111 protein-coding genes, 1 other RNA gene and 4 pseudogenes (2 of these 116 running past the window's edge) are annotated in these 115,343 nt (G+C 36.8%); 94 read left to right on the top strand and 22 right to left on the bottom strand.

Annotation, left to right across the window (positions count from 1 at the left end; genetic code table 11):
• From IGJ63_RS07865 to IGJ63_RS07810, 12 genes are all read left to right on the top strand, one after another.
• Positions 1-125 carry the 3' portion of a BppU family phage baseplate upper protein gene (locus IGJ63_RS07865; protein ID WP_438746192.1) on the top strand. It extends 1,291 nt beyond the left edge of the window, so 125 of the gene's 1,416 nt are visible here — the last part of the coding sequence; its start codon lies beyond the left edge, outside the window; it ends in the stop codon at positions 123-125.
• Positions 126-136: 11 nt separating this feature from the next.
• Positions 137-472 carry a hypothetical protein gene (locus tag IGJ63_RS07860; RefSeq protein WP_438746190.1) on the top strand — a complete coding sequence of 112 codons (336 nt, stop codon included), beginning with the start codon at positions 137-139 and terminating at the stop codon, positions 470-472.
• Complete coding sequence (locus tag IGJ63_RS07855; RefSeq protein WP_438746188.1) at positions 459-587, top strand: XkdX family protein; 129 nt, start codon at positions 459-461, stop codon at positions 585-587. Before IGJ63_RS07860 ends, IGJ63_RS07855 begins: the two co-directional genes overlap by 14 nt.
• Positions 588-602: 15 nt before the next feature.
• Positions 603-884, top strand: a complete 282-nt coding sequence (locus IGJ63_RS07850) for a hypothetical protein (RefSeq protein WP_438746187.1) — start codon at positions 603-605, stop codon at positions 882-884.
• 46 nt (positions 885-930) lie between these two features.
• The gene (locus tag IGJ63_RS07845) at positions 931-2,190 is read left to right on the top strand and encodes a LysM peptidoglycan-binding domain-containing protein (protein WP_438746185.1); all 1,260 of its coding nucleotides are present in this window, start codon (positions 931-933) and stop codon (positions 2,188-2,190) included.
• Positions 2,191-2,311: 121 nt separating this feature from the next.
• The gene (locus tag IGJ63_RS07840; protein WP_438746183.1) at positions 2,312-2,782 is read left to right on the top strand and encodes a GNAT family N-acetyltransferase; all 471 of its coding nucleotides are present in this window, start codon (positions 2,312-2,314) and stop codon (positions 2,780-2,782) included.
• Between the two features lie 75 nt (positions 2,783-2,857).
• Positions 2,858-3,343, top strand: coding sequence for a hypothetical protein (locus IGJ63_RS07835; RefSeq protein ID WP_104669566.1), 486 nt, complete (start codon positions 2,858-2,860; stop codon positions 3,341-3,343).
• A 150-nt stretch (positions 3,344-3,493) separates the two neighbouring features.
• The gene (locus tag IGJ63_RS07830; RefSeq protein ID WP_192444643.1) at positions 3,494-3,865 is read left to right on the top strand and encodes a type II secretion system protein; all 372 of its coding nucleotides are present in this window, start codon (positions 3,494-3,496) and stop codon (positions 3,863-3,865) included.
• Positions 3,855-4,289 carry a competence type IV pilus minor pilin ComGF gene (gene comGF, locus IGJ63_RS07825; protein ID WP_002357060.1) on the top strand — a complete coding sequence of 145 codons (435 nt, stop codon included), beginning with the start codon at positions 3,855-3,857 and terminating at the stop codon, positions 4,287-4,289. The genes IGJ63_RS07830 and comGF overlap by 11 nt, the downstream gene beginning before the upstream one ends.
• A complete protein-coding gene (gene comGG / locus IGJ63_RS07820; RefSeq protein ID WP_010827543.1) occupies positions 4,289-4,642 on the top strand; it encodes a competence type IV pilus minor pilin ComGG in 354 nt (117 codons plus the stop codon). The genes comGF and comGG overlap by 1 nt, the downstream gene beginning before the upstream one ends.
• Before the next feature lie 128 nt (positions 4,643-4,770).
• Entirely contained in the window at positions 4,771-5,778 is a 1,008-nt protein-coding gene (locus tag IGJ63_RS07815; RefSeq protein WP_086280249.1) for a class I SAM-dependent methyltransferase, read from the top strand.
• Between the two features lie 24 nt (positions 5,779-5,802).
• Positions 5,803-6,990, top strand: coding sequence for an acetate/propionate family kinase (locus IGJ63_RS07810; RefSeq protein ID WP_002357064.1), 1,188 nt, complete (start codon positions 5,803-5,805; stop codon positions 6,988-6,990).
• A 111-nt stretch (positions 6,991-7,101) separates the two neighbouring features.
• Here the strand turns inward: IGJ63_RS07810 and IGJ63_RS07805 are convergent, their stop codons facing one another.
• The 4 genes from IGJ63_RS07805 to IGJ63_RS07790 all read right to left on the bottom strand — a co-directional run bounded on the left by IGJ63_RS07805 (position 7,102) and on the right by IGJ63_RS07790 (position 9,776).
• Entirely contained in the window at positions 7,102-7,575 is a 474-nt protein-coding gene (locus IGJ63_RS07805) for a universal stress protein (RefSeq protein WP_002357065.1), read from the bottom strand.
• A gap of 316 nt (positions 7,576-7,891) precedes the next feature.
• Complete coding sequence (locus IGJ63_RS07800; protein ID WP_438746180.1) at positions 7,892-8,170, bottom strand: hypothetical protein; 279 nt, start codon at positions 8,168-8,170, stop codon at positions 7,892-7,894.
• A gap of 62 nt (positions 8,171-8,232) precedes the next feature.
• Positions 8,233-8,426: non-coding RNA, 6S RNA (gene ssrS / locus IGJ63_RS07795), on the bottom strand.
• 72 nt (positions 8,427-8,498) lie between these two features.
• Positions 8,499-9,776, bottom strand: coding sequence for a replication-associated recombination protein A (locus IGJ63_RS07790; protein ID WP_002360030.1), 1,278 nt, complete (start codon positions 9,774-9,776; stop codon positions 8,499-8,501).
• A 128-nt stretch (positions 9,777-9,904) separates the two neighbouring features.
• Between IGJ63_RS07790 and IGJ63_RS07785 the strand changes: the two genes are divergently transcribed.
• From IGJ63_RS07785 to IGJ63_RS07645, 29 genes and pseudogenes are all read left to right on the top strand, one after another.
• Entirely contained in the window at positions 9,905-10,582 is a 678-nt protein-coding gene (locus tag IGJ63_RS07785) for a DNA-3-methyladenine glycosylase (RefSeq protein WP_002364174.1), read from the top strand.
• Positions 10,539-11,024: a DUF3013 family protein gene (locus tag IGJ63_RS07780; protein ID WP_010713278.1), complete on the top strand. Its 486-nt coding sequence runs from the start codon at positions 10,539-10,541 to the stop codon at positions 11,022-11,024. The genes IGJ63_RS07785 and IGJ63_RS07780 overlap by 44 nt, the downstream gene beginning before the upstream one ends.
• Before the next feature lie 15 nt (positions 11,025-11,039).
• Complete coding sequence (prmA, locus tag IGJ63_RS07775) at positions 11,040-11,987, top strand: 50S ribosomal protein L11 methyltransferase (RefSeq protein ID WP_002357075.1); 948 nt, start codon at positions 11,040-11,042, stop codon at positions 11,985-11,987.
• 1 nt (position 11,988) lies between these two features.
• Complete coding sequence (locus tag IGJ63_RS07770) at positions 11,989-12,741, top strand: 16S rRNA (uracil(1498)-N(3))-methyltransferase (protein WP_010823775.1); 753 nt, start codon at positions 11,989-11,991, stop codon at positions 12,739-12,741.
• Between the two features lie 214 nt (positions 12,742-12,955).
• Entirely contained in the window at positions 12,956-15,169 is a 2,214-nt protein-coding gene (locus tag IGJ63_RS07765) for a RelA/SpoT family protein (RefSeq protein ID WP_101732016.1), read from the top strand.
• A 23-nt stretch (positions 15,170-15,192) separates the two neighbouring features.
• Positions 15,193-15,639 carry a D-aminoacyl-tRNA deacylase gene (gene dtd, locus IGJ63_RS07760; protein ID WP_101732017.1) on the top strand — a complete coding sequence of 149 codons (447 nt, stop codon included), beginning with the start codon at positions 15,193-15,195 and terminating at the stop codon, positions 15,637-15,639.
• A 139-nt stretch (positions 15,640-15,778) separates the two neighbouring features.
• Positions 15,779-16,000 (top strand): hypothetical protein, encoded by a 222-nt coding sequence (locus IGJ63_RS07755; protein ID WP_257878002.1) that lies wholly within the window; start codon positions 15,779-15,781, stop codon positions 15,998-16,000.
• A complete protein-coding gene (hisS, locus tag IGJ63_RS07750) occupies positions 15,997-17,298 on the top strand; it encodes a histidine--tRNA ligase (RefSeq protein WP_002419687.1) in 1,302 nt (433 codons plus the stop codon). Before IGJ63_RS07755 ends, hisS begins: the two co-directional genes overlap by 4 nt.
• Positions 17,299-17,315: 17 nt before the next feature.
• Entirely contained in the window at positions 17,316-19,085 is a 1,770-nt protein-coding gene (gene aspS, locus IGJ63_RS07745) for an aspartate--tRNA ligase (RefSeq protein ID WP_002360034.1), read from the top strand.
• Positions 19,086-19,238: 153 nt separating this feature from the next.
• A complete protein-coding gene (locus tag IGJ63_RS07740; protein ID WP_002385835.1) occupies positions 19,239-20,075 on the top strand; it encodes a bifunctional hydroxymethylpyrimidine kinase/phosphomethylpyrimidine kinase in 837 nt (278 codons plus the stop codon).
• Positions 20,059-20,565: an ECF transporter S component gene (locus IGJ63_RS07735; protein ID WP_002357086.1), complete on the top strand. Its 507-nt coding sequence runs from the start codon at positions 20,059-20,061 to the stop codon at positions 20,563-20,565. Before IGJ63_RS07740 ends, IGJ63_RS07735 begins: the two co-directional genes overlap by 17 nt.
• Complete coding sequence (locus IGJ63_RS07730; RefSeq protein WP_002365825.1) at positions 20,562-21,131, top strand: TIGR01440 family protein; 570 nt, start codon at positions 20,562-20,564, stop codon at positions 21,129-21,131. The genes IGJ63_RS07735 and IGJ63_RS07730 overlap by 4 nt, the downstream gene beginning before the upstream one ends.
• A gap of 142 nt (positions 21,132-21,273) precedes the next feature.
• The gene (locus tag IGJ63_RS07725; RefSeq protein WP_002357090.1) at positions 21,274-22,152 is read left to right on the top strand and encodes a YitT family protein; all 879 of its coding nucleotides are present in this window, start codon (positions 21,274-21,276) and stop codon (positions 22,150-22,152) included.
• Between the two features lie 420 nt (positions 22,153-22,572).
• Positions 22,573-23,610 carry a sugar-binding transcriptional regulator gene (locus tag IGJ63_RS07720; protein ID WP_002357092.1) on the top strand — a complete coding sequence of 346 codons (1,038 nt, stop codon included), beginning with the start codon at positions 22,573-22,575 and terminating at the stop codon, positions 23,608-23,610.
• Positions 23,611-23,649: 39 nt separating this feature from the next.
• On the top strand, positions 23,650-24,651 hold the full coding sequence (gap, locus tag IGJ63_RS07715) for a type I glyceraldehyde-3-phosphate dehydrogenase (protein WP_002357093.1): 1,002 nt from the start codon (positions 23,650-23,652) through the stop codon (positions 24,649-24,651).
• Between the two features lie 126 nt (positions 24,652-24,777).
• Entirely contained in the window at positions 24,778-25,971 is a 1,194-nt protein-coding gene (locus IGJ63_RS07710; protein WP_002357094.1) for a phosphoglycerate kinase, read from the top strand.
• 48 nt (positions 25,972-26,019) lie between these two features.
• Positions 26,020-26,775 carry a triose-phosphate isomerase gene (tpiA, locus tag IGJ63_RS07705; RefSeq protein WP_002362045.1) on the top strand — a complete coding sequence of 252 codons (756 nt, stop codon included), beginning with the start codon at positions 26,020-26,022 and terminating at the stop codon, positions 26,773-26,775.
• Positions 26,776-26,906: 131 nt separating this feature from the next.
• Positions 26,907-28,205, top strand: a complete 1,299-nt coding sequence (gene eno / locus IGJ63_RS07700; protein WP_002357098.1) for a phosphopyruvate hydratase — start codon at positions 26,907-26,909, stop codon at positions 28,203-28,205.
• 353 nt (positions 28,206-28,558) lie between these two features.
• Positions 28,559-29,383, top strand: a complete 825-nt coding sequence (locus IGJ63_RS07695; protein ID WP_002357099.1) for a toll/interleukin-1 receptor domain-containing protein — start codon at positions 28,559-28,561, stop codon at positions 29,381-29,383.
• Positions 29,384-29,399: 16 nt separating this feature from the next.
• A complete protein-coding gene (locus IGJ63_RS07690) occupies positions 29,400-30,761 on the top strand; it encodes a deoxyguanosinetriphosphate triphosphohydrolase (RefSeq protein ID WP_002371997.1) in 1,362 nt (453 codons plus the stop codon).
• 211 nt (positions 30,762-30,972) lie between these two features.
• Positions 30,973-31,188, top strand: a complete 216-nt coding sequence (locus IGJ63_RS07685; RefSeq protein WP_002357102.1) for a hypothetical protein — start codon at positions 30,973-30,975, stop codon at positions 31,186-31,188.
• 143 nt (positions 31,189-31,331) lie between these two features.
• A pseudogene (locus tag IGJ63_RS07680) lies at positions 31,332-34,103 on the top strand (sigma 54-interacting transcriptional regulator).
• 71 nt (positions 34,104-34,174) lie between these two features.
• Positions 34,175-34,594: a PTS sugar transporter subunit IIA gene (locus IGJ63_RS07675; protein WP_002389037.1), complete on the top strand. Its 420-nt coding sequence runs from the start codon at positions 34,175-34,177 to the stop codon at positions 34,592-34,594.
• Positions 34,595-34,605: 11 nt separating this feature from the next.
• Positions 34,606-35,076 carry a PTS sugar transporter subunit IIB gene (locus IGJ63_RS07670; protein ID WP_002395206.1) on the top strand — a complete coding sequence of 157 codons (471 nt, stop codon included), beginning with the start codon at positions 34,606-34,608 and terminating at the stop codon, positions 35,074-35,076.
• Between the two features lie 15 nt (positions 35,077-35,091).
• On the top strand, positions 35,092-35,883 hold the full coding sequence (locus tag IGJ63_RS07665) for a PTS mannose/fructose/sorbose/N-acetylgalactosamine transporter subunit IIC (protein ID WP_002395205.1): 792 nt from the start codon (positions 35,092-35,094) through the stop codon (positions 35,881-35,883).
• A complete protein-coding gene (locus IGJ63_RS07660; RefSeq protein WP_016626583.1) occupies positions 35,864-36,697 on the top strand; it encodes a PTS system mannose/fructose/sorbose family transporter subunit IID in 834 nt (277 codons plus the stop codon). The genes IGJ63_RS07665 and IGJ63_RS07660 overlap by 20 nt, the downstream gene beginning before the upstream one ends.
• A 10-nt stretch (positions 36,698-36,707) precedes the next feature.
• A pseudogene (locus IGJ63_RS07655) lies at positions 36,708-37,784 on the top strand (SIS domain-containing protein).
• Positions 37,778-38,782, top strand: a complete 1,005-nt coding sequence (locus IGJ63_RS07650; RefSeq protein WP_002395203.1) for an SIS domain-containing protein — start codon at positions 37,778-37,780, stop codon at positions 38,780-38,782. The pseudogene IGJ63_RS07655 and the gene IGJ63_RS07650 overlap by 7 nt, the downstream one beginning before the upstream one ends.
• 73 nt (positions 38,783-38,855) lie before the next feature.
• Complete coding sequence (locus tag IGJ63_RS07645; RefSeq protein WP_002360043.1) at positions 38,856-39,206, top strand: DUF2200 domain-containing protein; 351 nt, start codon at positions 38,856-38,858, stop codon at positions 39,204-39,206.
• A gap of 146 nt (positions 39,207-39,352) precedes the next feature.
• On the opposite strand, the gene IGJ63_RS07640 is transcribed toward IGJ63_RS07645, so the two are convergent.
• Positions 39,353-39,712, bottom strand: a complete 360-nt coding sequence (locus tag IGJ63_RS07640) for an iron chaperone (protein ID WP_002364154.1) — start codon at positions 39,710-39,712, stop codon at positions 39,353-39,355.
• A gap of 150 nt (positions 39,713-39,862) precedes the next feature.
• Complete coding sequence (locus IGJ63_RS07635; RefSeq protein WP_002357118.1) at positions 39,863-40,012, bottom strand: hypothetical protein; 150 nt, start codon at positions 40,010-40,012, stop codon at positions 39,863-39,865.
• Between the two features lie 208 nt (positions 40,013-40,220).
• Here IGJ63_RS07635 and IGJ63_RS07630 point away from each other — a divergent pair, with 208 nt between their 5' ends.
• Positions 40,221-42,053, top strand: a complete 1,833-nt coding sequence (locus IGJ63_RS07630) for an LTA synthase family protein (RefSeq protein WP_016626585.1) — start codon at positions 40,221-40,223, stop codon at positions 42,051-42,053.
• Positions 42,054-42,092: 39 nt separating this feature from the next.
• Here the strand turns inward: IGJ63_RS07630 and IGJ63_RS07625 are convergent, their stop codons facing one another.
• From IGJ63_RS07625 to IGJ63_RS07615, 3 genes are all read right to left on the bottom strand, one after another.
• Positions 42,093-43,274, bottom strand: a complete 1,182-nt coding sequence (locus IGJ63_RS07625; protein ID WP_002365813.1) for a multidrug effflux MFS transporter — start codon at positions 43,272-43,274, stop codon at positions 42,093-42,095.
• A gap of 109 nt (positions 43,275-43,383) precedes the next feature.
• Entirely contained in the window at positions 43,384-43,779 is a 396-nt protein-coding gene (locus IGJ63_RS07620) for a DUF3224 domain-containing protein (protein WP_002362038.1), read from the bottom strand.
• A 71-nt stretch (positions 43,780-43,850) separates the two neighbouring features.
• On the bottom strand, positions 43,851-44,516 hold the full coding sequence (locus tag IGJ63_RS07615) for a cyclic nucleotide-binding domain-containing protein (protein ID WP_016626586.1): 666 nt from the start codon (positions 44,514-44,516) through the stop codon (positions 43,851-43,853).
• Between the two features lie 88 nt (positions 44,517-44,604).
• Between IGJ63_RS07615 and IGJ63_RS07610 the strand changes: the two genes are divergently transcribed.
• From IGJ63_RS07610 to IGJ63_RS07595, 4 genes are all read left to right on the top strand, one after another.
• Complete coding sequence (locus IGJ63_RS07610; protein WP_002366868.1) at positions 44,605-45,255, top strand: YczE/YyaS/YitT family protein; 651 nt, start codon at positions 44,605-44,607, stop codon at positions 45,253-45,255.
• Between the two features lie 317 nt (positions 45,256-45,572).
• Positions 45,573-48,278 carry a cation-translocating P-type ATPase gene (locus IGJ63_RS07605; RefSeq protein WP_002377094.1) on the top strand — a complete coding sequence of 902 codons (2,706 nt, stop codon included), beginning with the start codon at positions 45,573-45,575 and terminating at the stop codon, positions 48,276-48,278.
• A gap of 69 nt (positions 48,279-48,347) precedes the next feature.
• Complete coding sequence (locus tag IGJ63_RS07600; protein ID WP_033625032.1) at positions 48,348-48,884, top strand: GNAT family N-acetyltransferase; 537 nt, start codon at positions 48,348-48,350, stop codon at positions 48,882-48,884.
• Positions 48,885-48,953: 69 nt separating this feature from the next.
• The gene (locus IGJ63_RS07595; RefSeq protein ID WP_002385841.1) at positions 48,954-49,394 is read left to right on the top strand and encodes a hypothetical protein; all 441 of its coding nucleotides are present in this window, start codon (positions 48,954-48,956) and stop codon (positions 49,392-49,394) included.
• A 240-nt stretch (positions 49,395-49,634) separates the two neighbouring features.
• Here the strand turns inward: IGJ63_RS07595 and IGJ63_RS07590 are convergent, their stop codons facing one another.
• Together IGJ63_RS07590 and IGJ63_RS07585 are read right to left on the bottom strand one after the other, a co-directional pair.
• Positions 49,635-49,796: a hypothetical protein gene (locus tag IGJ63_RS07590; RefSeq protein WP_002357133.1), complete on the bottom strand. Its 162-nt coding sequence runs from the start codon at positions 49,794-49,796 to the stop codon at positions 49,635-49,637.
• Between the two features lie 33 nt (positions 49,797-49,829).
• Complete coding sequence (locus tag IGJ63_RS07585) at positions 49,830-50,186, bottom strand: hypothetical protein (RefSeq protein ID WP_002357135.1); 357 nt, start codon at positions 50,184-50,186, stop codon at positions 49,830-49,832.
• A gap of 179 nt (positions 50,187-50,365) precedes the next feature.
• Between IGJ63_RS07585 and IGJ63_RS07580 the strand changes: the two genes are divergently transcribed.
• The 7 genes from IGJ63_RS07580 (at position 50,366) to IGJ63_RS07550 (ending at position 59,164) form a co-directional block, all read left to right on the top strand.
• On the top strand, positions 50,366-51,700 hold the full coding sequence (locus tag IGJ63_RS07580; RefSeq protein ID WP_101731921.1) for an FAD-dependent oxidoreductase: 1,335 nt from the start codon (positions 50,366-50,368) through the stop codon (positions 51,698-51,700).
• On the top strand, positions 51,690-53,156 hold the full coding sequence (locus IGJ63_RS07575) for a helix-turn-helix domain-containing protein (protein WP_002385844.1): 1,467 nt from the start codon (positions 51,690-51,692) through the stop codon (positions 53,154-53,156). Before IGJ63_RS07580 ends, IGJ63_RS07575 begins: the two co-directional genes overlap by 11 nt.
• A gap of 276 nt (positions 53,157-53,432) precedes the next feature.
• Entirely contained in the window at positions 53,433-54,938 is a 1,506-nt protein-coding gene (glpK, locus tag IGJ63_RS07570; protein ID WP_002357138.1) for a glycerol kinase GlpK, read from the top strand.
• Positions 54,939-54,958: 20 nt separating this feature from the next.
• Positions 54,959-56,788 carry a type 1 glycerol-3-phosphate oxidase gene (glpO, locus tag IGJ63_RS07565; RefSeq protein ID WP_078130955.1) on the top strand — a complete coding sequence of 610 codons (1,830 nt, stop codon included), beginning with the start codon at positions 54,959-54,961 and terminating at the stop codon, positions 56,786-56,788.
• 7 nt (positions 56,789-56,795) lie between these two features.
• The gene (locus IGJ63_RS07560; RefSeq protein WP_002357140.1) at positions 56,796-57,515 is read left to right on the top strand and encodes an MIP/aquaporin family protein; all 720 of its coding nucleotides are present in this window, start codon (positions 56,796-56,798) and stop codon (positions 57,513-57,515) included.
• 283 nt (positions 57,516-57,798) lie between these two features.
• Complete coding sequence (locus IGJ63_RS07555; RefSeq protein ID WP_002398629.1) at positions 57,799-58,326, top strand: 5-bromo-4-chloroindolyl phosphate hydrolysis family protein; 528 nt, start codon at positions 57,799-57,801, stop codon at positions 58,324-58,326.
• The gene (locus IGJ63_RS07550) at positions 58,319-59,164 is read left to right on the top strand and encodes a hypothetical protein (RefSeq protein ID WP_002365799.1); all 846 of its coding nucleotides are present in this window, start codon (positions 58,319-58,321) and stop codon (positions 59,162-59,164) included. Before IGJ63_RS07555 ends, IGJ63_RS07550 begins: the two co-directional genes overlap by 8 nt.
• A 316-nt stretch (positions 59,165-59,480) precedes the next feature.
• Here IGJ63_RS07550 and IGJ63_RS07545 read toward each other — a convergent pair whose 3' ends face one another.
• Both IGJ63_RS07545 and IGJ63_RS07540 read right to left on the bottom strand, forming a co-directional pair.
• Entirely contained in the window at positions 59,481-60,989 is a 1,509-nt protein-coding gene (locus IGJ63_RS07545; protein ID WP_002369204.1) for a helix-turn-helix domain-containing protein, read from the bottom strand.
• Between the two features lie 118 nt (positions 60,990-61,107).
• Positions 61,108-63,021: a PfkB family carbohydrate kinase gene (locus IGJ63_RS07540; RefSeq protein WP_438746175.1), complete on the bottom strand. Its 1,914-nt coding sequence runs from the start codon at positions 63,019-63,021 to the stop codon at positions 61,108-61,110.
• Positions 63,022-63,167: 146 nt separating this feature from the next.
• Here IGJ63_RS07540 and rihC point away from each other — a divergent pair, with 146 nt between their 5' ends.
• The 3 genes from rihC to IGJ63_RS07525 are packed head-to-tail and all read left to right on the top strand — an operon-like array spanning position 63,168 to position 65,999.
• A complete protein-coding gene (gene rihC, locus IGJ63_RS07535) occupies positions 63,168-64,121 on the top strand; it encodes a ribonucleoside hydrolase RihC (protein ID WP_025188934.1) in 954 nt (317 codons plus the stop codon).
• Between the two features lie 16 nt (positions 64,122-64,137).
• Positions 64,138-65,511 (top strand): C4-dicarboxylate transporter DcuC, encoded by a 1,374-nt coding sequence (gene dcuC, locus IGJ63_RS07530; protein WP_002360057.1) that lies wholly within the window; start codon positions 64,138-64,140, stop codon positions 65,509-65,511.
• An 11-nt stretch (positions 65,512-65,522) separates the two neighbouring features.
• Complete coding sequence (locus tag IGJ63_RS07525) at positions 65,523-65,999, top strand: GNAT family N-acetyltransferase (protein ID WP_033599343.1); 477 nt, start codon at positions 65,523-65,525, stop codon at positions 65,997-65,999.
• Positions 66,000-66,089: 90 nt separating this feature from the next.
• Here the strand turns inward: IGJ63_RS07525 and IGJ63_RS07520 are convergent, their stop codons facing one another.
• Entirely contained in the window at positions 66,090-67,118 is a 1,029-nt protein-coding gene (locus tag IGJ63_RS07520) for a lactonase family protein (protein WP_025187788.1), read from the bottom strand.
• A 191-nt stretch (positions 67,119-67,309) separates the two neighbouring features.
• Here IGJ63_RS07520 and clpX point away from each other — a divergent pair, with 191 nt between their 5' ends.
• Positions 67,310-68,563: an ATP-dependent Clp protease ATP-binding subunit ClpX gene (gene clpX, locus IGJ63_RS07515; RefSeq protein ID WP_438746172.1), complete on the top strand. Its 1,254-nt coding sequence runs from the start codon at positions 67,310-67,312 to the stop codon at positions 68,561-68,563.
• Positions 68,564-68,660: 97 nt separating this feature from the next.
• Positions 68,661-69,242: a ribosome biogenesis GTP-binding protein YihA/YsxC gene (yihA, locus tag IGJ63_RS07510; protein ID WP_002357155.1), complete on the top strand. Its 582-nt coding sequence runs from the start codon at positions 68,661-68,663 to the stop codon at positions 69,240-69,242.
• Positions 69,243-69,258: 16 nt separating this feature from the next.
• Here yihA and IGJ63_RS07505 read toward each other — a convergent pair whose 3' ends face one another.
• On the bottom strand, positions 69,259-69,411 hold the full coding sequence (locus IGJ63_RS07505; RefSeq protein WP_002357156.1) for an SPJ_0845 family protein: 153 nt from the start codon (positions 69,409-69,411) through the stop codon (positions 69,259-69,261).
• Between the two features lie 177 nt (positions 69,412-69,588).
• Between IGJ63_RS07505 and yidD the strand changes: the two genes are divergently transcribed.
• Entirely contained in the window at positions 69,589-69,891 is a 303-nt protein-coding gene (yidD, locus tag IGJ63_RS07500) for a membrane protein insertion efficiency factor YidD (protein ID WP_002357157.1), read from the top strand.
• Between the two features lie 2 nt (positions 69,892-69,893).
• Positions 69,894-70,775, top strand: coding sequence for an ROK family protein (locus IGJ63_RS07495; protein ID WP_002357159.1), 882 nt, complete (start codon positions 69,894-69,896; stop codon positions 70,773-70,775).
• 40 nt (positions 70,776-70,815) lie between these two features.
• On the opposite strand, the gene IGJ63_RS07490 is transcribed toward IGJ63_RS07495, so the two are convergent.
• On the bottom strand, positions 70,816-71,427 hold the full coding sequence (locus IGJ63_RS07490) for an FUSC family protein (protein WP_002365791.1): 612 nt from the start codon (positions 71,425-71,427) through the stop codon (positions 70,816-70,818).
• A gap of 102 nt (positions 71,428-71,529) precedes the next feature.
• Between IGJ63_RS07490 and IGJ63_RS07485 the strand changes: the two genes are divergently transcribed.
• The 5 genes from IGJ63_RS07485 (at position 71,530) to IGJ63_RS07465 (ending at position 76,414) form a co-directional block, all read left to right on the top strand.
• Entirely contained in the window at positions 71,530-72,489 is a 960-nt protein-coding gene (locus tag IGJ63_RS07485; RefSeq protein ID WP_002360063.1) for an aromatic acid exporter family protein, read from the top strand.
• 117 nt (positions 72,490-72,606) lie between these two features.
• Positions 72,607-73,560: a hypothetical protein gene (locus IGJ63_RS07480; RefSeq protein ID WP_002410560.1), complete on the top strand. Its 954-nt coding sequence runs from the start codon at positions 72,607-72,609 to the stop codon at positions 73,558-73,560.
• Positions 73,561-73,714: 154 nt separating this feature from the next.
• Positions 73,715-75,052: a UDP-N-acetylmuramate--L-alanine ligase gene (murC, locus tag IGJ63_RS07475; protein WP_002357163.1), complete on the top strand. Its 1,338-nt coding sequence runs from the start codon at positions 73,715-73,717 to the stop codon at positions 75,050-75,052.
• Positions 75,053-75,249: 197 nt separating this feature from the next.
• Positions 75,250-75,735: a MaoC/PaaZ C-terminal domain-containing protein gene (locus tag IGJ63_RS07470; RefSeq protein ID WP_002357164.1), complete on the top strand. Its 486-nt coding sequence runs from the start codon at positions 75,250-75,252 to the stop codon at positions 75,733-75,735.
• Complete coding sequence (locus IGJ63_RS07465) at positions 75,728-76,414, top strand: Bax inhibitor-1/YccA family protein (protein WP_002357165.1); 687 nt, start codon at positions 75,728-75,730, stop codon at positions 76,412-76,414. The genes IGJ63_RS07470 and IGJ63_RS07465 overlap by 8 nt, the downstream gene beginning before the upstream one ends.
• A gap of 45 nt (positions 76,415-76,459) precedes the next feature.
• Here IGJ63_RS07465 and IGJ63_RS07460 read toward each other — a convergent pair whose 3' ends face one another.
• The 3 genes from IGJ63_RS07460 to IGJ63_RS07450 form a co-directional block, all read right to left on the bottom strand.
• Positions 76,460-78,262, bottom strand: coding sequence for a glycerophosphoryl diester phosphodiesterase membrane domain-containing protein (locus tag IGJ63_RS07460; protein ID WP_002364138.1), 1,803 nt, complete (start codon positions 78,260-78,262; stop codon positions 76,460-76,462).
• A 100-nt stretch (positions 78,263-78,362) separates the two neighbouring features.
• On the bottom strand, positions 78,363-78,971 hold the full coding sequence (locus IGJ63_RS07455; RefSeq protein ID WP_002383106.1) for a TVP38/TMEM64 family protein: 609 nt from the start codon (positions 78,969-78,971) through the stop codon (positions 78,363-78,365).
• 221 nt (positions 78,972-79,192) lie between these two features.
• A complete protein-coding gene (locus IGJ63_RS07450) occupies positions 79,193-79,567 on the bottom strand; it encodes a VOC family protein (RefSeq protein ID WP_002381774.1) in 375 nt (124 codons plus the stop codon).
• A gap of 196 nt (positions 79,568-79,763) precedes the next feature.
• Here IGJ63_RS07450 and IGJ63_RS07445 point away from each other — a divergent pair, with 196 nt between their 5' ends.
• The 6 genes from IGJ63_RS07445 (at position 79,764) to IGJ63_RS07420 (ending at position 84,340) form a co-directional block, all read left to right on the top strand.
• Entirely contained in the window at positions 79,764-81,125 is a 1,362-nt protein-coding gene (locus IGJ63_RS07445) for an Nramp family divalent metal transporter (RefSeq protein ID WP_002357171.1), read from the top strand.
• Positions 81,126-81,232: 107 nt separating this feature from the next.
• A complete protein-coding gene (gene rimM / locus IGJ63_RS07440) occupies positions 81,233-81,757 on the top strand; it encodes a ribosome maturation factor RimM (protein ID WP_002369214.1) in 525 nt (174 codons plus the stop codon).
• Positions 81,747-82,487, top strand: a complete 741-nt coding sequence (trmD, locus tag IGJ63_RS07435) for a tRNA (guanosine(37)-N1)-methyltransferase TrmD (protein WP_002381776.1) — start codon at positions 81,747-81,749, stop codon at positions 82,485-82,487. Before rimM ends, trmD begins: the two co-directional genes overlap by 11 nt.
• 143 nt (positions 82,488-82,630) lie before the next feature.
• Positions 82,631-82,978: a 50S ribosomal protein L19 gene (rplS, locus tag IGJ63_RS07430; RefSeq protein WP_002357176.1), complete on the top strand. Its 348-nt coding sequence runs from the start codon at positions 82,631-82,633 to the stop codon at positions 82,976-82,978.
• An 837-nt stretch (positions 82,979-83,815) separates the two neighbouring features.
• Entirely contained in the window at positions 83,816-84,034 is a 219-nt protein-coding gene (locus tag IGJ63_RS07425) for a hypothetical protein (RefSeq protein WP_002371972.1), read from the top strand.
• Between the two features lie 54 nt (positions 84,035-84,088).
• Positions 84,089-84,340 carry a hypothetical protein gene (locus IGJ63_RS07420; protein ID WP_438746170.1) on the top strand — a complete coding sequence of 84 codons (252 nt, stop codon included), beginning with the start codon at positions 84,089-84,091 and terminating at the stop codon, positions 84,338-84,340.
• A gap of 34 nt (positions 84,341-84,374) precedes the next feature.
• Here IGJ63_RS07420 and IGJ63_RS07415 read toward each other — a convergent pair.
• Positions 84,375-85,531 (bottom strand): IS3 family transposase gene (locus IGJ63_RS07415; protein WP_438745912.1). Its coding sequence is split into 2 segments (ribosomal slippage): positions 84,375-85,273 and positions 85,273-85,531, totalling 1,158 coding nucleotides; the frame shifts between segments, so codons are not numbered across the junction.
• 107 nt (positions 85,532-85,638) lie between these two features.
• Between IGJ63_RS07415 and gelE the strand changes: the two genes are divergently transcribed.
• Both gelE and sprE read left to right on the top strand, forming a co-directional pair.
• The gene (gelE, locus tag IGJ63_RS07410) at positions 85,639-87,171 is read left to right on the top strand and encodes a gelatinase GelE (protein WP_080005610.1); all 1,533 of its coding nucleotides are present in this window, start codon (positions 85,639-85,641) and stop codon (positions 87,169-87,171) included.
• A gap of 48 nt (positions 87,172-87,219) precedes the next feature.
• Positions 87,220-88,074, top strand: coding sequence for a serine proteinase SprE (gene sprE, locus IGJ63_RS07405; RefSeq protein ID WP_010717628.1), 855 nt, complete (start codon positions 87,220-87,222; stop codon positions 88,072-88,074).
• Between the two features lie 147 nt (positions 88,075-88,221).
• On the opposite strand, the gene IGJ63_RS07400 is transcribed toward sprE, so the two are convergent.
• Complete coding sequence (locus tag IGJ63_RS07400; RefSeq protein ID WP_002369253.1) at positions 88,222-89,052, bottom strand: MBL fold metallo-hydrolase; 831 nt, start codon at positions 89,050-89,052, stop codon at positions 88,222-88,224.
• 391 nt (positions 89,053-89,443) lie between these two features.
• Between IGJ63_RS07400 and IGJ63_RS07395 the strand changes: the two genes are divergently transcribed.
• The 17 genes and pseudogenes from IGJ63_RS07395 (at position 89,444) to IGJ63_RS07315 (ending at position 111,383) form a co-directional block, all read left to right on the top strand.
• Positions 89,444-90,298 carry a LysR family transcriptional regulator gene (locus IGJ63_RS07395; protein ID WP_002357233.1) on the top strand — a complete coding sequence of 285 codons (855 nt, stop codon included), beginning with the start codon at positions 89,444-89,446 and terminating at the stop codon, positions 90,296-90,298.
• A gap of 381 nt (positions 90,299-90,679) precedes the next feature.
• Positions 90,680-92,068: an MFS transporter gene (locus IGJ63_RS07390; protein ID WP_438746167.1), complete on the top strand. Its 1,389-nt coding sequence runs from the start codon at positions 90,680-90,682 to the stop codon at positions 92,066-92,068.
• 41 nt (positions 92,069-92,109) lie between these two features.
• Positions 92,110-94,170, top strand: a complete 2,061-nt coding sequence (locus IGJ63_RS07385) for an LTA synthase family protein (protein WP_101731783.1) — start codon at positions 92,110-92,112, stop codon at positions 94,168-94,170.
• 457 nt (positions 94,171-94,627) lie between these two features.
• On the top strand, positions 94,628-95,473 hold the full coding sequence (locus tag IGJ63_RS07380; protein WP_101731782.1) for a glycosyltransferase family 8 protein: 846 nt from the start codon (positions 94,628-94,630) through the stop codon (positions 95,471-95,473).
• A pseudogene (locus IGJ63_RS07375) lies at positions 95,463-96,364 on the top strand (glycosyltransferase family 8 protein). Before IGJ63_RS07380 ends, IGJ63_RS07375 begins: the two are co-directional and overlap by 11 nt.
• Before the next feature lie 385 nt (positions 96,365-96,749).
• Positions 96,750-97,481 carry a GntR family transcriptional regulator gene (locus tag IGJ63_RS07370; protein WP_002360115.1) on the top strand — a complete coding sequence of 244 codons (732 nt, stop codon included), beginning with the start codon at positions 96,750-96,752 and terminating at the stop codon, positions 97,479-97,481.
• A gap of 11 nt (positions 97,482-97,492) precedes the next feature.
• The gene (agaS, locus tag IGJ63_RS07365) at positions 97,493-98,665 is read left to right on the top strand and encodes an SIS domain-containing protein (RefSeq protein WP_002410582.1); all 1,173 of its coding nucleotides are present in this window, start codon (positions 97,493-97,495) and stop codon (positions 98,663-98,665) included.
• Between the two features lie 22 nt (positions 98,666-98,687).
• On the top strand, positions 98,688-99,683 hold the full coding sequence (gene lacD / locus IGJ63_RS07360) for a tagatose-bisphosphate aldolase (protein WP_033658731.1): 996 nt from the start codon (positions 98,688-98,690) through the stop codon (positions 99,681-99,683).
• A gap of 15 nt (positions 99,684-99,698) precedes the next feature.
• Positions 99,699-100,640, top strand: coding sequence for a hexose kinase (locus tag IGJ63_RS07355; protein ID WP_080005611.1), 942 nt, complete (start codon positions 99,699-99,701; stop codon positions 100,638-100,640).
• 32 nt (positions 100,641-100,672) lie between these two features.
• Positions 100,673-102,487, top strand: a complete 1,815-nt coding sequence (locus IGJ63_RS07350) for a glycoside hydrolase family 35 protein (protein ID WP_173951232.1) — start codon at positions 100,673-100,675, stop codon at positions 102,485-102,487.
• Positions 102,484-102,963 carry a PTS system mannose/fructose/N-acetylgalactosamine-transporter subunit IIB gene (locus IGJ63_RS07345; protein WP_002361968.1) on the top strand — a complete coding sequence of 160 codons (480 nt, stop codon included), beginning with the start codon at positions 102,484-102,486 and terminating at the stop codon, positions 102,961-102,963. Before IGJ63_RS07350 ends, IGJ63_RS07345 begins: the two co-directional genes overlap by 4 nt.
• Before the next feature lie 13 nt (positions 102,964-102,976).
• On the top strand, positions 102,977-103,876 hold the full coding sequence (locus IGJ63_RS07340) for a PTS mannose/fructose/sorbose/N-acetylgalactosamine transporter subunit IIC (RefSeq protein WP_002357253.1): 900 nt from the start codon (positions 102,977-102,979) through the stop codon (positions 103,874-103,876).
• Complete coding sequence (locus IGJ63_RS07335) at positions 103,863-104,672, top strand: PTS system mannose/fructose/sorbose family transporter subunit IID (RefSeq protein ID WP_002357254.1); 810 nt, start codon at positions 103,863-103,865, stop codon at positions 104,670-104,672. The genes IGJ63_RS07340 and IGJ63_RS07335 overlap by 14 nt, the downstream gene beginning before the upstream one ends.
• A gap of 19 nt (positions 104,673-104,691) precedes the next feature.
• Positions 104,692-105,099, top strand: coding sequence for a PTS sugar transporter subunit IIA (locus IGJ63_RS07330; RefSeq protein WP_002365775.1), 408 nt, complete (start codon positions 104,692-104,694; stop codon positions 105,097-105,099).
• A 149-nt stretch (positions 105,100-105,248) separates the two neighbouring features.
• Positions 105,249-109,223: an endo-alpha-N-acetylgalactosaminidase family protein gene (locus IGJ63_RS07325; protein WP_101731780.1), complete on the top strand. Its 3,975-nt coding sequence runs from the start codon at positions 105,249-105,251 to the stop codon at positions 109,221-109,223.
• A gap of 240 nt (positions 109,224-109,463) precedes the next feature.
• Positions 109,464-110,618: an AI-2E family transporter gene (locus IGJ63_RS07320; protein WP_101731779.1), complete on the top strand. Its 1,155-nt coding sequence runs from the start codon at positions 109,464-109,466 to the stop codon at positions 110,616-110,618.
• Positions 110,619-110,738: 120 nt separating this feature from the next.
• On the top strand, positions 110,739-111,383 hold the full coding sequence (locus tag IGJ63_RS07315; protein WP_101731778.1) for a DUF998 domain-containing protein: 645 nt from the start codon (positions 110,739-110,741) through the stop codon (positions 111,381-111,383).
• Positions 111,384-111,429: 46 nt separating this feature from the next.
• Here the strand turns inward: IGJ63_RS07315 and IGJ63_RS07310 are convergent, their stop codons facing one another.
• Complete coding sequence (locus tag IGJ63_RS07310; protein ID WP_002382413.1) at positions 111,430-112,041, bottom strand: lipoprotein; 612 nt, start codon at positions 112,039-112,041, stop codon at positions 111,430-111,432.
• Between the two features lie 178 nt (positions 112,042-112,219).
• On the opposite strand from IGJ63_RS07310, the gene IGJ63_RS07305 reads away from it, so the two are divergent.
• The 4 genes and pseudogenes from IGJ63_RS07305 to IGJ63_RS07290 form a co-directional block, all read left to right on the top strand.
• The gene (locus tag IGJ63_RS07305; protein ID WP_002371034.1) at positions 112,220-112,672 is read left to right on the top strand and encodes a DUF2188 domain-containing protein; all 453 of its coding nucleotides are present in this window, start codon (positions 112,220-112,222) and stop codon (positions 112,670-112,672) included.
• 190 nt (positions 112,673-112,862) lie between these two features.
• Positions 112,863-113,882, top strand: coding sequence for a branched-chain amino acid aminotransferase (locus IGJ63_RS07300; protein WP_002369265.1), 1,020 nt, complete (start codon positions 112,863-112,865; stop codon positions 113,880-113,882).
• Between the two features lie 133 nt (positions 113,883-114,015).
• Positions 114,016-114,336, top strand: coding sequence for a cupin domain-containing protein (locus IGJ63_RS07295; protein WP_002360128.1), 321 nt, complete (start codon positions 114,016-114,018; stop codon positions 114,334-114,336).
• A 61-nt stretch (positions 114,337-114,397) separates the two neighbouring features.
• Positions 114,398-115,343: pseudogene (locus tag IGJ63_RS07290) on the top strand (peptide ABC transporter substrate-binding protein); it runs 607 nt beyond the window's last position.

Raw genomic sequence — 115,343 nt, 5'->3', positions numbered from 1 at the left:
AAGCGACATTAAAAATCACGTATCGTATTTATCTATCAGACATTCTTTATTACAAACGAGACCCTACAATTGCACGGATGCAAACGCAGATACAACAATTGTGGGATAAAGTATTCAAACAATAGGAGGAAAAAAGATGTCAAAAGAAACAAAAACAGTCTATAAAGTAGTTGGTCAAACTTATGAAGAGTGGGGCGCCCCAAAAGATTCGGTGGTATCACGACCATTTACGGAGGTTGAACCACCAAAAGGACCAGATGTCATGATTGCAGGCTTTGACTGGGAAACAAATCAATGGATTTGGGTACGTGGTGTTCCTTACGATTTATACGTTCGCTCTAATCAGATTGCAGCGAATACAATGAAAGAAGTGACTAAATTAAGAAGTTTAGTTGAACGTATTCAAGACGTTGTTTTTCCAAAAGAAGAAATAACTATCACAGAAGGAGCGATGCCAGATGTATCCAACTAAAGAAGATATTCAATTTTTCTATGAAATGGGCATGTACACTAAGTCCGATATTGAAAATTTTGTACAACAAGGTTGTTTAACCGAAAAAGAAGCGAAAGAAATTCTCACTGAATAGAAAGAAGATGAGAATGTGAAAGGAATCGATCAGATTTTTGCGAAGCTAGTCACGATTGACGGGCTTATTTTTTTACCGTTAACGGTGATTTTAGTCGGAGTAATCCTTTTTTCAGCATGGCGTTTAAATGGTTATTATCGAACCGAATTAAAAGAGGAACGAGAAAGCGCCAAACAGGACCGACGAGAGTTTTTAGCTACGTTAAGTGAAATAAAAAATGAATTAATCAATACACGTTCAGATGTAAAACGGATTGATGACAAAGTAAATGAAATTGAGCGAGAAGTACGAAAATAATTTCGTGCTTCTTTTCTTTATGAAATTTTATAAAGAGGTGGTTTTTATGAAGAAATTTTTGACGTTGATTATTTTGACGTTGGTAGCAGTTACTCCTTTAAATGTATTTGCTGCAAAAGGAGATCAAGGTGTGGATTGGGCGATTTACCAAGGCGAACAAGGTCGCTTTGGCTATGCACACGACAAATTTGCTATCGCTCAAATTGGTGGCTACAATGCTAGTGGGATTTATGAGCAGTATACTTATAAATCACAAGTAGCGAGTGCTATTGCACAAGGTAAACGTGCGCATACCTATATTTGGTATGACACTTGGGGAAACATGGACATTGCGAAAACAACAATGGATTATTTCTTGCCACGTATTCAAACACCTAAAAATTCCATTGTTGCTTTAGACTTTGAGCATGGCGCTAGTTCTGATGTAAACGCAAATACGGAAACAATCCTATATGGTATGCGTCGTATTAAACAAGCAGGTTACACGCCAATGTATTATAGCTACAAGCCTTTTACGTTGCAGTATGTGGACTATCAGCGAATTATTAAAGAGTTCCCTAATTCTTTATGGATTGCTGCCTATCCTAGCTATGAAGTAACGCCAGAACCATTGTATGCATATTTCCCAAGTATGGATGGTGTTGGAATTTGGCAATTTACATCCACTTATATTGCTGGTGGGTTAGATGGTAACGTAGACTTAACAGGTATTACTGATAACGGGTATACTGCAACTGACAAACCAGAAACCGAAACTCCAGCAATTGATGCAGGTGAAGAAGTCGAAAATACGCCAAGTTCCGATGTTAAAGTTGGCGATACGGTCAAAGTGAAATTTAACGTAGATGCTTGGGCTACAGGAGAAGCTATTCCAGATTGGGTAAAAGGAAACAGCTACAAAGTGCAAGAAGTAACTGGAAGCAGAGTATTGCTTGAAGGTATCTTGTCATGGATCAGTAAAGGCGATATTGAGCTATTGCCAGATGCAACAATTGTTCCCGATAAGCAGCCAGAATCTACTCACGTAGTTCAATATGGTGAAACGTTATCAAGCATTGCATATCAACATGGTACTGATTATCAAACTTTAGCTTCACTAAATGGATTGACAAATCCTAATCTGATTTATCCTGGCCAAGTTTTGAAAGTCAATGGATTGGCAACAAGTAATGTTTACACAGTCCAATGTGGGGATAATTTATCTAGCATTGCAGCTAAGCTTGGAACGACTTATCAAGCTTTAGCTCAACGAAACGGACTAGCAAATCCTAACTTGATTTATCCTGGTCAAACGTTGATCTATTAAGAAATAAGTAAAAGACCTACTTCTCTTTGTGAGAGGTAGGTCTTTTTTTGTTTTGGTATTATAATATATAACGTAAAGATAATTAGTACTTTATTCAAAATAAGATGGGAGATAATGATTGATGTTAACAAAAGAAATAATTGAAAATTTTGGATATCCAGAATCTTTGAAAGGAATGGATTTAGTTTATTGTTTTGACGATGAATTAGGAGATGAAGAAATAATGGGAAGGGAATGTCATTGCAAAAAGACTAGCGTAAAATTCTTTTTGTACAACCCTAAGAATCGTGATACTGTGTTTACTATGGACTTTTATTTGAAAGAATGTCACAAAAAAAGCCTGTTCAATCCAATTCAAATTGATGAACCCATTGCATATTTACAGCATATAGGAACAAATACAAGCTATAGAGGTAGAGGCATCGCTTCTTATTATGCGGAAAAATTAGTCGAGTTTTGTGAAAATAACGGGCGTAAGTTTTTACTACTAGATATAGCACCAAGTGAAAAAAATCAAGGACTCGACGCTATACAACTAGAAAAATTTTATAAAAGCAAGGAAACAGATAAAGTTAAAATATGTTTTGTATAAGTGATTTATTTAATAATAAATGTTGAAAAATAGAACGAACGTTCGTATAATGTTTCTGATAGGAGAGTGTATCAGATGGTGAGACGAACGAAAAAAGAGTTTAAACCGTATAACAATTATGTTGACCGTCCTTTTGAGTTAAAATGGCCTACAGCTTTTCCATTAGGAGAGTTGACAGAAGCAATAAAGAGTACTGATGAATATCATGCTCGAAATATTGAGAGGCTGCCTCAACAATCCCAAAAGCAAATAGAATATTTTTTGGATCGTTCAATCAAACAAAATAAGGTACTAGAAATTCAGCTGAACTCATTAGATGAATATGATCGTGTAAAACCACATGTTTTTGGTGTTTTCCGTGGGATGGCAGAATTCGATGTTGTGCTGATTGGTGAACAAGAAATCGATTTTTACGATATAAGATATATCCAGATTCATAATTTCACGAAATGGAGTGAAGAACATGTGATAGAAGAAAATCCATTCGAGGAAGAACAAGAACACTGCGAAACGATAGATGAATTTGTGGACGAATATTTCAATGATGAGTGGATAGAATAATTAAAAACGCAAAAGCTCTGCTTCTCAGTTACGGGAAGTAGAGCTTTTTTTGCATTCTATTTTTACCACAAAATTTACCACAGATTTGCGGTATTATTTACATATCTTAGATTATTAAAAATGAAAAAACAGCTATTTAATGCGTATTGTATGATGTTTTTGTTCCTTAAATTGTTATGGAATTTCAGATGGGGAGTGGCAAATATACGAAGAAAATTAACTATTTATAGTGGTTTTATTTTATTAGAGAGTCTCGTTAGTTTTAGTGTTGTATGTGTGGTAGCAGGGATATTCTCCCTGACTATTACACAATTAATTCAGCAAAATTATCAACGGGAGCAACAATTAACGCGTACTCGTCTAGGATACGAAGCAATTTTATTTTTAGAGCAGACGGGTGATTTACGTTTCAAAGAGCGGATATATCAAGGAGAAACTTACCGATTTTCTTTGATGGAGAACGAGGGAAGAAGGATACTAAAAGTCACAGATTCAAGAGGAGCGATTTTGATTGGTGAATAAAAAATATGCGGGTTTTACGATGTTAGAGTGTTTAGTGGCACTAGTCGTTTTAAGTTGTATGTGTCAATTGTTTCAGTTGATGATTCAACAAAGTTTTATCGGAAATCAATATTTGAAAAACAATGATTCGAAATCCTGGCATATTTTTTTAATTCAATTAGAAAAAGAATGTCAAAAGCTCGTTTTCCAAACAGGCTCTGCTCAAGAGATTTCTTTCCTCGACTCAGAAACAAACAAGACTATTTCAATTCAAATCAAAGAAGATAAAATTATTAAGCGAGTCAATGGTAAAGGCTATCAACCGCTGTTAATTGGTATCAAAAATGGCCAGTTTAAAAATGAAGGACAATCGTTTACTTTGGAAGTTACTTTTACTTCTGGAAAAACATTTGATAGTTTTTTTCCGATAAAGGGAGAATTTTAATGAAGCAAAAATATTCAGGAAACTTATTGTTCACGGCCATGGCCTTTGTTTATTTGATGAGTTTTCTCGCCCTTCAGTTACTAGAAGAACGTCAGTTAACACAAAAATTTACGCAAGCTACCCAGGAATACTATGCAGGGAAAAGTATCCTTCATTTATTTCTTGCAGATGTTAAACAAAATAGACGAAAGTTAAAAACAGAAGAAAAGCTCATGTACGAGCAAGTAACCCTCGATTATACATACAAAAATGAACAATTAAGAATAACTGTTTTATTAAACAAATCTGGTCGAAAATACCAATATCAAGAGAGAGTTTCTCATCAAAAAAAAGCGGAAACAATGCTGGAATAGCGTTGTTTTTCTACAAATTATTAGATTTTAGAAGAAAGACAGTAAAGGCATTGATTATTCTTTCTTTTTTCGTTAAAATAAAACAGGTATGGAAGTTGTTACATTTTGAATAGAATAGAGGTGCTAATTTGTTCCCAGAAAAAATTGAAGAGGCTTTCGAGCCAATGGAACAAGCAATCCAGTTATTGCAACAGTCATTGGATACTTCTTTTTTAGATGCGTATATTGAAAATGGTGAAAATATTTTAGATGATTTTCAAGTACGAGTACTTGACGGAGTACCTAATCCAGAGACAGTGAAACAATTAGAAACGCTGTATCATACGATTAAAAATATTGATTTAGCTCCTGAAGATGTGCGACGCTTGTCCCAATTACTTTTGTTAAAAGGAACGAGAAAAGAGCAGCTTCAAGCAAATCATCAATTGACGCCAGACGGTATTGGCTTTTTGTTTGTTTATTTAGTAGAACAATTAACAAATAAATCAGAGCCATTAAAAATTTTAGATCTTGCTTCAGGAATGGGAAATTTACTGTTAACGGTTCTGCTGAACCTTGAAACAGCTGGTTACAAAGTTTCTGGTTATGGTGTGGATATTGATGAAACACTTTTGGCAGTATCTTCTGTGAACAATGCTTGGTCACAAGCCAATATTCAGTTGTTCCATCAAGACGGATTGCAAGATTTGTTATTGGATCCAGTTGATTTAGCATTAAGTGACTTGCCGATTGGCTATTATCCAAATGATGAGCGAGCAAAGGGATTTGCTGCTGCTGCTGAGGAAGGCCATAGTTATGCGCATCATTTATTAATGGAGCAAGCTATGAAATACGTGAAGCCAGCAGGGTTTGGCTTATTCTTAATCCCGACCAATATTTTAGAGACTGAGCAAAGTGAATTCTTTAAAAATTGGTTGACAAAAAATGTCTATTTACAAGGAATGATACAGTTACCTGATGAATTGTTTAAGTCAGAACAATCACGTAAAAGTATCTTGCTTGTTCAAAACAAGGGTGCAGATGCTGAGCAAGTGAAGGAAGTTTTGTTAGCAAAACTTGCCTCTTTGAAAGATATCAATAAAGTAACGGAGTTCTTTAAACAATTTGAAGCTTGGAAAGCTTCAAATTTAAAATAAAATAGTAACGAAGAGGAGAAAATTATGTCTAAAACAATTGCAATTAATGCAGGTAGTTCAAGTTTAAAATGGCAATTATACCAAATGCCAAATGAAGAAGTGATCGCTAAAGGAATCGTTGAACGTATTGGCTTAAAAGATTCTATCTTCACAATTAAATATGGTGAAGGACAAAAATATGAAGTAATTGTTGATATTGATAACCATGAAGTGGCAGTAAAAATGTTACTAGACCAATTAATCGACTTAAACATTTTAGGTTCTTATGATGAAATTACTGGTGTTGGTCACCGTGTAGTTGCTGGTGGAGAAGAATTTAAAGATTCTGTTGTTATTACAGACGAAGTATTAGAAAAAATTGAAGCTTTATCTGAATTAGCACCTTTACACAACCCAGCGAATGCAATGGGAATTAAAGCATTTAAACATATCTTACCAGAAATCATTAGCGTGGCAGTCTTTGATACGTCGTTCCACACAACAATGCCAGAACACAACTATTTATATAGTGTACCGCGTGAATATTATGAAAAATTTGCTGCACGTAAATATGGGGCACATGGAACAAGTCATCGTTATGTCTCTCAACGTGCTGCAGAAATGTTAGGACGTCCAATTGAAGACTTGAAAATTATCACTTGTCACTTAGGAAATGGTGCTTCAATCACTGCAGTTGATGGTGGTAAATCAGTCGATACATCAATGGGCTTCACTCCTCTTGCTGGCGTTACAATGGGGACTCGTTCAGGGGATGTTGATGCGTCACTATTGCCTTATTTAATGACAAAACTTGGCTTGACTGATGTACAAGACATGGTTGATATTTTAAACAAAAAATCTGGTTTATTAGGTTTAACAAATGGTTTATCAAGCGACATGCGCGATATTCAATCAAACCTAGATAAACCTGAAGTTCAAACAGCATACAACATTTTTATCGATCGTATTCGTAAATACATTGGTAGCTATGTCACTGTTATGAATGGCGTTGATGCGATTGTCTTTACTGCTGGAATCGGTGAAAATGCAGTTGGCGTTCGTAAAGATATTATTGATGGCATGACTTGGTTTGGTTGTGAAATCGATGATGACAAAAATAATGTACACGGTGAAGAAGCAGTTATCTCAACTGATGATTCAAAAATCAAGCTTCTATTAGTACCAACTGACGAAGAGTTAATGATTGCCCGTGACGTAGAACGTCTAAAATAATTAAACGAACACACCTTGTGAGACGCTCTCACAAGGTGTGCTTAATAGGTAAATAAGAAAAAACTGAGCCAACTATCAAAAGTGATAGTTGGCTCAGTTTCTTTTTATTTTTTATTTTTCTTCATTTTTTGGTAATTTGTTGTCTAAATCCGTCCGTACAACGAGAACATCGCAACTAGCGTTACGGATAACTGATTCAGAGACAGAGCCAATAAATAAACGCTCAACGGCATTTAATCCAGTTGCTCCTAACATAATTAAATCAATGTTGTATTCTTTTGGTAATTCTTTGGCAATAATGTTCTTAGGAGAACCATAGGCTAGAACGCTAGAGACTTTTGTTTGTCCCATATCCACCGCTTGTTGTTGGTAGGTGTCTAAGGTTTCTTTTGCCATTGACATTGCTTCTTCTGCTAGCGCACCATCAAAAGAGGACACTGATTGGAAAGAGCGCGTATCAACAACATGTGCTAATAGTAATTCAGCATCGTTTCGTTTAGCGACGTTGACCGCTTTTTTAAAGGCTAAGTCTGCTTCGTCAGAACCATCGATTGCTATCATAATTTTTTGATATTGTTGTAACATAATAACCGCTCCTTTCAGCGTAAAAAAAATCATTAATTGTTTCTATAATAATTGTAAAACAAATAAAGAAAAAAAGAAACTGAAACCGCTTCTTTTTTTTCTGAATATTGGCATTTTTTTGTAAAAAAAGAGGTCGGAATAGAAGCGTTTAACTCCGAGAAATAAGAAGGGATTTCCGAAAATTGTTCTTTAATTTTTGGAGAATTCCGGCTTATTTCCGAAGGAGTTGCTTCTGTTCCCGCCGTTTATCAGTTTTTGAGCGTGGAGCAAAAATCCAAAGTGATTTTTGTCCCACGCTCTTTAAATTCATCGTCTTTTATGACATTTTTTTTGCAAAAGTTAAACTAAACAACGTTGAAAGTAATAAAACAAAAAAGATAAAACCAATTGACAATAACGGGCGATTAAAAATAGCCGCTAGAACACCTAGAATGGCGATAATCAAGTAATAACGCCCAAAACGTTCGATAAACTGTTGACTTTCTATTGCAGTTTCTTTTTTTAAGAGTGGTAAAAAAGCTGCACTTTTCTTCATCAAATAATAACTGGCTACGCCTGTGACAACGGCGAGTAATAGTACGAGTATACGAATCATCTTGTCCTCCAAAAAAAAAACAACTTGCCAGAGCAAATTGTTTAGAAATCTTCATAAAAATGGTAAAATCCGTCGATGCCGGTAATCGTCCTAGAGTATTGAACCCGCAAGATAAGCAGGTGGGTTCCTCGATCGCAGTATTGAACTACCAAAAGAAAAGGCATGTTACCAACTTTGATACAAGCAGGATCCCTAGATATCAATAAAAATGTTCGGTCAACACAGTGAAAGGACAACGCGTACATCACAGATTTACCATCTTTATAATAGCATACTCTCTCAAAATCGGCAACGAGATTGTTTCTTTTTTTGAAAGCGTATTATTTTGTTATTTTTTCTGTTTCCATTCTTGGATACGCTTGAGTTGCTGATGTAAGGCTTGTTCATATTTACCAATATCAATCGGCTCGTAATAACGTGCCTCTTTTAATTTGTCAGGTAAGTATTGCTGATTGACCCAACCGTTTTCAAAATTATGTGGGTATTGATAACCAATACCACGGTTTAATTCTTTGGCTCCAGCATAGTGGGCATCACGCAAATGATCAGGAACGTCTCCCACAGAGCCTTGTCGAATATCTGCCAAAGCAGCATCAATCGCTGTGACTGCAGAATTTGATTTTGGCGATAAACATAAATCAATGACGACACTAGCTAGAGGAATCCTAGCTTCTGGAAACCCTAGCTTTTCGGCGGCTTGAACAGCGGTGACTGTCCGAGCGGCGGCCGCAGGATTCCCAAGACCGATATCCTCGTAAGCAATGACCATTAAACGACGACAAATAATCGGTAAATCACCTGCTTCAACTAAGCGACCCAAATAATGAAGTGCAGCATCTACATCGCTTCCTCGGATCGACTTTTGGAAAGCGGAAATCACGTCATAATGGGCATCGCCATCTTTATCATGGGTTAAGGCTTTTCGTTGCACGCACTCTTCAATAATCGGTAAGGTGATCTTAATTTCGCCTTGTTCATTTTTGGGTGTTGATTTAACAGCTAATTCTAGTCCATTTAGCGCACTACGTAAGTCACCGTTCGTTGCGCGTGTCAAATGTTGTAATGCTTTTTCTTCTAAGTGGACGGGATAATCGCCTAAGCCACGTGTGCTATCGGTTAAGGCTTCTTGAATCGCTTGCTGAATGTCTGTTTCTGTTAAAGGCTTTACTTCAAAAATTTGCGTGCGACTACGAATCGCAGGGTTAATTGTAATATATGGATTTTCGGTAGTGGCTCCAATCATAATAATTCGTCCGTTTTCTAAATGAGGGAGCAAAAAATCTTGTTTTGTTTTATCTAATCGGTGAATTTCATCAAGCAGTAAAATCACTGTGCCACTCATTTTGGCTTCTTCAGCAACGATTTGTAAATCTTTTTTGGTGTCTGTGGCCGCGTTCAACATGCGAAAGGCATAATTTGTTGAACCAGCGATTGCGCTGGCAATACTGGTTTTTCCAGTGCCAGGCGGCCCATAAAGAATCATCGATGAAAGCATTTTGGCTTCGACCATCCGACGAATAATTTTACCAGGGCCGACTAAATGTTGTTGACCAACCACTTCGTCTAAGTGACGAGGTCGCATTCGATAGGCTAAAGGTTGTTGCATAAAAGGACCTCCTTTTTCATAATCATCTTATTATAACATAAAGAACGTACATTCGCTTTTTGGTGGTTTTTTGGGTTTTAGATGGATATAGCGGAAGGTTTCGTGTATGATAGGGAGTGGTGAAAGAAATGAAAGAAACGATAAATATCTTTAACACAAAAACAACTGAAGAAGTGGCACAATACTTGTTAGGGATGTATTTAGAGCACGAAACAGCAACAGGCGTTTTAGGTGGGTACATTGTGGATGCAGAAGCTTATTTAGGTCCTGATGATGAGGCGGCCCATAGCTTTGGCTTGAGAAAAACGCCACGCTTACAAGCCATGTATGACAAACCAGGCACGATTTATTTATATACTATGCACACGCATTTAATTTTAAATATGGTGACACAAGAACAAGGCAAACCACAAGGGGTGATGATCCGTGCGATTGAACCTGTTGAAGGTGTTGACAAAATGATTGAAAATCGCCAAGGACGTCAAGGCGTGGAATTGACCAATGGACCAGGTAAATTAGTTGCAGCCTTAGGAATTGATAAGCAATTATATGGGCAGTCGATTTTTTCTAGTTCGTTACGGCTCGTGCCAGAAAAACGAAAATTTCCGAAAAAAATTGAGGCACTACCACGAATTGGGATTCCCAATAAAGGTCGTTGGACAGAGTTGCCTTTAAGATACGTCGTGGCTGGCAATCCATATATTTCTAAACAAAAAAGAACAGCAGTAGACCAAATAGATTTTGGCTGGAAGGATGAAGAAAATGAAAAAAGCAACAATGCTCACATACTTAGAGGAACAACTTGAAAAACACTTAGCAGATTACGAAGTAGGCCTTGATTGGGATCGCAAAAACCATACCATCGAAGTCATTGTTCGTTTATATGCAGAAAACAATGAACAAGTGGCGATTGATGATGTTGACGGTACGCTTTCAGAAGAAGAATTCATTGAATTTGAAGATGGCTTGTTATTTTATAATCCGCAAAAGTCAGTCGTTGATGATGAAGAGTATTTAGTCACAATTCCTTATGAAGGAAAAAAAGGGCTACGTAAAGCAGTTTTAGACGGATTCATTCACTATTTAAAAGTGGTTTTAGATGAAGGGCAAAGTGATTTGTTAGACTTTTTATCAGATGAAACAGCGGAAGTTTTTGAATTGCATTGGGAGCCAGCAGATTTTGAAGCGATGATTAAAAAAGTGGCAGAAACAGAAAAAGAACAATGGATTGCGTATCCAAGTTATTAATTTAGAGGTGAGAACATGAAGTGGACAGAAGTAAAAGTAGAAACGGCTAGCGAAGCAGTTGAAGCAATTTCAAACATTATGATGGAAGCTGGCGCAAGTGGTGTGGCCATTGAAGATGCGTTGGACATTGAAAATTTTGAAAGTGATCTGTATGGGGAAATTTTAGATAAAGAGCAATTCACCCACATTAAAGAAGGGGCGATTGTGATGGCTTATTTTCCTGAAACAACCTTCTTACCAGAAATTTTACCATTTATGAAAGAAAATATTTTACGCTTGCCTGAGTACGGCTTATCCATTGGTAAAAACGAAATGACAATTAGTGAAGTAGCAGAAAGCGACTGGGCAACTGCTTGGAAAAAATATTATCATCCTGTCCGTGTCACACGATTCTTAACGATTGTGCCAAGTTGGGAAGCCTATCACGCACAAGATGAAGCAGAAAAAATTATCACATTGGATCCGGGCATGGCTTTCGGTACAGGCACGCATCCAACGACTCGTTTAACCTTGCAAGCTTTAGAAACTGTTTTACGTGGTGGCGAAACAGTTCTAGATGTAGGAACGGGTTCTGGTGTTTTGAGTATTGCAAGTCGCTATTTAGGGGCTAAAGACGTCTACGCATATGATTTAGATGAAGTAGCAGTTGCAGCGGCAAAAGAAAATATGGATTTAAATCCCATTGCGGCCGATGTTCATGTGTCAGCCAATGATTTACTAAAAGGGATTGACCATTCTGCTGATGTAATCGTCGCAAATATTTTGGCAGATATTATTGTGTTAATGATTGAAGATGCTTGGCGTTTGCTAAAACAAGACGGTACCTTCATTATTTCTGGAATTATTGAAGATAAAAAAGCAATGGTTTTAGAAGCACTAACGAAAGTCGGGTTTGTGGTGGACCAACTCTTTAATCAAGGCGATTGGTATGCGATTATCTTGAAGAAACCAGAGGAAGAGTAAAATGCAACGGTATTTCATGAAAGAAGATTATCAAGAAAAAGATTTGTATAAAGTCGCAGATGAAAACTATCATCATATTGTGCGAGTTATGCGAATGACGCCGAATGATCGTTGTTATTTAGTATTTCAAAATAAAACTGCCATTTTAGCTGAGATTGTGGAAATTGATCCAACGTCTGTTTACTTTAAAGAAATTAGTAAAGAAGAAATGGACAAAGAATTGCCAATTGAAGTGACGATTGCGTGTGGGTTACCAAAAGGGGACAAGTTAGAATGGATTGTTCAAAAAGGCACGGAGCTAGGTGGCAATCAGTTTATCGGCTTTCCTGCGAAAACTTCCGTTGTCAAATGGGACCACAAAAAAAGAGCAGCCAAAGAAAAAAGATTACAAAAAATTGCCACAGAAGCGGCGGAACAATCGCATCGGCAGCAGACACCAAGTGTTTCTTTGGTGGAAAAAACACAAGAAATCATTGCGCAATTTGACTCATATGACACAGTCTTGGTTGCGTATGAAGAATCAGCAAAACAAGGAGAAAAAAGTCAGTTAGCACAAGTATTATCCACTTGCCAGCCAGGCGCACGTTTGTGTGTGCTCTTTGGACCTGAAGGTGGCTTTGCACCGCAAGAAATTGAACAATTTCTGCAGGCTGGGGCGAAACTTTGCGGGTTGGGTCCGAGAATTTTACGAGCAGAAACAGCACCGTTGTATCTTTTAAGTGCGGTTAGCTACCAAATGGAACTTTTAAATTAAACGAAAGCCCGCCTGTAAAATTCTTGTAGGCATTCTCTTTGAATAAACAGAGAGTAAAAAAGCGACAGTGATTGAAATTTAAGGGAAATTTAGTATAATAGAGTTGTTGAAAGTGCTACTGTTTCAAGTGGTACTTTTCTTTTTTATTAAAATAGATAAAACGTGAACGAAGTGTTCTTTATCCAAAGGTCACCTTCATAGAGGAGTGAATACCATGCCAAAAGAAGAAATACTGACAGGCCCAGCGGTCATCAAAATTGTAAGTACCTATATGGGACCAGAACATGTTGAGTTGGTTCAAAAAGCATTAACTTATGCTGAAAAAGCACACGAAGGTCAAGTCCGACAATCAGGTGAACCTTACATCATCCATCCGATTCAAGTGGCAGGCATTCTGGCTGAATTACATATGGATCCCCATACTGTAGCAACAGGATTTTTACATGATGTTGTCGAAGATACGGACGTAACACTGGACGATTTAAAAGAAGAATTTGGCGAAGACATCGCAAGGTTAGTCGATGGCGTAACGAAACTAGGAAAAATTAAATATAAATCTCATGAAGAACAATTAGCTGAAAATCATCGAAAAATGTTATTGGCAATGGCGCAAGATTTACGGGTTATTATGGTGAAACTAGCCGATCGTTTGCACAATATGCGCACATTAAAACATTTACGTGAAGATAAGCAACGACGGATTGCACAAGAAACTTTAGAAATTTATGCGCCTTTAGCACATCGCTTAGGGATTAGTCGAATTAAATGGGAATTAGAAGATACGGCATTACGTTATATTAACCCCAACCAATACTATCGAATTGTTAATTTGATGCAAAGCAAACGCGATGAACGTGAAGCTTATGTGGCAGAAGCAGTCGAAGATATTCGTTTAGCTACGGAAGATTTAGAAATTTACGCAGAAATATATGGTCGACCAAAACATATTTATTCAATCTATCGTAAAATGAAGGACCAAAAGAAACAGTTTAATGAAATCTATGACTTATTAGCGATTCGTGTTATTGTCGATTCCATTAAAGATTGCTATGCCGTGTTAGGGGCGATTCATACACGTTGGACACCAATGCCAGGTCGCTTTAAAGATTATATTGCTATGCCAAAAGCGAATATGTATCAATCTATCCATACGACAGTTATTGGGCCAAAAGGGAATCCAGTAGAGGTCCAAATTCGGACCCATGAGATGCACCAAATCGCCGAATTTGGGGTGGCGGCTCACTGGGCCTATAAAGAAGGCAAAGCGGAAAAAATTGAAACAGATGAACTGACGAAGCAAGTCGATTGGTTCCATGAAATTATTGAATTACAAGATGAAAGCTATGATGCTTCTGAATTTATGCAAGGTGTTAAAGAAGACATTTTTAGCGACAAAGTCTATGTCTTTACGCCAAGTGGAGATGTAACCGAACTGCCAAAAGGCTCCGGACCACTAGATTTTGCCTACAGCATTCATACTGAAATTGGGAATAAAACAACCGGTGCGAAGGTCAACGGCAAAATGGTACAGTTAGACTATGTCCTAAAAAATGGGGATATTATTGAAGTCTTAACATCACCGAATTCTTTCGGACCTAGTCGCGACTGGCTGAAAATGGTTAAAACAAGTAAAGCCAAAAATAAAATCAAACGTTTCTTTAAAGAACAAGACCGTGAAGATAACATTATTAAAGGGCATGATGCTGTCATTAAATACATGACAGAAATCGGCTTTACACCGAAAGAATTTTTAACGAAGAATAAAATGGCGGAAGTGCTAGATAAATTTAAATTTCAAACGGAAGATGATTTATTTGCGGCAGTAGGTTATGGCGAAGTAAGTGCGCAAGTAGTGTGCAATCGTTTAACAGAAAAAGAACGCCGCGAACAAGAGTTGGAACGCCAACGTCAAGAAGCGGAAGAGTTGCTAAATCAGCCAGCTAAAAAAGAATCAGAAAAAATGAAAGTTCGTCATGAAGGCGGCATCGTGATTCAAGGGGTGGACAACCTATTGATTCGTTTAAGTCGCTGTTGTAATCCAGTACCTGGTGATGAAATCGTTGGTTACATTACCAAAGGACGGGGCGTTTCAATTCATCGTGCGGACTGTCCTAACGTACAACATCAAGAAGAACTAGCACAACGTCTAATTGAAGTCGAGTGGGAAGATACCGAGCACAGTCGCAAAGAATACGCTGCCGATTTGGAGATTTACGGCTATGATCGTAGTGGCTTACTAAGTGATGTTTTACAAGTCATTAGTTCGATGACAAAAAATTTAGTCGGCGTTGAAGCTCGTCCATCCAAAGATAAGATGGCCCAGATTCATGTTACTGTGAAAATTCAAAACCTTTCTCATTTAAAAACCATCGTTGACAAAATTAAAAGTGTACCAGATGTTTATAGTGTTCGTCGAACCAATGGGTAAGTGTTAAAAGTGAGGAAAAAAAGATGAAAGTAGTTATTCAAAGAGTCAGTCAAGCACAAGTTGTGATAGAAGAGCAGATAGTGGGACAAATCAAACAAGGCTTCATGGTGCTGGTGGGCATTCATCAAGAAGACACGCCAGAAGATGTGGCTTATGTTGTTGGCAAAATTAGTAAATTACGTGTTTTTGAAGATGACGAAGGAAAAATGAATCGCAGCATTCAAGAGATTGAAGGATCAATTCTGAGTATCTCTCAATTTACCCTCTATGCAAAAACTAAAAAAGGCAATCGTCCCAGTTTTATTGAAGCGGCTCGTCCAGATGTGGCGATTCCTTTGTATGAATTATTTAATCAACAATTAGAAGCAGAAGGAATAGCGGTAGCCACAGGAGAATTTGGCGCGGATATGCAAGTGTCGTTGACCAATGATGGTCCAGTGACCATTGTGATTGATACACGAGAAAAATAATTGATTTTCCTGTCGGAACCCCTTGACTTTCTAAGAGAACTTTAGTAGTTTATAGATAATATTAAAAATCTACGAAGGAACGAGTAAGTTTCATCTGTCTGCGAAGAGAGAGTTGCCGTGGCTGAGAGCAACTTCAACAGTGAAAGTGAAAGACATTCTGGAGATGGACGGAAGAAAAGCCGTCCCGTTACGAGCGTTAATCGTTGAGGAAAGAGTAAAATCTTTCAAAACTAGGTGGTACCGTGTAAAAGAGACTTTTACGCCCTTGTATGTTCAACATACAAGGGCTTTTTTCTTTTTTAGAAAAAAGAAAATGGCGCACACATTTTTGTGGAATGATAGAAGGAGAGAAAGACAATGAGTTATCAAAAACCAAAAGGAACAAACGATATTTTGCCAGGAACTTCTGAAAAATGGCAATTTGTGGAAGAAACAGCTCGTTTGATTTTTAAAGATTATCAATACCAAGAAATCAGAACCCCGATTTTTGAACATTATGAAGTGATATCTCGCAGTGTTGGCGATACTACAGATATTGTTTCAAAAGAAATGTATGATTTTTATGATAAAGGAGATCGTCACGTGACGCTACGTCCTGAGGGGACAGCGCCAATTGTTCGGGCCTTCGTTGAAAATAAATTATATGGTCCGGAATATACGAAACCATATAAAACCTATTACATGGGGCCGATGTTCCGCTATGAACGCCCACAAGCTGGTCGTTTGCGTCAATTCCATCAAATTGGTGTGGAAGCATTTGGTAGTGAAAACCCAGCATTGGATGTTGAAATCATGGCTATGGCTTTGGACTTCTTCAAACAATTAGGCATCCAACAAATCAAATTAGTTATTAATTCCTTGGGGGATAAAGAAACACGTGCTACGTACCGTCAAGCATTAATCGATTATTTAGAGCCCCATATGGCAGAATTAAGCGAGGATTCACAACGTCGCTTACACGAAAATCCATTGCGGGTGTTAGACAGCAAAGATAAAAAAGACAAGGTGATTGTCGCAGAAGCGCCCTCCATTTTAGATTATTTAAATGAACCATCTAAAGCACATTTTGAAGCAGTAACTGATATGTTAGATTTACTAGAAATTCCTTATGAAATTGATAGTAATATGGTTCGCGGCTTGGATTATTATACACACACAATTTTTGAAATTATGAGTGAAGCGCCTAAAATGGGTGCGCAATCAACTATTTGTGCAGGGGGCCGATACAATGGTTTAGTTGAAGAATTAGGCGGCCCAGACACACCAGGTTTTGGTTTTGGTATGGGCATTGAACGAGTGTTGCTAACAATGGAAGCTGAAGAAGTTGTGATTCCAGCGTTATCTGAATTAGACGCATATGTGGTTGGCATTGGTTCAGAAACCAACGTCGCAGCTTTGCAACTTGTTCAAAGCATTCGTAACTTTGGTTTCTCAGCTGATCGTGATTACATGAATCGCAAACCAAAAGCGCAATTTAAAACGGCCGATAAATTACAAGCAAAATTAGTTTTAACAATCGGTGAAAATGAATTGAATGAAGGCATTGTCAACGTAAAATCAATGGCAACACGCGAAGAAAAATCCTTCCCGTTAAGTGCTATTCATGATTCATTTGATGAAGTGTATGACGAAATGATGACAAAAATGATTGAAGAATAAAAAGGAGAGATTGAGAAATGGCAAAACGCACAACCTATTGCGGCAATGTATCTGCCGAATTTATTGAAAAAGAAGTTGTATTAAAAGGATGGGTTCAAAAACGTCGTGACTTAGGAGGCGTTATCTTTATTGATTTACGTGACCGTGAAGGAATCGTCCAAGTGGTCTTTAACCCAGAAAAGTCAAAAGAAGCATGGGAAATTGCTGATAAATGTCGTAGTGAATACGTCATCGAAGTTAAAGGTCAAGTCGTTTATCGTGATAAAGAAGCGATTAATCCAAAAATGAAAACTGGCGAGTTTGAAGTGATGGCGACTGACATTACGATTTTAAATACTGCGAAAACAACGCCATTTACTATTGAAGATGACAATAACGTTAATGACGAATTGCGCATGAAATATCGTTATTTAGATTTACGTCGTCCATCAATGACAAACAACATTAAATTACGTCACCAAGTAACGAAAACAATCCGTCACTATTTAGATAATCATGACTTTTTAGACATTGAAACTCCTTATTTAGGCAAATCAACACCAGAAGGCGCTCGCGATTATTTGGTTCCTTCTCGTGTCCATGCCGGTCATTTTTATGCTTTACCACAATCACCACAACTCTTTAAACAATTATTAATGGGGGCAGGCTTCGATCGCTATTACCAAATCGTTCGCTGTTTCCGTGATGAAGATTTACGAGGCGACCGTCAGCCAGAATTTACACAAATCGATATCGAAACGACCTTTTTAACACCAGAAGAAATTCAAACATATACAGAAAATATGTTGGCTGAAGTGATGAAAGAGACAAAAGGAATTGAGATTTCTGTTCCGTTTCCACGAATGAGCTATGACGAAGCAATGGCACGCTATGGTAGCGATAAACCCGACACTCGTTTTGCTATGGAATTAATTGATGTTGCAGATGTAGTGAAAGACGTAGACTTCAAAGTTTTCCAAGCAGCGTTGGAAAATGGTGGACATGTGAAGGCTTTGAATGCAAAAGGCGCCGCAGATAAGTATTCTCGTAAAGATATGGATAACTTAGGTAAGTATGTGAGTCAATTTGGTGCAAAAGGCTTAGCTTGGTTAAAAGTTGAAGAAGATGGCTTAAAAGGACCGATTGCTAAATTCTTAACAGAAGTTAGTGATGAATTAATTGCTGCTACCAATGCAGAAGTCGGTGATATTTTAATGTTTGGTGCCGATAAACCTGAAATCGTAGCCGCTGCTTTAGGTGCGGTACGTACACGTTTAGGTAAAGAATTAGGTTTAATTGATGAATCGAAATTCAATTTCTTGTGGATTGTGGATTGGCCGTTGTTTGAATATGATGAAGAAGCTGGTCGCTATGTTTCTGCTCATCATCCATTTACACAACCAAAAGCAGAGGATGTGGCCCGCTTAGCAACAGACCCAGCCTCTGTGTATGCTGAAGCTTACGATGTTGTCTTAAACGGCTACGAATTAGGTGGCGGCTCATTACGGATCCATACACGAGAATTACAAGAAAAAATGTTTGAAACGTTAGGTTTTACAAAAGAAGAAGCACAAGACCAATTTGGTTTCTTGCTAGACGCATTAGATTACGGCTTCCCGCCACATGGAGGGATTGCTTTAGGGCTAGACCGCTTAGCAATGCTATTGGCTGGGGAAGAAAATATTCGTGAAGTGATTGCCTTCCCTAAAAACGGGAAAGCAATTGACCCAATGAACAACGCACCAAGTTTAGTTTCTCCATTACAATTGTTTGAATTAAACATTGATGTAACAGCCATTGACGAATAAGTGTTAAATCCAAAGAAAGAGTGACTTCATTGACGGATGAGGTCACTCTTTTTTTGGAAAGGAAAAAGATAACGAAAGACTTAAAAAGTGGCTGAGCTAAAAATCTGCCAATTGGCTGTTTTTTCTTTTTAGAAAACTTTGTATGATAACTGAGTGTATAAAGGAGCGAAACAAATGACAAAAATAATTTTAACAATTGGCGGTTCCGATCCTTTTTCAGGTGGCGGGATTCAAACAGATTTAAAAACGTTTGAAAATCATCAAGTCTTTGGCTTATCAACTTTAACTTGCCTTGCTACAGCCCCCAAGAATCATTTTCAGATTCATGACCTTGAGACTTCTTTGGTGAAAGAGCAACTCGCTTCCATACCTGCCGGGAGTTTAGACGGCATCAAGATTGGCTTGATTCACAGTGAAGAAAGTATGTTACAAATTGCAACCTTTTTGAAAAAGCACGCAGGTCTGCCGGTGGTGTTGGATCCTGTCTTGGCTTTTAAAGAAACGACTTCAGTTTATGAAAAAAGATACATGCAGTTATTGATTGAAAAACTTTTTCCATTCGCAACGATTATAACGCCTAATTTAAAAGAAGCAGAATTACTCATTGGCAGAAAATTAACAACCGTTGAAGAAGTCCAACAAGCGGCGGAAGAGTTAAACTCTTTAGGAGCGGCAACGGTGGTGATTAAAGGTGGTAATCGTTGGCTTGGCCAAGAAGCACGTGACTTTTTTTATGATGGACAACAACATATTCAATTGGTCAAAGAAAAAGTAATGGCCCACACCATTGATGGCGCTGGTTGTTCCTTTGCCTCTGCAATTGGTGCGAATTTAGTTAAAGGATATCCGTTAATTGAAGCAGTTGATTTAGCAAAAACATACGTTCATGAAGCCATTGTTTCTGGGGTCCAGCTAAATGCAGCTTTTGGAAGTGTGTGGCATGAAGGATTACTAGCAGGAGGTGTGGCGGATAATGACAAGAAAAATTAGTCTATATGCAGTAATTACCGCTTTAACAGTGGCTGTGTCAATGGTCTTTATTATCCCCGTCCCAGCAACAAATGGCTTTGTTACATTGGCGGATGCAGGGATTTACATTGCTAGTTTACTTTTTGGTCCGATTGGTGGCTTGACAGTCGGAGCTTTAAGCGGTGGTTTAATTGATTTATTGTCAGGCTATCCACAATGGTTCGTTTTTTCGTTATTGATTCATGGCGGACAAGGGTGGTTAGCAGGGCACTTCTTTAATAAAAATAAAAAGATGCAAACGCTAGGATTACTTTTAGCCAGTCTCCTCATGATTAGCGGGTATGCTTTAGCGACTAGCTGGCTTTACGGCGTGGGTGCGGGGATTGCCTCTTTACCAGGGAATATTATTCAATCCTTATTTGGGGTGATTGTAGCATTGCCTCTTAGTCAAACATTAAAACGTGTGTTACCAAAAAATGGTCGTTTAGAAGAAAGAAGGATGAACAAATGACTATCGATGAAAAAATGTTAAAAGAACAGTTAGTGACAATTACAGAAGAAGTCATTACAGCAGGAAATTTACAAAAAGGGGACCTATTTGTTTTAGGTTGTACCACCAGCGAGGTGGTAGGTGGCGTCATTGGTAAAAATTCCAGTGCCGAAGTAGGACAATGGATTGTCTCAACCTTAATTGAACAATTAGATAAAAAAGGCATCTCTTTGGCTGTCCAAGGATGCGAACATATTAATCGTGCTTTAGCGATGGAACGTCGTGTGGCTGAAGAAAAAGGCTTTGAAATTGTCTCGGTAGTACCGCAATTACATGCTGGCGGTTCTTGTTCAGTGGCTGCCTTTGAAAAATTTGATGAACCTGTGGAAGTTGAACATATTGTTGCTCAAGCAGGGATTGACATTGGCGATACATCTATCGGTATGCATGTAAAACATGTGCAAGTTCCTCTTCGCTTGAGCATTCGAACGTTAGGTGCGGCCCATGTTACAGCATTATATTCTCGTCCTAAATATATTGGTGGACCAAGAGCCCATTATGAAACAACCCAAGAACGAAATCGTTAAGATTTCGTTCTTGGGTTGTTTCTATAAACATTTGATGAATCTTCCGTAATTATTATAGGAATCTCTTTTTTTCTCTCGGTAAACCACGTATAATATGAAAAGAAATGTAATTTATTGAAAACCTGAAACGAGGCTATTATTTATGAAAAAAATTTATGACGGACTGCCAGTTCATGACTATACAACAAAATTTTCTGTGTCGATTGTCTATGCTATTCTTGCATCAATTGCCATGAACTTTTTCTATCAACCAGGAAATATTTATTCCAGTGGCTTAACAGGCTTGGCACAAATTTTAACAACCCTCTCAACAAAAATTGTGGGTTTTAATGTGCCTGTCTCCATTACATTGTATCTGTTAAATGTGCCGTTATTCTTTATTGCGTGGAAAAAAATAGGTAAGAAGTTTACAATTTTTACTTTCATTACCGTGACTTTAACTTCATTATTTATGCATATTGTTCCGCAAACGGTGATGACTCAAGATCCAATTATCTGTGCTATTTTTGGTGGGGCGATTTCTGGATCAGGAATTGGTTTTGTTTTAAAAAACGGGGTTTCTTCTGGGGGCTTAGATATTCTAAGCATTACCATTCGGAAAAAAACGGGGCGTTCCGTTGGCTCGATTTCAATTTATTTTAACGCACTAATTGTCTTCGTTGCAGGTTATTTATTTGGCTGGCAGTACATGTTCTACAGTGCGTTATCAATTTTTGTAAGTGGAAAGGTCACAGATGCTGTTTATACTAAGCAAAAGAAAATGCAAGTTATGATTGTCACTAAAAACCCAGATCGAGTCGTGGATGAGATTCAAAAGAAAATGCGCCGTGGTATTACAATTATTCATGAAGCGGAAGGGGCATATCGCCACGACCGCCAAACTGTTTTGCTAACTATTGTGACACGCTTTGAGTTGCCAAGTTTAGAAGCAGCCATGAAAGAAAGCGATCCGAATGCCTTTGTCAGCATCTCAGATAATGTCAAAATTTTAGGACGTTTTTACGAAGAAGATTACAAATAAAAGGATATGAAGCAACGAGAGAATGGCTGTGTCTATTCTTTCGTTGCTTTTTTTGAAAAATAAGTAAAAAAATGCTTTGTGAGAGGACTTGAAATTTCCATTTAAACAAGAAGTTAATTGAAAGACGTTCGTGAATTCCTTTGCTTTTGGTTTAATTAAATCTAATTATTCGGAAATAAGTCGCTATTGTTTCTCGCAAACGAATGCTTTGTTTGGATTTGAAAGAAAACGATGAAAAAAGAATCATTTTTATTGAAAAGACCCAAAAAAACTGGTACACTAAGTGTGTAATTGATAAGTACTTTTAATACTGTTATGAATAAATAGTAGGAAAAACGAACATCAATTCTATTTTTTTAAAGTTCATAGGTCGTTTTCAGTCTTACTTGGACATATTTCGACCCACAAAAGGAGCGCATCATGTTAAAAGAATTTAAAATGATTGAAGCAGTTGCTCCAGATATGCTCGATGTATTACAAGAAAGATTCCAAATTCTTCGCAATATTTATTGGATGCAACCTATTGGACGTAGAAGTTTATCAGAAACGATGGGAATTACAGAGCGAGTCTTGCGTACAGAAACAGATGTTTTAAAGCAACTCAACCTGATTGAACCTTCAAAAAGCGGGATGACATTAACAGAACGCGGTTTGGAAGTCTACCAAGGTTTAGAATTAGTCATGAATCAATTGCTTGGTATGCACCAAATCGAAAAAGAAATGACACAGTACTTTGGCATTCAACGTTGTATCGTTGTTGCAGGAGATAGTGATATCCAAAAGAAAGTTCTTTCGGACTTTGGAGATGTCTTAACCAATACGCTGAATTTACTCTTACCAAATGGTGAGAATACAATTGCGGTTATGGGTGGGACAACAATGGCCATGGTGGCCGAAAATATGGGATCACTAGAAACTGAAAAACGTCATAATTTGTTTGTTCCAGCCAGAGGAGGGATTGGTGAAGCAGTTTCTGTCCAAGCCAATTCAATTAGTGCTGTAATGGCCAACAAAACGGGTGGTAACTACCGGGCGTTATATGTCCCAGAACAATTGAGTCGTGAAACGTATAATAGTTTATTACAAGAACCCTCGATTCAAGAAGTTCTTACGTTAATTAGTCATGCCAACTGTGTGGTGCACAGTATTGGTCGAGCGTTGCACATGGCGGCACGCCGAAAAATGTCTGATGACGAAATGGTTATGCTCAAACAAAAAAATGCCGTGGCAGAATCGTTTGGTTATTTCTTTGATGAAGAAGGAAAAGTGGTCTATAAAATTCCACGAATTGGCCTTCAATTAAAAAACTTACAAGAAATTCCCTATGTCGTCGCAATTGCGGGCGGCAAAACGAAAGCTAAAGCCATTCGCGCATATATGAAAAATGCACCAAAACAAACGTGGCTCATCACAGATGAAGCTGCTGCAAACGAGATTTTAAAAGGGGTAACCCTTTAAAATAAAAAATTTTTGATTTTCATAAGGAGGAAATCTTTAATGACAGTTAAAGTAGGTATTAATGGATTTGGACGTATCGGACGCTTAGCTTTCCGTCGTATCCAAGATGTAGAAGGAATCGAAGTAGTTGCAATCAACGACTTAACAGATGCTAAAATGTTAGCACACTTGTTAAAATATGACACAACTCAAGGCCGTTTCAACGGTACAGTTGAAGTTCACGAAGGTTCATTCAACGTTAACGGCAAAGAAATCAAAGTTTTAGCTAACCGTAACCCTGAAGAATTACCATGGGGCGAATTAGGCGTAGACATCGTTTTAGAATGTACTGGTTTCTTTACTTCTAAAGAAGCTGCTGAAAAACATTTAACTGCTGGTGCAAAACGTGTAGTTATTTCAGCTCCTGGTGGTAACGATGTACCAACAATCGTTTACAACACAAACCATGAAACATTAACTGGAGAAGAAACTGTAATTTCAGGCGCTTCTTGTACTACAAACTGCTTAGCTCCAATGGCTAAAGCTTTACATGACAACTTTGGTGTTGTTGAAGGTTTAATGACAACTATCCACGCTTACACAGGTGACCAAATGACATTAGACGGACCACATCCTAAAGGCGACTTCCGTCGTGCGCGCGCTGCTGCTGCAAACATCGTACCTAACTCAACTGGTGCTGCTAAAGCAATCGGCTTAGTAATCCCAGAATTGAACGGTAAATTAGATGGCGCTGCTCAACGTGTTCCTGTAGCTACTGGTTCATTAACTGAATTAGTTACTGTATTAGACAAAGAAGTTACTGTTGATGAAGTGAATGCAGTAATGGAAAAAGCTGCTAACGAATCTTATGGTTATAACACAGACGAAATCGTTTCTTCTGATATCGTAGGTATGACTTACGGTTCATTATTCGATGCAACTCAAACAAAAGTTATGACAGTTGGCGACAAACAATTAGTTAAAACTGTTGCTTGGTATGACAACGAAATGTCATACACTGCTCAATTAGTTCGTACTTTAGAATACTTCGCTAACTTATAAGATTCATTCTTATCATTAGTGAAATTTGAACAATTGTGAAATAATAAGCGGGGAAGCAACGCGCTTCTCCGCTTTCTTTTTTTAAAAAAGAAAAATCCTAAAATTGACAATACAGGAGGTCTACTCATGGCTAAAAAGACAATTAAAGATGTAGATTTAAAAGACAAAAAAGTCCTTGTCCGTGTTGACTTTAACGTTCCGTTAAAAGATGGCGTGATCACAAACGATAATCGTATCGTAGCGGCTTTACCAACAATCAAATACGTGATTGAAAATGGCGGAAAAGCAATTCTTTTCTCTCATTTAGGTCGTGTAAAAACAGAAGAAGACAAAGCTGGCAAATCATTAAAACCAGTGGCTGAACGTTTAAGCGAATTACTAGGTCAACCAGTTACTTTTGTTCCAGAAACACGTGGTAAAGAATTAGAAGACGCTGTTAACAATATGAAAGACGGCGACGTTTTAGTATTTGAAAACACTCGTTTTGAAGATGTTGACGGCAAAAAAGAAAGCGGCAATGACGCTGAATTGGGTAAATACTGGGCTTCTTTAGGCGATGTATTTGTCAATGATGCTTTTGGTACTGCACACCGTGCACATGCCTCAAACGTTGGAATTGCTTCAACTGGTATCCCAACAGTTGCTGGTTTCTTAATGGAAAAAGAAATTAAATTCATCGGCGAAGCTGTTGAAAATCCAAAACGTCCATTCGTAGCAATCTTGGGTGGCGCAAAAGTTTCTGACAAAATCGCTGTCATTGAAAACCTAATTGAAAAAGCCGACAAAATTTTAATCGGTGGCGGTATGGCTTACACATTCATGAAAGCACAAGGCTATAGTGTTGGTTTATCTTTACTTGAAGAAGATAAAGTGGACTTAGCGAAAAGCTTAATGGAAAAAGCTGGCGACAAATTAGTTTTACCGGTTGATACAGTTGTCTCTAAAGAGTTCAGCAATGACGCTCCTTTCCACACGGTTCCTTCAACTGAAATCCCAGATGATGAAGAAGGCTTGGATATTGGTGAAAAAACAATTGAATTATTCGCTAACGAATTACAAGGTGCGAAAACAGTTGTTTGGAATGGACCAATGGGCGTATTTGAAATGAGTAACTTTGCCAAAGGAACAATTGGTGTTTGTGAAGCGATTGCTAATTTAGAAGACGCAACAACAATCATCGGTGGCGGGGACTCTGCTGCTGCAGCAATTCAATTAGGCTACGAAAACAAATTCTCTCACATCTCAACAGGTGGCGGAGCAAGTTTAGAATTATTAGAAGGCAAAACTTTACCAGGTTTAGCTTCTATTAACGATAAATAATTAGTTTAAAAGACAATATTTTTAAAAAAAGAAAAGGATGTGCTTTTCATGCGCAAACCAATTATCGCTGGTAACTGGAAAATGAACAAAACTTTAAGCGAAGCACAAAGCTTTGCAGAAGCAGTAAAAAATGCTGTTCCATCAAACGACGTTGTTGACGCTGTGATTGGATCTCCAGCATTATTCTTAGCTCCTTTAGCTTGGAACCTAAAAGATTCTGAAGTGAAATTAGCTGCACAAAACTGCTACTGGGAAAACGCTGGTGCCTTCACTGGTGAAAACTCACCAGCTGCAATTGCAGATTTAGGTGTAAACTATGTGATTATCGGACACTCTGAACGTCGCGAATATTTCCACGAAACAGATGAAGATATCAATAAAAAAGCCAAAGCAATCTTTGCAAATGGTATGACACCAATCTTCTGTTGTGGTGAAACTTTAGAAACGTATGAAGCTGGTAAAACAGCGGAATGGATCGAAGGTCAAATCACTAACGGCTTAGTTGGTTTATCAAACGAACAAGTTGCTTCAATGGTTATCGCTTACGAACCAATCTGGGCAATCGGAACTGGTAAATCTGCAGATGCTAATATTGCAGATGAAATCTGTGGTGTTGTTCGTTCAACAGTTGAAAAATTATACGGCAAAGAAGTTTCTGAAGCTGTTCGTATTCAATACGGTGGTTCTGTTAAACCAGAAAACATCGCTGAATATATGGCAAAAGAAAACGTTGACGGTGCTTTAGTCGGCGGCGCAAGCTTAGAAGCAGACTCATTCCTAGCTTTATTAGATGCTGTAAAATAAGAAATCACTAACGGTAACGTTTTCTCAATGACTTTTGCAAAAAAATGTTTGCATAGTTTGCGAGAATTAACTACAATCATACATGAGGGAATCCCCTTAGTATAAATACAAACTCAAAGGAGAGACAAAACATGTCAATTATTACTGATATTTACGCACGCGAAGTCTTAGACTCACGCGGTAACCCAACAATCGAAGTAGAAGTTTACACTGAAAGCGGAGCTTTCGGCCGTGGAATGGTTCCTTCAGGAGCTTCAACTGGTGAATACGAAGCAGTTGAATTACGTGATGGCGACAAAGCTCGTTACTTAGGTAAAGGTGTTACTAAAGCTGTAGATAACGTAAACAACATCATTGCTGAAGCAATCATCGGTTACGATGTACGCGATCAAATGGCTATCGATAAAGCAATGATCGATTTAGATGGAACTCCTAACAAAGGTAAATTAGGTGCTAACGCTATTCTTGGTGTGTCTATCGCCGTAGCTCGTGCTGCTGCTGATTACCTAGAAGTGCCTTTATATCACTACTTAGGCGGATTCAATACAAAAGTATTACCAACTCCAATGATGAACATCATCAACGGTGGATCACATGCTGACAACAGTATTGACTTCCAAGAATTCATGATCATGCCTGTAGGTGCCCCTACATTCAAAGAAGCTTTACGTATGGGTGCAGAAGTATTCCACGCATTAGCTTCAATCTTAAAAGGTCGTGGCTTAGCTACTTCAGTAGGTGACGAAGGTGGTTTCGCTCCTAACTTAGGTTCAAACGAAGAAGGTTTCGAAGTAATCATCGAAGCTATCGAAAAAGCTGGCTATGTTCCTGGTAAAGACGTTGTTCTTGCTATGGATGCTGCTTCTTCAGAATTCTACGACAAAGAAAAAGGCGTTTACGTTTTAGCTGACTCAGGCGAAGGCGAAAAAACAACTGAAGAAATGATCGCGTTCTACGAAGAATTAGTTTCTAAATACCCAATCATTTCAATCGAAGACGGCTTAGACGAAAACGACTGGGACGGATTCAAAAAATTAACTGAAGTATTAGGCGACAAAGTTCAATTAGTTGGTGACGATTTATTCGTAACAAACACAACTAAATTAGCTGAAGGTATCGAAAAAGGTATCGCTAACTCAATCCTAATCAAAGTTAACCAAATCGGTACTTTAACTGAAACATTTGAAGCAATCGAAATGGCTAAAGAAGCTGGCTACACTGCAGTTGTATCTCACCGTTCTGGTGAAACAGAAGATTCAACAATCTCTGATATCGCTGTTGCAACAAACGCTGGCCAAATCAAAACTGGTTCATTAAGCCGTACTGACCGTATTGCTAAATACAACCAATTATTACGTATTGAAGATCAATTAGGCGATGTAGCTGAATACAAAGGCTTAAAATCTTTCTACAACTTAAAAAACAAATAATTCATTAAATGAATAACGCTTAAAGGGACAATTGGTTAATGAACCAATTCTCCTTATACTCGGACGTAAAAACACGCCTTTCTGCAAAGAAAGGCGTGTTTTTTTATATTTATAAAAATATTGAAAAAAATAGATTAGGAATAACTTCAACCGTACATCGCTCTATAATCACTTGTTTAAAAATAACAAAACATTAACAAAACAACATTATATAAAAATTTAATAAAACAAAATAATTGTTATTTTATAATTTTAGTATTGACTGGTTTCAGATAACGCTGTACGCTTAAAGAAATAGTATAGAATTTCACAAAAAAATGAAAACACAAATTTAACTTGGAGGATGTTGAGTAGTGAGCAACGGGAAAAAGATTTTTATTAGTCATAGTTCAAAGGATCAAGAATATGTGGATGCGTTTATCCAATTATTGAAAAAGTTTGGGTTTCGAACACAGGATATTTTTTATAGTTCCACTATTGAAACAGGTGTACAGCCAGGAGAATTAATTTTTGACACGATTAAAAGGGAGCTAACCAATCAACCTGTCATGCTGTATTTTTTATCTGATCATTATTATCAGAGTATTCCATGTTTAAACGAAATGGGTGCTTCTTGGATGCTATCAGATAAACACTATCCAATTGCGTTAAATAATTTTTCTATGAAAGATATGAAAGGTGTTATTAGTAGTGAGCGTTTGGCGATTGCGTTTAATGATAAGACAAGTACTAATGAAATAAACTGCTTATTAAAAAAGTTATCTCATGACACAGATGTACAAGCTGAGCCAGATTTTGAACTAAACGTTGAGAAAAATATTCAGCCATTCCAAAATAAACTGACACAACTGATTCGGCAAGCAAGTTATTTAAAACCTGATGAAAAGGGATATTTTGAAACGATTCTTAGCACTCATCGTCCTGTGTATGGCACAGCAAAAGGGGTGTATGACTGTTTTAAATTACCTAGCTTAATTGAGCCTAAAAGTTTAGGTTTAGACACGCTATCAGAGGATGAAAGCCATTGGCTATTCTTTTTTCTTACGTGGGGAACTTTTCAAGAAGGCGAAAAAGTGCGGTTTAAATTGAAAAAGGATAAGGCGTATAACAATCGGGAATTCAGTGATATTGGTAAATGTAAAAATATTTACGTCTCTTATTTAGAGAAGGTAGAGTAATTGGAGGAGGTAATAAATGAAAATGAATTGGCGTCAGTTGGTTGGTACATATCGTATTTCTGATAATGGTAAACAATATCAAAATGACTGGTTAAATAAGCAAGTTGATTTAGCCACAGAACTTCGTAAATCTTTTGATAGTGACTATCGTAGAGTAATTAAAAGTGATGCATTTAGACGCTTACAAGACAAAACACAAGTTTTTCCTTTAGAACGTAATGATTTTGTAAGAACACGTTTAACACATAGCTTAGAAGTGGCAATGCATAGCAGGGATATACTTAGATTAGTTATTTCACAGTTGAACGAACGAAACATTGAGGTTATGGAATTATCAGAATGCTATCGGTTGTTAGAAACAGCTGCATTAATCCATGATATCGGCAATCCCCCTTTTGGACATTTTGGAGAAGAAGCCATTCGTATTTGGTTTGAAAAAAATGGTCCTTTGTATGCTTGTTGGTCTGATTTTTCGGAGCAACAACAAAATGATTTTCTTAACTTTGAAGGCAACGCTCAAACCATCCGACTTTTAACAAAACTGCATCATGATAATGGGACTTCTAAAGCAGGAATGAAACTAACCGCCACGACATTAGACACAGTTATCAAATATACGGCATCTTCAGATCAATTAAATAAGCAACAGCTTTTGTCTAAAAAAGTTGGCTATTTTTACTCGGAAAAACAAGTGTTTAACGCCATTAAATTTGCGACAGGAACACAAAATAAGCGACACCCATTAGTCTTTTTGTTAGAAGCTTCAGATGATATCGCCTATACTTTTTCAGATATCGAAGATGCCTATAATTATGGTTTATACAGCTATCAAGATTTAAAGCAGTTTGTTGATGGGCAAACAGGAACAAAAAAATTTTTAATGTTAGAAAAAGATAAAACAGAAGAAGCTACCTTACAAGAATTTTTGAGAAAGACACAAAGAGCTGTTTGTCAAAGCGTAGCGAAAAATTTTGCTAATCATTATGACTTAATTATGAGAGGTATCTATCATAATGAAATTATCATTGAAGATTGTGATGAAGTGAAATGCTTTCAGGCATTAAAAAACTTTTCTAGAGCCTATGTTTTTCAAACAAAAACAATTTTGGATCAAGAGGTATTGGGCTTCAATATCATCAATCGTTTACTAGATGAATTTGTTCCAGTCGTACTAAAATACGAAAAAGTTTCCATGAATAAGTATGAGGAGCGAATCTTTAATAATATTTCGGAAAGCGCGAAAGCGTTGTATAGAAGAGAAGCAAAGAACGCTACAGAAGCAGAAAAAGACTATTATCGTTTGAAAATGGCGGTGGACTTTGTATGTAATATGACGGATGGATATGCCAAAAAAGTTTATGATACATTATTCACTTAAAATTTGAGAAAAAGCTTCTCAGCGGTTGCCGCCGCTGAAGAAAACTAGTTCATTGCACAGGCTGATCGTTTCAGTAAAAATTTTAAAGATGCTAGTAATTTCACTGAAAATCGGGTACACTAAAATTAGCTAGTGTAACTAGCAAAAAAGGCAACTGGAATAGATAGGTTGTGCTGTCTATGAAGGGCTTTGTTTGTCAGGTGGTGCTGACATGCAAAGTGCCTTTTTTCTTTTTCTCAACATTTTAAGGACAAAAAACGATTGCAACATGTCACAATCGCTAACCTCGGAGAAAAAAGAATTTTTCTCCAATGGCCATTTCGATAACCTGTTGTGTGTTTCGAAACATTCAGAACGGTGGTGCGTTCTTTCAGTGCCTAATTATCCAATTCGTTTCTTGTTCCTCTATTTACAGTATACTGAATGAAAGCCTATTCTGCAATGATAGAATCAGGTTCCTGTGATTAAATAACATAAAAAATGGGCCCCTTATATAAAGAAAAATAACAAAAGAAATTTTGAATATTGACGTTTTTTTTAGGTACGTTATGATAAACGAGAGGTGATTTTATGTTAAAAACGCAAATTGTTGATTATTTACGCAATCAAACAGCTTTTTTTGAACCATCTTTAGTCAGTGAAATTTTCACAGCAAGCAATATTGCAACGACATTTTCTATCAAACGAAATACAGCTAGTCACTATTTAAATCAGTTAAACGAAGAAGGGATTCTAGTTAAGATCAATACACGACCAGTTTACTTTTTTCATAAAGAAGCGTTTCAACAACAAAACTATCTTTTAAAAAGAACTGTTTATCAAAGTTTCCAAGAAATGATCGATGAACAGCCTGTTTTTGATCGCAAAAGTGATTTTTTTCAGTCGGTCATTGGTTATCGCGGTAGTTTAGCCCAGACCATCGAACAATTAAAAATGGCAGCGCTTTATCCTGGCGGTGGATTACCTGTCTTAATTACAGGTGAAAGTGGTACGGGTAAAAGTTTTTTAGCATCCTTATATTATCAGTTTTGTCTTTAAAAAGAACTACTTGACGATTCAGCACCTTTTGTGACAGTTAATTGTGCGCAATATGCCAACAATCCAGAGCTTTTAACTAGTCAATTATTTGGGCATCTTAAAGGCGCTTTTACAGGAGCAGATTCCGATAAAATTGGAGCCTTTCAAAGTGCAGAAGGGGGCGTTTTATTTTTAGATGAAGTTCATCGTTTGAGTCCTGAAGGGCAGGAAAAATTGTTTACATTTTTAGATCAGGGTATCATTTATCGGATGGGTGAAACCAATCGGCCCATTCCTGTTACGTGTCGGTTGTGCTTTGCCACAACTGAAGAAATTTCTAGCACCTTTTTAACGACATTTTTAAGACGAATTCCTATTCAAATTAAAATCCCAAGTCTTGCTGAACGCACTCAAGCGGAAAGAAAACAATTAATTATGCGAGCATTTTATGAGGAACAGCAAGCTATTCAAAAAGCAGTTACTATCACGCCACAAGTTATCCAACTTTTAGAAAACCACCATTATGTAGGCAATGTAGGTGAATTAAGAAATAATATAAAAATTATTACTGCACGCAGCTTTGCCGTCAATCTTGACAAACATGTTATTCCAATCACTTTGCACGATCTACCGAAAGAATTTCTGGATCAATCGATCAGACTAGCTCCTGATGAAAATGAATTGCCTATTCGTTTAGATGGGCAAACAAATCTGGTTAGTTTGTTAGAGGAAACAGAGCTTGCGCAAAGAAGAATTATCCAGAGTTATGAACGAATCCTTCGTCTTTATGTCTCTCACCATCATCATCTTTCCACTGCCAATAACGACATCTCGAAAGAAATTGAACGCTTATTCGATGATTTATTATTTGAAAAGAAGCGAGAGAAAAATCACGAAATGCTATTGTTTATTACGCAAAATATCCGTCAATTATTGGAAACGATTGAATCGTCTTATCAAATTCGGTTTAATGGCAGTTTAGTCTAAGCATTAAGCACCTATCTGTTTCAACGAAGATGTATTGATTGGTTTCCAGAAAAAGAACCTACAACAGTCATTGACGAACTTTTAACAGAAGTTCAAACCAAATTAGCAACTAGTTATGGCTACGCTGAACAACTGTTAACTTTAGTGAAACGTTCATTAGATATTGAGCTATCCCAGATGGATCGAATTATTGTCACCATTTATCTTCACTCTTCGGGTTCAGTAAAGGAAAGTCACTATCCGAAAGCGGTGATTGTTGCCCACGGATATGCCACAGCAAGTAGTATTGCGAATGTTGCAAATCGGCTGTTAAATGTGCCAATTTTTCAATCGTTTGACATGCCGTTAGATGTTACTCCCAAAAAAATTTCCGAACACTTAATTCACTATATGGAACGTCAAGAAACGAGGAATGGTTTAGTAATTCTTTTTGATATGGGTTCATTGAAAGAAATTTATCAGTATTTTCCGGCAGAAGAAGAAGGTCCTTTTTTATTAATGAATAATGTGACAACAAGCTTGGCTCTATCTATAGGAGAAGCCATTAAAGACGAAGTTTCTTTTGAAGAATTGCCCCAAAAAGCGTTAAAGGTTCATCCAAATGAATGGGAAATCATATTACCTGAAAATAAAACGGAACGTGTCATTTTAACAACGTGTAGTACCGGAATTGGCACAGCCGTTAAAATTAGAGATTTACTTGAAAAAAGTTTACCTGCGGAAGCACAATTAAAGATTATTCCTTGTGAATATAATCAATTACGTAATGCAGAGTCGATCAAAGAAAGTTTTCCAGAATATGAGATTGTCGGCATCATCGGTACAAACAACCCGTCTTCAAATGACCTCCCGTACATCTCTTTAGAAGAGTTGATTGCAGGAAAAGGAATTACGACCCTTTTAGAATGGACAAAGAGAGAATTAACTAAAGATATGCTGTCCTATGTAAATCATGAGTTGATTCGTAACTTTTCATTAGATCGGGTCATTCAATCAGTGACGATTTTAGATACAGAAAAAATTATTCGACAAGTAGAAGTCTTTTTAATTCAATTAGAAGAGCGGTGGCAACAAACGATTCAAAATGATCGTAAATTGGCGGTATATGTCCATGTCAGTTGTTTAATTGAACGATTGATCCGGAATGAACCTATTGAAAATTATAATGGCGCCGAACAATTAAAGCAGTGTCAAAGAACGGTCTTGCAAGAGTTAAAAGAGGCGTTTAGTGTCATTGAAAAAGTTTATAGTGTCAATATACCTGAATCGGAGCTTTTTTATGTCTATGATGTGTTGTTTGGAAAAACGGAGTTTAACAACGCAGAAAGCGATTTTTAAAATAAAAAGGAGGGAGTGCCACTTTTTTGGCACTCTTTTTGCTATATAAAGAAGTAAGTGAGGTGAAGAAAATGGAACGTAAAATTATTCTGGCAACACATGGTAATTTCGCTGCAGGGATTCAGACATCATTAGCTTTAATTTGTGGTGAAACAAAGAATGTGGAATGTCTTTGCGCTTATATGGAACAACCTTATGATTTAGCCAAGACGGTCAAAGACATTTTAAAGAACAATCAACAAAATGAATTAATTGTGATTACGGACCTATTTGGCGGAAGCGTGAATAACGAATTCTTTAATTATGTGGGGAAACAAGCAATGCATTTAATTTCAGGATTAAATTTAGCAACGTTAATTGAAATATATACCCAAATAAATACTGTTGATTCATTAGTTGATTTAGTAAAACGTGCCGTTGAAAACGGACAAGAAAGTCTTTGTTATTGTAATGAGTTATCTAGTAAAGAAATTTTAGAAGAAGAATTTTAGGAGGAAATGAAATGATTAAATTGTTAAGAGTCGATCATCGCTTGTTACATGGTCAAGTGGCTTTTTCATGGACCCAAGGCTTAGGCGCCGATTGTATTTTAATCGCAAATGATGACGTACCTAAAAATGATATTCGAAAAACAACCATTAAGCTAGCTAAACCAGCAGGAGTAAAACTGGTCATTAAAACGATTGAAGATGCGATTGCCGCACTAAAAAGTGGTGTTACAGAAAAATACAAACTTTTTATTGTAGTTGAGAGTGTGGAGGATGCTTATCGATTGGCTACTGCTTGTCCAGAAATAAAAGAAATTAACTTAGGAGGGATGAAAGTAAGGGAAAATACTCGAAACATTTCTAAAGCAATTAATATCACACCGGATGAAGAAAAAATGGTTAAAGAATTGGTCGCAAATGGTTGTGAAGTTGAAATTCGACAAGTCCCAAATGACAAAAAAGTAGCAGCATTAAATGTCTTGTAGAAAGGAGAAATACAAATGATAGGACAAGCGATTCTTTTAGGTTGCATCGCTTTTATTGCGCAGTCGGAATATGCTTTAGGTACCTCGTTGCTTTCAAGACCAATTGTAACCGGTTTATTTGTCGGAATTGTATTAGGTGATGTCAAAACGGGCGTAATCATGGGCGCAACCTTAGAGTTAGCTTTCATCGGTTCTTTTTCAGTGGGCGCCTCAATCCCACCTGATGTAGTGACTGGTGGGATTCTTGGTACAGCGTTTGCTATTACTGCTGGCGCAGGAACAGAAACAGCCTTAGTCTTAGGCTTGCCAATCGCAACGTTAACGTTGATTCTTAAAAATATTTATTTGGGTTTGCTCATCCCAATCATGAGTCAAAAAGCTGATCAGTATGCTGAAGAAGGAGCATATAAAGGGGTGGAGCGCATGCATTTACTTGCAGGCTTTGGCTTATCGTTCATGCTAGCGCTCATTGTAACTATTTCATTTGCCGTGGGCAGTAACACCATTAAAAGCTTACTTGATCTGATCCCTGAATTTATTCAACATGGGTTGTCTGTTGCAACGGGGATTATTCCAGCGCTAGGATTTGCGATGCTTGCACGCTTACTGATTAACAAACAAGTGGCGCCATATTTCTTTTTAGGCTTCGTCTTAATGGCCTACTTTAAGTTACCTGTAACAGGAGTAGCAATTTTGGGTGCCATTACAGCAGTAATTGTTGTGAATATCATGAATTATGCCAAAGGAAAGAATGAAACAATACAAACAACGAGTGGGGAGGTAATTGATGATGACGAAGACTTCTAAAACTAAGACAGAAAACTTAATTACAAAAAAAGAACTTAATCAAGTCTTTTGGCGTTCATTTCAAATGGAATTTTCATGGAATTATGAACGTCAGATGAATATGGCTTATGTCTATGCCATGATCCCTATTTTAAAGAAATTATATCCTCAAAAAGAAGAGATGGCGGCAGCTTTAAAACGGCATCTTGCTTTCTTTAATACTACGCCGCATATCGTGACGTTTATTTTAGGAATTAATGCTGCAATGGAAGAAGAAAATGTTCTGGACGAAAATTTTGAAGTTGGAACAATCGATAGTATTAAAACCTCGTTAATGGGACCTTTAGCTGGTTTAGGTGATTCCTTTTTCTGGGGAACCTTACGCTTGATTGCAACAGGTGTTGGAACTTCGTTAGCTTTACAAGGGAATGTGTTAGGGCCAATTCTATTTTTACTCATTTTTAACGTTCCTCATGTGATTGTTCGTTATTTACTGAATCGTTGGGGCTACAAATTAGGAACTGGTTTTCTCAAAAAAATTCAAGCAAATGGCATGATGGAAAGTCTCACATTAGGCGCTTCAATAATTGGCTTGATGGTGGTAGGTGCTATGACCGCCTCCATGATTGATTTAACTATCCCGATTACAATCAGCGGAAGTGGCAAAAATGCAGTCACGGTTCAAAGTATCTTTGACGATATCATGCCTAAATTATTACCGCTTGTATCTTTTGGTTTTGTTTTTTATTTATTGAAAAAAGAAGTAAAACCTTTAGCGATTTTAGGTGGCATGGCAATTGTCGGAATTCTTGGCTCATTAATTGGTCTATTTTAGGAGGCAAAATATGAAAACGATGCTGGATTATATAAATGAGGAGCAAGCAGCCCTAACTCAGATTCTTAACCAATTTCAATTAACTGATACAGACGTTTCAAAGGTCACGCACTGTCTAATTTTAGCAACTGGCTCGTCACATAACGCTTGTCAGGCGGCTAAAGTTTACCTTGAAGAAGTGGCGCCTATTTATGTGGAAATCCAAGAGCCGTTCAATTTTGCTCATTATGGCAAAGTGGATGATCGGTTTGATCTGGTCATAGCGGTTTCGCAAAGTGGTAAAAGTGCTTCAACAATTGATGCCATTGCAAAAATTAAAAACCAAACGTCTGTAAAAACAGTGGCCTTGACAAGTGATGTCACCAGCCCGATTACGGAGGTTGTGGATGAAGTCCTGGATTTAAAAATGGGGCTTGAAACAGTTGGTTTTGTCACAAAAGGCTATACGGCAACACTTTTAAATTTATTTCTATTTGGATTGAAACTGGGCTATCAAAAGCATTAATTAACAAAAGCAGAGGTTGAAGAAGAATTAGCAAAACTTGCCAAAGCAATTCAGGAAATCGATTCGGTGATTTATAAAACCGAACAATTTTGGCAAAAAACGAAAAAAGAATTAACAGAGGGGACACGATTTATCGCAATTGGTTATGGGCCCAATATTGGTACGGCGAAAGAGTTTGAGACGAAGTTTACAGAAACAGTTCGCTTACCTTCCCAAGGATTTGAAGTCGAAGCCTATATGCATGGGCCTTATCTTGAAGCGGATACTACACATCTTTTGTTTTTTATTGAAAATCAAAGTCCTATTCAAGCACGTAGCCAAGCCTTGAAAAATTATCTAGCCAGTTATGTTGGCCAATGTTACACAATTACAACGCGTTCAACGAGAGCATCAAATACGTTAGATTTAGCAAGTGATGTCGAAGAAAAAATTAGTCCTTTATTGTTAGTTATTCCATTTCAATATTTGGCGTATCAAGTAGCTACAAGTAAAGGAATTGATTTATCTCAACGGATTTTTGATGATTTTGATTGTGTCCTAAAAAGTAAAATAGCAAAGAAAGAGGGAAATCAGTCATGTTAAAATTTAATGAAGAACAACAAATCAAAGACATACGAGGTGCCTTAGCCTTGCGTTCAGATGTTGAAAAAGTTGTTGATCAAGTTTGGACGAAAGGATTTGATGCGGTTTATTATTTAGGAATCGGCGGTACTTATGCTTCAGCCATGCAAGCAGTTACTTATGCGAATGGAAAAAGTAATTTACCAATCTATGTTCAACATGCTGCTGAGTATTACACAACAGGCAATAAACGTTTAACAGAAAAATCATTCGTCATCTTGTCTTCCGTTACTGGGACAACACAAGAAGTGGTGCAAGCCGTTCAAGAAATCAAAAAGGTCGGCGCAACGCTATTTGGTTTTATTGATGCAAAAGATAGTCTTTTAGCAGATTTATGTGATTATGTGGTGACTTATCCAGCCCCAGGAACTGAGCAAATCAAGTTCTTTATGGTAGCTGATCGTTTAATGCAAAAAAACAACGAATTTACAGATTACGAAAATTATTACCAAGAATTGGAAGAATATTTGCCTACAGGTTTAGCTGAAGCTGAAAAAAGTGCCGATGTGTTTGGCTTAGCTTTCGCGGAAAAACATCGTCATGATAGCATTCACTATTTTATTGGCGCAGGAAACCAATGGGGAGCGGTCTATTCTTATGCAATGTGCTATTGGGAAGAGCAAAGTTGGCTTCGTTCAAAATCAATTCATGCAGCAGAGTTCTTACATGGAACGCTAGAAATTGTAGACGAAACTACGCCAGTAACGTTATTTATCGGAGAAGACGAGCAGCGACCATTGGCAGAACGAGTAGCAAAATTATTGCCGAAAATCTGTGCCAATTATACAATTATTGATTCGAAAGCGTATGAACTTCCAGGAATTAGTGAAAAATATCGTGGTCGAGTTGTTTCATTTCTCCTAATGCATGCAGTAACGCAACGCATTGATGCGCATGTAGAAAAATTAAATTGTCACCCATTAGAGATTCGTCGTTATTATCGTCAATTTGATTACTAAGACAAAATAGCCTCTTTTTCCAGCAAGCCTGTGGTAGACTGAAGAGAGAATACTTCAGAAAGTAGGAAAACCAATGACAAAACCGAAAATCTATACAATGACCTTTGCCAGTGTTTACCCGCTATATATCCAAAAAGCAGAACGTAAAAATCGAACGCAAGCGGAGGTTGACGAAATTATTTATTGGTTAACTGGTTATGATGAAAAAGGCTTGCAACAACAATTGGCTCAAAAAGTAACGATGGAAACATTTTTTGAAGAAGCACCCAATTTTAATGAAAACGCCCAATTGATCAAAGGCGTAATTTGTGGCTATCGCGTGGAAGAAATTGAAGATCCTTTAATGCAAAAAATCCGTTATCTAGATAAATTAATCGACGAATTGGCCAAGGGAAAAGCGATGGAAAAAATTTTAAGAACATGAAGAGGTCGGGACAGAAGTGTTTAACTCCGAGAAATAAGAAGGAATTTCCGAAAATTGTTCTTTAATTTTTGGAGAATTTCGGCTTATTTCCGAAGGAGTTGCTTCTGTTCCCGCCGTTTATCAGTTTTTGAGCGTGGGACAAAAATTCAAAGTGATTTTTGTCCCACGCTCTTCATGTTTTCTTGTACACGGAATTTAACTATTTCCTGTATTAATGAAAGAGGTAACTCTTGCGTGTAGGGAAATTGAATGGCACCTTTCGAGGTTTTAAAAGGGCGTAATTCTTTGCTGAAACGTTGGATGGCTGATGGCGTAGGATAGAAACCTAAATGTTGCTTGGCCGCCGCAAAATGCACTAAATTGCCATTTAAGTAAAAGGTCGGCATCCCATAAGCGATTTTTTCAGTAGTCTCCTGAGGAACAACCGCTAAAATTGCTTGGTAGATTTCTGTTAACTGTGTTTGATGTTGGGGTTGCTGGCGAATATAGTTTGCAATGATGGTCATATAAAAACACCTCCGTTTGTTTCAGTATACTATGTAAAAAATAAAAGGCGAAGAAGATACAAAAAAACCGTCTAGTATTTTTTCTTTACTAAACGGCTTTTAGCTTAAATAACTACCTAAAGGGTCTTGCATGGAAATGTTTGTCACTCCTTAGTTTAATTGTTTTAAGTGTGCAATTGCTTCTTCAATTGTGTGACCAGTTGCTGTTTTACTTTCATTTTTTGCATCAAAAACAATGAAAATATTTTTGTCTGTGTCTAATTGAATACGGTATTGAATGTTTTTTACTTTGTAAGTCATAGTTATTCTCCTTTCATAAAGTACTCTAAAAAGGCGACGATAACTGATAACGAAATTCCATTGTTACTATAACACTGGAAAATTATTTTTGCAACAAATAACATTTTTTCTTTACCATTCCTTAGACTTCTTTGCTAGCTACTTCTTTACATTCTTTTTCAAGAAGCATAAAATAAATACATTACTAGTTTTTGAATAGGAGATCGATGTGAAAAAGAGAGTTGAAAAATTTAGGCGATGGCCCTACCGCTACCTTTTGTATGGAATCGGGTTCATCTTATTAGTTATTTTTAGTAATTTATATTTGCAATGGTGTCAGAATAACTTGTCTGTTGATTTAGCCTTCAAGTTTGCTTTTTCGTGGCATACGGAAAAGTTTTTCTTAGGTTGTTTTGTGCTAAGTGTTTTTTTACTTTTTTTATGTAGTTTGGCAGGTTCATTAGAAGTTGGCGCTCTTTTATATAGTGTCATAATAGGTGTTTTAGGATTTGCGGACTATCAAAAGATGTTTTATCGTGTCGAACCTATTTACCCAGACGACTTAAAAATGATCACAGAAGTTAGTTTATTAAAAGAAATGGTTGGTTTATGGCCGTTTATTTTTGTGGTAGCGTTAGGTTGTGTAGCACTTTTTTTCTTAGGAAAAGCCTTTTATAAAAGTTTCTTTTTATCGAAGAAAAAACAAACGATTCGTGTGTTAAGTCTTGTTCTTTCGATTGGTCTATTTTCATATATTGGTGATTTTAACAATCCGCAAAATTTGTTACGTAAAGCCTATAATAAAACCGCGTTATGGATTCCTTACAGCCAAAAAATGAATTACTACAATACAGGATTTATTGGTGGTTTTCTATATAATTTAAAAGTAGAGGCTATGGACCAACCAAAGGGTTATTCAAAAGAAGCTATTTCAGAAATTACTCAGAAATATCAAAAGTTGGCCGAGGCGAAACCAGTGCCGAGCAATGAGCAACCAAATATTGTGTTTGTCATGAGTGAAAGTTTTTCAAATCCAGATCATCTGAAAGGTTTGTCCATTATTGGTAATCCTTTAGCTGATTATCAGCAAATCGCTGATAAAACTTACAGTGGCCAGATGCTTTCACAAAACTACGGGGGCGGAACTGCGAATATTGAATTTGAAGCCCTAACAAGTTTTTCGATGGAATTAATGAATGCCCAAATGACTACACCTTATACAATGATGATTCCTAAGATGAAGGAATTGCCTTCCATTGTTTCATTACTTAAGGAACAAAAGTACCAAACAACGGCTATTCATCCGTACAATACATCTATGTATAAACGAAAAGATGTGTATAAAATTTTAGGTTTTGATCAATTTATCAATGAAAAAACAATGAACTATACGGATAAACTAGAAAATAATCCTTACATTTCAGATCAAGCAGCGTATCAGGAAGTGACGACACTGCTTAAAGAAAAAGAGCAACCGCAATTCATTCATTTAGTTACTATGCAAACACATATGCCCTATGAAAATAAATACACAACGTCCAATTATTTTTCTCAAGGAAACGGCAATCAAGTCGCGCTCAATAATTACTTGCAAGATATTGCCTACAGTAGCGAAGCTTTGAAAAATTTCCTACAAGAAATCGAAAAAATGCCCAAACGCACATTAGTCGTTTTTTGGGGAGATCACTTACCAAGTATTTATGATGAAAACATTCAAGCGTTGAATGAAGGGGCAGCCCTTCACCAGACAGAATTTCTAATGTATGATACGGCGAACCAGTTAACAGAAAAAAATCAGCATCAAGCAATCATTAGTCCATTTTATTTTGCTCCCTCACTTTTCCAACAAAGCGGCTTACCGCAATCGGGATTTTACGCTATGCTAAATGAGGTACAAGGACAATTGCCTGCTTTTGAAAAGGGAAATTACTATCTCGGTGGGGAATGGAAAAAAACAGTAGAAATGAATAAAAAGCAAGAACAACTATATGAGGAATACCGACTGATTCAATATGACATTGTTTCTGGGAAGCAATATAGTTTAGAAAATCAATTTTTTTAGCTAAAAAAACACACGAAACATTCGTGTGTTTTTTGATTTTTATTTTAAAGTTTTACGATAAACAATGACATAATAGCTGAAAGCTAACAGGCAAGCAAAACTTAAAAAGTAAAGCGGTAAGACCCAAATGGTGCCATTGTGAAAGTAACTAATCAAATAGGTAAAGAAACTAACAAACAAGTAATAGACAAAACTAAAAATCCCACTGGCAGTACCAATTACAGATTCATAGCCTTTTAAGGCCATACTTAAGGCATTGGGCAAAGTAATATTAATCCCTAAGAAAAAGAGAAAAATAAACAAAATAAGACCAATGATTGTTTCAAATTGTGTCATTATTAATAAACAGCAAGCCGCAAAGATACTTAGCAGCAAACCAGCAAAGGCAATTTTTTCCGCTGACCAATATCCTAGCAACCAATTGATAAGAACCGCAGCAAGAATACTAGACACAGCTAAAACTAAACCAAGAAAGCCATATTGGACACTGCTAAAGCCAAAGTGATTGATGAAAATAAACGGAGCTTCTGCATAGTAGCTAAACAATAAACCATTAATGCCCCCAATCAATAAGCCGTAGCACCAAACTTTCGAGTCGAAGGAAAGGCGTTTCGCCACGGACCAAAAAGGCGCTTTCGTTAAGGTATTTCCTAAGTGAAAGGTTTCTGGTAAACGATAAAAACTATAGAAAAGTAATAGAACAGCCATGACAATTAAGGTGCTAAAGACATGCTGATAGCCAAAATAGGTTTGAACAAGTCCGCCGACTAAGGGTCCGATGGCAGGAGATAGCGATAGGGCAGCGCTTGTTTGAGCAAAAATTTTCCCTCTTTGAAGATCGTTAAAGCTTTCCCGCATCATCGATTGGGTAATAACAGAACCAACGCTTGCACCAAATGCTTGAATTAAACGGAAGAATAACAGCCAAGGAAATGTCGGACTCAAAAAAAGGCCAATATTTCCAATTAAATAGCATAAAATTCCTAATAACATAGCTGGGCGACGTCCAATCGTATCGGATAGAATTCCCCAGAATAAAACGCCAACGGCAAAGGCAACAAAATAAATACTCATGGTTAATTGTGCCACGCTATCGTGAATGTTAAAAGCAGAACTAAGCGCTGGCAAAATAGGTGTGAAAATCGACTCGCTGATTTGTGGAAATCCCACAAGCAAAATAATAATTAGTAATGATGGGACGGTGTTTCGGGTGTTTTTCATGATTTTTCTCCTTAAAAGTTTAATCTAATCAAAAACACCCATTGTCTTTTACAACCGCCAAATTTAAAATAAGTAAAATAATGTCACCAACTTTCCTTAAAATTTTTTATTATACAAAGTCTAAATGAAGAAGCGCTTCTTCTTGACTAAATTCATAAGTGTAGCGACCAGATAAACCGGCAAGCTCACCTGATGCTTGAAATAGTTCACCAGGACAGTCTAAAAGACCTTGTGTAAACGTCCCTTTTTCGCAAGCAGTAAAGGTGCCTTTTTTTCCTAAATAAGTTCCTTCGAAATGTAGGAAACCGACCACTTGAGCCACAGCTTCAAGCCCATCAGCCATTGAAGAGCCTTGATAAGTCATTAAGTATTCCACAGAAGCTGTCCCAGATAAGGCGCCTGACAATTGATAAGTAGCGCTCGCTTGATTCACTGGGAAATTTTCATTAAGATTGTCAATCGGTTGTTCTTGCCAACTAGATACAGTAAATGATGCTTGCTCCATTGCTGTCCCTTCTTTCTTATTAATAAGAATAGGGTAGCTGGAAGCGCACTATTTGTCAACAATCCACCACTTTAACTCTTCTTTTTTTGTACAAAAGAATGTAACGCTAAGCGGTTGATGTGATAAGCAGTTCCTTGTTTTTGAATAAAGCCGCGCTCTCGAAATTGTTTGAAAGTATAAATAAGATGGCGATAACTAACCCCTAAGTATTCGGCAATCTCAGTATGTTTTTCTTTATAAACATCTTCGTGATTAGCGGCAACCAATAGCAATTCTGCTAACCGATAACTTAGTTCATAGGTCTGATTCGTTGTAAAGTGGTCCACTCGTTGGAGCATTTTTTTCCCTAGATAATGGCTGAGTTGCTGCATAAAAAGTACCTTGTTTTTTAAAACAGTTTCTGCATAAGCTAAAGGAATAGCCAAACAACAGGTTTCACCTAAGGCGATAACGTCCTTGGTTATCGTTTCCGCTTGAACTAATGTTAAATCACCAATTAAATCACCTGTCGTTAAAAACTGAACAATGGATTGGCGGCCATTGCGTTCTGTTTTTAAAATTTTCGCTTTTCCTTTGATTAAATAAAAAAGATAATTTAATGGCTCTGCTTGGTGATGAATGAATTCTTGATTTTCAAAATCGATAATAAAACTGTGTTTTAAATCAATTTCATTAAAAAAAGGCGTATTTTTAGCTAATTCTTGTTTCGGTGATTCTTGGTAGGCTGTTTTAAGCATTTTTTCTCCTTATAATAGGAGATATCTCCTATTTGTTTCTTCTATTGTAGCACATAATAGACGTATCAAGAGTAGAGGAGTTTTTATAATGTGGAAGAAAAAAATTGTGCTATCGTTTCTTTTTTATTTAATTAGTGCATTGGGCATCAGTTTGACAATTCAAGCAGGCATTGGAGTTAGTAGTTTTAATGCATTTAATGTGACCTTTGCAACACTTACTCATTTAAAAGTCGGAACTGTTACCACAGCTATTAATTTCGCTTTTTTAGGCACGTGTTGGTTGTTAGATCAGCAGCGTAAAATTCAGGACTATTTGATTATTTTGGTGGCGTTAATTGGCTTTGGTTTTGTCATTAATTTTTTCTTATATCAATTATTTGGTTCGCTTGTTTTTCAAAATTATTTAGTTAAAATTGTTCTATTTATTTTAGGGACAATCATAGCAGGAATCGGGACAGGACAGGTAGTTGCGCTAGGTGTTTTGCAATTTCCCATTGAAAAATTTTGTACACTTATTTCTGAAAGAACGCGCTATAGTTTTCAGGTTTATCGTTATTTAGTTGATATTTTTTGTGTCAGTTTAGCACTAGGATTGTCCATTAGTTATCATTTGCCGATTTTTGTTCGTGAGGGAACTGTGATTAGTCTTTTCTTACTTTCTTGGGTTATTAGTTGGTCGAGAAAGCGGGGGCAACAACGTATTTTACGAATACAAATCAAGAAACTGGAATCCGAATGAAAGGATTTCAGTTTTTTTCAAATGAGCAGAACTTTTATTTGAAAAAAAGAATGGAAAACGGTATACTAATTAAGTAATTATTCATAACATTGGTTCTCCAATCAATGTTAAATAGTTTTTTCATGAGGGAGTAACTGACAGTATTTATGCTGTGACAACATCACCAACTCCGAAAGCAATTTCTGGTGTTGTCTTAAACGGTGAGACTTATGTATGTTCGACGAAGTAGCATACACAAGTCTATTTTTTTTCATTTATTTTTGATGAAATGTAAAATAGTACTTGAAGGATGCTGCAAAAAATAGAGGAGGAAGAACATGTCAGAAGAAAAGAAAACACAATTGTCTGAAGCGTTTTACGCACAAGACGACACAGTTGTTTTGGAGAAAATGAACACAACAACTGATGGATTAAGTGCACAGGAGGCTCAAAAGCGTTTAGAAACGTACGGGGAAAATGTGCTAGATGAAGGGAAGAAAAAATCACTTGCCGTGAAATTCTTTGAGCAATTCAAAGATTTTATGATTATTGTTTTATTAGCGGCAGCGGTCATTTCAGCCGTCTTTTCCCATGATGTGGTAGACTCGATTATCATCTTAGTGGTTGTTATCTTGAACGCCATCTTTGGGGTCATCCAAGAAGCTAAAGCGGAACAAGCCATTGAAGCATTAAAAGAAATGTCTTCACCAAATGCGAATGTTCGCCGTGATGGACACGTCATTACTGTTAAAAGTGATGAATTAGTGCCAGGTGACATTGTTTTATTAGAAGCAGGCGATGTCGTTCCAGCTGATTTACGTTTATTGGAAGCGAATAGCTTAAAAATTGAAGAAGCAGCGTTAACCGGTGAATCTGTTCCAGTTGAAAAAGAAGTAACCATCTTAGAGGGAACCGATATTGGTATCGGTGACCGAATCAATATGGCTTATTCAAATAGTAATGTGACGTATGGACGTGGTCTTGGCGTTGTGGTTGGCACAGGAATGAATACAGAAGTCGGTAAAATTGCTGGCATGCTAGCAAGCGAACAAGAAACGGAAACGCCTTTAAAACAAAACTTAAACCAATTGGGTAAAATGTTAACAATTGCCATTTTAGTCATTGCAGCGGTGATGTTTGTGGTAGGAATGATGAATGGTCGTTCATGGATTGACATGTTATTAACGTCAATTTCGTTAGCTGTAGCGGCAATTCCAGAAGGATTACCAGCGATTGTCACAATTATTTTGGCTTTAGGTACCCAAAAAATGGCCAAGAAAAATGCGATTGTCCGTAAGTTACCAGCCGTTGAAACATTAGGAAGTACAGATATTATCTGTTCAGATAAAACAGGTACGCTAACCTTAAATCAAATGACCGTTGAAGCGTTGTATACAGATGGTCAAGTTTTATCTGCTTCCACAGAAATCCCTGCCGATAATATGGCTTTAAAAATCATGAACTTTACGAATGATACAAAAATCGCTCAAGATGGTTCATTAATTGGTGACCCAACAGAAACTGCCTTAGTACAATTTGGTTTAGATCATGCGTTTAACGTAACCGAAAAAGTAGCAGCTGAACCTCGTGTGGCAGAGATTCCTTTTGACTCTGATCGTAAATTAATGACTACAGTTCATGAATTAAAAACAGGTGGCTTCCTAGTTTCTGTCAAAGGTGCACCAGATGAATTATTGAAACGTTGTACGGAAATCTTATCAAATGGAGAAACAAGTCCATTAGATGAAACAAAACGTCAAGAAATTTTGAAAACAAACACCTCATTAGCGAAACAAGCCTTACGTGTTTTAGGAATGGCTTATAAATATGTTGAGACGATTCCAGCCGAAATGAGTTCTGAACTTGTGGAAAAAGATTTAACATTTGCTGGTTTAGTCGGTATGATTGACCCAGAAAGAAAAGAAGCTGCAGATGCTGTAAAAGTCGCGAAAGAAGCGGGTATTCGTCCAATTATGATTACGGGTGACCACCGTGATACAGCAGAAGCAATTGCGGCACGTTTAGGCATCATCAAAGAAGGCGACGACGATGCAGTCATTACAGGCGCTGAATTAAATGAATTGTCAGATGAAAAATTCGCACAAGTCGTGGGACACTACTCTGTCTATGCTCGTGTTTCACCAGAACACAAGGTTCGGATTGTTAAAGCGTGGCAACAAGAAGGAAAAGTGGTTGCGATGACTGGTGATGGCGTAAATGATGCCCCAGCCTTAAAAGCTGCTGACATCGGGATTGGTATGGGAATTACCGGAACAGAAGTATCAAAAGGTGCTTCAGATATGGTACTTGCCGATGATAACTTTTCAACAATTATTGTGGCAGTAGAAGAAGGACGTAAAGTTTTCTCAAATATCCAAAAAACGATTCAATATTTACTTTCAGCTAACTTAGGGGAAGTATTAACCTTGTTTATTGCAACAATGCTCAATTGGGATACCTTGTTACCTGTTCACTTATTGTGGATTAACTTAGTAACGGATACTTTCCCAGCGATTGCGTTAGGTGTGGAACCAGCAGAACGTGATGTGATGAGCCATGAACCTCGTGGTAAAAAATCGAACTTCTTCTCTGGCGGCGTTTTAAGCAGTGTTGTTTATCAAGGGATTACGCAAGGGGCATTGACTTTGATTGTGTATAAAATGTCAATTATGTTCCCAGCACATACCGCAGCTAACACAAACTTATCGGCGCAAGCGTTGTATGATTTACAACACGGCGATGCTTTAACCATGGCCTTCGCTACTTTGGGATTAATTCAATTGTTCCATGCCTTTAATGTGAAGTCGATTTATCAATCAATTTTCAAAGTTGGCTTATTCCGCAACAAATCATTTAACTATGGGATTCTTGTTTCGTTCTTGCTATTAGCTGCAACGATTGTTATTCCAGGATTTAATGATTTATTCAGCGTTACACATTTAGATGCATATCAATGGGCAATTGTAGCAGGTACTTCTTTTGCTATCATCCCAATTGTGGAAATTGTGAAGTTCTTCCAACGTAAAGCAGGTAAAGGTGCTTAATAAATAAGAAAAGAAAATTGGCTGGTACTTAAACCAGTCAATTTTTCTTTATGTAAGGAGTGAAAGGGCTTGAAACGGAAAATTATTTTCGAAACACAACGACTTATTGTCAGAGAATGGCAGTCGGAAGATGAAGTGGAATTGAAAAAATTTTTGCAAGATGAAAATGTGATGTATGCTTATGAACACGCTTTTTCTGATGAAGAGGTCGCAAACTGGCTAAAGTGGAACTTACAGTCCTATCAAGAATACGGCTACGGCTTATGGGCGTTAGAGAAGAAACGAACAGGCGAAGTCATCGGCGAGTGTGGTCTCACCAATCAATTAGTAAAAGGTAAGAGCTATCCAGAAATTGGTTATCATTTATGTGTGAAAGAATGGCACAAAGGGTATGCGATTGAAGCTGCCGCAGCGACAAAACAGTACGCATTCGATGTATTAAATTTTCCAGAAGTTATTTCAACGATTCGTGATACGAACTTAGCCTCTATGAATGTCGCTATTCGAAACCAGATGCTTGTTAGGGATCGATACATTAAAACATACCATGGCAAAACGATGCCTCACTATGTTTTCTCTGTTAAGAATCAAAAGAATAAAGACTGAAAAAGTGCCACTTGTCAGATGGAATAGAAAAAGTGTAAAATGGAGTGAAAGAGAAAAGGGAAAAGAGGGATGGTTATGAGACCAAATTTAGGATTTTACGTTCAAACAATTAATGATATCGTTAAAACAACAGAAGATATTGGCGAAGTCATGAATCCATATTACGAAGAAGTTCGTCAAGCGATCGATAAGAATAAAGTGAATGATTTAACAGCCGAACGAATTGCAGAAATTCAAGCAAAATTTAAAGAAGGTACTGAAAAATATGAATTAATGCTCAAAAAAGTCGGAACATTAAAACCAACACCACAAGTACTTGGCATTCACAAAAAATTTCAACATGCTTATACAGAATATGTAGCAGGATGCAATGAAATGATTTTAGCAACAGATCCAGAAACAGGCATTGATGCAGATTTATTTAATGCTTCAGAGGAAAAGCAGGATCAAGCAACGGATGAATTAACCTTTGCCATTACGCGGATGAGCAACATTCTTTTGAAAAAATAAAAAACTAATAAAAATAACTAACGAATTTAATATTTTTTTCATGTCTTTTTTATGGACAAAAGAGAAAGTGTATTGTATTATTAATTCATACCAACAACAACCTTTTTATTTTTCATTTTACTCTTATTGAGTAAATACTCCTTTTCCATCGGCAAAACTGCCGGTGGTTTTTTTGTTATTTTTTTATTTAATAATAAAACAACCTTTGATTTTATTAAAATCAAAGGTTGTTTTAGCTTGTTAATTTTCAACATTTCGCACATAATCATCAAAGTATTGAATTAACTCTTTCTTGATTTGTTGATAATCTGCTTCAGAATAGTTCTTTTCTTCTAGCGTACCATTAAAAAATGGCAAATTTAATTCTTCTTTTAAACGTTCAATCACTTCTTCTTGCTTCATAAGGACCCCTTCTCAACGAATTGTTCTCTTCTATTATAGAACATTGTAGTCATCCGTCAATTGTTCAAAGGCAATTTTCATTTCCTCTAGACGTTCATTCAATTGATTGGTTTCATCTTCTTCATTGAAAAAATGTTGTTTTAATTCAAAATAAAAATTTTCGAAGGCTTGGAAAAAAGGCTCAGACTTGTTGTTTTCAAGAGCAGGAACACTTGTGTAGAGAACACGAGCGCTATGATAGTAAGTGAAAACCTCGTTAATATTTAATAAAATACGCGCTTCCTCTGGGCGTGGTCGACTTGTAACTAAGTCATGTAAAGATAAACTTTTTGTATGGGTTTCAGATAAATAAAATAAAAATAGTTCCAATTGCTCTTTTGTTGCAGACATGAAAACTCCTCCTCAAACAGTAGTAACATTTATTATAAATGAAAATGAAAGTGCTTGAAAAGCAATGCGCTCAGCAAAAATAATTATTTTAAGGGAAAACTATAGTTGTTGCTTTAGCATTCTTTTTAATCATGATAAACTGAGAGAAGTATAGTAGGTCCTGACAGAGGAGGAAACAAATGAAAATTGTGATTATTGGTGCATCATTCGCAGGTATTTCCGCAGCAATTGCTTCAAGGAAAAAATATCCCCAAGCAGAAATTTCTTTAATTGATAAACAAGCAACAGTGGGGTATTTATCTGGTGGCTTAAGTGCGTATTTTAATCATACCATCAATGAATTACACGAAGCACGTTACATAACGGAAGAGGAATTACGTCGTCAAAAGATTCAGTTGCTTTTAAATAGAGAAGTTGTAGCAATGGATGTTGAGAACCAATTGATTGCTTGGGCACAAAAGGAAGAGCAACAGTGGTATTCTTATGATAAATTGATTCTAGCGACAGGCGCAAGCCAGTTTTCCACGCAAATTCGTGGTAGTCAAACAGAAAAACTACTCAAATATAAATTTTTATCAGGTGCTTTAGCGGCTGTTCCATTACTGGAAAAAAGCCAGACAGTAGCTGTCATTGGTGCAGGACCCATTGGAATGGAAGCTATTGATTTTCTTGTGAAAATGAAGAAAACGGTCCATGTCTTTGAAAGCTTGGAAAATCTATTGCCTAAATATTTTGATAAAGAAATGGTCGCAGAAGTTCAAAAATCTTTGGAAAAACAAGCAGTAATTTTCCATTTTGAAGAAACGGTCCTAGGAATTGAAGAAACAGCAAATGGTATTGTTCTTGAAACAAGCGAACAGAAAATTTCTTGTGACAGTGGGATTTTTGCTTTAAACTTACATCCTCAATTAGCCTATTTGGATAAAAAAATTCAACGGAATCTGGATCAGACAATCGCGGTGGATTCTTATTTACAAACTTCAGTGCCGAATGTTTTTGCCATCGGAGATTGCATTTCAGTTATGAATGAACCAGTCGCGGAAACTTTTTATGCTCCGTTAGTGAACAATGCGGTACGAACTGGCTTAGTAGTCGCCAACAATTTAGAAGAAAAAACACACCGATTCATTGGCTCTTTGCGAACAATGGGAACAAAAGTGGGGGACTATTACCTTGCTAGTACAGGTCTAACCGAAACGGAAGGTTTATTTTTTCCGCAAACACTTGCTTCCGTAATTGTTAGACAGCCAGCGCCGCCTCTACAACATGGGACAGAAATTTTAGGCAAATTAATCTATGATAAAGTGACACAACGGGTCCTTGGTGCACAGCTTTGTTCAAAAAACAATTGTTTAGAAAAAATAAATACGTTAGCATTAAGTATCCAAACAGGTCAGACACTGACAGACCTATTACAAAAAGATTATTTTTATCAACCTTCCTTAACCAATATTTATGATATTACAAATTTGATGGGTGCTTCGGCTTATTGGAGAGAGAACGATGAAAGTTGAGACATTATTAGAAAAGAAAGCGATGCGACAATTATTAACGGTGCAACAAACCATCTTAGCAGGCGGTACCTGCTCAGTCTCTGATTTAACAGCATTTTTAGCGGTCACAAAAGCCTCCTTTGAAAAAGACTTAGAGGATTTACATTATTTTTTGAAACCTTTTGGACAGGACTGTCAGCTTACTTATGATGGCCAGCAGCTATCAATCACCTTATCGGATTTTTTTTCGTTGAATCATTTAATTGAAGCATTTGTAAAAGAGTCTCTTAAATTTCAACTTTTAGATTATTTATATCGTAATAAAGAGTTTTCTATTGTTCAATTAACGACTAAATTTATGATTAGTGAGTCTTCTTTATTTCGAAAGATTAAGGAACTCAATCAATTGTTAGCCGCCTTTGATTTGCAAATAAAAAATGGACAACTACAGGGAGAAGAATTGCAGATTCGTTACTTTTACTTTCAGTTGTATTGGTATATTACTCCCTATGAAACACACCAGAAAAAAACGATGTCCCCGTTAAATAAACGGATAATTGAAGGGATTGAGACTGGCTTAGGTTTTACTTTTAATGAACATAATGCGTTAAAAGTTAGCCTTTGGTTGAGTATTACGAAAAAGCGCCTAGCGGTCACTTCAAAAAAATATCAACAATTGAGAAAGAAAATGATTGATTTTAAAGAAGATCCGTTATTTAAGCAAGTTCGACAATTGTTTTTCCGTTTTTCTAGTCGCTATTCATTAGAATTAGACGAAGGAGAAAGCATGATTCATTTTGTTTTTCTAATCACAATGTCGGTCTTACCAGAATCAGCTTTTGATGAATATTCCTTAATTCGGGGACGTCGTTCCGCTGTTTCTTTAGCTGATACGTTTATCTTGGAAAATGTGGTCTTGTATTATCGGCCCCATAAATTTGAACCTACTCTTGAGAAAACCATGGCTTACTATTTTTCACAAATTCATGGAAAACTGTATTTTTTTAAAGGAGAATTGGAAGTTTTTGATCGGGCCCATATCTGGGAAAAAGAACAGCAATTATCTAGTCGGGAATTAGCTTCTTTTTCAACAACGTTATTAGAAAAAGCTTTAGCTTGTTTTGATGAAACGTATCAACCAGGAGATAGTTTGCATGAACTTTCTCTGGTCAAATATTTAAGCGTGTTGGCATTAATTGAATTTAAAATGATTGGTGAAATAAAAATTGGAATTCATTTAGCAATGGATGCTCTTTATCAAGCGGCGTTAACACAAGTATTAATGCTTAGTCTTAAAAATATGAATGGCACGCTGGTGGAGAGGTATCAGCCTGAACAAACATATGATTTAATTGTGACCAATTATCAGCAAACGAGCTATCAAGGAACACCGGAAGTCTATGTTTTGTCAGAATTAAGTTCGACCTATGATGTGCAACAATTAAAAAAGAAAATACGTACCTTGCGGGAGAAATAAACAAAAGGTTGGTGTGACGGAAATTGTCTGATCCTCGCACCAGCCTTTTTACAACTAAAAGTCGAAAATTAGGCTTTTTTAAACAAAAATGTTTCTTTTTATTGAAAAATTAGAGATAATAAAAGTATTATTGAAAGCGTTGTCTTTGTTGGTTTTAGTAGAAATCCTTTCAATTTTTTTAAAATAAAAAAAGTTTTTGACATGTTTAGTTATTCTTTTGTTTGTAAGATAGGGACATAAAGAAAACGATTTCAAAAACGTTTAGGAGGAATTATCATGGCAGAAGAAAAATACATTATGGCGATTGATCAAGGAACGACTAGTTCTCGTGCAATTATTTTTGATAAAAAAGGAAACAAAATTGGTAGTTCACAAAAGGAATTTACTCAATATTTTCCTAATGCAGGCTGGGTGGAACATAATGCCAATGAAATTTGGAATTCTGTTCAATCCGTTATTGCAGGTTCTTTAATTGAGTCAGGAGTGAAACCTACAGATATTGCCGGAATTGGGATTACAAACCAACGGGAAACAACCGTTGTTTGGGACAAAGCAACTGGGTTACCAATTTATAACGCAATTGTTTGGCAATCACGCCAAACGACACCTATTGCTGATCAACTAAAAGAAGATGGCTACAGCGAAATGATTCATGAAAAAACTGGGTTAATCATTGATGCTTATTTCTCAGCAACGAAGGTTCGTTGGATCTTAGATCACGTAGAAGGTGCGCAAGAACGTGCAGAAAATGGAGAATTGATGTTTGGAACAATTGACACTTGGCTCGTTTGGAAATTAACGGGAGATACTCATGTCACTGATTATTCAAATGCAAGTCGGACGATGTTGTTTAATATCCATGATTTAGATTGGGATCAAGAAATTTTGGATCTTTTAAATATCCCACGAGTGATGTTACCGAAAGTGGTTTCGAACTCTGAAGTGTATGGACTAACAAAAAATTACCATTTTTACGGAAGTGAAGTTCCTATCGCTGGGATGGCTGGTGACCAACAAGCCGCTTTATTTGGTCAAATGGCCTTTGAACCTGGGATGGTTAAAAATACCTATGGAACAGGCTCATTTATTGTCATGAACACTGGCGAAGAACCTCAACTTTCTAAAAATAATCTGCTTACCACTATTGGCTATGGTATTAACGGCAAAGTATATTATGCCTTGGAAGGAAGTATCTTCGTGGCTGGTTCAGCGATTCAATGGTTACGAGATGGCTTAAAAATGTTGCAAACGGCTGCTGAATCTGAAGCAGTAGCCAAAGCGTCAACAGGGCACAATGAAGTTTATGTGGTTCCGGCATTCACTGGTTTGGGCGCACCATATTGGGATTCACAAGCGCGTGGGGCTGTCTTTGGATTAACACGCGGTACCACGAGAGAAGATTTTGTCAAAGCGACACTTCAAGCAGTTGCGTATCAAGTTCGTGACATTATTGACACGATGAAAGAAGATACAGGCATAGATATTCCCGTCTTAAAAGTAGACGGTGGAGCAGCAAACAATGATTTCTTGATGCAATTCCAAGCAGATATTTTAAACACTGCTGTTCAAAGAGCCCATAACTTAGAAACAACGGCCTTAGGCGCAGCTTTCTTGGCGGGCTTAGCGGTTGGCTTCTGGAAAGACTTAGAAGAAATCAAAGCATTCCAAGAAGAAGGACAACAATTTGAACCAATTATGGCGGAAGAAGAACGAGAAGATTTATATGAAGGTTGGCAACAAGCAGTAGCAGCTACCCAACAATTCAAACGTAAAAATAAGTAAATGGAAAAGGGGAATTTTCTATGACTTTCTCAATAGAAACACGCCGACAATCAATCGACGCTTTAAAAACACAACACTTAGATGTCTTAATTATTGGTGGTGGCATTACTGGCGCAGGCGTTGCCCTGCAAGCCAGTGCCGCTAAAATGAAGACAGGGTTAATTGAAATGCAGGATTTCGCAGAGGGCACCTCTTCACGATCAACCAAATTAGTTCATGGTGGTATCCGCTATTTGAAAACGTTTGACGTGGAGGTGGTGGCAGATACAGTGAAAGAACGAGCTGTCGTTCAATCCATTGCGCCACACATCCCTAAAGCGGATCCCATGTTATTGCCGATTTATGATGAGCCAAATGCAACATTTAATCTATTTTCTGTCAAAATAGCAATGGATTTATATGATCAGTTAGCTGATGTAACAGGTACCAAGTACGCCAACTATTTGTTAACAAAAGACGAGGTTTTGGCACGTGAGCCACAACTAAAAAGTGAAGGTCTACAAGGTGGCGGTGTTTATTTAGATTACCGAAATAATGATGCTCGTTTAGTTATTGAAAATATTAAACAAGCAGTAGCTGACGGGGCACATGCTGTGAGTCGGGTTCAAGCGGTGGGCTTTTTATACAATGATGAAGGTAAAATTACTGGTATTCAAGCAAAGGACCTACTAACTGACGAACAGTTTGAGATTCACGCAGATGTTGTGATTAATACTACTGGTCCTTGGTCAGATAAATTAAGAGGCTTAAACAAAAATGATTCATTTACACCACAAATGCGTCCAACCAAAGGGGTTCATTTAGTTGTCGACAAAAGCCGTTTAAATGTTCCTCAACCAACGTATTTTGATACAGGTAAACAAGATGGCCGCATGGTCTTCGTTGTTCCAAGAGAAGAAAAAACATATTTTGGGACGACGGATACAGATTACCATGGAGACTTTCAACATCCAACAGTAGAACAAAGTGATGTGGATTACCTATTGGAAGTAGTAAATAATCGTTATCCAGAGGTACAATTGACAATTGATGATATTGAAGCCAGCTGGGCTGGCTTGCGACCTTTAATTTCTGCTAACGGTGGCTCAGATTATAACGGGGGAAACAATGGCAAACTTTCAGATAAAAGTATTGATGAAGTCATTGATGTCGTTGACAGATACCAAAAAAACAAAACAGATAAACGAGAAATTGAAGAAGTCCTAAACCATCTAGAAGACAGTTTGGTGGAAAATAAAGTCAATCCTTCAGCTGTCTCTCGAGGCAGCTCATTGGAAAGATCAGCGGATGGCTTGCTCACTTTGGCTGGTGGGAAATTAACAGATTATCGTAAAATGGCAGAAGGTGCGATGAAAATGATTCAAACCATCTTAGCAGAAGAATACCAGAAAGAATTCACCTTAATTGATTCTAAAAACTATCCAGTTTCAGGCGGGAAATTGAACCCTGCAACGGTAGACGAAGAATTAGAAGCGTTGGCAAAACATGGCGTATCTAAAGGGTTAAGTGAAAAGGATGCACTATACTTAGCTCATTTATATGGCTCCAACGTACCAACTGTTTTTGAAATGATTGATGATGCCAAAGTAATTCCTGGTTTAACCTTAACAGAAACTGTCTCTTTAAACTATGCGATGGAAGAAGAAATGGCTTTAACACCCGTCGACTTTTTATTGCGACGGACCAACCACTTATTATTTATGCGTGATCGTTTGGACCAAGTGAAAGCGGGAGTCATTGAAGAAATGGCACAGCATTATCAATGGACAGCGGAAGAAAGAGCACGACACATTGAAACATTAGAAAAAGTAATTGAAGAATCAGATTTAAAAAATTTGAAAGTAGGGTGAAGAAAAAATGGGAACTTCGATGATGACACAATTATTCGGTGAATTTTTCGGAACGATGATTTTAGTTTTACTAGGGGATGGCGTCTGTGCCGCAGTTAACTTGAAGAAAAGCAAAGCCTTTGCTTCTGGTTGGGTCGTTATTGCTTTAGGTTGGGGCGCTGCTGTTACATTAGCTGTTTACATGTCTGGGTATATGAGTCCAGCGCATTTAAATCCTGCTGTAACAGTTGCGATGGCAATTACTGGAAACTTTGAATGGGGCATGGTTTTACCTTATATCGTAGCTCAAGTCCTAGGCGGTTTTATTGGTGGTTTAGTTGTCTGGTTAGCTTATTTACCCCATTGGAACATTACAGAAGACAAAGGTGCTATTTTAGGAACCTTCGCCACTGGTCCAGCTGTCCGTAACTATCCAGCCAATGTTTTAACAGAAATTATCGGCACATTTGTCTTGGTTTTTGGTTTACTAGCCTTTTCTCAAAACGACTTAGCGGCTGGCATTAACCCAATGCTTGTTGGGATTTTGGTCTTAGGACTAGGTCTATCATTAGGCGGACCTACAGGTTATGCAATTAACCCTGCACGTGATTTAGGACCTCGTTTAGCGCACCAAATTATTCCTGTGAAAACAAAAGGTGATTCCGATTGGGCTTATTCTTGGGTGCCAATTGTGGGACCTATCTTAGGTGCTTCATTAGCTGCAGTAATTTATTTATTCACTATTTAATAAAATGAAATGTAAATAGTTGTTTTAGACAATAAAAAACGCTTGTGAGAAGTAATCAATTCTTGCAAGTGTTTTTTGCTACATATTAAACCAAAAAAGATTTCCTTAGACATTTAGACAATTTGTCTAAATGCGGAACAGAACAATTTTCCTATATGATACAATAAAAGTGCACAAGTAATTGGGGGAGTAACACTTCATATTTATTTGTCAATTTTAAGCTGGACAATGTGTTCAGTAATATATACTAATTTAAAAAGGAGTACATGATTTGAATGGGATAATGGTTTTGTTAGTGGGGACTGGGTACATTGGTTGGGTTATTTATAGAAATGGTCGTACGTATTTCCGTTATAAAAAAAATCTAAAAAAATATCAAACGACGCACCATCTAACGGACAGTGACTTAGAGATGTACCAAAGAATTATGGACGAATTAAAAAAACAAATTATTTATTTAAACGAACTAACGAATAAGTCACGAAATTTAAAAAAAATTGAACAAGTAGAACTGGGTGTTGCTTCCGCTAAAGGCATCTTTAAACACTTAGTGAAGTATCCTGAAGCAATTACTCATTTTAGTGATTTTTTATATCATAAGATACCAGAGATTTTACGAGCATCAGAACGGTTTTTAAGCATTAAAGAAGATAAATTGTCAACAGAAGAAATAACACTTGCAACCAATGCTATCTTAAGTACCATACGAGTGTTGTCGGAAAGTATCACAGATGATTATGAAAGATTAGTCTCCGAAGCATCTGAGGAAATTGCCTTATCAAAAAAATTAGTGGAGAGAAAAAATGGCTAAACAAAAGAATTTTTATGATACATATGATGCGCTTTTTCAAAAGCCAAAATGGTCGTTTTTTCCTGTCACAAGAACAGACACAGTAAAGCAACTTCCTAACCCAAATAAAAAAGTGGTAAAACCACAGACGAAAAAAAAGAAAAAACAAAAAAAGAACAAAAAAATTATTTGGATAGGCATTGCTGTAGCAATTGGCTTTATAGTATATATTGATCTTGCGGAGAAAGATGATTATTGGGATTACTCCGCTTCATCAGAAGATGTTTATCCTTTAAAAGAAGCTGGACTTACCACAACTGGACCTGTTGATTTAGAAAAACCACTAAAAGTCACAATAGAACAAAATAAACTTTTATTTAATCAAGGCTATCAAATAGAAATTATCGGCGATGCCGATATTGAAACCAGTGGCGGAAAGAACTTTTTAATTTTACCTTCTACAGAGGAGTATCCAGATACAAAATATCTAGGCAATATCAGTTTTTATGAAAAAAGAGACTATTATACATCGGCAGGTATGTACCTTTCTGGCAATCTTGTCAACAGTCTTTCTGATTATTTGGATACAAGTAAAGAGTTTATCAAAGCATACCCAATTGATAAAATTGCTGATGTACAAACCGGCTATATTTTAAAACGGAATCAAGGATATACAGACATCTCAAAATATTATCTCTTTAAAGATGGAACAGGATTTGAATTAGAAGTCTCTGTTGACCAATTGGAAAAGGTCAAAGATCCCAAAGACTATTCTTCTTTTGTAAAAACATACGCAAAAGAAGTCGCTTTTATAGAAAAAAGTTTTAAATTTGAGTCTACTGATGAGGAATCTCGATAGAGAAAATAGTTTTCAGCTTCAAGTAGCGCCTAGCAATACCTTTGTTGAAAAAATGTAAGAGCCTGAGACAAAAATCACTTTGGATTTTTGTCTCAGGCTTATAAACTGATCAGCGGTGGAAGCGTAGCACTTTAAGGACTGAAGTACGACGTGTACCCACTTACTAGATTGTCTTTGAAGGTAACGTAGAAAAGAACAGCAATATACAAGCGACCTACAAACTATTTTCTGTCAGACTAAAACTGGCAGAAGTGGTTTGTAGGTCGCTTGTTTTCATTATGGTTGGTGAGACAAGTTAGCGCTTGTGGTGTTTGTTTTAATATTGCAAATCAAAAATGGCGATACTTATTTTACTGAAAATTAGTTCCCAATCTTCTCGGGTTAATTCTTCTTCTAAAATGTAAATTCGGTCTATTTCTTTTGGTAAATCAAATAAGGGATAGTCAGTAATCACAATATCACAACTAGAAAAATCGGTTCGTTCAAAAATAATATCCTCACTAAATGCTTGCTTGATTTTCATCATAATAAAGCTAGCAATGTAAAAATCGCGAGAATATGCAACACCAATTTTAATTTTTTTGCGGGGACTATAGTGCTTATAAATTCGTAACAACAATTCACATGTCCAAATTGGGTTCTCCTGATCCTTAAATCTTAACTGATAAGAGGAATGCGCTGAAAAATTTTGATAAAAAGCATAAATTTCTTTCTGTAAATCTTTTTGATAAGTACTATTTTTATTGACTAAAAAATCTAGAATTGCGGTATTTGGTTGCTGTGAAATAAATAATTGGTTATAGATAATATTTTTAAATAAAATAAGTAAGAAGTAATGACGATCAAATTCACGCATTTTTGGAATTTGAAAAACTTCGCAAAAATTGGTTAATAAAGAATCAACGTAGAAATATTCTGGGCAAGAAATTTCATTTAGAGCAGCCAGTAAATCTTTGGCTCGTTTTGCTGAATCAAAATTATCAATGGCAATGGGTGCAATGATATCTACAACCCGCTGTTGATCTTCTGAAAAATTTGATTGGGAACAAAAAATAGTTTGTTTTGAGTCTGAGAAAAGCCTTAAATAAGGATGTTCTTCAAATTCTTTTTGGAGATCATCTTCACAAGTATATGGAAAGCGATATTTTGCGATGTGTAAAAGTAAATTTAATTTTAGTAGAGAAGCGTGTTCCAAGCGTTCAAGAATTTCTGGTTTAATATGCTGCGTCAGTATATCTTCAAAATAAGTAGAGGTATAACGTGGTAAGGCTAAGGTATTTAAAAAGATGGTCCAGTAGACATCAAGAAAAGCATATAGGACTTGAAATTCAGAACCTGTAATCACTTTACTCGCCGAGGGGGAAAAATGGACGGAAATTCCATACAAACCAAATAGTTTATTAATGTTATTTAACCGTTTGTAAATGTAAGATGAGCTAAAATTAGTTTCTTGACTCACTTTCCAGACAGAATTGTTTTCTTTTTTGATAATTGCTTGAAAAAGAATGAAGTCAGTAGAATGGACACAGTAATAATTAAATAATAAAAAATAGTGGGAAAGAAAATCATTGGAAGTCGTATGTAATGAAATTTTTCCGTGATGTATCTGAATCTCTAAGGTATTTTCAGGAAGGGTTGCTAAGTCTTCTTGAATTTCACGAAGATAAATTGATAAATTTTTAGTAGAAAGATCGAATTTTCGGGCAACACTAGATAAATCAAGGTTTGTTTGTTTTGCTAAGTATAAAAAGACAGCCAATTTTTTTTGTGTTTTCTTTGAAAGTAAAAATGTTTTTATGGCATCTTGTGTTTTGATGAGACTCACTCCTTAGTAATAACTTCTCTTTTATTATAATAGTTCGCCTAATAAATTGTAATAAAAAAGAACAATTCTCATTGGGTTATGAGAAAATAACAAGATATTCAGCAGGAAAACACCTGTGTCAGTCGACACAGGTGTTACGATGAGCAAAAAGAGCGGGTTCTTTTTTTATCAAATAATTTTCCAAAGTGACGTGATCAACTAAAGAATCAATCACCCCTTCTTTAGAAACTGAAAATCCTGCAGCCTGAATTGCTATTTGAATGGCTGCTTCAGTCGGATAACCTTTCGAAAGATAGGAGGCGAGCGCGCTGATAAAGCTGTCACTGGCACCAGTGCTATCCACAGCTATATTTTCTGTTGCAGGAAAATAGTGGCACACTTGGTGTGTTTTTAATAACACGCCTTTTTTTCCTAAAGTAACAATGACATTTTTTACGCCCGTTTCTAAGAAGTACGCCGCTTTCTCTTCTAATGTACCAGTATCTGGTTGAAGTTCCAATAATTCATCTTCATTGGGAATGAAAAAATCAACCTTTTCTAGTATATTCACTGGAATATGATGAATAGCAGCTGGTTTTAAAATAATCGGTACCCCTGAATGTTGGGCGATTTCACAAGCCTTTTCTACAGCAGACAAAGGAATTTCTGTTTGAATGAGACAAAAACTGGCATCCATAAATAGGTGTTTTTGCTGTGCGATTTTTTTAGGTGTAAGCGCTGTGTTTGCACCAGGTAAGATTGAAATCATGGAGTCGCCGCTTGTCTCAACATAAATATAAGCTTGACCAGTCTCAGTATCTTGAATACGTGTGATACCATCTGTCGTAACGTGGTATTTTTCTAATTCTTTATATAAGTAATTCGCATCTGTGTCTGAGCCTAAACAACCAATTAAGGTGGCCTGATGCCCCAGTTTGGTTAAGCCAACAGCTTGATTTAATCCTTTTCCGCCGGGGAATTTAGCATAGCTAGACAGAAAATTTGTTTTGCCGTTATGTGATAAATTTGTTGAATACAGATAATTATCAACGTTTAAACTACCCACTACAATCATTTTGCTATGTGGATTAACACTAGACATGCCTAATGTATTTTTGTGATCTAGCACCAATTTTTCAGCCTCATTAATCAAGGCTGTTTTTTCTTTGCGTTTGTTAAGCAATGATAAGGCTAACTGGCTGCCAAACGTCTCTGTATCTAATAAGACGGAAGAAATATGATCAGGTAAAAATGAACGATCAATTTTTCGCTTAATTGCGAGTAAAGAGTAATTATCGGGGGTTCGCAAACCGCTCTGCTTTAAAAGCTGTTCCAAAAAAACAGCCTGGGTATAGTCATCAGTAAGGATACCCGTAATCCCATCTGTGATAAGCTGATTACTGAAATCAGCAGGGATAGTAGTTAAAATATTTTCTTTACTAAAGGGTAAATTGACATCAAATAAGGCTTTTTTATAGCCTGCAATAATTGCTTCTTTATATTTTGGGTTAGTGACGAAATAACTAATTTTTTTATGGTTATTCTGTAATAATTCTTGGGTTAAAACATAACTAGCTTCTTCATAAAGCCCCGCTAGAGAAGGTAATTCGTTAGTTGAGTGATTGACGAAATAGTAAGGAATCGTTAATTCTTCTATAAATTTCGCGTATTGTTTACTGTTTTCATTGATTGGGTCCCAAATAATGCCACTGGCTTGTTTTAAAGTTGGCGAGGTAATATTTTTCAGTTCTTGTTCTAAACTACCGTGACTATTTAAAATCAAGCAGTTATAGCCATTTTCTTGAGCTTTATCAATAAAGCTCGTAACCCAAGCCTCAAAAGTTTCATGGCTATTTAATAATAACACGAAGGTTTTTGTAGTACTATTTGTGACGAGATTTGCTGAGTAAGGTGTGTAGTTGTAATCTCGAACGATTTTTAAGACACGCTCACGGGTTTCTTTACTAATAGTTTGATCTTTATTATTTATAATTTTGGATACAGTTGAAGCGGAAACGCCAGCTAATTTTGCAATATCTTTAATATTCATCATTTTCGTCCTTTCACTGAACTCTTTTTTATAGTAAGCATTCTAAAAGCAGAAAGTCAAGAAAAAGCCTAATTATTTATTATTTAGAAATTCTGCTTGACTTTTAATGAAAGCGCTGTTAATCTCAAATTAAGAAAACGTTTCCGGAAATGTTTTTCCTAAATGTGAATGGAGGAAGAAAAATGGATACAAAGAAAAGACCGATCATTATTGATACGGACCCAGGAATTGATGATGCTGTAGCTTTAGCGATTGCACTGAATCATCCTAACCTAGAAGTTCGCTTAATAACGACGGTTGCAGGGAATGTAGATGTAGAAAAAACAACAAATAATGCCTTGAAACTTGTCGATTTTTTTGGGAAAAAGGTTCCTGTAGCCAAGGGGTGTAATTGTCCGTTACTTATTCAATTGGAAGATTCTGCTGAGATTCATGGGGAGACTGGCATGGATGGCTTTGAGTTTCCGCAACCTATCTCTACGTGTTTAGATATTCATGCAGTGGAAGCTATGCGAAAAGAAATTCTGTCTAGTGATGTTCCTTTGACCATTGTTCCAATTGCTGCATTAACGAATATTGCTTTGTTACTGACCCTCTATCCAGAAGTCAAAGAAAATATTGCAGAAATCGTCATGATGGGTGGCTCATTAGCAAGGGGAAATACAAATACAAGTGCCGAATTTAATACGTATGTCGATCCACACGCTGCACAAATTGTTTTCCAATCAGGTGTCCCGTTAACAATGGTAGGATTAGATGTTACAAGTCAAGCTGTGTTAACGAATCATGAAGTAACAGCCATCAGAGCGCTTGGTAGAGTTGGGGAAATGTTTTATGGTCTTTTCCGTCATTATAGAGGCGGCAGTTTAACTACAGGTTTGAAAATGCATGATGTCTGTGCGATTGCCTATTTAACTTCACCAGAATTATTTGAGACAACTGAAACGTTCATTGAAGTTGCTTTGGAAGGTCCAGCTGCGGGAGCTACTGTTGCGGATTTAAAAATGAAGTATCATAAAAACACGAATGCCGTTGCCTGTATAGATGTAGACGTTGAAGCTTTTCAAAAATGGGTTGTCGAAAAAATGAAAGCGGTTAATTAACTGAAGGAGGATAAGTATGATTGAAAGTTTATTGGTATTGGTCGTTTTAGTTGTTGTAGCCTATTTGATTGTAAAAAATTATCATCCCGCACTCAGCTTAATTATTGGTGCGCTTGTTCTACTTGCATGTGCATGGATGTTAGGACATCCCATTTATCCTGCAGGAGAAGGAACCGGTTTTGGATTATTTGATATTTTCTTGAAGTTTAAAGATACAATTATTGCACAAGTGAGTTCAGCAGGAATTGTAATTATGATTCTTTTTGGTTATTCAGGCTATATGAATGCAATCGGGGCCAATCAGATGGCTGTCAACTTTTTGGTGAAACCATTAATGAAGATTAAACGTAAATCGTTATTTGTCCCTGTGGTCTTTTTAATTGGAAATTTAATGTCACTAGTAGTTCCTAGTGCATCAAGTTTAGCGATTATTTTAATGTCTATATTATATCCGATGCTAGCCAGCATGGGGATTTCATCATTAACTGCTGCAGGTGTGATTGCAATGACGGCAACTATCATGCCAACACCTTTAGGCGCGGATAACGTAATCGCCGCAAATACCCTTGGTTATGATGTGTTAAATTATGTTGTATGGAATGCCAAAATTTCGCTGCCATCGTTATTAATCATTGCGGTTGCACAGTACTTCTGGCAAAAATACTGCGATAAAAAAGAAGGTGAGGCTGCCTATGTCTCATTAAATGAAGAAGGCTTAAGCAAACAAAAAGAATTTGATGTTCCTAAATTTTATGCAATATTGCCAATATTACCGCTATTATTAATTGTTGGAGTGGGAATCGCAGGAATGTTTATTAAAGGAATAACGATGGATATTTTTGTTCTTACATTTATTTCTTTCTTCATTGCTGTATTGGTTGAGACGCTTCGCTTGAAATCTTTTAAAAAGGTTCAAGATACGGCTGTCGAGATGTTTAAAGGAATGGGGCAAGGGTTTAGTCAAGTTGTGATGCTTGTCGTAGGCGGTTCATTGTTCACGTCTGCGATTCAAACGTTAGGAATTATTGATAGTATTATGGCATCTGTCGAAGCGTCAAGTTCAGCAGGAATTGTCACGACCTTAATTTTCAGCGGTGCAACGACCCTTTTTGGAATTTTAAGCGGTGGTGGTCTGGCAATGTTTTATGCGGTTATCGAACTAATCCCTGGGATTGCCGAAAAAGCAGGGATTGATGGTATTTTAATTTCCTTGCCAATGCAGATGATCGCGAATTTAACTAGAACGATTTCTCCTGTAGCAGCAGTTGTCATGATTGTCGCATCAACAGTAGGAGTTAGTCCCATCAGAATTTTAAAACGGACGAGTGTACCGACCATCATTGGCATTATTAGTGTGATTGTCTTGTCGATTCTATTGTTACCTTATTAAGAGAATAAACAATGAAAATTAGAGTGGCTGATGAGAAAGAGTTACCGATGATTCTTCAATTTTTAACAGAAGTAAAGGCATATATGGATGTTGTGGGCATTACACAGTGGACAAAGGACTATCCTTCTCAAGGAGATATCCAAGAAGACATTACAAAAAAACAATTATATTTGCTAGTGCACGAAGAAATGATTCTTTCAATGGCAACGTTATGTATGGAGCAGGAACAAGACTTTGTTTGGTTAAAGCGCTTTGCAACTTCGCCTAATTATATTGCCAAGGGTTATGGCAGTTTGTTGTTCCATGAATTGGAGAAACGAGCAGTCTGGGAAGGAAGACGTAAAATGTATGCTCAAACTAATCATACAAACCATAGAATGATTCGATTTTTCGAAAGTAAAGGGTTCACAAAAATTCATGAATCTTTACAAATGAATCGCTTAGACTTTGGCTCTTTTTATTTATACGTTAAAGAATTGGAGAACTAATCCATCGTTTAAAATAAGAAAACAGGAGTCAGATGCAAACATTAATTAGCATCTGACTCCTGTTATTTTCCAAGGAAATAGTCAACTTAATTATACAAATAAAATACAAACACATTCGGGAACGGCAACATCTTTTTGAATCATTTCTAATAAGCCTGTTTCTTGGTTCCGACGATAAAGTGTTAAGTTGTCAGAGTCTTGATTAGCGACAACAACGAAATCTTCAGAAGGATCTAAATCGAAATCTCTTGGAATATCGCCTTCTGTTGAAATTAATTGAATTCGTTCAATCGCTTCGCCGTTTTCTGAAACAGCATAGACAGCAATCGAGTTATGGCCACGGTTTGAAGCATAAAGGAAACGGCCATCAGAAGAAATACGAATTGCAGCACCACCATTAAACGCATCATAATCAGCAGGTAAAGTAGAAACTTTTTGTAATTCAGTGAAAGAACCATCTGTTTCATCATATGAAAGAACTGAAACAGTGCTATCTAATTCACCAAATAAATAAGCCAATGATTTTGTTGGGTGGAACACTAAATGACGTGGACCAGTCCCTGGCTCAGTCACGAATTGAGCGATTTCAGAAAGCTTTCCATCTAAGCTAACATTATACGTATACACACGATCGGTTCCTAGATCACAGACGACTAAGCGTTGATCAGGCGTCAAATCTGTGTAATGAACATGGGCATTGTTTTGGTTTTCATGAGGACCAGTTGGCTCTGTATGAATCACTTTGTCAGCATCTTCCAAAGAACCATCTTCTAAGATACGATACACGTGAACGATACCTTGGTGATAATTTGCTGCATAGACAAGTTGTCGGTTTTCGTCAACAGCTACATAACATGGCGGCGCACCTTCCTCAGTTACTTTATTCAATAAGTTAAAATGGTCCATTTCTGGTTGATAAGCGGCAGTGCCACCTTCACCGTCAACACTAGTGACGCTAAAAAGTTCGCCCTTTTGACTCAGAGCAAGATAGGTAGGACTCGTTTCTTCTAACAAAAGTGTCGCTTCTGTTAAACGACCTTGTGTCGTATCTAATGCAATTTTATAAATGCCTTGGCTGGCTCTTCGAGTATAGGTACCTAGTAAAATTTGTTCTAACATCACAATTCCTCCAATTTGTTTCAACACAATCACTTTTTATGAAAGTGCTTTTATATAATGTAGTATACCATAAGAAGTCTAAGAACAATAAAACTTTCTATCTGAGATGTTCGCATTTTAAAGTGGTTTGTGCTATTATGATGAGAGACTGTGATGACAGTCATTTTTTGATTTTTAGAGGGGTGACGAACATGTACGACAATACGGATAATAACGGGACCGTTCGTTGTTCATTTTGTGGGAAAACACAAGAAGAAGTAAAAAAAATTGTTGCTGGTCCGGGTGTCTATATTTGTAATGAATGTATTGATCTATGTAAAGAGATTATTGATGAAGAATTTTATAATGAAGCAGTCCGAGAATTAACGGATGTGCCAAAACCCCAAGAAATTTTAAATGTTTTAAATGAATATGTTATTGGACAAGAACGTGCAAAACGCACACTTTCTGTTGCTGTTTACAATCACTATAAACGTGTGAATCAATCAGAAACAGCTGCAACTCAAGATGACGTTGAATTGCAAAAAAGTAACATTTGTTTAATTGGACCAACAGGTTCAGGTAAAACTTTCTTGGCTCAAACGTTAGCAAAAACATTAAATGTACCTTTTGCAATCGCTGATGCGACCAGTTTAACAGAAGCAGGTTATGTAGGGGAAGATGTTGAAAACATCCTTTTAAAATTACTACAATCTGCTGACTATAATGTTGAACGTGCGGAAAAGGGCATTATCTATATTGATGAGATTGATAAAATTGCCCGTAAGAGTGAAAATGTTTCGATTACTCGAGATGTTTCAGGTGAGGGTGTTCAACAAGCCTTACTAAAAATTCTTGAAGGAACAGTTGCAAGTGTACCACCACAAGGGGGCCGCAAACATCCACATCAAGAATTTATCCAAATTGACACAACGAATGTTCTCTTCATCGTTGGTGGAGCATTTGATGGAATTGAAACCATTGTTAAAAACCGCTTAGGCGAAAAAACTATTGGTTTTGGTAAAACTAATTCTGCTTTAAATGAAGAAGAAAGCATCATGCAACATATTATTCCAGAAGATTTATTGAAATTTGGTTTAATTCCAGAATTTATTGGACGCTTACCTGTAATGGCTGCGCTTGATAAATTAACGAATGATGATTTGGTTCGAATTTTAACAGAACCGAAGAATGCCTTGGTGAAACAATATCAAAAATTATTGTCTCTTGATGACACTAAATTAGAATTTGAACCAGAAGCATTAAAAGCCATCGCAGCCAAAGCCATTGAACGTAATACTGGCGCACGGGGACTTCGTTCAATCATTGAAGAAATTATGATGGACGTAATGTTTGATGTTCCTTCAGATGAAAGCATTGAAAAAGTTATCATTACTAAAATGGCGGCTGAAGGTACCGGTAAACCAACAATTATTTATAACAAAAAAGATAAAGAAGCTGTATAAGATTGAAGCTGAAAACAGCTCTTTCGGCGGATCTCCGAAAGAGCTGTTTTTGTTAAGCTTTTGAATGAAAGACTGAATAGAAGAACGGAGGAAAACAATGAACGTACATAATGCAGAAATCGTGATTAGTGCGGTATCCCCTAAACAATATCCTGAATCTCAATTACCAGAGATTGCTTTAGCTGGACGTTCGAACGTTGGGAAATCATCTTTTATTAATACCTTGATTAATCGTAAAAATTTAGCAAGAACTTCAGGCAAACCTGGTAAAACGCAAACGCTAAATTTTTATTTAATTGAGGATGCCTTACACTTTGTGGATGTTCCTGGCTATGGTTATGCCAAAGTTTCTAAAACAGAACGTGCGAAGTGGGGAAAAATGATTGAAACGTATATCACGCAACGTGAGCAATTACGTGCAGTCGTTTCTTTAATTGATTTACGTCATCCGCCGACCCAAGATGATATCCAAATGTATGAATTTTTGAAATACTATGATTTGCCAGTTATTATTGTAGCAACTAAGGCAGACAAAATTCCGCGGGGCAAATGGAACAAACACGAGAGTGTCATCAAAAAAGCCTTGAATTTTGATAAACAAGATGACTTTATTATTTTCTCTTCTGAAACAAAAGAAGGAAAAGAAGCAGCTTGGACAGCAATTGAAAAGTTTCTATAGAAAAAAACAAGCAAAATTACTCTTTTGCTTGTTTTTTTGCTTCTTCTTTTTTTACTTCTTGTCGTTGTTTTGCCAGTTCTTCAAGAGGTACTTCTTTCTTTAATGGATCAACGGCGAAAGAATCGAAGAGTTTATCTAAGTCATTGGAACGTTCAAATTTTAATCCCATTTACTAAGCCTCCATTCCTTTTTTTATAGTGTAGCACGTTTTTTTTCATTTGGATAGCAACAGAAATGTAAGAATTCGTCATAGTTGGGTCTAGTGTAATTTCTCGTAACTAGGACTTGCCAAACATGAAAAAACAAGCTATTCTTTAGTAAGAATTAGTTAGAAAGAAGGCACTTTATGAAAAATCCGTTAATCGGCGGTGTTCGTTTTTATCAACGATTTATTTCTCCAGGATTGCCTGCACGTTGTCGCTATTACCCAACGTGTTCACAATATATGATTGATGCAATTCATACACATGGAAGTGTCAAAGGAACAACGATGGGGGTAGCACGGATTTTACGATGTCATCCTTTTGTTAAAGGCGGCATTGACTATGTTCCGTTGAAATTTCGCTTGACGAAAAATCCTGATGAGACCTATCATGGACCGTATACGTATCGAAGAAATAAGAAAACAGAAGTAGAAAAGGATGGATAAATATGGCAATTTTAGCATTTGATCTTGGCGGTTCTTCCGTGAAATACGGCGTTTGGACAGGCAAAGAATTAACAAATCAAGGGAGCTTTCCAACACCTGGCTCTTGGGAAGAAATGAAAGCGCATTTATATTCGATTTATGCAGACAAAAGAAATGAGTCGATTAGTGGTGTTGCTTTTAGTTCACCTGGAGTAGTTGACGAAAAAAGTCAACAGATTTTAGGGATTTCCGCCATTCCATATATTCATCATTTTAACATTTATGAAGAATTAGAAGCGTTGTTTGGCTTACCAGTGACTATCGAAAATGATGCGAATTGTGCTGGTTTAGCTGAGATATATGAAGGCGCGGCGAAAGGGAAAAAAGAAGTGCTTTTTGTCGTTATTGGGACAGGAATTGGCGGAGCGATTTTTCGCAATGGTGAATTGTACAAAGGCGCTCATTTATATGGAGGCGAGTTTGGACTGAACTTTTTAAGTAATGGCCAAACATTCAGTGAAATTGGCACAGCTGTCAAAATGGCTCAGCGCTATTGTGAACGAATTGGAGTCGAAAAACAGGCGGTGACAGGAGAAGAAGTTTTTGAACTGGCACAACGAGGGGATGAGATTGCTCGCGAAGAAGTCAATAATTTTTATGATTATTTAACACAAGGATTATTCGGCTTACAGTTTTCTTATGATCCTGAAATGATTGTACTCGGAGGTGGTGTTTCTGCTAAAGAAGGCTTATTAGCAGAGATTAATCGCCGGATGCTAACGCATTTACAAACCTTTGAATTAAAAGATTTTGTTCCAGAAATCGTGACCTGCCATTATCAAAATGATGCCAACTTGATTGGCGCAGCCGCCAACTTTCAAGCAAAAACGAATTGGGAACTATAAAGAAACAGCCGATTGTTATTCTCTTCAATCGGCTGTTTCTTTATTTATTTGCCTTGTCATCAGTGTTTTCTTCTGCAGCAATCCGCGCTTGAACTTGTTGGCGTAAAGCTTCTAGTTCTTTTTCTTTCTTTTCTAATTCAGCTAAATCTTCAGAAATTTCATGGGCTTCTTCTGCTGGCTTAGGTTGTAAAAAGACGTTTAAACCAATCGCTATAAAGGTCCCAATGAATGTATCCAACACACGTTCCATTGCATATTGAAAGGAATCGCTTTGCGGAATACTTAAAGAAATCATTAAAAGTGTCGCAGTTGCAGAAATGATTCCAGCATTGTTATTAATCCCATCAGAAACAACGATGACGATAATGACTAAAAGTGGTAGTAGCAGTAATTCTACTAAGTGTTGATTAGGAAAATAATCTTGTGCTAATACATAAAGCAAAGCTAAAAAGCCACCCAATGTGTTTCCAATAATGCGCGATTTTCCAAAAGACAAACTGGTATTTAAATCTTGTCTTAGCGAAAAAACAGCTGCTAAACAGGCAATCATAGGTGAGCCACGATGGAAAAATTGAAATAAAAGAATACACAGCATGACAGCAATTGCTGTTTTTAACGTTCGCATGCCTAAACGAAATCGACCCACTATCATAAATATTCGCTCCTAAATAACTTTTCTCTTTAATGATAACCGAAATAGAGGTAAAATTACTAGAGAAAAGTGAAGAATTATTATTTTTTAAGGGGAGTATGCATGAAAATTGGTTTACGAACAGTCAAGACAGCCATTAGCGCTGCATTAGCAATGATTATTGCGGAAAAACTGGGATTACTTTATGCCCCTTCGGCAGGGATTATTTCGGTTTTAAGTGTTACTAGCACGAAAAAAACATCTGTCATGACAGGAATTTATCGTTTGTTATCCTTAGCTTTGGCAACTATTTTAGCGTATATTTGTTTTACTTTTTTAGGTTTTACAGCGATTGCTTTTGGTATTTTTTTGTTATTATTTATTCCAGCAGCTGTGTATTTTCAATTATCTGATGGGATTGTTGTGAGTTCCGTTTTGGTAACTCATTATTTAGTCGAAAAAAATCTTTCTTGGGCGATTATTGGAAATGAGTTTTTATTAATGAGTATTGGTGTGGGACTAGCGTTATTAGCTAATTCTTATATGCCTGATACAGAAAAACGTTTAAGAGAAGACCAAGAAGTCATTGAAACAATGTTTCGTAAAATTTTAAGGGAAATGGCGCTACATTTAAACAACGCTGCAGGAGAGCGAAATTTGGTCATGCATTGTGCAGATTTAAAAACCTTTATTCGCACAGGCGAGACGTGGGCCAAAAATCATGCCGAGAATCAATTGCTGTCTACCAATACGTACTATTTAGAGTACTTTGCGATGAGAAAAATGCAAAGTAATATTCTAAAAAACATGTTGGAATTATTAGAAGATATTACTGTTGATGCGCAACAAGTTCGCTATATTCAACAATTATTGGAATATACGGCAGAAACATTTGCAGAGAATAATGATGGACAAGAAATTATGAATCGAATTAAGACCGTTTATGAAACCTATCGCACAAAACCATTGCCGCAAACAAGAAGTGAATTTGAAAATCGGGCGCGACTCTTTCAGTTTTTACAATTGTTTCAGTCATTCATTCAAGTCAAAGCGGACTTTGCCAAATTACAACTAGATAAATAAACAAAAAAGAAACCTTTTTAAACGGAGGTTTCTTTTTTTGTTCTCTTAAAAATTCAGTCAAGTTCTTTAGTATTCATTGAGAATGTGTTAAACTAATGAGAAAGAAAAATAAAAGGAATGACCGCAATGGATAATGCTCAAGTGAAGAGAAAACATTTCCGTTTTCCAGCGTATGATGATGAACAGGGCGTAAAATTACCAACAGATAATGAACGTAACTTATTTCAAGATGATCTGATTGGTAAAGCAATGTCTGGTAGCAGAAGAACTACAACATCTGCCGAAGATACTAGACAAAGCACACCATCCGTCCAACAACCAACAACGAATCAATCAACTACAAATAAACAAACACAACAATTAACGGCAGCACAACAAGAGCAATTAGCACGTCATCGTTCTAATTTGCCAGACTACACAAAACATGCTAGTAAAGCAACGAAAAATAAACAAGCAACGAAAAAAAATAATAGCCTTTTTGGGACGCCAAAAGGAAATGGCTGGACACAAACGTATAAAAAAAAAGAAGTCGTAGCGAAACCAAGTAGACCTGCCGCATCACCATTAGTGCAGAAAACGACACCTTCTTATTTTGTTCCTAAATATATCCCGGCTTCTGTGATTCCTGAGGAACAGGAACCTAGTTTTACTGAAGAAGAGTTGCTAAAAGCAATGAAAAAAGATCGGCGTTCATATGTCATTCTTGATGATGAACCAACGGCTTTTCAAGTGAAAGATACGGAAGAAGATCCAACGGTGCGGAAGTTTAATATTCCAACCTCAGAACCTGAGATTCCTTTAACTAGACGACAATATCAACAAATCAAACCAGACTTAGAACGTTTTGGCGAAGATGCGTTGGATTTACGTTCGCGTTCCCGTTTGAATGCCGCAAAGAAAAATGCTAAAAGTCAAACTGCTTATGGGAAAAAATTAGCTAAAGCGAATGCTCAAGTAGAGCCTGAAGCACCTGTGACAGAAGAGAAGAAAAAGGGCATCTTGGATAAACCATTAAGTGGGATGCTAGAAGATTCAAGTTCTGTATTAGAAAACAGTAAATATTTTAGTTAAGAGATGAAACTTGCATGTGGATTTGAAACATGTAAGTTTTTTATTCTGTTTTAATAGTTGATTATTTTTTTGTTTTATACGATAATGAATCTCGTATGATTGAAATTTTTTTAAAAAAGGTATGTTTTATATAGTGACAGAGAAGAGGATTATAATGGGAAATCAAGAGAACAAATTATACCATTTTGTCGGAATTAAAGGTTCTGGCATGAGCTCATTAGCGTTGGTCTTACACCAAAAAGGCTACAACGTTCAAGGATCAGACGTAGAAGAGTATTTCTTTACACAACGGGATCTTGAAAAATCAGGTGTCCCTATTTTACCATTTAATGCAGATAATATTGATAAAGACATGATTGTTATTGCTGGAAATGCTTTTCCAGATACCCATGAGGAAATCGCCCGCGCCATCGAATTAGGCGCAGAAGTAATTCGTTACCACGATTTCATTGCTCGTTTTATCGAACCGTACACAAGCATTGCTGTAACAGGGTCACATGGGAAAACAAGTACGACTGGTTTGCTAGCACATGTATTAAGTGGTATCAATCCAACTAGTTATTTAATAGGGGATGGCACTGGCCACGGCGAACCAGATGCTGATTTCTTTGCATTTGAAGCGTGTGAGTATCGCCGTCATTTCTTGGCTTATTCACCAGATTATGCGATTATGACGAATATCGATTTTGATCATCCAGATTACTACAAGAGCATTGAGGACGTTTTTTCAGCGTTCCAAACAATGGCTCATCAAGTCAAAAAAGGAATTTTTGCTTATGGTGATGATAAGTATCTTCGCCAGTTAGAATCAGAAGTGCCAGTTTATTATTATGGCGTCAGCGAAGAGGATGATATCCAAGCCCGAAATATTCAACGAACAACGGAAGGCTCATCTTTTGATGTTTATCACAAGGATGATTTTGTAGGTCATTTTGTCTTACCAGCATTTGGCCATCACAATATCATGAATGCGCTAGGTGTGATTGCTGTGGCTTATTTTGAAAAACTTGATATGCAAAAAGTCGCAGAAGAAATGCTAAGTTTTAAAGGTGTAAAACGTCGTTTTAGCGAGAAAAAAGTCAGTGACATGATTATTGTTGATGATTATGCGCACCATCCAGCTGAAATTAAAGCAACGATTGATGGCGCCCGCCAAAAATATCCTGACAAAGAAATTATTGCTGTCTTCCAGCCACATACATTTACACGAACAATTGCCTTAATGGATGAATTTGCTGAAGCACTGGATTTGGCAGATGAAGTATTCTTATGTAATATTTTTGGCTCTGCGCGTGAAACACAAGGCGAGGTACGCATTGAAGATTTAGGTGAAAAAATTCAAAAAGGTGGACAAGTAATTACCGAAGATAATGTGTCACCTTTACTAGATTTTGAAAATGCAGTGGTTGTCTTTATGGGCGCTGGCGACGTTCAGAAATTTGAACAAGCCTACGAAACATTACTAAGTAACACAACTAGAAACGTTTTATAAGAGAACATAAACAAAATCGGGACAGGGGTATCTGGCTTCAAAAAATAAGAAGCTGCTCCTGTTCCGTTGTTTGTTTTTAAAATCTAGCATGGCAGATAAGTTGGTTTTGTTTAAACATCCTTTAAAGACTACTTTTTAGCTTGCCTTTTAAGTACATTTTGGTACAATTATCTTATCAATAACGGAGGTGTACTAATTTGAATATCGGAAAACCGAGAAAATTAGGCAAAACCATCGAAGATATCGAAGAGGGAGATTCGTTGTCCTTGACAGAGTCAATTGAAGACAAGGACTTATTACTTTACTTGGGCTTGACCAATGATGCGAATCCTTTATATATCCAACATGATTATGCCCAAAAAACAGAATATGAAAAACCAATCGTACCATCAATTATGCTGATGGGAATTATCACTAGTGCGATTTCAAAACATTTACCAGGACCAGGTTCACATGTTGTGAATTTCTCTGTGAACTTTGTGGAACCCGTTTTTCATTACGAAACATTGACTTTCCAATTAGAAGTAATCAAAGTCGACAAAATGAAAGATGTGATTACCATTTCAGTTGAGGCTGTTAATGAGCAAGAAAATCGCGTGTTAGATGCAGTGGTGATGGTTCAACCACCCCAAGTGACGATTGATGAACTAACAGAGAAAGAAGGGACTTTAACTTATGAATAATCAAGAGTATATCCAAACTGGCACAGGTTTGAATAAATTTTATGCCAAAATTTACGGATTTTTAGCGTTAGGAATTGGTATTAGCGCAATCATGGCTTATGCAATGACAACTGTCTTTTTACCTGTTCTAGCTACTTTATTCCAATCAAGCTTAGCTTTTTGGATGATTTGGCTTGTTGAAATTGGCTTAGTTTTATATCTAGGCGCAAAAGCACAGAAGAATCCAACCATTGCGATTGCAGGATTTGTTGCGTATGCATTATTAAATGGTGTCACTTTATCCGTGACGTTATTAATGTATACTGGTGGAACAGTGGCCGGCGCATTTTTAAGTGCAGCAGCTACCTTTGGCGCGATGTCATTAGTAGGTGTCTTTACGAAGAAAGACCTATCAGCAGTTGGTCATGCCGCTTATAGTGCCTTAATCGGAATCATCATTGCGATGTTGCTAAATATGTTCCTTTTACACAGTAATGCTGTAGAATTCTTTATTTCCATTTTAATGGTCCTAATTTTCTCAGGGATTACTGCTTATGATAACCAACGTATTCGCCAAGTCTATGCGCAAACAGGTGATCAAGCAGGTACTGGGATGGCCGTTTTCTTCGCATTACAATTATACCTTGACTTCATCAACTTATTCTTAGCTTTCTTAAGAATTTTTGGTAAAAACAACTAACATGAACGTAAAAGAGCCAATCTGCTCAGCAGATTGGCTCTTTTTTTAACCCATTCCAATAGCGAAATTCAACAGTTTATCGGAGTATGTTGGATTTTCTAAATCGGTTTTCATTGTTTCGTTCAGTAGACTGAGTTGATCGGTAATGATGCCATCGACGCCATAAAAAATCATTCGCGTCATAACATCTTCATCATTTGCTGTCCAAGCATAAACCTTTTTCCCGTCATGATGAGCGGCATTTACAAAGTTACGATTCATTGTACTGTATTCCATAGTAAAAAAGTCAACTGGCATTTTAGGCGGTCCCACAATGTTGAAAGGAATAACGTAGCCTACATAAAAGCGTGGTTCTTCTTTCTTTAAGGCCATCGCCGTATCATAGGTTAAGGTATGAAGGATATGGCCGTTTTCTAAAATATTTTCACGGTATTGTTTGACAAAGCGCTGTACTAAATCAGGGCTATCTTGAGGCGTGGTTTTGATTTCAATTAATAAACGTTGTTTTAATTGATTGGCTTTGGCTAAATAATCATCGAAAGAAACCATTTTAGCAGTTTGACCATTTTCTGTGACATTCATATTCGTTAATTCTTTAAGTGTTAATTGATTCGGTCGTTTATTAACGCCCGTTAACGCCCGTAAATTAAAATCGTGCATGACAATAAATTGATGGTCTTTGGTTTCTTGAATATCCATTTCAACATAATCAGGTTTTGCCTTATTGGTCTCGATTAAAGAGTCCAAGGTGTTTTGAACGCCATTGTTACCATTAACACCACGATGGGAGATGGTAACCGGTTTTCGGTCAGGTGTATGACTTAGGTAATTCGTATTATAGGTGCCTACACCAATTCCGAAGATGATTGCAATCAAACAAAAAAGAACGACTCTGAAGGTGGTCCATTCTACCCGAACCTCTGATTTCGGGGTGAACCATTCTGGCGTGTCAGGCAAAATCCCTTCATCTTCCATATCATCAACAATAATGTAAAAAATAGCAACACTAGACAACACCAAGTTTAAGAGCATCATAACCTGAAGGAGTGTCATAGCGATGACAGCGCTAGGTAAAGACCACTCAGGTTTAAACGTTTCGACGGCGGTTTGACCTAAAAATATCAAGAAATAGCCAGCCGTAAAAATCCCTAAAACAGTTCCTCCAATGATAATAAATTGCCCTAAAATCTGGAAAAAGCGCCGCTTTGTAATTTGCCAACTACGTTTTAAAGACTCACGAAAACCAACATCACGTAAAATCAACTCTGGGAGGGCAAAAGCAAGTCGAATCGCTAAATATAAGATAATCAGCTCTAACAATACGAAACCAATAATAATAATGACGCGATTTGCAAAAATAAAATCTAAGATAAAGGCTGGAATCTTAACTCTTGTTAATAAATAAGAGCGGAAGGTTAACCCACTTAATGGTAAAATCAAAAAGAAATATGCTAGGAAAAACAGAAAGGTAATTCCTCGAACTTTTTTGATCTGAAGCAAGGTGCCGTGCAATAATTGCGTTAGAGTAATTGGTTGCTTTTTCTTAATAAAATAAACACTAAGCAATAAAAAGGTAAATTCAAAAAAGAGCGCCAGTAAAATTAACAGCCCAATTAGTAGAAAAGTCAAAAGGACATAGGGATGTTGCGTAGCAATTGCCCCTAAGTTATCGTAGGAAATATAATCAATCCCACCTTCTTTGAGTACCAATTTGGACAAACTTGTCAATAAAGGCAATAGAACGAATAACATAAATCCGTGCATCAAGAGCACATCGCGAAAATACGCCGTTGTCCCTTTAAGAAAATCTAGCGTATTCACAATACTATTTTTAAAATAACTAAACATCAAAAGTCCCCCAGTTTCTACCAAAATTCCATAATAAAAGGACTAAATCAAACTGACACAGGCAGAGTTTTGATTTAGTCCGTTCGCTTTTTTATTTATTTTACATTCCCAGTAAGCTAGTTAAAAATGTACCGCCATAAATTAACGCAAGACTATATAAATAGATAGAAGCAGGTTTTGCTAATAAAATAATCAGAGTAAATTTTTTCACAGACATTTTTGTTAAACCGGCCATTAAACAAAGCGCATCATCCGGTGCAATCGGGAAGAAAATTGCTAAAGCAAACAATCGTTCAAAACGTTTTTCATTGTCTAACCAACCGATATACTTGTTATATGTTTTATCACTGACAAGGCTCATAATGAATGGTTTCCCATAATTACGACCTAATAAGAAAATGATAATAGAGCCAAGTGCAATACCAACGTAATTATAGACGAAGCCCATTGTTGGCCCGAAAATCAAGACCCCTGCAGCACAGCTAACACCACCAGGAATAATCGGAATAACCACTTGAATAATCTGAATTAACATGAAAATAATCGGACCGAGAATGACAGATTGCCCTACTAGTCCTCTTAGTGCATTGATGTCCTTGAAGACACCTAATCGGATAAAATAGATGGTTGCAATTATGGTTGCAACAATGCCCAAAATGGAAATAATATTAACAATTTTTCTAGATAGGGTAACACTCACATTTCTCATCTCCTTTAGTTATACTCATCGTACTTTTAGTATATAACTTTTTATCAATAAAAAACATCGTTTGTTCTTTCTGCAAACGAACAAAGTTGTAAGATACGCATCGTTTGATAAGTTTATTATACAAAAAAAGAGACAGAAAAGACATCCTACTTAAGACCCATTCTGCACTGATCTTTCGAAAGAGAGTAAAAGAAACGAAAGTGGCGCATCTTTTAGTAATATTATAGAGGGGCAAAGAGTGAAATTAAATTTGCATCCACGTCTTTAATGATTGCGTATCGTTGGCCCCAAGGTGCATTCCAAGGTTCTTTAAAAACAATGTAACCAGCTTGGCTCATTTTTTTCACGGTGTTATCAACTTCTGCGGCCGTTTCACAAAGAAAAGCAAGTTCGATTTTATCGCCTTGCTGGCTAGGCGCAAACCCATAGACACCAGTAATCATTTGTAGTGAATTTAAAGAAATCCTGACGCCATTGTTTTGTAATTCTGTGTAATCAGGCGAAGCTTCTCCCAGCACGTTAAAACCTAGCGTTTGGTAAAAAGAGAGTGCTTGTGTCATATCGTTGACGATAATACCGACCATATCTAACTTCATCCTCATAACCTCCGATCTATGATAAAATAAGTGTAAGGGATTTTTTGGTAAAAACCAAACGATTTATAGCGAAAGTGCTTAAAAAATTAGAATGTAACAGTTTACAACGAAGAATAAGAAGACTATAATTATGTTAACTAGTTTTAGGTATACCTAAAAGTGAAATGTGTGAACAAGATAGATTGAGGGATGTTGGATGAAAGAAAAGAAAACGGAAAAAATGCTTAATTATGCAAATGGACCTAGTTTAGAAGAGATAAATAATACCGTCGAGGTACCTAAAAACGCAAGCTTTTGGCGAACTTTGCTAGCCTATAGCGGACCTGGCGCCTTAGTGGCTGTTGGTTATATGGATCCAGGAAATTGGATTACGTCAATTGCTGGCGGAGCGGAATATAAGTACACGTTACTTAGTGTGATTTTGCTTTCTAGTTTAGTTGCCATGTTACTACAAAGTATGGCTGCGCGCTTAGGAATCGTGACAGGAATGGATTTAGCCCAAGCGACTAGAGAGCATACAAGTAAACGAACGGGCGTTGCCTTGTGGGTGGTGACGGAGTTAGCCATAATGGCTACAGATATCGCTGAGGTAATTGGTGGTGCAGTTGCTTTGCAATTATTATTTGGTTTTCCATTATTAATTGGTGTGTTAATAACAACGTTTGATGTTTTATTACTGTTGCTACTGACAAAGTTAGGCTTTCGCAAAATCGAAGCAATTGTTTCTTGTTTAATTGCAGTTATCTTTTTTGTTTTTGCTTATGAAGTGGCATTAGCAGATCCAAATATTGGTGAAGTGTTACGAGGTTTTATTCCAGACACAAAAATAGCGACAGATAAATCCATGTTATTTTTAGCCTTGGGAATCGTTGGAGCGACAGTCATGCCTCATAACTTATATTTGCATTCTTCCATTGCGCAAGCTCGGAAATTTGATCGTAACGATGATGCTGAGAAAGCCAAAGCAATTCGTTTCACTACTTGGGATTCAAATATTCAATTAACTGTCGCTTTTGTCGTAAATTGTTTGTTGTTAATTTTAGGAGGAGCATTATTTTATGGAACCAACAGTGAATTAGGTAAATTTGTTGATTTATTTGATGCTCTGAAAAATCCAGATATTGTTGGTAATATTGCTAGCCCAGTGTTAAGTATTCTTTTTGCAATTGCTTTACTGGCTTCGGGTCAAAATTCAACGATTACAGGTACGCTGTCAGGACAAATTGTAATGGAAGGCTTTATCCATTTAAAAATGCCGTTGTGGGCACGACGAGTGTTAACTCGTTTGTTAGCAATTGTGCCAGTCATTATCTGTGTCATTATTTATGGCGGTAGCGAAACGGCTGTTGAAGACTTGTTACTTTATACGCAAGTTTTCCTAAGTATTGCTTTGCCAGTGTCGATTATTCCTTTAACGATGTATACAAGTGATAAAAAATTAATGGGCCAATTTGCGAATCCAGCGTGGGTGAAATTTTTAGCTTGGATTATTGCAATTGCCTTGACGTTATTGAATTTATTTTTAATTTATGGCACATTAACTGGTTTAACGAATTAATAAAAACAAAGGCTGACTGGAAAAGTTGGCCTTTGTTTTTTCATAGAATTTGCGCGTAAGAAATGGTAGAATAGGAAAGATGAAATACAAGGAAGAGAGGCTTTCACGTGACAGATTATTTAAATGTAGGAAAAATTGTGAACACACAAGGAATCAAAGGAGAAGTTCGGGTCATTTCGAAAACGGATTTTCCAGAAGAACGTTATCAAAAAGGGGCTATGTTACTGCTATTTCAAGAGAAAAAAGCACCAATTGAATTGGTCGTGAAGTCCCACCGCAAGCATAAGAATTTTGACATTTTAAGCTTTGAAGGACATCCAAATATCAATGATGTTGAAAAATATCGTGACGGTATTTTAAAAGTTGCAAAAGACAATCTCGCTGAATTGGCAGAGGACGAATTTTATTATCACCAAATCATTGGTGCTACTGTTTACGATGAAACCGGCAGTGAACTGGGAAAAATTAAAGAAATTTTATCTCCTGGTGCGAATGATGTGTGGGTCGTCCAACGACCAAAGAAAAAAGATTTACTTTTACCGTATATTGAAGGCGTTGTTACAAAAGTCGACGTCGAAAATCAACGGATTGATGTGGACATTCCAGAAGGATTGATTGACGATGAGAATTGATGTATTAACTCTTTTTCCTAGAATGTTTGAAGGACCAATGGGGGAATCAATTATTGGGAAAGCTCGGGAAAAGCAGTTATTAGAATTGAATGTCTCTAATTTTCGCGATTTTTCAGATAACAAACACCAAACGGTCGATGATTATCCGTATGGCGGTGGCGCGGGGATGCTTTTAAAAGTACAACCGATCTATGATAACCTAAAGGCAATTGAAGAAGAGACAAACCAGCAACCAAAACGGGTCATCTTATTAGATCCAGCAGGAAAACCGTTTAATCAGAAAATGGCCGAGGAATTTTCACAAGAAGAACATTTAGTTTTTATTTGTGGACATTATGAAGGCTATGATGAGCGAATTCGCACGATGGTCACAGATGAAGTTTCATTGGGGGATTACGTTTTAACAGGGGGCGAATTAGGCGCAATGGTCATGATTGATGCGACAGTCCGTTTATTACCTGATGTCTTAGGTAACAATCTTTCTGCACAAACGGATTCACATTCCACTGGCCTATTAGAGCATCCACAATATACCAGACCTGCTATTTTCAACGATATGGAAGTCCCTGCCGTGCTAACGAATGGTAACCATAAATTAATTGCAGAATGGCAACTAAAAGAATCATTACGACGGACCTTTTTGCGTCGACCTGACATGTTGGAATCAGTAGAAATGACGCCTGAAATGTTGAAGTTATTAGAGGAAATTAAACAAGAAGAGCAAAAATAAGGGAACTTTCAAGAAAATTCTCTTTACAGCTTATTTTGTCTGTGGTAAACTAATTTGGTGAGTGCAATGCGCTCTAACTATTACAATATTCCGCTGTGGCAGAAGTGACCACAAGAATATTTGGGAATAAGGAGAAGGATAAAATGAATCCATTAATTCAAGAATTAACACAAGAACAATTACGTACGGATATTCCTGCGTTCCGCCCTGGTGACACTGTTCGCGTTCATGCGAAAGTAGTCGAAGGTACTCGTGAACGTATCCAGTTATTCGAAGGTGTTGTAATTAAACGCCGTGGTGCTGGAATCAGCGAAACTTACACAGTACGTAAAGTTTCAAATGGTGTTGGTGTGGAACGTACATTCCCATTACACACACCACGTGTTGCTCAAATTGAAGTGGTTCGCTACGGTAAAGTACGTCGTGCAAAACTTTACTACTTACGCGCATTACACGGAAAAGCAGCTCGTATCAAAGAAATCCGTCGTTAATCTTTACTATTCGACAAACGAACACCCTCTTGCTCAGCAAGAGGGTGTTTTTGTGTGTAATTAAGTGGAAAATCAACATTGACTTTTTTTGAAGTCGCATAAGTGTGAAAAGTCCTTGTCTAACAAGGACTTTTTGCTTTTCTCAAGATCAAAATTTTGGACAATGATTCAAAAATTTCCTCAAATTGTCCTAGCTTTTCTCAATTTGATGATTAAGGTGGTCAAAAGAGTGTCAAATAGCAGAGAAAAATTGACGGCAGAAGTCATCCGAAAAATATCAAAATGTTGACCGAATTTTGCAGTTTTGAGCCAAGGCTTGCAAAAAAGAGCGGGCTTTTGAGAAAATACCAAAACAATTACCTTTTACGAAAAAGGGATTGTGTCACACTGTTCCAAATAGTTATTTAGAGGTACATTATGAAAAAGTAGATAGAAGGGGCATTCTGGAAAATATGAACGAGCTTTAATTACTTCTTAAAATTAGTCAATTTATCGAAGAAAATAGCATAAAAACATGTAGTCAATATCAAGAAAAATTAAACGAGTTTCCCAAAGAAGTTCCCAGTGTCTGGTTTATTATTCAAAGATATGGCTCTTGGAATAACTTATTAAGAAAAATTGATAGGAAAGAAAATCAACATTATCAATGGAATCACCATTCAGATGAAGAGCTTATTGACATCGCACGTTCATTTATCGAGAAAGAACAAATACGTTCACAAACTGCTTCATTAAAAGCGAAAGATTTAGTTTTGAAAAAGAATGGTTCCGTTTCACGTTTTTTTTGTTCGAATTCTTGACATAGAATCGAAAAAAATCAATTAAAGAAACTGTACCATGAAAGTAAAAAAGAAAGAATCAAAAAAAGCGAAAATGGAACTTGCGTTAGAAGAAGTCTTGTGTGGCTTTCCGAGAAAAACAGCTATTGATTCAATTATAAAGAATAAGATGATTCAAGAAGATACAAGTGAATGCAAAAAAAAGGAAAGTTCCCAGATTATTAACGATATAGGGAGAAATATAGTGTATTTAAGGAATTTGAGTGACGGTAAATAGTTGATGAATATATACTTTTTTAGTAGAAGAAAACTACTAATAGGAGGTATAATATTGAAAAAGAGAATATGTATTACTACTGGGGTTGCAATGTTATTAGGATTATCACCGATATTAACAACAGGGGCTACAGTATACGCAAATGAAGAGAGTAACTATGTACAAGTAAATTCTACAACAAAAGAGTTAGAGCAACGGATGGAGGCGCTAGCCAATCAATACAAAGGAGTTTCTCTATTTGAAACCGAATTCAATAAAGAAAATATGACTCCTGTTCAATTAGAATTATATAACAAAGTTGGATAGATGTCAATAAAGTAGACACAAAAAGAGAAGATACTTAAAGACATTCAAAGTAAAGAGCCTCCTTTTCATTTGGTGTAAGCATATCTAATGTTCCGTGAGGACGTTTGGTGTTATAGAATCCTTCAATGTAAGCGAAACAAGCCAAACGTACTTCTTCGATTGAATGGAATGAACGGCGATTTAATTCTTCTTTTTTCATATATTTAAAAAAAGCTTCGGTAACGGCGTTATCCCACGGATAACCTGGTTTTGAAAGAGAATGGACAATCGGATGATGCTCTATAAACTTTCTAAATTCAAAAGAGGTATATTGAGACCCTTGATCTGTATGAAAAAGAACAGGATTCATTAATTTTCGAGAATGAAGTGCTTTTTCTAATGTTTGAATGGCTAGTTTTGTATCAATCGTTGATCCTACGGTCCAAGCAATTACTTTTCTAGAAAACAAATCTAAAACGACACACAAATACGCAAATGTTTTCTTACCGATGGGGATATAAGAAAAATCACTTGTCCAAACTTGATTTGGTGCAGGTGGATTGAACGCTTGGTTTAGATGATTTGGCCGTGTCAAAGAAACCTTGTTTTTCCTTTTTTTGAAAACAGGCTTTACTGTAGACATTTTTGGGAGGTCCATTGTTTTCATCAAGCGATAAACACGACCAATACTAATCGAAATGCCATAATCACGCAAAAGAATCTGGCGGATTTTTGCAGCGCCAAGACGTTTTTGAGAAGAAGTATAAATTTCTAAAATCACTTTTCTTAGGTGTTGATTTTCTTTTGTTCTTGGGGCTACTTTTCCAGAAAAGCGTTTGTAATAAGTGGAACGATTGACTTTGAGTACACGACAGAGTGTAACAATACTGTGTTCATATCGAAGAATGTGTATGGCTTTTAATCGTTCGTCAAGCGAGGCGTGAATATGGCAATCGCTTTTTTTAGGATTAAATTTTCCTCCTCGAGTTGCGCATTTCGTTTTTGTAGCTGTTTGATTTGACGGGCCGTAAGGATCGTGTCATCGTCAATTTTTACTTCGGAATATTGTTTGACCCAACGAGCAATTGAAGAAAGAGCAATGCCGTACTCCTTAGCTAAAGCATTTTGAGTTTTACCACTTTCGTGAAGTTTTACAATGGATTTTTTAAACTCTTCGTCAAATTTACGTGGTGATTTTCTGTTATTTACCATATTAAAAATTCCTTTCAAAATTTCTGTCTATTTATTTAATAGTATACCAAAAAATGTGTCCACTTTATTAGGATACATGCAAGGAAACTGGGGAAGGAGTTAATTGTTTGATGAAGGGAAATAAAATTTTATACATTTTAGGTACAGGCATCTTTGTTGGAAGTTCATGTCTATTTTCTTCACTTTTTGTAGCAGCAGAAGAACAAGTTTATTCAGAAAGTGAAGTTTCAACAGTTTTATCGAAGTTGGAAAAGGAGGCAATTTCTGAGGCAGCTGCTGAACAATATACGGTTGTAGATCGAAAAGAAGATGCGTGGGGTATGAAGCATCTTAAGTTAGAAAAGCAAACGGAAGGCGTTACTGTTGATTCAGATAATGTGATTATTCATTTAGATAAAAACGGTGCAGTAACAAGTGTTACAGGAAATCCAGTTGATCAAGTAGTGAAAATTCAATCGGTTGATGCAATCGGTGAAGAAGGAGTTAAAAAAATTATTGCTTCTGATAATCCGGAAACTAAAGATCTTGTCTTTTTAGCTATTGACAAACGTGTAAATAATGAAGGGCAATTATTTTATAAAGTCAGAGTAACTTCTTCACCAACTGGTGACCCCATATCATTGGTTTATAAAGTAAATGCTACAGATGGAACAATTATGGAAAAACAAGATTTAACGGAACATGTCGGTAGTGAAGTAACGTTAAAAAACTCTTTTCAAGTAACGTTTAATGTACCAGTTGAAAAAAGCAATACGGGAATTGCTTTACACGGAACGGATAACACAGGGGTTTACCATGCAGTAGTTGATGGCAAAAATAATTATTCTATTATTCAAGCACCATCACTAGTAGCATTAAATCAGAATGCTGTTGATGCCTATACGCATGGAAAATTTGTGAAAACATATTATGAAGATCATTTCCAACGACACAGTATTGATGATCGAGGGATGCCCATCTTGTCAGTTGTTGATGAACAACATCCAGATGCTTATGACAATGCTTTTTGGGATGGAAAAGCAATGCGTTATGGTGAAACAAGTACACCAACAGGAAAAACGTATGCTTCCTCTTTAGATGTAGTTGGTCATGAAATGACACATGGTGTGACGGAACATACTGCCGGTTTAGAATATTTAGGACAATCAGGTGCGTTGAATGAATCTTATTCTGATTTGATGGGTTATATTATTTCGGGTGCATCTAATCCAGAAATTGGTGCGGATACTCAGAGTGTTGACCGAAAAACAGGTATTCGAAATTTACAAACCCCAAGTAAACACGGACAACCAGAAACCATGGCTCAATACGACGATCGAGCACGGTATAAAGGAACGCCTTATTATGATCAAGGCGGTGTTCATTATAATAGTGGAATTATTAATCGGATTGGTTACACCATTATCCAGAACTTAGGCATTGAAAAAGCACAGACTATTTTCTACAGCTCGTTAGTAAATTACTTAACACCTAAAGCACAATTCAGTGATGCTCGTGATGCGATGCTTGCTGCTGCAAAAGTTCAATATGGCGATGAAGCAGCTTCAGTGGTGTCAGCAGCCTTTAACTCTGCTGGAATCGGAGCTAAAGAAGACATTCAGGTAAACCAACCAAGTGAATCTGTTCTGGTCAATGAATGAAAAAAATTCCCCAATTAAATAAAAATGGATAAGGAGTGGCATGATCTTATGAAAAAGTTCTCCATACGAAAAATTAGTGCTGGTTTTTTGTTTCTGATTTTAGTAACTTTGATCGCCGGTTTTAGCCTGTCTGCAAATGCAGAAGAGTATATCGTTCCTGCCGAAAGTCATTCACGACAAAAAAGATCGTTACTGGACCCTGAAGACAGAAGACAAGAAGTGGCAGATACAACCGAAGCGCCTTTTGCGTCAATCGGAAGAATCATTTCCCCTGCCAGTAAACCAGGCTATATTTCTTTAGGAACAGGCTTTGTTGTTGGAACTAATACAATTGTCACCAATAATCATGTGGCTGAAAGTTTTAAGAATGCCAAAGTATTAAATCCGAATGCCAAAGATGATGCTTGGTTTTATCCAGGTCGAGATGGCAGTGCGACACCATTTGGCAAATTCAAAGTGATTGATGTAGCTTTTTCCCCGAATGCGGATATTGCGGTCGTGACTGTCGACAAACAAAACGATCGTCCAGATGGCCCAGAGTTGGGAGAAATTTTAACGCCATTTGTTTTGAAAAAGTTTGAATCTTCAGATACCCATGTCACAATATCAGGCTATCCAGGTGAGAAAAACCACACACAATGGTCTCATGAAAATGATTTGTTTACATCTAACTTTACAGACTTAGAAAATCCATTACTATTTTATGATATCGATACAACCGGTGGTCAATCTGGTTCACCAATCTATAATGATCAGTTTGAAGTAGTTGGTGTTCATTCCAATGGCGGCATTAAGCAAACAGGAAATCATGGTCAAAGACTAAATGAAGTGAATTATAACTTTATTGTTAATCGAGTGAATGAAGAAGAAAATAAACGTTTATCCGCTGTGCCAGCAGCGTAAAGAACCATAAAAATACTCGGAATTTCCAGAATCACGGGAAATCTCGAGTATTTTTGTTTTTTAAGATAGTGTAAGTTACGATAAAAGTACCTTGTAATTATCGGTTAAAAGCATATAATAGTGCTGAAAAGAAGGCAAATAATCCGATTAAGTTAGTATTTCTAAACCATCATAACTCGTAATGATTTCATGCTTTTGAGATAAAGCCGCCATCTCCGCATAAGACAAGCCGCCATTGTGAGAAAAATGGTTGGCAACGTAAATCGTTTTATCTGTGACGAGTTTTCTTTCTTTTAATTCTGCAATTAATTTTAAATTTTCTTCCCAATTCATATGACTATTGCCAGTTTCGTTTGTTTGACTAGTACAATCTAAAGAAACAATACTAAGAAGTAAGTGGCTCTTTTCAAGATATTCAAACATTTCTGACGTAAAGTAACCTGTATCATGGGTGGATAAAAAAGCATCTTTACCATCGTCTATAACGAAAATAAAACAATCTTCACTGAAATTTCCATGTTGTGCAGGAAGGGGATAAATCGTATAGTTCGCAATAGTAAAACATTTGTAGGGCTGAATAACCTGATAATGTAATCGGGTATCATCTTGACGACCTTCTAAATCAAAGGCGCGCTGATAAAACGTCTTAACTGCTTCATTTCCGTAAACAGTTAAACGATTGGGAATATCTAATGCATAACCAGACATTCGATAAGCCAAATCCTCGCCGTAAAAATGATCGGAATGCCAATGAGAGATTAGTAAAGAGTCAAAGTCTGCAAAACACAAGTCATACTGCAACAAATGTAAATAAGAATCCCCTGGAAAATCAATCAGCAGGACATCATCAATAATTAATTGAGTTTGTGTACGAATTTCTCGTCCTTTTTTCTCTCGAGCATACTTACATAATTTACAATTACAAAAAATTCCTGGAATCCGTTCTGCTGCACCCGTACCTAAATAGTTGATTTTCATTGGGAGTACCTAACCTTTCTTTGACATTCTTCATACTTAGTAGATAACGCTGAACTTTAAAGTAAATGGGCATGGAAACTGAAACATTTGTTGTGTCCATCTTACCTTTTTTAGAAAAGAATTGAAATGGAATTTCTTAAGTAAATTTGCGTAAAATAGAAAAAGCTAGACGCCTTTTTTAATAAGCTGAATTTGTTGCGAATGTTCATGCTATTTCCGAGAAAAAGTTTTACCAAAGGCACTTTCATATTCATCTACTATTAGTTATAGAAAAATAACAAGATGGACATAGCTTATTAGAGCAAAAATAACTACGCTATTGATAAAGAGTGAGGCGTGTTTTGAACAGGTTGCGTGGGCAAATGAATTTGAATAAAAGGGATGACAAAAGATGACTATTGAAAAATTAGAATATTTTTATACCATTGCAAAATATAATAGTATTTCCAAAGCAGCCTCTGAACTCCATGTTAGTAAATCAACCTTAAGTGCGTCATTAAAAGATTTGGAAAGTGAATTGGGCCATTTACTTTTTGACCGTAACGGTAATTCTTTGACGTTAAATTCCTATGGTGATAAAATCGTCCAATCTGTATATATCATTTTAAACGAGGCCAAGAAAATGAAACTTAATTTGCATGAAATGATTGAGAATCCAGTGATGCGTTTAGGTTTTGGAAATACGTCCTTGATGTATAAAGTGACAGAGAATGAGGATCAACTGAATCGTTTTTGGGAATGTTACCATGGTTCATCGTTTGAGTTATTGAATAAATTGGAGAATCATGAGTTGGATTTTGTGATTACTTCTGCAGATGTGAATAGTCCAGTTTTAAAGAAAGAACAATTAATTGAACTAAAAATGTATCTTTGTGTTTCAAGAGAAATTAAACAAGAAATTGAGGAAGAAGGCTTCACCTGTTTGACCAACTATCCATTTCTATTTTTGCCTCATCACTTAGATCATTTAGAAGCTACCAAGAGTGTGCTAGAAATGTTGCAATTAACAAGTCCGCTTGTTTGTTGCTACGATACATTGATGCTTACTCGTCTCATTGAAAAAAGTAAAGGAGTTTATGCGGTAATCTCTCTTCGGAAAGAACAACTGCAGGAAATTGATTCTAAACTCTTCTTTTTACCGATTGAACGAAAACAAAAATTTTATTTATACCGAAATGTTTCCAGTTCGGTTTTTGTCCAACCTGGTCAAATCAAGGCAACTTTACAAAAGTTGCTAGAGACTTAGCCATTAAAATTACTTTGGAATAGTTACCAAAAATAGCTTTATTCGCTTAGATTTACTTCTGCTGCGGATAAGGCTATTTTTGTTGTTCATTGTTTAAAAGAGATGCTCAATTATGGGGCTGTTCGATATTTCTGAACAGAATGTTCAATTATTTAATAACTTAAGAATCGATAAATCGTATCTATTACGGTTCAATTTAAAGGGGTTCTGGTGTATAGTTTGGCTATCTAAAGATTTACTTTTTTAAATATAAAATAACTAAATGGCAAGGAATATAAAGAACTGTTGATACGTGAGTACTTGCGATAACTGTGTCGTTAGAAGTTTAAGTGTCATTGTTGCTTTTCCTGTTTTATGTAGTTGCTAGAAAGGACTGTTTTTATGATCGATAGAAAAAAAGTTATTTTGTATACTTGTTGCATGAGTTTGTTTGTAGTGACCATGGATGTTACGGTTGTCAATGTGGCGTTACCATCCATTCAAAGTGATTTTCACACGAATCTGTCTACATTACAGTGGGTAACAGATGGGTACACTTTAATGGTAGCATCCTTATTATTGTTGTCTAGGTCTACAGCAGATCGAATTGGCCGTAAACGAGTTCTTCAATTGGGCTTAGCCTGTTTTGGTTTAGCGTCTTTCCTATGTGGGATTTCGCAAACCCCAGGGCAATTGATCGCGTTTCGCATGTTGCAAGGGATTGGTGGTTCTATGTTAAATCCGGTAGCAATGTCTATTATTACACAGGTATTTACTGAAAAGTTAGAACGAGCGAAAGCAATTGGCTTGTGGGGCTCTGTTACAGGGATTTCCTTAGGCATGGGTCCGATTATTGGCGGACTGATTGTTTCTTATTTTAGCTGGCGGTATGTCTTTTTTGTAAATGTACCGATCATTGCTGCGGCAATCATCCTTACACAAAAGTTTGTACCAGAGTCAAAAGTAGAGAAAACGGCGAAAAATGATTTTGTTGGTCAAGCATTGATGATTCTTTTTCTATTTAGTTCTATCTATTCCATTATCGGACTACCTAGAAAAGGGCTTTTCGCGCCTGATATTTTAAGTACTGGGATAATCGGCTGCTTAGCCATTGCCATTTTCTTTATTTATGAATATAACATTGACAATCCGTTAATCAACCCGCGTTTCTTTTTATCTATTCCATTTACATCGGCTTCTTTTTTAGCTATTTTTGGCTTTATCATATATAACGGCTATTTATTTTTAAACACGCTATATTTGCAAGAAATGAGAGGCTTCAGCCCGTTGGAAGCTGGCTTATCAACCATTCCTTTGGCTTTTGTTAGTTTTCTTGTTGCACCGAGAGCCGGCGAAATGGTAGGGAGAATAGGGACGAAACGTCCTATTATGCTTTGTGGTATTTCAATGTTGGCTGTTAGCTTTTTACAATTATTTGTAACTAAAACAACGCCTATGATTATTTTATTTGTTATTTATATCTTTTTAGGCATTGGGTTTGGGATGTTAAATTCGCCGATTACCATTACAGCGATTGAAGGAATGCCACTTTCTCAGTCAGGAACGGCAGCAGCCATTGCGGTGACATGTAAGCAAATTGGCAATTCTTTAGGGGTTGCGCTACCAAGTCTTTTAATTACAAAGCCTATTACTAGTTCGCTTACTCGAACACCTTTTACAAACGTATGGCTTTTATTTGGATGTTGCGCCATTGCGATTATCTTTTTAAGTTATTTATCCAATTCTCCGCTAGCGAAAAAGTCATTGCGCAGAGTTAGGTTTTATTTTTAACAAATCAAGATTTTTTTGAAGGGAAAGGAAGACAAACTTAGATGAAAAAAATAAATAACCGATTAGGACTCTTTTTATTTTTTGTTTTACTCTTTTGGGCAAAAACGATTCTGGCGTATTACCTAGATTTCTCATTGGGCGTTAAGGGCAGTCTCCAACGAGAAATTTTATGGTTCAATCCAGTTGCTACTACGCTGTTATTATTTGGCTTTAGTTTGTATTTTAAAAAGCATAAAACATTTATGCTTAGCTTAACTCTTTTAAATGTTTTAAATACATTAATTTTATATTTGAATATTATTTTTTATCGTGAATTCACTGACTTTATTACCATCCAATCTGTTTTTGGCTTTTCAAAAGTTTCAGAAGGGATTTCTGGTGATTTACTTGCTTTAATGAGAGTCCACGATGTCTTTTATTGGCTAGATACTTTAGTACTGCTCGTTTTGGTATTTTACTCTTTTAAACAGCGACGGAATCATCAAGTCTTTATCACCAAACCTATCAACAGAAGATTAGCAATCTCAATTAGTTGTTTAAGTGTCTTGCTCTTTTCGGTTAACTTATTTTTAAGCGAAACCGATCGTCCTCAATTGCTTCAAAGAATTTTTGACCGTAATTATATTGTAAAATATCTTGGCTTGGATGCATTCACAGCCATCGATGGTGTCAAAACAGCTATGTCAAATGAGGTAAGAGCAGAAGCTAGTTCAAACGAATTACCTGAAATCATGAAATTTACCAAGCAAAACAATTTACCGCTTAATCCGCAGTATGCCGGGATTGCCAAAGGGAAAAATATATTTGTGATTCATTTAGAAAGTTTTCAACAATTTTTGATTAATATGAAAGTCCAAGGCCAAGAGGTTACACCGTTTTTAAATCAGCTTTATCAAAACAAAGCGACAATCAGTTTTGATAATTTCTTTCATGAAGTAGGGCAAGGAAAAACGAGTGATGCGGAGAACATGTTGGAAACAGGAACATTCGGGTTACCGCAAGGCTCTCTTTTTACACAATTAGGATCAGACAATACTTTCGAAGCGGCTCCCGCAGTTTTAGGACAAAAAGGCTATACAACCGCTGTTTTCCATGGGAATGTGGGGAGTTTTTGGAATCGAGACCATGTGTATAAAAACTTAGGTTATCAATACTTTTTTGATCGGTCATATTTTTCAAAAGATGACAAAATGCTAGGTTACGGTATTTTAGATAAACAATTGTTGCGTGAATCAGCTAGTGAGCTTGAGCATTTACAGCAGCCATTCTATGCGAAGTTTTTAACTGTGACCAATCATACCCCTTATTATACGGATGACCAAAACTTCCCGTTTCCTAAATTGAACACAGGCAATTCGATTGTGGATGATTATGTTCGAACAGCGCACTATTTGGATCAATCGCTAGAACAATTTTTCCATTACTTGCAAACAACAAGTTTATACAATCATTCTATTTTTGTTATTTATGGTGACCACTTCGGTATTTCAGATGCGAACAACAAGGACTTATGTAAAGCCTTCAACCGCGATCCAAAAACGTGGACAAACTATGACAATGCGCAATTGCAAAGAGTACCTTTGATGTTTTACATGCCAGGCTATACGCAAGGGAAAATCATGCACGAATATGGTGGGGAAATTGACGTTTTACCGACACTGTACCATCTTTTAGGTGTCGATGATAAAAATTATATCCATTTTGGCACGGACCTTTTATCTCCTCAATATAAACAAGTGGTTCCTTTTAGAAATGGCGATTTTGTAACGCCTCAATTTTCGTATCTAGGTGGGGAAATCTACAATAATCAAGGAAAAAAATTAGACCAAGTTCCAGCAGATTTAAAAGCAGAAGTCACGAAAGATAACGATTGGGTGAAAAAATCGTTAAGTTTATCTGACAAATTAAATCAGGAAAACCTTTTACGTTTTTATAAACCACAAGGATTCCAAGAAGTGCAACCAAAGGACTACAACTATGATGTGGCTTTTGAAAAAAACAAAGTCTTAGAAGTAGAAAAACAAAAAAATGCACAATCAACCAGCTTGTTTAGTCAAAATGGCAATCAAACGACAGTCCAAAATTATCCGACTACGCCATAGATCATTTAAGAAGGATAACTTTTGGAAGGGAAAGAGAATCATATATGAAGTGAAAGAGGTCAGAACAGAGTCGTTTATTTTCGAAGCAATTGGTTCTGTTTCCGCCATTTATCAGGCTTTTTCGCTCTTTTATTGAGTAAGAAGTCAGTTTAGAATTTATATTAAGTTTTGCTGTACATTTTAAAATTACCATCAACAGAAAATACAACAGGCGAATTTTTAGATAAAAAAATTAGTAAAACAAGTATTAAATAAATAGTATTTTTGAGGATAAAGTAAGAGAAATGTTGTTTTTTTAATAGTTGTTAACGGAAAACAAAATTATTTTATAGCCATAAAATATATTTTTATTATAATTATATTATAAAATAATGAGCATATGATTTGCAGATAAGTTTTTCAGGGCCTATTCTGAATAGTAACTTAGCTATAAAAATAAAAGAGGAGAGTGGTTTTGATGAGAAAAAATCAGAAGATTCTGCCAATTGTGACAGCTTCAGACGAAAATTATGCTCCTTATTTGAATGTAATGATGACAACTGTTTTAGAAAATTGTCATGCGGAGAGATCTGTTCATTTTTATGTGATTGATGATGGGCTGTCGCTATCTAGCAAAAAAGCACTCCGAGAAACGATTAGTAGTATCTCACAAAGTGCGACTGTTGAATTTCTAACAGCAGACAAAGAAGTCTATCAAAATTTTTTAGTGAGTGATCATATTACAACGACCGCATACTTACGCATTTCTTTACCGTCACTTTTACAAAAATATAGCTATAAAAAGGTTCTTTATTTAGATGCAGATACGCTGGTTTTAGATGATATTGTCCAGTTGTATGATACGCCATTAGTGAACCAAACGATTGGCGCGGTTATTGATCCTGGTCAAGCATATGCCTTGAAACGTTTGGGCATCCATTCCTCCGATTATTATTTTAATTCAGGAGTTATGATTATTGATATTGACCGATGGAACGAGAAAGCAATCACGCAAAAAACAATTCAGTATCTAGAAGAAAATGGGGACCGCATAGTTTATCATGACCAAGATGCTTTAAACGCCGTTCTTTATGAAGATTGGCTAGCTTTAGAACCAAGATGGAATATGCAGACGTCTTTAGTTTTTAATCGTCATGAAGCGCCTAATGAGGCTTACCAAAAATTATATGCAGCGGGAAATCAAGAGCCAGCGATTATTCATTTTACTGGTCACGATAAACCCTGGAATACGTTAGAAAATCATCCTTATACAGCTCTTTATCTAAACAAGTTAAAGAAAGTAGGTGCAAGAAATGGAAAATAGAAAAGAATTAGCGATTGTCTCATGTTGCAATACCAACTTTGTACCGCATCTTGCTGCTATGTTTGTTTCAATTTTAGAAAATAGTCCTTCAGCGGCAGCTGTTCATTTTTATGTAATTGATGACAATATCAATTTTGAAAGCAAGCAACTATTGTACTTTACGATTAAACATACCCAACTCAATGCAGAGTTAACATTTTTAAAAATCAACCCCCATTTTTTCAAAAATGTTGTAACCAGTGAACGAATCCCAAAACAGCTTACTACAGGATTGCTATTCCAGAGCTGTTTAGAGGAAGCCAGATCGAACGGCTGTTGTATATGGATTGTGACATGATTGCCTTAGATGATGTCGCAAAATTATGGACAGTTGATTTAGGTGAAAATATCATTGCCGCTGTTGAAGATGCAGGGTTCCATCAACGTTTGGAAAAAATGGCGATTCCTGCAGAATCTATGTGTTATTTTAACTCAGGCTTGTTGCTAATCGATGTTAAAAAATGGTTGAATTTAGATGTAACCACTAAAGTCTTAAGATTTATTGAAGAAAATCCAGATAAATTACGTTTCCATGATCAAGATGCATTGAATGCGGTTTTACACGACCGTTGGACCCTGTTGCATCCTAAGTGGAACGCCCAAGGTTATATTCTGTCAAAAGCGAAAAAACATCCAACTATTTATGGAGAAAAACAATATGAAGAAACGAGAAGAGCACCATCCATTATCCACTTTACTGGCCATGTCAAACCTTGGACGAAAGAATTTCAGTGGTATACCAAGCGTTATTATGATCAATATGCGAATAGGACGGCCTTTCGTTGTATCAACACATTCAATCAATATTTATCTTATACGAAAATTAGCAGAAGGATTGAATATGCTCAATAATGAATATTGTCATGGATTTCGTAAAATCAGTTACTTGTTAGTTGTTGCCAGAACCAAACAATAGAAACGAAGAAGTCGGGATAGAACTGTTTTTCAGATTTTGAGTATGAGACAAAAATCTAAAGTGATTTTTGTCTCATACTCTTTTTTGTCTATTTAAAATAAAGCCAGCAACTGGTATCATATTTAAGGATGGTTTTTTATAAAAAAATGATTTCTTGAGGAAAAAAATATTACAATAAAGAAAAATAAAAAAATGTAAACGTTATCATTTCAAGGTTATAGCGGTATGAAGATATTTATTAATACTTTTTATTGACAAAATAAAAAAAACCACCGTACTATTGGTTTGTGGTTATAACCAGTTAGGGTAAAGGAGAAAGTTATGGAAAATGCCTTTAAAAACAAAGCTTTGTATCATCAACTTGTTGATTTGCTGCAGGAACGAATCGAAACATGCATGATTCCTCATGACAAGTTGCCCTCTGAACGTGAATTGACTGCACAATATGGAGTGAGTCGGACGACGGTCCGGTTAGCGCTACAAGAACTAGAAAATAGAGGTTCCATCTATCGTCGTCATGGCAAAGGAACATTTGTTTCAGATATAAAAAAAGAGGCCGCTGATTTAGCTGGCGCATATAGTTTTACAGAACAAATGAAAGGGCTGGGTCGAAAACCACATACCCGTATATTATCCTTCGAAAAATTGGAAGCGGATAAATTTATTTGTCAGCATTTGAATCTTTCGTTAGGAGAGGCAGTTTTTAAATTAAGTCGGTTGCGGATTGCTGATAACGAGCCATTAATGGTTGAAGACACATACTTGCCTGTGAAATTTTTCTTATCACTCACGGATCAATTACTACGTAGCAAGCCATTATATGATCTATTTTCGGAAGATTTTAAGCAAACCGTTCGTTTAGCTGATGAAGAATTATACGCTAGCATTGCGTCAAAAGAAGATGCCAAATTATTGATGATTCCAGAAGGAGCGCCAGTCCTTCATTTAGCACGCCAGACATATAACATGAAAAATGAAATTATTGAATTTACGTTGAGTGTGGCGCGAGCAGATCAATTTCATTATCAGATACGCCATATTCGGAATAGTTAGGAGAGTTAAGTATGTTTACAGCAGAAAAAGAAGAACTAGAACAACTAGGAGCGGAAATCACGACACGTGAAATTCGTCAGCAACCTGAGCTTTGGCAAGAAACCGTGACACTTTATCATGAAAATCAAACAGCTTTGGAAAACTTTTTAAAAGAAGTCCAAGCCAAAGCGCAAGGAAAACGAACAAGAGTAATTTTTACAGGAGCAGGGACTTCGCAATATGTCGGTGATACGGTTGTACCTTATCTAAGAGCACACGGCGACACACAACCCTTTTCATTCGAAAGTATTGGGACAACGGATATTGTGGCCAAACCAGAAGATTATCTGATTAAAGACGAACCAACATTGTTAGTTTCGTTTGCAAGAAGTGGAAATAGTCCTGAAAGTTTAGCGGCAGTTGAAGTAGCTAATCAAGTGGTTGAAACAATTCATCATTTAGCGATTACTTGTGCCGAAGAAGGACAATTGGCACAAATAAGCCAAAAAGAAGAAAACAGCTTTTTATTCTTAATGCCAACACGTTCCAATGATGGTGGTTTTGCGATGACTGGTAGCTTTTCTTGCATGACCTTGGGTACATTACTACTCTTTGATCAAACAGCCTTTGAGCAAAAACAAGATTATGTAACCGCTCTAATTAAATTAGGTGAAGAAGTGCTATCCCGTGAAGAAGAATTAAATGAAATTGTTAACCTTGATTTTGAACGAATTGTTTATGTTGGTTCTGGAAGTTTAGCTGGTTTGACAAGAGAAGCGCAATTAAAAATCTTAGAACTAACAGCCGGCAAAGTTGCCACAATTTTTGACTCTTCTATGGGCTTCCGTCATGGACCAAAATCATTTATTAATGAAAAAACAATAATGTTTGGTTTTGTTAATAATACACCATACACAAGAGATTATGACTTGGATATCTTAGAAGAAGTTCACAGTGACGAAATTGCGGCGGGTGTTTTTGCGATTGCTCAACCTGGCAAACGTAATTTCTCAGGTTCAACTATTGAATATTCCGCAGAAACTGCTCTATTACCTGATGGCTATTTAGCATTAGCAGATATTATGGTAGCCCAAACAGTCGCACTTTTAACATCTATTAAAGTTGGAAATAAACCGGATACCCCTTCACCAACAGGTACAGTGAATCGTGTGGTTAAAGGCGTAACGATTTATGACTATAAATAATACAACATTTGGAGGAGGAACTATGCTTACGTTAACAGCTGGAAAAAAAGCGGCAATGGATCGTTTGTCAACCCAAGAAGGAATCATTAGCGCATTAGCCATTGATCAACGAGGTGCCTTGAAAAAAATGATCAAAGCGCTAGATGTAGAGCCAACTGATGCACAAATTGAAACGTTTAAAGAATTAGTCTCGAAAGAATTGACACCTTATGCGTCCGCCATTTTATTGGATCCAGAATATGGATTGCCTGCTGCAAAAGCACGCGATACCGAGGCTGGATTGTTACTCGCTTATGAAAAAACGGGCTATGATGCAACAACTCCGGGACGATTGCCTGATTTACTAGCAGATTGGTCTGTTTTACGCTTGAAAGAAGAAGGCGCAGATGCGATTAAATTTTTACTATACTATGATGTGGATGAGGATCCAGAAATCAATCATCAAAAACATGTATTCATTGAACGCTTAGGAAGTGAATGTGCAGAAGAAGACCTACCATTTTACTTAGAATTAGTTTCTTATGATGCACAAATAGCAGATGCGACTTCTTTAGAATATGCAAAAGTTAAACCGCATAAAGTGAATGAAATGATGAAAGAATTTTCTAAACCCCAATATAAAGTAGATGTATTGAAAGTGGAAGTTCCAGTTAATATGAATTTTGTAGAAGGTTTTGCGCCGGCTGAAACAGCGTATACAAAAGAGGAAGCGGCGAATTATTTCTTAGAACAAAGTCAAGCCACTGATTTACCATTTATCTTTTTAAGTGCCGGTGTCTCAACAGAGCTATTCCAAGAAACACTACGTTTCGCTAAAGAAGCTGGTTCAACATTTAATGGTGTTTTATGTGGCCGTGCTACGTGGAAAAATGGCGTGAAACCTTTCGTTGAAGCAGGAGAAACTGCGGCTTGTGATTGGTTAAAAACAGAAGGCCGAGAAAACATTGAAAGTTTAAATGCAGTCATCGCGGCAACCGCCAGCTCTTGGCATGCAAAAGTTCAAGTAAATGAAGGGTAATTGGGAGGCATAGCTGTGATAGTAACAGTAACAATGAATCCGTCAATTGACATCTCCTACCTATTAGATCATCTAAAGCTTGATACCGTTAATCGGACCAGTCAGGTGACCAAAACCCCTGGTGGCAAAGGACTAAATGTCACTCGCGTTATTCATGATTTAGGTGGAGATGTTATCGCTACCGGCGTTCTTGGTGGTTTTCATGGGGCGTTTATTGCAAACGAGTTAAAGAAAGCAAACATCCCCCAAGCATTTACGTCAATCAAAGAAGAAGCGCGTGATTCGATTGCGATTTTGCACGAAGGGAATCAAACTGAAATTTTAGAAGCTGGACCGACGGTTTCCCCAGAAGAAATCAGCGACTTCCTTGAAAATTTCGATCAATTAATTAAGCAAGCTGAAATTGTCACAATTTCTGGCAGTTTAGCGAAAGGATTACCAACAAATTTTTATCAAGAATTAGTTCAAAAAGCTCAAGCACAAGAGGTTAAAGTGCTACTAGATACTTCTGGTGATAGTTTAAGGCAAGTTCTTCAAGGACCATGGAAACCGTATTTAATTAAACCTAATTTAGAGGAACTAGAAGGATTGCTAGAGCAAGATTTTTCAGAAAATCCATTAGCAGCTGTACAAACAGCTTTAACAAAACCAATGTTTGCGGGAATTGAATGGATTGTCGTATCTTTAGGAAAAGATGGTGCAATTGCCAAACATCACGATCAATTCTATCGTGTAAAAATTCCAACGATTCAAGCTAAAAATCCTGTTGGTTCAGGAGATGCAACCATTGCTGGTCTTGCATATGGACTAGCCAAGGATGCCCCAGCTGCCGAACTGCTAAAATGGGGCATGGCGGCTGGAATGGCTAATGCCCAAGAAAGAATGACTGGGCATGTAGACGTAGAGAACGTGAAGAAACATCTTATGAACATCCAAGTAGTTGAAATTGCTAAATAAAGAGCTTTCTTTATTTAGCAATTATCCAGCAATTGAAAGCGTTTACTAGAAAGGGTGGCAATGTGGACAGATTTGAAATTAAAGAGGAGTTTCTTTTAAATGGTCAACCATTTAAAATTTTATCAGGCGCCATTCATTATTTTCGTGTAGATCCCTCAGATTGGTATCATTCACTTTATAACTTGAAAGCTTTAGGCTTCAATACAGTTGAGACCTATGTGCCATGGAATTTACATGAACCGCAAAAAGGAACATTTCATTTTGAGGGAATATTAGATTTGGAGCGCTTTTTAAAATTAGCACAAGAACTTGGACTATATGCGATTGTACGGCCGTCTCCTTATATTTGTGCAGAATGGGAGTTTGGCGGTTTTCCAGCTTGGCTATTAAATGAACCAGGACGGATGCGTTCGAATAATCCAACCTATCTGAAGCATGTTGCGGAATATTATGATGTTTTAATGGAAAAAATTGTTCCGCATCAACTTGCTAACGGTGGCAATATTTTAATGATTCAAATCGAAAACGAATATGGTTCATTTGGCGAAGAAAAAGCGTATTTACGGGCGATTCGCGATTTGATGATTGCACGTGGCGTGACAGCACCATTTTTTACTTCTGACGGGCCATGGCGCGCAACATTGCGGGCAGGCAGCATGATTGAAGATGATATTTTAGTAACTGGGAATTTTGGCTCAAAAGCCAAAGAAAATTTCGGTATGATGCAAGCCTTTTTTGAAGAACATGGTAAAAAATGGCCGTTAATGTGTATGGAATTTTGGGATGGCTGGTTTAATCGTTGGAAAGAGCCAATTATTAAACGAGATCCGCAAGAATTGGCTGAATCAGTTAGAGAAGCATTAGCATTAGGCAGTATCAACTTATATATGTTTCATGGCGGCACCAATTTTGGGTTTATGAATGGCTGCTCCGCACGAGGAACCATTGATTTACCACAAATCACTTCCTATGATTATGATGCGCCACTTGATGAACAAGGGAACCCAACCGAAAAGTATTTTGCGTTACAAAAAATGCTTCACGAAGAGTACCCTGCGTTACCACAAGCTGAACCATTAGTAAAAGATTCTTTTGCGCAAACAGCAATTCCTTTAACAAACAAAGTGAGTTTGTTTGCGACTTTAGAAACGATTAGTCAGCCAGTGGTCAGCGTTTATCCGCAAACCATGGAACAATTAGGACAAAATACCGGCTATCTTCTTTACCGAACAAGCATTGAAAAAGATGCTGCAGAAGAAAAGCTAAGAGTGATTGACGGTCGTGATCGTCTGCAATTATTTGTCAATCAGGTACATCAAGCAACGCAATATCAAACGGAAATTGGCGAAGATATTTACGTTACACTGCCGCAAGAGAATAATCAAATCGATGTTTTAATAGAAAATATGGGTCGTGTCAATTACGGGCATAAACTATTTGCAGATACTCAGAAAAAAGGGATTCGAACGGGTGTCATGGCAGATTTACATTTTATGACGCAATGGCAACAATATTGTTTACCTATGACAAGCTGTGAACAGGTAGACTATTCAAGAGAATGGCAACCTGATCAACCAAGCTTTTACCAGTATCATATGGAGTTAGCAGAAGTGAAAGATACATTTATTGATGTTTCTAAATTCGGCAAAGGAATTGTTTTTGTTAACCAAACCAATCTTGGTCGTTTCTGGAATGTTGGTCCGACGCTTTCCTTATATATTCCCAAAGGATTATTAAAAGAAGGGCAAAATGAGATCGTCATTTTTGAAACGGAAGGAACGTACCAACCAGAAATTCAGTTAGTAAAAGAACCACTATATAAAGAAATGAAAGAGGGATTACAATGAGTATTATTGGCGTAAGAATTGATGGACGTTTGATTCATGGACAAGTGGCAAATTTATGGGCGACAAAATTGAATATTTCCAGAATTATGGTCGTTGATGATGAGGTTGCAGGGAATGCCATTGAAAAAAGTGGCTTAAAATTAGCAACACCAGCTGGCGTGAAACTAAGCGTGTTACCAGTTGAAAAAGCTGCTCAAAATATTTTAGCAGGAAAATACGACTCACAACGTTTACTAATTGTGGTACGGAAACCAGATCGTTTATTAAAACTAGTAGAACTTGGGGTGCCGATTAAAGAAATCAATGTTGGGAACATGTCACAAACAAACGAAACACGGTCTATTACTAAGTCAATCAATGTGGTCGATCAAGATATTGAGGTTTTTAAAGAGTTAAATGCTAAAGGTGTCCATCTGATTGCTCAAATGGTGCCAAGTGACAAAGCGGAAGACTTTATGAGTTTGATAACAAAATAGGAGGGAACAAAAAATGAATATCTTATGGTGGCAGATCTTATTATTAACATTATACGCAGGATACCAAATTTTAGATGAATTACAAATTTATTCTTCATTAAGTGCGCCAGTGTTTGCAGGTCTTTTTGCAGGATTAGTGATGGGGGATATTAAAGCAGGACTTATTATTGGTGGAAGTATGCAATTAACTGTATTAGGAGTTGGGACTTTCGGGGGTGCCTCCAAAATTGATGCTAACTCAGGCACGATTCTTGCCACAGCATTTTCTGTGTCTTTAGGAATGAACCCTGAACAAGCAATCGCTGCTATTGCAGTACCAGTTGCTAGTTTAATGATTCAATTAGACATTTTGGCTCGTTTTGCGAATACCTACTTTGCACATCGGATTGATAAAATGGTCGAAGATATGAACTACAAAGGAATTGAACGTAACTTCTTAATGGGTGCCTTACCTTGGTCTCTTTCTCGAATGATTCCAGTCTTCTTAGCACTTGCTTTTGGTGGTGGTTTAGTACAAAAAGTTGTATCTGTCCTAAATGGCGATTTGAAATGGTTAGGTGATGGCTTGTCTGTTGCTGGGGCGGTCTTACCAGCGGTCGGTTTTGCAATTTTACTACGTTACTTACCAGTGAAAAAACATTTCCCTTATTTAATTCTTGGTTTCACTGTAACTGCTTTACTAGGAACAATCTTTACAAACATGCAACTTTTAGGAACATCTGTTGCGAGCGTTGTGAAAGACTTCAGTGGTGTATTTAACGCACTACCAATGTTAGCAGTTGCTTTAATTGGTTTCGCTTTAGCCGCAATTAGCTACAAAAATGGCCAAATGATTCCGAGTGGGCCAGCAGCCAAAAAAGAACATGCAGCGAATGATTCAGACGAAGGAGAGATTGAAGATGACGAAATCTAATTATAAATTGACGAAAGAAGATTTTAAACAAATTAATCGCAGAAGCTTGTTTACTTTCCAATTAGGTTGGAACTACGAAAGAATGCAAGGATCAGGTTACTTGTATACGATTTTGCCACAATTGCGTAAAATTTATGGGGATGATACGCCTGAATTAAAAGAAGTGATGAAAACACACACGCAATTTTTCAATACTTCAAACTTCTTTAATACGATTATTACAGGGATCGATTTGGCCATTGAAGAAAAAGAAGGCATTGCTGGAAAACAAACAGTTTCAGGTTTGAAAACTGGTTTAATGGGACCGTTTGCAGCAATTGGGGATTCAATTTTCGCAGCTTTAATTCCAACTATTTTTGGGGCGCTAGCTGCCAACATGGCGATTAATGGCAACCCAACTGGTATCTTTATCTGGATTGTTGCTCAAATTGCCGTGATGGTCTTCCGTTGGAAACAATTGGAATTTGCGTATCGCGAAGGAATTTCTTTGGTAACAACTATGCAACACCGCTTAACTGCCTTAACAGACGCTGCAACTTTACTAGGGGTCTTCATGGTTGGCGCTTTAGTGGCAACAATGGTTAATGTCAAACTATCATGGGCACCAAGTATTGGGGATGTAACACTTAACATGCAAAATAACTTGGATATGATTTTACCACGTCTACTTCCTGCAGGAATTGTCGGTGGCGTTTATTGGATGTTAGGTAAAAAGAATATGACGTCTACTAAAGCCATTTTTATCGTATTAATTGTCTGTGTCGCATTGTCTGCGTTAGGTGTTATTTCAAAATAAGTAAGACAGGAGAAAATCGATGAGTGAACATTTAGTTTTAGTAAGTCATGGCCGTTTTTGCGAGGAATTGAAAAAAAGTGCGGAGATGATTATGGGACCGCAAGAAACAATTTCCACTGTTGCTTTATTACCAGAAGAAGGTGAAGCTGACTTTTTAGAAAAATTTGAAGCGATTACGGAATCGTTAGAAGATTTTGTTGTCTTTGCTGATCTATTAGGGGGAACACCTTGTAATATTTTATCCAAAAAAATTATGCAAGGTGCTTCGTTTGACTTATATACTGGGATGAATTTACCGATGGTTATCAGCTATGTAAATGCAAATTTATTAGCGATTGAAGGTGACTATGTTAAGGAATCAGCAGAAAGTATTGTGAAAGTCAACGAATTGCTGCTAAATGTTGCAGTAGATGATGAGGATGAATAATTCTGACTTGTTGTCGTAAGTAATTAAAGTTTTTAAGAGAATGATTTAGAGATGGACGTTCCAAAAATAAAAGAATTTATTTTTGGAACGCCCCTTTAATTGTTAATAATGAAAGCGTGTTCAAAAATGTTAGGGGGCTGATTTATCAGATGAAACATGGAAAAATAAAACGATTTAGTACATTGACACTATTGGCAAGCGCAACGATTTTAGTACCATTAAGTACGTCTGCAGAAGAAACAACAAACAGCAGCACTGAAACAAGCTCATCAATGGTGGAACCTGCCGCAACAGAAGAAAAATTGTGGCAATCTGATTTTCCAGGAGGGAAAATTGGTGAGTGGCAAGATGTGATTGGTAAAACAAATCGAGAATTAGCAGGAGAGTCATTGGCGATTTCACGAGATGCAGCAGCAGGTAATAATGCCGTATCTTTAAATTTAGATTCCCCTAAATTAGCTGATGGTGAAGTAGAAACAAAGTTTAAATACACTGCTGGAAACGGTCGAACGGGTGTGATTATTCGTGGTAATACCAAAGATAGCTGGGTTTTTGTAGGCTATAACGCGAATGGCAAATGGTTAGTTGAAAGCCCTAATTCGTGGAATGATTCAATTTCTGGGCCAACGTTAAATGAAGATACGAATTATTTGTTGAAAGTACGTTATGTTGGTGAAAAAATTACTATCTGGCTTAACACCACGTTGATTTACGAAGGAGAACCTGTTTTGGCCAACGGGGACAAAATTCCAACAGAAGCCGGACATGTGGGTGTCCGTTTGTGGTACGACAAAAAAGTTGTCAATTATGACTATTTTAAAAATGGCCCCGTAGATAGCATTCCAGAAATTGTGCCAGAAGTGACACAAATTGCGCCAGTCAAAGTTTTTACAAAAATTGGTGTTGCACCAAAATTACCGAAACAAGTAAAAGTGACCTATAATACTGGTAAAGAAGCCAATGAAGCAGTCCGTTGGGATGGAATCGATCCTGATGCATACAAAGAACCAGGAACTTTTGAAGTCGACGGTACTTTGGAAAATACAAATATCAAAGCAAAAGCCAGCGTTGTTGTTGCTAAAGACAATGAAGCTGAAAAAGGCGACAAAATCTCTTCTGCAGATTTAACAGCCGTGGTTGATCCACAATTTCCACGAATTATTCGCTACGAAGACCCTCAGAATAATCAAGTGATTTTTAATGGCCAACACGAGAAAATTGATCAAGTAATGATTGATGGCAAAGCATATAAAGCAACTGCTGAAAAACAAAAGAGTGAAGCAAATCAAGCCGTTTATAATGTAGCTGTCCCAGAAATTGGCCTGCGTTTCACAACGACATTGACTGTTTCCAAAGGCCAAGAATTAGCTATGAAACTCTCAGATATTCGTGAAGAAGGAACTAAAATACACACAATTTCAATTCCAAATCAAGGCTTGATTTCTGTCAATAGTACAGATGAAGGGGCGACTTTTGCTGGCGTTGTGATGAATACTGGGACAAATGCAAATAACGGAAATAAAAATGGTGATACTATCCAAGATTTAACTACAACAAGCCAAGAAGAAACGAAAAAATATATGTATGGTTTCTTAAATACGGCGAATTATGCTGCAAGTTTTTGGACGAACGCCTATGGAGACGGCTCTGTCGATGGTAGTGACAACAATCGAATCCATAAACAAACAAAAGAAGCGGCGACTGGTTTTGTAACAACCTTGTCAAGTGGGGCATGGACCTATCGACCATTTGATGCACCGGAAGATTACACAACTGGAGAAACACCAGAAGTGAAAGTTAAATTCTCAAAAGATAGCAACGACGACAATCGGGTGGATTGGCAAGATGCGGCAATTGGGTTCCGTTCAATTATGAATAACCCAATGGGCGCGGAAAAAGTCCCTGAATTAGTCAACCAACGGATTCCTTTTAACTTTGCTAGTCAGGCGACAAACCCATTCTTAGTGACGCTAGACGAATCAAAACGCATTTACAATTTAACAGATGGATTAGGACAAATGAATTTACTAAAAGGGTATCAAAATGAAGGACATGATTCTGCGCATCCAGATTACGGTGCTATTGGTCAGCGACCTGGTGGGGAACAAGCGTTGAATCAATTAATTGATGAAGGACATAAATTAAATGCCGTTTTCGGTGTGCATATTAATGACACCGAGTCTTACCCAGAAGCAAAAGGATTTAATGAGGAATTAGTTGATCCAACGAAGCGTGGCTGGGATTGGTTAGATCCGTCTTATTTTATTAAACAAAGACCCGATGCATTGAGTGGTCGTCGCTATGAGCGCTTTAAAGAATTAAAACAAAAAGCACCGAATCTAGATTATATTTATGTTGATGTTTGGGGCAATCAAGGCGAATCAGGTTGGGCAAGTCGTCAACTAAGTAAAGAAATTAATTCACTCGGTTGGTTTACAACCAATGAATTTCCGAATGCTTTAGAGTATGACTCGGTTTGGAACCATTGGTCTGCAGAAAAAGATTACGGCGGTACAACAACGAAAGGCTTTAACAGTACAATCGTTCGTTTTATTCGGAATCATCAAAAAGATACTTGGATTATTTCCGACAACCCTTTGTTAGGTGGAGCTGAATTTGAAGCCTATGAAGGTTGGGTGGGTAAAACCAATTTTAATACCTATCGCCAAAAAACTTTTGCCATTAATGTCCCAACTAAGTTCTTACAACATTACCAAATTACAAACTGGGAAACTACAACAGCAGCAGATGGTCAAATCTATGGCACGATTAAATTAGCGAACGGTGCTGAAAAAGTGACCGTTACTCAAGCAGATGCTAATTCGCCAAGAAGCATTACGTTAAATGAGACAGAAGTTCTAAAAGGTGATGCGTATCTACTGCCTTGGAATGTCAATGGTCAAGACAAACTATATCACTGGAATCCAAAAGGCGGTACCAGCACTTGGTCATTGGATAAGAAAATGCAAGGAAAAACGAATTTACATTTATATGAATTAACAGATCAAGGGCGTAATGACAAAGGCGTAATTGCCACTACAAATAACCAAGTGACCATCCAAGCCGAGGCTAATACACCGTATGTCATTGCTGAACCTGACAGTATTGAACCGATGACATTCGGAACAGGAACACCATTTAAAGATCCTGGATTTAATGAAGCCAATACCTTGAAAAATAACTGGAAAGTTTTCCGAGGTGATGGAGAGGTTAAAAAAGATGCTAACGGTGATTATGTCTTTAGTTCAGAAAAAGAAAGAACCGAAATCAAACAAGACATCAATCTTCCTAAACCAGGAAAATATAGTTTGTATTTAAACACAGAAACACATGATCGCAAAGCCACAGTAACTGTTAAAATTGGTGGTAAAAAATATACGCGGACAGTGAATAATTCGGTTGCCCAAAACTACATTCAGGCAGATATTAACCATACAAGCAGGAAAAATCCGCAGTATATGCAAAATATGCGAATTGATTTTGAAATCCCAGATAATGCCAAAAAAGGCTCGGTGACATTAGCGGTTGATAAAGGCAATTCCGTTACAAAATTTGATGATTTACGAATTGTTGAGCGTCAAACGGATATCATGAACCCAGACAAACAAACAGTTATTAAGCAAGATTTTGAAGACACACAAGCAGTTGGGTTATATCCGTTTGTTAAAGGCTCAGCTGGTGGTGTAGAAGATCCACGGATTCATTTATCAGAAAGAAATGAACCTTACACACAATATGGTTGGAATGGAAACCTTGTTTCAGATGTATTAGAAGGCAACTGGTCCTTGAAAGCCCATAAACAAGGAGCAGGATTGATGCTTCAAACAATTCCGCAAAATATTAAATTTGAACCGAACAAGAAATATACGGTCCAATTTGATTATCAAACTGATGGTGAAAATGTCTTTACTGCTGGGACCATTAATGGGGAGTTGAAAAATAACAATGACTTTAAGCCAGTCGGTGAGTTAACTTCGACAGCAGCAGATGGTCAAACCAAGCATTATGAAGCAGAAATAATTGGGGATGCTTCAGGAAACACTACGTTTGGTATTTTTACAACAGGTGCCGATAAAGATTTCATTATGGATAACTTTACGGTCACAGTGGAATCAAAAAAATAAATTTAGTCTATCTAAGCAACTTGGTCTACAAGTTAAACGTACTTGTAGCCCAAGTTGCTTCTTTTATGAAAAGAAGCAAGGTCTAGTGCCTCATTTTTATACTGCAGAATAAACCGACACATTTTTTAAAGTGTCAGGCTTCTTTGTGTATTTCATCAAGAACGAATGGACAAACTTGCCTTTTGCCACAAATCGTTTACAATTACAATGATAGGCATAATTTATTTAGAGGTGAAGTGATTGAAGAAATACAATGTTGATTGGAATTACTGGGTTGTCCGCTTTTTATTTGTAATGGCGCTGATTGTTGGCTATTTATTAATCACGAATTATCAGCACTTTGTCCATAGTGTTTCGGGTTTATTAGGCATCTTATCCCCATTCATTACTGGGTTTGTGATTGCTTATTTATTGAGTGGAAGTCAGAAAAAAATCGAGGGATTACTAGAAAGAGTTCCTTTACCAGTCGTTAAAAAAGCGAAACACGGCTTGAGCGTACTCCTTTTGTACCTGATTATTTTGTTTATTTTTGTTTTGACATTAAACTATATCGTTCCGCTACTCATTAGTAATTTAGTAGATTTAGCAAACTCTTTACCCACTTTTTATGATCACATGGTTCAGTTTGTAATGAGTTTAGAAGATAAAGGGATTTTAAAAACAGCCGCGATTGAAAAATATTTAAATAGTGTCCTTAAAGATTTGTCGCCAGAACGTTTTTTAAATCAATGGACACAAGCGTTGTTTTCATTAGGAACGTTGACTAAAAATGTTTCATCATTCTTTTTAAATGCATTTTTGACGTTGATTATCTCAATATATGCGCTGGTATTTAAGCAATCTATTTTGACATTTGTTGAAAAGGCTACCCACAAATTGCTGTCTGAAAAAGTGTACAAGCAAACACAAACTTGGTTAAATACAACGAATAAAATTTTCTATAAATTTATCAGCTGCCAATTTCTTGATGCTTGTATAATTGGCGTTTCATCAACGATTTTGTTAAGTATTTTGAATGTGAAATTTGCTGTGACTTTGGGGATTTTATTAGGTATTTGTAATATGATTCCTTATTTTGGTTCGATTTTTGCGTCAATTGTTGCTGGTGTGATTACGCTTTTCACAGGTGGTGTTACTCAAGCAATTACGGTGTTACTAGTTTTATTAATTTTACAACAAATTGACGGCAATATTATTGGTCCTCGAATTATGGGAGATGCCCTAAATGTCAATCCGATTTTAATTATTGTTTCAATTACGATTGGGGGAGCGTACTTCGGCGTCTTAGGGATGTTTTTAGCAGTTCCTGTTGCTGCAATCATTAAAATTATTGTCTCGGAGTGGCTAAATGAATCAAAAGAAAATGATAAGATTGTAGATTCTATTGAATCCTAAAGTAAAACTTTTCGTCTCGCGTTGACGAAAAGTTTTTTAGTGAGAAAGAAAGTTTCATTATTTGGAATTTTTGATATGCTATACTTGAAGTAAATAGAAAATCAAAATTGAGGTGAATAGATGCAGTTTTTAAAAAAATGTGGCGGCTATTTTTTAGTTTTAGGGGTCTTACTTGATTTTTTTACACCTTATTATGTCGGATTCAAAGATCAAGGTTACAATCAATTGACAGAAGTAATTAGCTTATTAGGTGATGTGAATAGTCCAGTTAGGGAAAACTTTAATCGGTTAACTATCATTGCGGGAATGTTGATGTTAGCAAGTTTACCTAGGATATATGCTATTTTTTCCAGAAAAACGAAAAAAGGTGCTTGGTTAGTAGTGGCAATGATTGGCGCTTATGGTTTATTTGATTGTATTTTCAGTGGGCTCTTCAGCGTAGACACTTCAACCGCTGGCACAGTTGCTGCCGCGCTTCATAACGGAGGATCAGCAGTCGGTTATACAGGCTTTTTGTTGTTATCAGGCGTCTTAACCATTATCTACAGTAAATACGGTTCGCAAAAAAATAAAAACCTTTTTGGCTTTTTGTTTATTTTATGTATGCTTGCAGCCGGCTTATATGGCTTAGCAAGGATTCCACAGTTGCAACAGGTAAAACCATTTAATTATTTAGGCTTATGGCAAAGAGTGAGTTCATTTTGTAATTATCTACCAATGCTGGCACTGTGTTTACAAACTAAAACCAATGACAAATTTGATTGAACATTTGTCATTGGTTTTTTACTAGTTAAAATTGTCTGGTAATAACTTAATTATTGGCTACGGTGACTTCACCAGTAACAGTGGCACCATCTTTTTCTAAGTCAGCAGAATCTTTGTATTCTTGTTTATCAAAAGTAATATTGCCATTAACTTTGGTACCATTTAAAGTAAAGCCATTTGCTTTCACCTCAATATCACCTTTGACAGTCCCGTGAACGATGTTGAAATTTTCAGAAGAAACGATTAGCTTAGGAACCGTGATTTCATATTCAGCAGTTACTTTTTTATTATCATCTTGGGAATAAAGTGCTAATTTACGATAGACATCGTTGGAATCTTTCCCCTTATCATGGAAAGTACCAGCAACTGTTACCTCTTTATCAAAAGTGACATTGTCAGTAGCTGCGACAATCCAATTTCCTTTATCACTTAACGCCATTTCGAGCTCTTCAGGCTTGGCACTAATTGAAGCACCAGAGACTACTTCTGTACTTGAATTAGCTGTTTCTTTGCTACTAGAACTACTATCTGTTTTTTTATCAGATGAACAAGCACTAAGCAGCACAAGAGCAGCAGTTGCCGTCAAAACAGTGGTGAGTACTTTAGACATTTTCATGAAAATCCCTCCAAAAAATTTATTTATTTCTTCCTTTATCATAACTGATTCAAAGGGAAATGAGTAATCATACACTCAAAGATTGAGAAGTTTGGCTAATGGGAAATTAGGCTTATTCTCTCAAGAAGGTTCAGGAAATATTCAAAGTAATCATTTCTTTTTCAAATGTTTCTTTTCTGTAGTAAGCTAGTAATAGACAGAATTTAAGGAGGAGATTTTGATGCCTTGGAATATGAATGATTATCCTACATCAATGAAAAATTTAGCACCTTTGATTCGGAAAAAAGCGATAGATATTGGCAATGCGTTGCTTGTGGATGGCTACCCTGATGATCGCGCCATTCCAATTGCGATTAGTCAAGCGGAGAAATGGTATCAAGAGGCAAGTGCAGCAGACAAAAAAGCCTTCGAACAAGAAGCAAATCCTACGAAACAAGATTCGCATAAACAGGATAAACATGCGGGAAAATTATTAACGGCGGCTGTCAACGTTAAATATAAAGACGGCCAATGGTTGGTGATTTCAGACAGCGCTGAAAAAGCAAGTAATACATTTACCCACAAACAAGAGGCGGTTGAACGAGCTCAAGAAATTGCTCGGAATAAGCAAACAAAGCTGAAAATCTATAAGCAAGATGGTACGTTACAAGAAACCAAAGAGTATACTGAATAATTTTTCGAAACCTTGATATTCCGTTGCAATTGAAGAAACGGCTATCAAGGTTTTTTGGTGAGGGAGAAATGGACAAGTAAGAAAAAATAACAAAAGTTAAGAATGAGAATAAGGCTTGCTTTTCTAGTTTTTGGTGGGTACAATTACACTAATTAAGATAAAAAATCAAAATAATTGAGGTGCTACGACAATGGAAAAAGCCAATCTTGATTGGAATAATTTAGGATTTTCTTACATTAAAACGCCCTTTCGTTATATTAGTTATTGGCGAGATGGCAAGTGGGAAGAAGGCACGCTAACAGATAACAATCAGTTAACGATTAGTGAAGGTTCGCCTGCTCTACATTATGGCCAACAATGTTTTGAAGGATTAAAAGCGTATCAATGTGCAGATGGTTCTGTCAATTTGTTTCGTCCAGATGAAAATGCCAAACGGCTACAAAAAAGTTGTGCGCGTCTACTGATGCCACAAGTGCCAGTAGAAACCTTTGTTTCTGCATGCCAAGAAGTGGTGAAAGCCAACCTTGCTTATTTACCGCCATATGGAACGGGCGGTACGTTGTATCTTCGCCCTTATATGATTGGTGTCGGCGATAATATTGGCGTAGCACCTGCCAAAGAATACATTTTTTCTATTTTTTGCGTGCCGGTTGGTTCCTATTTTAAAAATGGTTTAGCACCAACCAACTTTATCGTTTCTGAATATGATCGAGCAGCGGGTCGAGGAACCGGGGCCGCTAAAGTGGGGGGCAATTATGCAGCTAGTCTTTTACCAGGTGCAGAAGCACATGAGAAAGAATTTAGTGATTGCATTTATTTAGATCCGTATACGCATACGAAAATTGAAGAAGTTGGTGCAGCCAATTTCTTTGGCATAACCAAAGATGGTACTTTTATTACGCCGAAATCAGCGTCTATTTTGCCAAGTATTACTAAATATTCATTATTGACGCTAGCAAAAGAACGTTTAGGGATGACGGCGCTTGAAGGAGACGTTTACATTGATCGATTAGCGGACTTCTCCGAAGCGGGTGCTTGTGGCACAGCGGCGATTATTTCTCCTATTGGTGGGATTCAAAACGGCACAGATTTCCATGTATTTTATAGTGAAACGGAAGTTGGACCAGTGACTAAGCAACTATATGATGAACTGGTTGGCATACAGTTTGGTGACAAAGAAGCGCCAGAAGGCTGGATTGTAAAAGTTTAAAGAGACAAAAAAGAGAGAATTCATGCTCTCTTTTTTTGTGTAGAATATTCAGAATTTTCTATAAAAAGATTGACTTTGATACTATTTAAAGGAATAATGGAAGATACAAGATTTAAAAAAGGAGGGAAAGCTATTGCTTATTAAATCAGCAGAATCAGACGAAATGACGATTTTTTTTGATAAAGAAAACCAACCAAATACACAAGTTCAAATGGGCATTATTACATTACAGCCTGGTGAAAAACGGCCTTTAGCTGGATATGCTCGCCATGAACAGGATGAATATTCTTATGTGATTTCTGGCGAAGCACATACGATTTTAGAAGATGGTCAAGACTTAGTCGGAAAAGCTGGACAAGCCCAATTAATTGAAGCTGGTGAGGGGCACATTAATTATAATGATGGGTTGGAGCCAGCGGTCGTTGTCTGGATGCTTGTGGAAAGGACAAAATAAAAGGGGAGCTGTCTTTCTGTAAGTAAAAGCATAAAAAATGAAGAGTTATAGGAGAAAGAAGATGAAAAAGTATTTAAAAATCACAATGGTTTGTATTTTATTGGTAGGATTTTTAGCTGGGTGTACCAATAAAAATGAAAATAAAAAGAAACGGAAAAATACCAAAGAAGCCGTTCAACTGATGTCACCCTCGGAATTAACAACGCTCAACACCTCTGTATTATTGGATTTTCCAGATGCTATTGTCCAAACTGCAGCGTTTGAAGGGTTATATAGTTTAGATGAACAAGACCAATTGGTACCAGCCGTAGCAAAAGAATTGCCGTCGATTTCAGAAGATGGAAAAACTTACACGATTTCTTTGAGAAAAGAAGCGGTTTGGAGTAACGATGATCCTGTCACAGCGCATGATTTTGAATATGCTTGGAAAAAAATGATTGATCCTAAAAATGGCTTTGTTTATAGCTTCCTCATCGTTGAAACAATTCAAAATGGTGCAGAAATCTCAGCTGGGAAATTAGCACCCAATGAACTAGGTGTCACAGCTGTGGATGATTATACATTAAAGGTGACGCTCAAAGAGCCAAAACCGTACTTTACGTCCTTGTTAGCTTTCCCTACATTTTTCCCGCAAAATCAAAAAGTAGTCGAACAATTTGGTGCGGACTATGGAACTGCTAGTGATAAAGTCGTCTATAATGGTCCGTTCGTGGTAAAAGATTGGCAGCAAACAAAGATGGACTGGCAACTAGCAAAAAATAATCGCTATTGGGATCACCAGAACGTGCGCTCAGACATTATCAATTATACGGTTATCAAAGAAACATCTACCGCATTGAATCTTTTTGAAGATGGACAATTAGATGTGGCTACACTAAGTGGTGAATTGGCGCAACAGAATAAAAATAATACGTTGTATCATTCGTACCCAACAGCGACAATGAACTATTTGCGCTTAAATCAAAAACGGAAAGGGCAAGCAACGCCGCTTGCAAACGAAAACCTGC

It is taken from the genome of Enterococcus sp. DIV1375a, from assembly GCF_051712205.1.
Taxonomy (GTDB): Bacteria; Bacillota; Bacilli; order Lactobacillales; family Enterococcaceae; genus Enterococcus; species Enterococcus faecalis.
Note: the sequence above shows the minus strand (reverse complement) of the source record. Positions and strands in the feature narration are given on the sequence as shown.

Coding starts and splice junctions, on each gene's coding strand:
- IGJ63_RS07860 (WP_438746190.1), top strand. CDS start 137: ATGTCAAAAGAAACAAAAACAGTCTATAAAGTAGTTGGTCAAACTTAT.
- IGJ63_RS07855 (WP_438746188.1), top strand. CDS start 459: ATGTATCCAACTAAAGAAGATATTCAATTTTTCTATGAAATGGGCATG.
- IGJ63_RS07845 (WP_438746185.1), top strand. CDS start 931: ATGAAGAAATTTTTGACGTTGATTATTTTGACGTTGGTAGCAGTTACT.
- IGJ63_RS07840 (WP_438746183.1), top strand. CDS start 2,312: ATGTTAACAAAAGAAATAATTGAAAATTTTGGATATCCAGAATCTTTG.
- IGJ63_RS07835 (WP_104669566.1), top strand. CDS start 2,858: ATGGTGAGACGAACGAAAAAAGAGTTTAAACCGTATAACAATTATGTT.
- IGJ63_RS07830 (WP_192444643.1), top strand. CDS start 3,494: ATGATGTTTTTGTTCCTTAAATTGTTATGGAATTTCAGATGGGGAGTG.
- comGG (WP_010827543.1), top strand. CDS start 4,289: ATGAAGCAAAAATATTCAGGAAACTTATTGTTCACGGCCATGGCCTTT.
- IGJ63_RS07810 (WP_002357064.1), top strand. CDS start 5,803: ATGTCTAAAACAATTGCAATTAATGCAGGTAGTTCAAGTTTAAAATGG.
- IGJ63_RS07805 (WP_002357065.1), bottom strand. CDS start 7,575: ATGTTACAACAATATCAAAAAATTATGATAGCAATCGATGGTTCTGAC.
- IGJ63_RS07800 (WP_438746180.1), bottom strand. CDS start 8,170: ATGATTCGTATACTCGTACTATTACTCGCCGTTGTCACAGGCGTAGCC.
- IGJ63_RS07790 (WP_002360030.1), bottom strand. CDS start 9,776: ATGCAACAACCTTTAGCCTATCGAATGCGACCTCGTCACTTAGACGAA.
- IGJ63_RS07785 (WP_002364174.1), top strand. CDS start 9,905: ATGAAAGAAACGATAAATATCTTTAACACAAAAACAACTGAAGAAGTG.
- IGJ63_RS07780 (WP_010713278.1), top strand. CDS start 10,539: ATGAAAAAAGCAACAATGCTCACATACTTAGAGGAACAACTTGAAAAA.
- prmA (WP_002357075.1), top strand. CDS start 11,040: ATGAAGTGGACAGAAGTAAAAGTAGAAACGGCTAGCGAAGCAGTTGAA.
- IGJ63_RS07770 (WP_010823775.1), top strand. CDS start 11,989: ATGCAACGGTATTTCATGAAAGAAGATTATCAAGAAAAAGATTTGTAT.
- IGJ63_RS07765 (WP_101732016.1), top strand. CDS start 12,956: ATGCCAAAAGAAGAAATACTGACAGGCCCAGCGGTCATCAAAATTGTA.
- dtd (WP_101732017.1), top strand. CDS start 15,193: ATGAAAGTAGTTATTCAAAGAGTCAGTCAAGCACAAGTTGTGATAGAA.
- hisS (WP_002419687.1), top strand. CDS start 15,997: ATGAGTTATCAAAAACCAAAAGGAACAAACGATATTTTGCCAGGAACT.
- aspS (WP_002360034.1), top strand. CDS start 17,316: ATGGCAAAACGCACAACCTATTGCGGCAATGTATCTGCCGAATTTATT.
- IGJ63_RS07735 (WP_002357086.1), top strand. CDS start 20,059: ATGACAAGAAAAATTAGTCTATATGCAGTAATTACCGCTTTAACAGTG.
- IGJ63_RS07730 (WP_002365825.1), top strand. CDS start 20,562: ATGACTATCGATGAAAAAATGTTAAAAGAACAGTTAGTGACAATTACA.
- IGJ63_RS07725 (WP_002357090.1), top strand. CDS start 21,274: ATGAAAAAAATTTATGACGGACTGCCAGTTCATGACTATACAACAAAA.
- IGJ63_RS07720 (WP_002357092.1), top strand. CDS start 22,573: ATGTTAAAAGAATTTAAAATGATTGAAGCAGTTGCTCCAGATATGCTC.
- gap (WP_002357093.1), top strand. CDS start 23,650: ATGACAGTTAAAGTAGGTATTAATGGATTTGGACGTATCGGACGCTTA.
- IGJ63_RS07710 (WP_002357094.1), top strand. CDS start 24,778: ATGGCTAAAAAGACAATTAAAGATGTAGATTTAAAAGACAAAAAAGTC.
- tpiA (WP_002362045.1), top strand. CDS start 26,020: ATGCGCAAACCAATTATCGCTGGTAACTGGAAAATGAACAAAACTTTA.
- eno (WP_002357098.1), top strand. CDS start 26,907: ATGTCAATTATTACTGATATTTACGCACGCGAAGTCTTAGACTCACGC.
- IGJ63_RS07690 (WP_002371997.1), top strand. CDS start 29,400: ATGAAAATGAATTGGCGTCAGTTGGTTGGTACATATCGTATTTCTGAT.
- IGJ63_RS07685 (WP_002357102.1), top strand. CDS start 30,973: ATGCAAAGTGCCTTTTTTCTTTTTCTCAACATTTTAAGGACAAAAAAC.
- IGJ63_RS07675 (WP_002389037.1), top strand. CDS start 34,175: ATGGAACGTAAAATTATTCTGGCAACACATGGTAATTTCGCTGCAGGG.
- IGJ63_RS07670 (WP_002395206.1), top strand. CDS start 34,606: ATGATTAAATTGTTAAGAGTCGATCATCGCTTGTTACATGGTCAAGTG.
- IGJ63_RS07665 (WP_002395205.1), top strand. CDS start 35,092: ATGATAGGACAAGCGATTCTTTTAGGTTGCATCGCTTTTATTGCGCAG.
- IGJ63_RS07660 (WP_016626583.1), top strand. CDS start 35,864: ATGATGACGAAGACTTCTAAAACTAAGACAGAAAACTTAATTACAAAA.
- IGJ63_RS07650 (WP_002395203.1), top strand. CDS start 37,778: ATGTTAAAATTTAATGAAGAACAACAAATCAAAGACATACGAGGTGCC.
- IGJ63_RS07645 (WP_002360043.1), top strand. CDS start 38,856: ATGACAAAACCGAAAATCTATACAATGACCTTTGCCAGTGTTTACCCG.
- IGJ63_RS07640 (WP_002364154.1), bottom strand. CDS start 39,712: ATGACCATCATTGCAAACTATATTCGCCAGCAACCCCAACATCAAACA.
- IGJ63_RS07635 (WP_002357118.1), bottom strand. CDS start 40,012: ATGACTTACAAAGTAAAAAACATTCAATACCGTATTCAATTAGACACA.
- IGJ63_RS07625 (WP_002365813.1), bottom strand. CDS start 43,274: ATGAAAAACACCCGAAACACCGTCCCATCATTACTAATTATTATTTTG.
- IGJ63_RS07620 (WP_002362038.1), bottom strand. CDS start 43,779: ATGGAGCAAGCATCATTTACTGTATCTAGTTGGCAAGAACAACCGATT.
- IGJ63_RS07615 (WP_016626586.1), bottom strand. CDS start 44,516: ATGCTTAAAACAGCCTACCAAGAATCACCGAAACAAGAATTAGCTAAA.
- IGJ63_RS07610 (WP_002366868.1), top strand. CDS start 44,605: ATGTGGAAGAAAAAAATTGTGCTATCGTTTCTTTTTTATTTAATTAGT.
- IGJ63_RS07605 (WP_002377094.1), top strand. CDS start 45,573: ATGTCAGAAGAAAAGAAAACACAATTGTCTGAAGCGTTTTACGCACAA.
- IGJ63_RS07595 (WP_002385841.1), top strand. CDS start 48,954: ATGGTTATGAGACCAAATTTAGGATTTTACGTTCAAACAATTAATGAT.
- IGJ63_RS07590 (WP_002357133.1), bottom strand. CDS start 49,796: ATGAAGCAAGAAGAAGTGATTGAACGTTTAAAAGAAGAATTAAATTTG.
- IGJ63_RS07585 (WP_002357135.1), bottom strand. CDS start 50,186: ATGTCTGCAACAAAAGAGCAATTGGAACTATTTTTATTTTATTTATCT.
- IGJ63_RS07580 (WP_101731921.1), top strand. CDS start 50,366: ATGAAAATTGTGATTATTGGTGCATCATTCGCAGGTATTTCCGCAGCA.
- IGJ63_RS07575 (WP_002385844.1), top strand. CDS start 51,690: ATGAAAGTTGAGACATTATTAGAAAAGAAAGCGATGCGACAATTATTA.
- glpK (WP_002357138.1), top strand. CDS start 53,433: ATGGCAGAAGAAAAATACATTATGGCGATTGATCAAGGAACGACTAGT.
- glpO (WP_078130955.1), top strand. CDS start 54,959: ATGACTTTCTCAATAGAAACACGCCGACAATCAATCGACGCTTTAAAA.
- IGJ63_RS07560 (WP_002357140.1), top strand. CDS start 56,796: ATGGGAACTTCGATGATGACACAATTATTCGGTGAATTTTTCGGAACG.
- IGJ63_RS07555 (WP_002398629.1), top strand. CDS start 57,799: ATGGTTTTGTTAGTGGGGACTGGGTACATTGGTTGGGTTATTTATAGA.
- IGJ63_RS07550 (WP_002365799.1), top strand. CDS start 58,319: ATGGCTAAACAAAAGAATTTTTATGATACATATGATGCGCTTTTTCAA.
- IGJ63_RS07540 (WP_438746175.1), bottom strand. CDS start 63,021: ATGATGAATATTAAAGATATTGCAAAATTAGCTGGCGTTTCCGCTTCA.
- rihC (WP_025188934.1), top strand. CDS start 63,168: ATGTTTTTCCTAAATGTGAATGGAGGAAGAAAAATGGATACAAAGAAA.
- dcuC (WP_002360057.1), top strand. CDS start 64,138: ATGATTGAAAGTTTATTGGTATTGGTCGTTTTAGTTGTTGTAGCCTAT.
- IGJ63_RS07525 (WP_033599343.1), top strand. CDS start 65,523: ATGAAAATTAGAGTGGCTGATGAGAAAGAGTTACCGATGATTCTTCAA.
- IGJ63_RS07520 (WP_025187788.1), bottom strand. CDS start 67,118: ATGTTAGAACAAATTTTACTAGGTACCTATACTCGAAGAGCCAGCCAA.
- clpX (WP_438746172.1), top strand. CDS start 67,310: ATGTACGACAATACGGATAATAACGGGACCGTTCGTTGTTCATTTTGT.
- yihA (WP_002357155.1), top strand. CDS start 68,661: ATGAACGTACATAATGCAGAAATCGTGATTAGTGCGGTATCCCCTAAA.
- IGJ63_RS07505 (WP_002357156.1), bottom strand. CDS start 69,411: ATGGGATTAAAATTTGAACGTTCCAATGACTTAGATAAACTCTTCGAT.
- yidD (WP_002357157.1), top strand. CDS start 69,589: ATGAAAAATCCGTTAATCGGCGGTGTTCGTTTTTATCAACGATTTATT.
- IGJ63_RS07495 (WP_002357159.1), top strand. CDS start 69,894: ATGGCAATTTTAGCATTTGATCTTGGCGGTTCTTCCGTGAAATACGGC.
- IGJ63_RS07490 (WP_002365791.1), bottom strand. CDS start 71,427: ATGATAGTGGGTCGATTTCGTTTAGGCATGCGAACGTTAAAAACAGCA.
- IGJ63_RS07485 (WP_002360063.1), top strand. CDS start 71,530: ATGAAAATTGGTTTACGAACAGTCAAGACAGCCATTAGCGCTGCATTA.
- IGJ63_RS07480 (WP_002410560.1), top strand. CDS start 72,607: ATGACCGCAATGGATAATGCTCAAGTGAAGAGAAAACATTTCCGTTTT.
- murC (WP_002357163.1), top strand. CDS start 73,715: ATGGGAAATCAAGAGAACAAATTATACCATTTTGTCGGAATTAAAGGT.
- IGJ63_RS07465 (WP_002357165.1), top strand. CDS start 75,728: ATGAATAATCAAGAGTATATCCAAACTGGCACAGGTTTGAATAAATTT.
- IGJ63_RS07460 (WP_002364138.1), bottom strand. CDS start 78,262: ATGTTTAGTTATTTTAAAAATAGTATTGTGAATACGCTAGATTTTCTT.
- IGJ63_RS07455 (WP_002383106.1), bottom strand. CDS start 78,971: ATGAGAAATGTGAGTGTTACCCTATCTAGAAAAATTGTTAATATTATT.
- IGJ63_RS07450 (WP_002381774.1), bottom strand. CDS start 79,567: ATGAAGTTAGATATGGTCGGTATTATCGTCAACGATATGACACAAGCA.
- IGJ63_RS07445 (WP_002357171.1), top strand. CDS start 79,764: ATGAAAGAAAAGAAAACGGAAAAAATGCTTAATTATGCAAATGGACCT.
- trmD (WP_002381776.1), top strand. CDS start 81,747: ATGAGAATTGATGTATTAACTCTTTTTCCTAGAATGTTTGAAGGACCA.
- rplS (WP_002357176.1), top strand. CDS start 82,631: ATGAATCCATTAATTCAAGAATTAACACAAGAACAATTACGTACGGAT.
- IGJ63_RS07425 (WP_002371972.1), top strand. CDS start 83,816: ATGAAAGTAAAAAAGAAAGAATCAAAAAAAGCGAAAATGGAACTTGCG.
- sprE (WP_010717628.1), top strand. CDS start 87,220: ATGAAAAAGTTCTCCATACGAAAAATTAGTGCTGGTTTTTTGTTTCTG.
- IGJ63_RS07400 (WP_002369253.1), bottom strand. CDS start 89,052: ATGAAAATCAACTATTTAGGTACGGGTGCAGCAGAACGGATTCCAGGA.
- IGJ63_RS07395 (WP_002357233.1), top strand. CDS start 89,444: ATGACTATTGAAAAATTAGAATATTTTTATACCATTGCAAAATATAAT.
- IGJ63_RS07390 (WP_438746167.1), top strand. CDS start 90,680: ATGATCGATAGAAAAAAAGTTATTTTGTATACTTGTTGCATGAGTTTG.
- IGJ63_RS07385 (WP_101731783.1), top strand. CDS start 92,110: ATGAAAAAAATAAATAACCGATTAGGACTCTTTTTATTTTTTGTTTTA.
- IGJ63_RS07380 (WP_101731782.1), top strand. CDS start 94,628: ATGAGAAAAAATCAGAAGATTCTGCCAATTGTGACAGCTTCAGACGAA.
- IGJ63_RS07370 (WP_002360115.1), top strand. CDS start 96,750: ATGGAAAATGCCTTTAAAAACAAAGCTTTGTATCATCAACTTGTTGAT.
- agaS (WP_002410582.1), top strand. CDS start 97,493: ATGTTTACAGCAGAAAAAGAAGAACTAGAACAACTAGGAGCGGAAATC.
- lacD (WP_033658731.1), top strand. CDS start 98,688: ATGCTTACGTTAACAGCTGGAAAAAAAGCGGCAATGGATCGTTTGTCA.
- IGJ63_RS07345 (WP_002361968.1), top strand. CDS start 102,484: ATGAGTATTATTGGCGTAAGAATTGATGGACGTTTGATTCATGGACAA.
- IGJ63_RS07340 (WP_002357253.1), top strand. CDS start 102,977: ATGAATATCTTATGGTGGCAGATCTTATTATTAACATTATACGCAGGA.
- IGJ63_RS07335 (WP_002357254.1), top strand. CDS start 103,863: ATGACGAAATCTAATTATAAATTGACGAAAGAAGATTTTAAACAAATT.
- IGJ63_RS07330 (WP_002365775.1), top strand. CDS start 104,692: ATGAGTGAACATTTAGTTTTAGTAAGTCATGGCCGTTTTTGCGAGGAA.
- IGJ63_RS07325 (WP_101731780.1), top strand. CDS start 105,249: ATGAAACATGGAAAAATAAAACGATTTAGTACATTGACACTATTGGCA.
- IGJ63_RS07315 (WP_101731778.1), top strand. CDS start 110,739: ATGCAGTTTTTAAAAAAATGTGGCGGCTATTTTTTAGTTTTAGGGGTC.
- IGJ63_RS07310 (WP_002382413.1), bottom strand. CDS start 112,041: ATGATAAAGGAAGAAATAAATAAATTTTTTGGAGGGATTTTCATGAAA.
- IGJ63_RS07305 (WP_002371034.1), top strand. CDS start 112,220: ATGCCTTGGAATATGAATGATTATCCTACATCAATGAAAAATTTAGCA.
- IGJ63_RS07300 (WP_002369265.1), top strand. CDS start 112,863: ATGGAAAAAGCCAATCTTGATTGGAATAATTTAGGATTTTCTTACATT.